Annotated in this window: 89 protein-coding genes and 1 tRNA gene (2 of these 90 running past the window's edge); 29 read left to right on the top strand and 61 right to left on the bottom strand. The window is 54.8% G+C overall.

Annotated elements, in window-relative coordinates; genetic code table 11:
• The 10 genes from tssG to Pan97_RS03890 form a co-directional block, all read right to left on the bottom strand.
• Positions 1 to 543, bottom strand: partial view of a type VI secretion system baseplate subunit TssG gene (tssG, locus tag Pan97_RS03935; protein ID WP_144970846.1) — the start only. It extends 597 nt beyond the left edge of the window; only the first 543 of its 1,140 coding nucleotides appear in the window; the start codon lies at positions 541 to 543; its stop codon lies beyond the left edge, outside the window.
• Complete coding sequence (gene tssF / locus Pan97_RS03930) at positions 507 to 2,339, bottom strand: type VI secretion system baseplate subunit TssF (RefSeq protein ID WP_144970845.1); 1,833 nt, start codon at positions 2,337 to 2,339, stop codon at positions 507 to 509. The genes tssG and tssF overlap by 37 nt, the downstream gene beginning before the upstream one ends.
• The gene (gene tssE, locus Pan97_RS03925; protein WP_144970844.1) at positions 2,336 to 2,833 is read right to left on the bottom strand and encodes a type VI secretion system baseplate subunit TssE; all 498 of its coding nucleotides are present in this window, start codon (positions 2,831 to 2,833) and stop codon (positions 2,336 to 2,338) included. Before tssE ends, tssF begins: the two co-directional genes overlap by 4 nt.
• A gap of 24 nt (positions 2,834 to 2,857) precedes the next feature.
• Complete coding sequence (locus Pan97_RS03920) at positions 2,858 to 3,652, bottom strand: type VI secretion system accessory protein TagJ (RefSeq protein WP_144970843.1); 795 nt, start codon at positions 3,650 to 3,652, stop codon at positions 2,858 to 2,860.
• 45 nt (positions 3,653 to 3,697) lie between these two features.
• Positions 3,698 to 5,290 carry a type VI secretion system contractile sheath large subunit gene (tssC, locus tag Pan97_RS03915; protein ID WP_144970842.1) on the bottom strand — a complete coding sequence of 531 codons (1,593 nt, stop codon included), beginning with the start codon at positions 5,288 to 5,290 and terminating at the stop codon, positions 3,698 to 3,700.
• 92 nt (positions 5,291 to 5,382) lie between these two features.
• Entirely contained in the window at positions 5,383 to 6,876 is a 1,494-nt protein-coding gene (gene tssC / locus Pan97_RS03910) for a type VI secretion system contractile sheath large subunit (RefSeq protein WP_144970841.1), read from the bottom strand.
• Between the two features lie 2 nt (positions 6,877 to 6,878).
• A complete protein-coding gene (gene tssB, locus Pan97_RS03905; RefSeq protein ID WP_144970840.1) occupies positions 6,879 to 7,406 on the bottom strand; it encodes a type VI secretion system contractile sheath small subunit in 528 nt (175 codons plus the stop codon).
• Between the two features lie 173 nt (positions 7,407 to 7,579).
• The gene (tssA, locus tag Pan97_RS03900) at positions 7,580 to 8,713 is read right to left on the bottom strand and encodes a type VI secretion system protein TssA (RefSeq protein WP_144970839.1); all 1,134 of its coding nucleotides are present in this window, start codon (positions 8,711 to 8,713) and stop codon (positions 7,580 to 7,582) included.
• Positions 8,714 to 8,920: 207 nt separating this feature from the next.
• Positions 8,921 to 9,607 (bottom strand): sigma-70 family RNA polymerase sigma factor, encoded by a 687-nt coding sequence (locus Pan97_RS03895; protein ID WP_144970838.1) that lies wholly within the window; start codon positions 9,605 to 9,607, stop codon positions 8,921 to 8,923.
• 3 nt (positions 9,608 to 9,610) lie between these two features.
• The gene (locus tag Pan97_RS03890; RefSeq protein ID WP_144970837.1) at positions 9,611 to 9,961 is read right to left on the bottom strand and encodes a hypothetical protein; all 351 of its coding nucleotides are present in this window, start codon (positions 9,959 to 9,961) and stop codon (positions 9,611 to 9,613) included.
• Positions 9,962 to 10,422: 461 nt separating this feature from the next.
• On the opposite strand from Pan97_RS03890, the gene Pan97_RS03885 reads away from it, so the two are divergent.
• Positions 10,423 to 12,699, top strand: coding sequence for a TolC family protein (locus Pan97_RS03885; protein ID WP_144970836.1), 2,277 nt, complete (start codon positions 10,423 to 10,425; stop codon positions 12,697 to 12,699).
• A gap of 72 nt (positions 12,700 to 12,771) precedes the next feature.
• On the opposite strand, the gene Pan97_RS03880 is transcribed toward Pan97_RS03885, so the two are convergent.
• Complete coding sequence (locus tag Pan97_RS03880) at positions 12,772 to 14,610, bottom strand: sulfatase family protein (RefSeq protein WP_144970835.1); 1,839 nt, start codon at positions 14,608 to 14,610, stop codon at positions 12,772 to 12,774.
• A gap of 69 nt (positions 14,611 to 14,679) precedes the next feature.
• Positions 14,680 to 15,408 carry an SAM-dependent methyltransferase gene (locus Pan97_RS03875; protein WP_144970834.1) on the bottom strand — a complete coding sequence of 243 codons (729 nt, stop codon included), beginning with the start codon at positions 15,406 to 15,408 and terminating at the stop codon, positions 14,680 to 14,682.
• A gap of 376 nt (positions 15,409 to 15,784) precedes the next feature.
• On the opposite strand from Pan97_RS03875, the gene Pan97_RS03870 reads away from it, so the two are divergent.
• Positions 15,785 to 16,813 (top strand): DUF1559 domain-containing protein, encoded by a 1,029-nt coding sequence (locus Pan97_RS03870; protein ID WP_144970833.1) that lies wholly within the window; start codon positions 15,785 to 15,787, stop codon positions 16,811 to 16,813.
• Positions 16,814 to 16,919: 106 nt separating this feature from the next.
• Here the strand turns inward: Pan97_RS03870 and Pan97_RS03865 are convergent, their stop codons facing one another.
• From Pan97_RS03865 to Pan97_RS03820, 10 genes are all read right to left on the bottom strand, one after another.
• Positions 16,920 to 17,342 carry a hypothetical protein gene (locus Pan97_RS03865; protein ID WP_144970832.1) on the bottom strand — a complete coding sequence of 141 codons (423 nt, stop codon included), beginning with the start codon at positions 17,340 to 17,342 and terminating at the stop codon, positions 16,920 to 16,922.
• Positions 17,343 to 17,393: 51 nt separating this feature from the next.
• Positions 17,394 to 17,744 carry a hypothetical protein gene (locus Pan97_RS03860; protein ID WP_144970831.1) on the bottom strand — a complete coding sequence of 117 codons (351 nt, stop codon included), beginning with the start codon at positions 17,742 to 17,744 and terminating at the stop codon, positions 17,394 to 17,396.
• 101 nt (positions 17,745 to 17,845) lie between these two features.
• Positions 17,846 to 19,540, bottom strand: a complete 1,695-nt coding sequence (locus tag Pan97_RS03855; protein WP_144970830.1) for a type VI secretion protein IcmF/TssM N-terminal domain-containing protein — start codon at positions 19,538 to 19,540, stop codon at positions 17,846 to 17,848.
• Positions 19,541 to 19,662: 122 nt separating this feature from the next.
• Positions 19,663 to 20,304: a DotU family type IV/VI secretion system protein gene (locus tag Pan97_RS03850; protein WP_105350123.1), complete on the bottom strand. Its 642-nt coding sequence runs from the start codon at positions 20,302 to 20,304 to the stop codon at positions 19,663 to 19,665.
• Positions 20,305 to 20,525: 221 nt separating this feature from the next.
• Positions 20,526 to 21,989, bottom strand: coding sequence for a type VI secretion system baseplate subunit TssK (gene tssK / locus Pan97_RS03845; RefSeq protein ID WP_144970829.1), 1,464 nt, complete (start codon positions 21,987 to 21,989; stop codon positions 20,526 to 20,528).
• A 392-nt stretch (positions 21,990 to 22,381) separates the two neighbouring features.
• On the bottom strand, positions 22,382 to 23,110 hold the full coding sequence (locus tag Pan97_RS03840; protein WP_144970828.1) for an N-formylglutamate amidohydrolase: 729 nt from the start codon (positions 23,108 to 23,110) through the stop codon (positions 22,382 to 22,384).
• Positions 23,107 to 24,372 (bottom strand): carboxylate-amine ligase, encoded by a 1,266-nt coding sequence (locus tag Pan97_RS03835; protein WP_144970827.1) that lies wholly within the window; start codon positions 24,370 to 24,372, stop codon positions 23,107 to 23,109. The genes Pan97_RS03840 and Pan97_RS03835 overlap by 4 nt, the downstream gene beginning before the upstream one ends.
• 96 nt (positions 24,373 to 24,468) lie before the next feature.
• Positions 24,469 to 25,932, bottom strand: coding sequence for a RimK family protein (locus Pan97_RS03830; RefSeq protein WP_144970826.1), 1,464 nt, complete (start codon positions 25,930 to 25,932; stop codon positions 24,469 to 24,471).
• 85 nt (positions 25,933 to 26,017) lie between these two features.
• Positions 26,018 to 26,752: a C39 family peptidase gene (locus tag Pan97_RS03825; RefSeq protein ID WP_144970825.1), complete on the bottom strand. Its 735-nt coding sequence runs from the start codon at positions 26,750 to 26,752 to the stop codon at positions 26,018 to 26,020.
• Between the two features lie 284 nt (positions 26,753 to 27,036).
• Positions 27,037 to 27,900, bottom strand: a complete 864-nt coding sequence (locus Pan97_RS03820; protein ID WP_165698599.1) for a DUF4410 domain-containing protein — start codon at positions 27,898 to 27,900, stop codon at positions 27,037 to 27,039.
• 236 nt (positions 27,901 to 28,136) lie between these two features.
• Here Pan97_RS03820 and Pan97_RS03815 point away from each other — a divergent pair, with 236 nt between their 5' ends.
• From Pan97_RS03815 to Pan97_RS03800, 4 genes are all read left to right on the top strand, one after another.
• Complete coding sequence (locus tag Pan97_RS03815) at positions 28,137 to 29,405, top strand: prepilin peptidase (protein ID WP_196782271.1); 1,269 nt, start codon at positions 28,137 to 28,139, stop codon at positions 29,403 to 29,405.
• Between the two features lie 62 nt (positions 29,406 to 29,467).
• Positions 29,468 to 29,947: a 6-pyruvoyl trahydropterin synthase family protein gene (locus Pan97_RS03810; protein WP_144970823.1), complete on the top strand. Its 480-nt coding sequence runs from the start codon at positions 29,468 to 29,470 to the stop codon at positions 29,945 to 29,947.
• Positions 29,948 to 30,156: 209 nt separating this feature from the next.
• Positions 30,157 to 30,696, top strand: coding sequence for a molybdopterin adenylyltransferase (mog, locus tag Pan97_RS03805; protein ID WP_144970822.1), 540 nt, complete (start codon positions 30,157 to 30,159; stop codon positions 30,694 to 30,696).
• A gap of 11 nt (positions 30,697 to 30,707) precedes the next feature.
• Positions 30,708 to 31,046, top strand: a complete 339-nt coding sequence (locus tag Pan97_RS03800; protein ID WP_144970821.1) for an NAD(P)H-dependent oxidoreductase — start codon at positions 30,708 to 30,710, stop codon at positions 31,044 to 31,046.
• Here Pan97_RS03800 and Pan97_RS03795 read toward each other — a convergent pair.
• From Pan97_RS03795 to Pan97_RS03770, 6 genes are all read right to left on the bottom strand, one after another.
• Entirely contained in the window at positions 31,043 to 31,786 is a 744-nt protein-coding gene (locus Pan97_RS03795; protein WP_144970820.1) for a hypothetical protein, read from the bottom strand. The two genes, Pan97_RS03800 and Pan97_RS03795, sit on opposite strands and share 4 nt — an antisense overlap.
• Positions 31,783 to 32,559, bottom strand: coding sequence for a hypothetical protein (locus tag Pan97_RS03790; RefSeq protein WP_144970819.1), 777 nt, complete (start codon positions 32,557 to 32,559; stop codon positions 31,783 to 31,785). The genes Pan97_RS03795 and Pan97_RS03790 overlap by 4 nt, the downstream gene beginning before the upstream one ends.
• Complete coding sequence (locus Pan97_RS03785; RefSeq protein WP_144970818.1) at positions 32,556 to 32,906, bottom strand: PadR family transcriptional regulator; 351 nt, start codon at positions 32,904 to 32,906, stop codon at positions 32,556 to 32,558. The genes Pan97_RS03790 and Pan97_RS03785 overlap by 4 nt, the downstream gene beginning before the upstream one ends.
• A gap of 135 nt (positions 32,907 to 33,041) precedes the next feature.
• The gene (locus tag Pan97_RS03780; protein ID WP_144970817.1) at positions 33,042 to 36,506 is read right to left on the bottom strand and encodes a hypothetical protein; all 3,465 of its coding nucleotides are present in this window, start codon (positions 36,504 to 36,506) and stop codon (positions 33,042 to 33,044) included.
• 222 nt (positions 36,507 to 36,728) lie between these two features.
• The gene (ilvD, locus tag Pan97_RS03775) at positions 36,729 to 38,420 is read right to left on the bottom strand and encodes a dihydroxy-acid dehydratase (RefSeq protein ID WP_144970816.1); all 1,692 of its coding nucleotides are present in this window, start codon (positions 38,418 to 38,420) and stop codon (positions 36,729 to 36,731) included.
• Between the two features lie 183 nt (positions 38,421 to 38,603).
• A complete protein-coding gene (locus tag Pan97_RS03770; RefSeq protein WP_165698598.1) occupies positions 38,604 to 39,050 on the bottom strand; it encodes an Hsp20/alpha crystallin family protein in 447 nt (148 codons plus the stop codon).
• Positions 39,051 to 39,574: 524 nt separating this feature from the next.
• Between Pan97_RS03770 and Pan97_RS03765 the strand changes: the two genes are divergently transcribed.
• From Pan97_RS03765 to Pan97_RS03755, 3 genes are all read left to right on the top strand, one after another.
• A complete protein-coding gene (locus Pan97_RS03765; protein WP_144970814.1) occupies positions 39,575 to 40,510 on the top strand; it encodes a DUF1559 domain-containing protein in 936 nt (311 codons plus the stop codon).
• An 89-nt stretch (positions 40,511 to 40,599) separates the two neighbouring features.
• Positions 40,600 to 40,866 carry a hypothetical protein gene (locus tag Pan97_RS03760; protein ID WP_144970813.1) on the top strand — a complete coding sequence of 89 codons (267 nt, stop codon included), beginning with the start codon at positions 40,600 to 40,602 and terminating at the stop codon, positions 40,864 to 40,866.
• 234 nt (positions 40,867 to 41,100) lie between these two features.
• A complete protein-coding gene (locus Pan97_RS03755; protein ID WP_144970812.1) occupies positions 41,101 to 41,730 on the top strand; it encodes a hypothetical protein in 630 nt (209 codons plus the stop codon).
• Positions 41,731 to 41,945: 215 nt separating this feature from the next.
• Here the strand turns inward: Pan97_RS03755 and Pan97_RS03750 are convergent, their stop codons facing one another.
• The 15 genes from Pan97_RS03750 to Pan97_RS03680 form a co-directional block, all read right to left on the bottom strand.
• A complete protein-coding gene (locus Pan97_RS03750) occupies positions 41,946 to 43,307 on the bottom strand; it encodes a DUF1552 domain-containing protein (RefSeq protein WP_144970811.1) in 1,362 nt (453 codons plus the stop codon).
• A 4-nt stretch (positions 43,308 to 43,311) separates the two neighbouring features.
• Complete coding sequence (locus Pan97_RS03745) at positions 43,312 to 45,675, bottom strand: DUF1592 domain-containing protein (RefSeq protein WP_144970810.1); 2,364 nt, start codon at positions 45,673 to 45,675, stop codon at positions 43,312 to 43,314.
• Between the two features lie 344 nt (positions 45,676 to 46,019).
• On the bottom strand, positions 46,020 to 47,486 hold the full coding sequence (locus Pan97_RS03740; protein WP_144970809.1) for a sulfatase: 1,467 nt from the start codon (positions 47,484 to 47,486) through the stop codon (positions 46,020 to 46,022).
• Between the two features lie 91 nt (positions 47,487 to 47,577).
• A complete protein-coding gene (locus Pan97_RS03735; RefSeq protein ID WP_144970808.1) occupies positions 47,578 to 48,750 on the bottom strand; it encodes an alpha/beta hydrolase fold domain-containing protein in 1,173 nt (390 codons plus the stop codon).
• A gap of 297 nt (positions 48,751 to 49,047) precedes the next feature.
• Positions 49,048 to 49,314 (bottom strand): hypothetical protein, encoded by a 267-nt coding sequence (locus Pan97_RS03730; RefSeq protein ID WP_144970807.1) that lies wholly within the window; start codon positions 49,312 to 49,314, stop codon positions 49,048 to 49,050.
• Between the two features lie 12 nt (positions 49,315 to 49,326).
• Entirely contained in the window at positions 49,327 to 50,355 is a 1,029-nt protein-coding gene (locus tag Pan97_RS03725) for an FAD:protein FMN transferase (protein ID WP_241676359.1), read from the bottom strand.
• A gap of 36 nt (positions 50,356 to 50,391) precedes the next feature.
• A complete protein-coding gene (gene nqrF, locus Pan97_RS03720; protein WP_144970806.1) occupies positions 50,392 to 51,615 on the bottom strand; it encodes an NADH:ubiquinone reductase (Na(+)-transporting) subunit F in 1,224 nt (407 codons plus the stop codon).
• Between the two features lie 65 nt (positions 51,616 to 51,680).
• Entirely contained in the window at positions 51,681 to 52,295 is a 615-nt protein-coding gene (nqrE, locus tag Pan97_RS03715; RefSeq protein ID WP_144970805.1) for an NADH:ubiquinone reductase (Na(+)-transporting) subunit E, read from the bottom strand.
• A 3-nt stretch (positions 52,296 to 52,298) separates the two neighbouring features.
• Positions 52,299 to 52,931, bottom strand: a complete 633-nt coding sequence (locus tag Pan97_RS03710; protein WP_144970804.1) for an NADH:ubiquinone reductase (Na(+)-transporting) subunit D — start codon at positions 52,929 to 52,931, stop codon at positions 52,299 to 52,301.
• The gene (locus Pan97_RS03705; RefSeq protein WP_144970803.1) at positions 52,924 to 53,718 is read right to left on the bottom strand and encodes a Na(+)-translocating NADH-quinone reductase subunit C; all 795 of its coding nucleotides are present in this window, start codon (positions 53,716 to 53,718) and stop codon (positions 52,924 to 52,926) included. Before Pan97_RS03705 ends, Pan97_RS03710 begins: the two co-directional genes overlap by 8 nt.
• Positions 53,708 to 54,943, bottom strand: a complete 1,236-nt coding sequence (locus Pan97_RS03700) for an NADH:ubiquinone reductase (Na(+)-transporting) subunit B (protein ID WP_144970802.1) — start codon at positions 54,941 to 54,943, stop codon at positions 53,708 to 53,710. The genes Pan97_RS03705 and Pan97_RS03700 overlap by 11 nt, the downstream gene beginning before the upstream one ends.
• Positions 54,944 to 54,945: 2 nt before the next feature.
• Entirely contained in the window at positions 54,946 to 56,295 is a 1,350-nt protein-coding gene (locus Pan97_RS03695; protein ID WP_144970801.1) for a Na(+)-translocating NADH-quinone reductase subunit A, read from the bottom strand.
• A 576-nt stretch (positions 56,296 to 56,871) separates the two neighbouring features.
• Positions 56,872 to 57,636 carry a HisA/HisF-related TIM barrel protein gene (locus tag Pan97_RS03690; protein WP_165698597.1) on the bottom strand — a complete coding sequence of 255 codons (765 nt, stop codon included), beginning with the start codon at positions 57,634 to 57,636 and terminating at the stop codon, positions 56,872 to 56,874.
• A complete protein-coding gene (locus tag Pan97_RS03685; RefSeq protein ID WP_144970799.1) occupies positions 57,620 to 59,152 on the bottom strand; it encodes a prenyltransferase/squalene oxidase repeat-containing protein in 1,533 nt (510 codons plus the stop codon). The genes Pan97_RS03690 and Pan97_RS03685 overlap by 17 nt, the downstream gene beginning before the upstream one ends.
• A 144-nt stretch (positions 59,153 to 59,296) precedes the next feature.
• A complete protein-coding gene (locus Pan97_RS03680) occupies positions 59,297 to 60,814 on the bottom strand; it encodes a prenyltransferase/squalene oxidase repeat-containing protein (protein ID WP_144970798.1) in 1,518 nt (505 codons plus the stop codon).
• Positions 60,815 to 61,324: 510 nt separating this feature from the next.
• On the opposite strand from Pan97_RS03680, the gene rpmG reads away from it, so the two are divergent.
• The 7 genes from rpmG (at position 61,325) to Pan97_RS03645 (ending at position 70,685) form a co-directional block, all read left to right on the top strand.
• A complete protein-coding gene (gene rpmG, locus Pan97_RS03675; protein WP_105329541.1) occupies positions 61,325 to 61,489 on the top strand; it encodes a 50S ribosomal protein L33 in 165 nt (54 codons plus the stop codon).
• Between the two features lie 219 nt (positions 61,490 to 61,708).
• Positions 61,709 to 63,478, top strand: a complete 1,770-nt coding sequence (recJ, locus tag Pan97_RS03670; protein ID WP_144970797.1) for a single-stranded-DNA-specific exonuclease RecJ — start codon at positions 61,709 to 61,711, stop codon at positions 63,476 to 63,478.
• A 77-nt stretch (positions 63,479 to 63,555) separates the two neighbouring features.
• Positions 63,556 to 63,629, top strand: a tRNA-Pro gene (locus Pan97_RS03665).
• 296 nt (positions 63,630 to 63,925) lie between these two features.
• The gene (locus Pan97_RS03660; protein WP_144970796.1) at positions 63,926 to 65,458 is read left to right on the top strand and encodes a type I restriction-modification system subunit M; all 1,533 of its coding nucleotides are present in this window, start codon (positions 63,926 to 63,928) and stop codon (positions 65,456 to 65,458) included.
• On the top strand, positions 65,458 to 66,720 hold the full coding sequence (locus Pan97_RS03655; RefSeq protein ID WP_144970795.1) for a restriction endonuclease subunit S: 1,263 nt from the start codon (positions 65,458 to 65,460) through the stop codon (positions 66,718 to 66,720). Before Pan97_RS03660 ends, Pan97_RS03655 begins: the two co-directional genes overlap by 1 nt.
• Positions 66,721 to 66,723: 3 nt before the next feature.
• Entirely contained in the window at positions 66,724 to 69,939 is a 3,216-nt protein-coding gene (locus tag Pan97_RS03650) for a type I restriction endonuclease subunit R (protein WP_144970794.1), read from the top strand.
• Entirely contained in the window at positions 69,936 to 70,685 is a 750-nt protein-coding gene (locus tag Pan97_RS03645; RefSeq protein WP_144970793.1) for a M48 family metallopeptidase, read from the top strand. The genes Pan97_RS03650 and Pan97_RS03645 overlap by 4 nt, the downstream gene beginning before the upstream one ends.
• A 64-nt stretch (positions 70,686 to 70,749) precedes the next feature.
• On the opposite strand, the gene Pan97_RS03640 is transcribed toward Pan97_RS03645, so the two are convergent.
• The 3 genes from Pan97_RS03640 to Pan97_RS03630 all read right to left on the bottom strand — a co-directional run bounded on the left by Pan97_RS03640 (position 70,750) and on the right by Pan97_RS03630 (position 72,578).
• On the bottom strand, positions 70,750 to 71,154 hold the full coding sequence (locus Pan97_RS03640; RefSeq protein WP_144970792.1) for a DUF6908 domain-containing protein: 405 nt from the start codon (positions 71,152 to 71,154) through the stop codon (positions 70,750 to 70,752).
• 69 nt (positions 71,155 to 71,223) lie between these two features.
• On the bottom strand, positions 71,224 to 71,607 hold the full coding sequence (locus tag Pan97_RS03635; RefSeq protein WP_144970791.1) for a hypothetical protein: 384 nt from the start codon (positions 71,605 to 71,607) through the stop codon (positions 71,224 to 71,226).
• Between the two features lie 104 nt (positions 71,608 to 71,711).
• A complete protein-coding gene (locus Pan97_RS03630; RefSeq protein ID WP_144970790.1) occupies positions 71,712 to 72,578 on the bottom strand; it encodes a DNA cytosine methyltransferase in 867 nt (288 codons plus the stop codon).
• A gap of 79 nt (positions 72,579 to 72,657) precedes the next feature.
• On the opposite strand from Pan97_RS03630, the gene Pan97_RS03625 reads away from it, so the two are divergent.
• The 10 genes from Pan97_RS03625 to Pan97_RS03580 all read left to right on the top strand — a co-directional run bounded on the left by Pan97_RS03625 (position 72,658) and on the right by Pan97_RS03580 (position 83,777).
• Positions 72,658 to 73,832, top strand: a protein-coding gene (locus Pan97_RS03625; RefSeq protein WP_144970036.1) for an IS3 family transposase whose coding sequence is annotated in 2 segments (ribosomal slippage) — positions 72,658 to 72,922 and positions 72,922 to 73,832 — 1,176 coding nt in all. Because the reading frame shifts where the segments join, the coding sequence is not laid out codon by codon here.
• A 36-nt stretch (positions 73,833 to 73,868) separates the two neighbouring features.
• Entirely contained in the window at positions 73,869 to 75,110 is a 1,242-nt protein-coding gene (locus tag Pan97_RS03620) for a DUF1592 domain-containing protein (RefSeq protein WP_144970789.1), read from the top strand.
• Positions 75,111 to 75,124: 14 nt separating this feature from the next.
• Entirely contained in the window at positions 75,125 to 76,408 is a 1,284-nt protein-coding gene (locus Pan97_RS03615) for a DUF1552 domain-containing protein (protein ID WP_144970788.1), read from the top strand.
• Positions 76,405 to 77,334, top strand: a complete 930-nt coding sequence (locus Pan97_RS03610) for an SMP-30/gluconolactonase/LRE family protein (RefSeq protein WP_144970787.1) — start codon at positions 76,405 to 76,407, stop codon at positions 77,332 to 77,334. Before Pan97_RS03615 ends, Pan97_RS03610 begins: the two co-directional genes overlap by 4 nt.
• Entirely contained in the window at positions 77,331 to 78,110 is a 780-nt protein-coding gene (locus Pan97_RS03605; RefSeq protein ID WP_144970786.1) for an SDR family NAD(P)-dependent oxidoreductase, read from the top strand. The genes Pan97_RS03610 and Pan97_RS03605 overlap by 4 nt, the downstream gene beginning before the upstream one ends.
• Positions 78,111 to 78,141: 31 nt before the next feature.
• On the top strand, positions 78,142 to 79,221 hold the full coding sequence (locus tag Pan97_RS03600) for a sugar phosphate isomerase/epimerase family protein (protein ID WP_196782270.1): 1,080 nt from the start codon (positions 78,142 to 78,144) through the stop codon (positions 79,219 to 79,221).
• Positions 79,218 to 80,603: a Gfo/Idh/MocA family protein gene (locus Pan97_RS03595; protein WP_196782269.1), complete on the top strand. Its 1,386-nt coding sequence runs from the start codon at positions 79,218 to 79,220 to the stop codon at positions 80,601 to 80,603. Before Pan97_RS03600 ends, Pan97_RS03595 begins: the two co-directional genes overlap by 4 nt.
• Before the next feature lie 150 nt (positions 80,604 to 80,753).
• A complete protein-coding gene (locus Pan97_RS03590) occupies positions 80,754 to 81,179 on the top strand; it encodes a hypothetical protein (protein WP_144970785.1) in 426 nt (141 codons plus the stop codon).
• A gap of 112 nt (positions 81,180 to 81,291) precedes the next feature.
• On the top strand, positions 81,292 to 82,239 hold the full coding sequence (locus Pan97_RS03585; RefSeq protein WP_144970784.1) for a DUF1559 domain-containing protein: 948 nt from the start codon (positions 81,292 to 81,294) through the stop codon (positions 82,237 to 82,239).
• Positions 82,240 to 82,397: 158 nt separating this feature from the next.
• On the top strand, positions 82,398 to 83,777 hold the full coding sequence (locus tag Pan97_RS03580; protein ID WP_144970783.1) for a sulfatase family protein: 1,380 nt from the start codon (positions 82,398 to 82,400) through the stop codon (positions 83,775 to 83,777).
• 150 nt (positions 83,778 to 83,927) lie between these two features.
• Here the strand turns inward: Pan97_RS03580 and Pan97_RS03575 are convergent, their stop codons facing one another.
• The 10 genes from Pan97_RS03575 to Pan97_RS03525 form a co-directional block, all read right to left on the bottom strand.
• A complete protein-coding gene (locus Pan97_RS03575; protein ID WP_144970782.1) occupies positions 83,928 to 84,107 on the bottom strand; it encodes a hypothetical protein in 180 nt (59 codons plus the stop codon).
• A 365-nt stretch (positions 84,108 to 84,472) separates the two neighbouring features.
• The gene (locus Pan97_RS03565) at positions 84,473 to 85,504 is read right to left on the bottom strand and encodes a hypothetical protein (RefSeq protein ID WP_241676358.1); all 1,032 of its coding nucleotides are present in this window, start codon (positions 85,502 to 85,504) and stop codon (positions 84,473 to 84,475) included.
• Between the two features lie 7 nt (positions 85,505 to 85,511).
• Positions 85,512 to 86,990, bottom strand: coding sequence for an AAA family ATPase (locus Pan97_RS03560; RefSeq protein WP_144970780.1), 1,479 nt, complete (start codon positions 86,988 to 86,990; stop codon positions 85,512 to 85,514).
• A gap of 31 nt (positions 86,991 to 87,021) precedes the next feature.
• Positions 87,022 to 87,213: a DUF2997 domain-containing protein gene (locus Pan97_RS03555; RefSeq protein WP_144970779.1), complete on the bottom strand. Its 192-nt coding sequence runs from the start codon at positions 87,211 to 87,213 to the stop codon at positions 87,022 to 87,024.
• Positions 87,210 to 87,578, bottom strand: coding sequence for a DUF1257 domain-containing protein (locus Pan97_RS03550; protein WP_144970778.1), 369 nt, complete (start codon positions 87,576 to 87,578; stop codon positions 87,210 to 87,212). The genes Pan97_RS03555 and Pan97_RS03550 overlap by 4 nt, the downstream gene beginning before the upstream one ends.
• 11 nt (positions 87,579 to 87,589) lie before the next feature.
• Positions 87,590 to 88,159 carry a hypothetical protein gene (locus Pan97_RS03545; RefSeq protein ID WP_144970777.1) on the bottom strand — a complete coding sequence of 190 codons (570 nt, stop codon included), beginning with the start codon at positions 88,157 to 88,159 and terminating at the stop codon, positions 87,590 to 87,592.
• Between the two features lie 479 nt (positions 88,160 to 88,638).
• Positions 88,639 to 90,564, bottom strand: a complete 1,926-nt coding sequence (locus Pan97_RS03540) for a recombinase family protein (protein WP_144970776.1) — start codon at positions 90,562 to 90,564, stop codon at positions 88,639 to 88,641.
• A 532-nt stretch (positions 90,565 to 91,096) separates the two neighbouring features.
• Positions 91,097 to 95,530: an FkbM family methyltransferase gene (locus tag Pan97_RS03535; protein ID WP_165698596.1), complete on the bottom strand. Its 4,434-nt coding sequence runs from the start codon at positions 95,528 to 95,530 to the stop codon at positions 91,097 to 91,099.
• On the bottom strand, positions 95,505 to 97,007 hold the full coding sequence (locus tag Pan97_RS03530) for a TPR domain-containing glycosyltransferase (RefSeq protein ID WP_241676404.1): 1,503 nt from the start codon (positions 97,005 to 97,007) through the stop codon (positions 95,505 to 95,507). The genes Pan97_RS03535 and Pan97_RS03530 overlap by 26 nt, the downstream gene beginning before the upstream one ends.
• Before the next feature lie 52 nt (positions 97,008 to 97,059).
• Positions 97,060 to 99,405 (bottom strand): AAA family ATPase, encoded by a 2,346-nt coding sequence (locus tag Pan97_RS03525; RefSeq protein ID WP_144970773.1) that lies wholly within the window; start codon positions 99,403 to 99,405, stop codon positions 97,060 to 97,062.
• A 154-nt stretch (positions 99,406 to 99,559) separates the two neighbouring features.
• On the opposite strand from Pan97_RS03525, the gene Pan97_RS03520 reads away from it, so the two are divergent.
• A complete protein-coding gene (locus Pan97_RS03520) occupies positions 99,560 to 99,895 on the top strand; it encodes a hypothetical protein (protein ID WP_144970772.1) in 336 nt (111 codons plus the stop codon).
• Positions 99,896 to 100,493: 598 nt separating this feature from the next.
• On the opposite strand, the gene Pan97_RS03515 is transcribed toward Pan97_RS03520, so the two are convergent.
• From Pan97_RS03515 to Pan97_RS03495, 5 genes are all read right to left on the bottom strand, one after another.
• Positions 100,494 to 101,069 carry an SMI1/KNR4 family protein gene (locus Pan97_RS03515; protein WP_144970771.1) on the bottom strand — a complete coding sequence of 192 codons (576 nt, stop codon included), beginning with the start codon at positions 101,067 to 101,069 and terminating at the stop codon, positions 100,494 to 100,496.
• Between the two features lie 15 nt (positions 101,070 to 101,084).
• Positions 101,085 to 102,116: a hypothetical protein gene (locus Pan97_RS03510; protein ID WP_144970770.1), complete on the bottom strand. Its 1,032-nt coding sequence runs from the start codon at positions 102,114 to 102,116 to the stop codon at positions 101,085 to 101,087.
• Positions 102,117 to 102,428: 312 nt separating this feature from the next.
• On the bottom strand, positions 102,429 to 103,247 hold the full coding sequence (locus tag Pan97_RS03505; RefSeq protein ID WP_144970769.1) for a hypothetical protein: 819 nt from the start codon (positions 103,245 to 103,247) through the stop codon (positions 102,429 to 102,431).
• Positions 103,226 to 111,481: an RHS repeat protein gene (locus Pan97_RS03500; RefSeq protein ID WP_165698594.1), complete on the bottom strand. Its 8,256-nt coding sequence runs from the start codon at positions 111,479 to 111,481 to the stop codon at positions 103,226 to 103,228. Before Pan97_RS03500 ends, Pan97_RS03505 begins: the two co-directional genes overlap by 22 nt.
• A gap of 1,658 nt (positions 111,482 to 113,139) precedes the next feature.
• On the bottom strand, positions 113,140 to 113,370 hold the full coding sequence (locus tag Pan97_RS03495; RefSeq protein ID WP_144970767.1) for a hypothetical protein: 231 nt from the start codon (positions 113,368 to 113,370) through the stop codon (positions 113,140 to 113,142).
• Positions 113,371 to 114,657: 1,287 nt separating this feature from the next.
• Between Pan97_RS03495 and Pan97_RS03490 the strand changes: the two genes are divergently transcribed.
• The gene (locus Pan97_RS03490; protein WP_144970766.1) at positions 114,658 to 114,849 is read left to right on the top strand and encodes a hypothetical protein; all 192 of its coding nucleotides are present in this window, start codon (positions 114,658 to 114,660) and stop codon (positions 114,847 to 114,849) included.
• Positions 114,850 to 115,152: 303 nt separating this feature from the next.
• Positions 115,153 to 115,343: the start of a glycosyltransferase gene (locus Pan97_RS03485; RefSeq protein ID WP_144970765.1), read on the top strand. Its footprint extends 1,750 nt past the window's final position; 191 of the gene's 1,941 nt are visible here — the first part of the coding sequence; it begins with the start codon at positions 115,153 to 115,155; the stop codon falls past the right edge of the window.

Below are 115,343 nucleotides of genomic sequence, written 5' to 3'. Positions count from 1 at the left end.
TGCGTACAACGTCTCGGTGAATAGATCGAGATCTTTCGGCTTGGGTGTATTTCGCCGAGCTCTTTCAAAAGCAATGGGAAAGCGATACTTTTCCCAGGCCCGATAGAAGAACGACAAAATCCGATGGTGAAAGAGATCGATAAAGTCGCGCAGGGCGTAATCTTTGCGACGGACGCGATCAAGAATGGTCTGCGTGTAGTGCAGCGGCATCACCCCTTGGGCACCGAAAACCCCCATGAAGGTCGTCGTCATCGTGAAGGGAGGTTCCCCTTCTGGTGGTGCATCTTCGGCATCGGGACGGCGACGAACAATCGACGTGACCTCGCTCGGCGGAAAAGTCCGCGCGCACAGAACCTTCAGTTGGACCAACTCGCGATGCGGTGGCCCGTCTTGCCCAATCGGCTTCCAATTCGGGAACGCTTCAGGATCTTCCTGAGCCATCTTCTCCAGTAGCCGCATGGCCTGGAAAAAGTCGAACTGGTACGGCTGTTCGATCAGGCGACTGGCTACAGTAGCACGTTTTCGCCGGCCCTCGGTGCCCAACGGTAGATCTCCTCTCCGGTCTCGTCATGCATGACCGTCTGGGTGAATGAATTGATCGTGCAATACAGGGCGAAAAATCGCTCGAGCACGCTCGCCATCAAAAACATACCGCCACCGGTGTAACTACTGGAGTCAAACGTGACGTGCAGGCGCGTACCGCGGCAGAACACGGTACCATTGGGCGTCTTCACGCGCGCCGTGCAGGGCTCGCTTCGTAGCGACGAGATTCCCTCGATGAATGCCCGGCTCACCCCGGAATCGACGTAATCGTATAAGCCCAGGATCTCTCGCAATGCGTGCGAACCTTCCGCGTCATCACTGAGCGACAGATGGTTCAGAGACAGATGGGAAATCAAACGCCACCGAATCCCCTGCTCGACGTCCGGACGACGTGTCGGCGTCGGAGGCAGCAGGCACTTGATCTTGGTAATGGGGGCCAAGCCTGACATGCTCAACTTGGGCTGATCGCCGCCAAACGGAAGTCGCTCAGGAAGATCCCGATTGAAGCAGGTCAAGTCCGCGTGCAAGCTCCATTGCTGCTCGGCGCTGGGAGTGAAGTTCAGATCGACCACCGACAGGAATAACTCGGTTCCTTCGTCCCCTGATTCTTCGCCGCCAGGATTCGGCCGCCGAACCGCGTGCCAGTACGTTTCGGCATCGTGCGATTCGGACGAGTGCTTGAACGAATAAAACGGATGGTAACTGACCTCGCGATGATCCTGCGATACGGCGGTGACCTCGTCAATCGAATAGATTTCGTTGGCAAACGGCCGCCGCGAGTCTGGGATCACGTGGTACTCGGTCTTCTCGTGCGTCAGCCGAATCGGCTCGGCCTCTTGCCGATACAGATTGGTGATCGGCGTACACCCGATCCGCAGGTTGTCGACATGCAGGCGACGTTCCAGGTCGGAGTTCCCTCGTTTCAAGAAGATGTAAATCTCTGCCTGTTCGCCGGGGATCCTCTTTAAGGCGGATTCCAGATTCAGATCGAAAAACAGGAACTTGTCAGGAAAGGTAAAGAACTCCGTCAGTAGGCGATATCCCAGGAACGAGCGGGCCGGGTAGTCGAACATCCCTTCTTCCCGATGGAAACCGACTGGCTGAATGCAGTTGCGACCGAGCATTTGAAATTCGGCCGACTTATGATGCTGAGCCACCGCGACACCGACGACCGACGTCATCAACATTTCATACAGGTCGAATTTGTAGGGGGCTTGCTCTTTGATAAAAAACCGAAGCGTCTTCAGTTTCAATTGGCTCAGATCGATCGTCGAAGTGAAGCTCTTCAAGCCGATGCGGATCATCGCGGAGGCTTCCGCATTGTACGGAGTCTGCGGTGCCTCGAACGGATGACTCATCATGCTGACTTCGCTGACTTCGATCGGCCAACAGGTAACCGGATAGCAAGTCCGAAAGCGGCACGGGTCTCCGTCGATCTGCTCGGTCTCGAGACTGGTTCCTTGGACCACCTGAAAGCCATTCACCGCTTCGACCTGAGCTCGATCCAGTCCGAACTGGACAACGGACATCGAGGGGATCGGCCGCAGCAAATGCGGGAAGAGAACCTCCAGCATTGACGCGGCAATCTCGGGAAAATCGTCTTCCAGCTTGAGACGCGTCCGTGCGTTGAGATAAGCAAACGACTCGACCAGGCGGCCAACGTGCGGATCTTTAAAGTCGTCACCACCAAGGCCCAAACGACTGGCAATCTTGGGGTTGGCACGAGCAAACGCTTTGCCCTGATCCAACAGGTAGGCGCGTTCGCGGCGGTAAAACTCGAGCAGTTCGTCGCTCATCGATCTTTCCGTCTGACATGAAATAGATGATCCGATGGCTCCAGCTTCGAATCAAACACAATCGGTTCGGGGGCCGGCGTCGCATGGAGTTCGGCCCGGATGATGAAGTGCAGAGTCCGGTCTTCCGACCTACTCTTCTCGGGAATCTCGACACGCACCGAAACAAAGCGAGTCTCAAACGTACGGATCGCGAATTCAATCGCCTCGCGGAGCGAATCGCGATCCATGTCCGAACTCAGGTCGATGGATGAGAAATCGGGAATCCCGTAGTTGATCAGCGAATTATTCAGTTCGTTGAGCTGCGGCGGCCATGACTTGCAGCGCCAACGCGTATTCAACAGATTTTCCAGGTCGCGCATGACCGACTCACGGATTTCCCGCATGGTCTGCGTTTGCGAATGGGGCGTCTCGCGCGAATTGAACGGCTCGTTGTCAATCAGTCGGTCAAACACCGACGGCATGAGTGGTTCTTCATCCGGATTCCCTTTGGACATCGCTGCCTCCCGTCAATGAAGAACTTAGTGGGTCAATTCCAACATGCCGATTTCCATAATCGACTTCTCATCCTCACCCAGCCAGAGCATTCGCTGGCCGAGGCCGCGTCCCGGTTCACCTTCTTCTCCAAGCCAGGTTGTGCTTTGTCCCAACTTGTGCGTCATCTCTTCACTTTGGGAACTGCCCGGGTAAAGAGCGTTGATGAAGACGTCCCCTTCCTGACCATAGGCGTTCATCGTTGCCCGCCGCCAGATCAAATCGCACGGCTGCTCAGGAGCATGAAACTCAACCGAATCGATCGCTTCGAAAGGAATCCAGAAATACTTGCCATTACTGGTGATCGTTTCCAGGAAGAACGCGGTGCGATCGTCCTGGTCCCGGATGTCTTCAAATTCGACGCCGTCGCACTTTCCCTTCACGATCGGACGTTCCTCTTCGATTTCGTCGACCAGCGTCGAAGCCTCTTCCATGTTCTTTTCTCGCAGCGCGAGAATCAGCCGCAAATTCTTCTCGATCAGAGGAGACGGCTCTTGATTCTGCATCAGGTCAGGCGTGCGTCCTTGCTCCCAGCATTCGTTGCGGGTCATCTCGCCCCGGATCATCTGCCGATACATTGAGATGCGAAGGATCGCATCGGGAGACTGAATCTGAGCCGTTTCCAGGTGGTTATCGGCTCGCTCGAGATCCCCTCGCAAACATAGCAGTTGGGCCAGCGCGATTCGCAAGTCCCACTGCATGGGCTTCTTCTTGACATCCTGAATAGCCGCCTCGATGGCTTCATTCAGTTGCCCCGCTTTCAGTTGTTCGCCGATGCTCATGTGCTCCCCCCGAAGTTGATTCTCAGCCAATGTTGGATTGTAAGCTTATTGTCGGCGACCTTCGATATTGGTCTTCATGCGAATCGATGCGACCAGGTCATCCAGTTGATAATGCGGCCAAAGTTTAAAGGTACAGTGATACGAACCCGGCTTGCCAGGGTCGTCTCGCAAGCGGATTTCTGCCTGACGCAGCGGTCGCGCGGCCTTGGTTGCCGGCTTGGCCTTTTCATCTGGCGTAACGTATTCGTGAATCCAGTCGTTCAAGAATCGCTCGACCGCATCGCGATCCTCGAAGGTACCAACCTTGTCCCGGGCAATCACCTTCAATGCATGGGCGAACTGGCTGGTACATAAGATGTACTGCAGCATGGCGGAAATCTTCGCGTTTTGCGTGGCCGCCTCGTCTTCGTAAACCTTGGGCTTTTGCACCGTTTGATTCGAGTAAAACGCGCTCAACTCCGTATCGTGACACCGCGTGAGAGGAATGAACCCCAAATGTGCCAGTTCCGCTTCTTGCCGATCCGAGATAATACAGTCCGTGGAAGACTTGGGAGCAACCCCGTGTCGATCGGTACTGAAGTGATGAACGGCCAGTCGACTCACGAGCCCGCCCCCCACGACATTGCGCTGGACGCCGCGGATTTGAGCCAGCCAACCACACTCCGAGAAAGCGCGAATCAGGACTTCCGCAAACGCGTACGACGCATTCCCCCAGAGGTACTTGCGACGATCACGACCGCCGACTTCCTCTCGAAAACTAAACCCGTCGGCCCTGGCATCGAAGGTTTCGTAAGGCAAACGCATCAAAACGCGCGGCATGACCAGGCCGACGAATCGAGCATCTTCCGTTTTGCGAAATGCGTGCCACTGCGTGAATTCCGCCTGATCGAACCCCGAACGCAAGTTCTCGACGTGCTCGAGCCCCGTAAACTCGTCCAGGCCGAACATCGTGGGACTGGCCCCGGCAATAAAGGGACAAAACGCCGCAGCAGCAATACCTGCGAGCCCTTGCAGCGTGTCCAGGTCGCGGTGAGGATGATTCTTGGTCGGATTAGGGTGAATCTCGTAGTCCCCAATCATCACGCCAAACGGCTTGCCGCCGGCGGTTCCGAATTCTTCCTCGTAGATCTTTTTGAACAACTCGCTTGAATCGAACTCGACGGCCCGTTCAATGTCGCGTTCGACATCCTTCCAACTCGCGTTGAGTACACGAATCATGACGCGTTCGCGATCGGCCTCGTCGTCAACCATGTCGGTCAAGTATTGCAGGCCGCGCCAGGAAGCTTCCAGCTTTTGAAACTTTGGATGATGCAAGATGGCATTGAGTTGATCGGTAAGCCACTGATCGATTTGTGCGACGTCCGCATTCAAACGGAGCACGAGCGACTTCTTCGAGAGTCCATCAATCTTGCCCAGCCACGCAACCAGCTTTTCACGAACGGATTCGGCGTTCATGAATTCGTCCCAGCGATGGGCTGCCCGATTCGACTGCTGGACGTTCTCGTTGGAAACAATCCAATCTAAGATCGAGCCGGAATAAGCGTCCTCGCTTGGCGCGCTCGTTTCTTCGAGGGGCAATGCCTGCTCGGCAGGCGCCTCGGCGTACTCTTCGGGTTGCGACTGAAACTCGGCACTCATTGCATCATCGCGCAGAGAAGAGGGTAAAAAAAGAGGCACAGAGGAGCGGCTCCCCAATGTGCCTCTGGGATTTGCTTACCTATCGAAGCAGACTAACCAGCTTTCTGCGGAATCGATGCCACCATGCGGAGCGAGGCGGTCAGTTCTTCCATTTGCAGCCAAGGTCGCAGGTAAGCCACCGCGTTGTACGAACCGGGCTTGCCGGGCGTTTCGGTGACTTCCACACGTGCCTGGGCCAGCGGCAAACGAGCTTTGACTTCGGCACTGGGGTGTTCGTCCGCACAAACGTAGTTGTGAATCCAGTCGTTCAGCCAGCGTTCGCAATCGTCTCGTTCCATGAACGAACCGATCTTGTCGCGAGCGATCACCTTCAGGTAATGGGCGAAGCGAGACGATGCCATGATGTACGGCAAGCGAGCCGAAATTTCGGCATTGGCCGTCGCATCGGGATCGTGGTACTGCTTCGGCCTTTGAGTCGTTTGACCACCGAAGAAAACCGAGTAGTCGGTATCCTTAAAGTGGCAAAGCGAGAGGAAACCGAGCTTGCTCAATTCCGCTTCACGACGATCGGTAATCGCCACTTCAGTCGGACACTTGACGCCTGAGTCGCCGTCGCTGCTCTTGAAGACGTGAACCGGCAGGCCTTCGACCTTACCGCCGTTTTCGACACCACGGATGGCAGTGCACCAGCCGGTCTTGGCGAATGCGTCGGTCAACTTGGCACCCATCACGAATGCCGTGTTCATCCAGCAGTACTCGCCGTGATCGACTTCGATCGGCTGACCGCCAGGACCCGTTTCCACTTCTTCGTAGTTGAATTCTTCGATCGGCTTGGTCGCGGCACCGTAAGGCAAACGAGCCAAGGTGCGCGGCATGCACATCGTCACGAAGCGGGAATCTTCCGACTGACGGAACGAGTTCCACTTGATGTACTCTTGCGAATCGAAGATCTTCGCCAAGTCGCGCGGCTTGGAAAGTTCTTCCCAGTCGTCGAAACCGAAGAACTTCGCACTCGGAGCCGTCAAGAAAGGAGCGAACGCCGAGGCGGCTACGCCGGACATCTTTTCCAGAGCGGCGATGTCGTCTGGGGTGTTGTCCCATTCGTAGTTGCCGATCAGCGCGCCGTAAGGCGTACCGCCCGCCAGGCCGAATTCGCTCTCGTAAACCTTCTTGAAGAGCGTGCTCTGGTCGAATTCGACGGCACGTTCCAGGTCCTTCGAGATGTCCTTCTTCGAGGCGTTGAGCACGCGAAGCTTGAGCATTTCGCCCGTTTCGCTGTTGCTGACCAGGTAGTGCAAGCCGCGCCAACTGCCTTCCAATTTCTGGAATTCAGGATGATGCATCACGGCTGCTAGTTGTTTCGACACGGCCTCGTCAATCGCCGCGATCCCTTGGTTGATCGTACGAATGATGTCTTTATCGAAGGTGACCGTCCCCTTCATGGCCTCTTGAACCAGGGTCTGAATCAATTCCTTGGCTCGCGGCTGTTCGGTCTGCTTGGTCGCGGTGATCGCGGCATCCAGCAGACTGGTAGCCTCTTCGTTTTGTGCCGCCGATTGGGCGGATTGTTGTTCGCCTGCACTCATAATTAGCTATCCCCCTTGTCGGCATCACCCGATTCACTTACGCCCAGTTCGCCAGCCAACTTCTTAAGTTGATCTGCATCGTTCATTACCTGCTCAAGCAGCGTTTCCAGATCGTCGCTACGATCGATCTTGGTCAGCAGGTCGCGAAGGTTATCGCGCGTGGCGAGCAGTTTCTTAAGTGGCTCGACTTGCTTGGCAACGCTGGCTGGACTGAAATCGTCCATCGATTCGAACTTCAAGTTGACGGCCATCTGCGAGCCATCGTCGGCCAGCGTGTTGTCAACCCGCAAGTTCAGTTCGGGACGAAACCGTTTCATCACGTCGTCGATGTTGTCGCGATCGATCTGGACGAACTTACGTTCTTTGAGCGGTTCCAGTTTCTCTGCTGGGTTGCCAGAGAAATCCCCCATGACACCCACGACGAACGGAAGCTCTTTCTTTTCCATCGCGTCGCCCGTTTCCACGTCGTATGTAATGTGGACGCGGGGTTTGCGGACGCGGTTGAGCCTCTTTTGATAACTTTCAGCCATCGTTTCCCCTCAATGTCAGTTCAATTAGATGCGTCAATGAAAAGCCGTTTGCAGCCCCAATGGACAGCACGCATCGTCACTGGCCAAGTTTGCCCAAACTTAAACCTGCCTTCAATTTCGGAAATATGCGGACAGATTTCAATCAATCAATGCAAGATATTAAAGGAATTTCATTAATATCCACTTTCGTCCTCGGGTATTGGAATCCCCGTTCGACGATGCAATTCGCCCATTGCGGTGTCGTCTCGAAGTAGCTCTTTGAGCAGTTCTGGAAAGGGCATTTCGGCCCATTTGGCTGCTTGTTCCAATTTGAAATAAATAAACGACTGCGGTTCGGTCTTACGGAAATACTCCGCCGCCTTGCGGATCAGCTTGATCGCGTCGGCTCGACTTTGGATCGCTCCGGCAGGTCCCTTTTGCTGAACGGCCGTGCCTACTGCTTCTCCTTCATCACCATCTTCGACAGGCGTCTCTCCGACCTCGTCCAGCAGCAATTCCGACATCAGTTGCTGAACCGTCGAGCGAATCGACTCAAGTCGTTGGCGAAACGAAGTCATCGACGGAGCGGTATCTTCCCCGTAAGAATTCCGCAGGCATCGCTCGTCCAGGTAGGTTCCCAACTCGCGAATCGTTTCGATTAAGGTGTCGAGATCTTCGACGACGTTGTTCCAATGTTCCCGAGAAGTCGCGCGAAACGAGTCGTCGAAGGTATGGCGTTCAATCGCTCCTTCCGCGATTCGTCGCTGCTTGTCGTCGGCATCCATTCCCTCGATGCGGTTGGCCTCGTTGAAATCAAAGAGGGAGTAGGTCCCCCCTCCGCCGTTGGTCAGCGGAAGATTGTCGAGTACGCCGTACGAGCGATCGCTGGTTAGGCCCGTCAACTGCGAGACCGTCTCGGCGTAACCTTCATCTTCGTCCGGTTCTGGGTGAATGTTGTCCCAGTAACGGCGACAAAGCTCGAGCATCAACTTGAAGCCATCCCGCAGGCCGGGAATGCCGTCCATCCGCATGACGGCCTCAATCAACCAGGAAGCAACCGAGACGTCCTTGGAATAGCTGGTCAGGATATGAATAGCGCGATCTCGGACTTCATCCCATTCTGGATCCTTCAGGTCTGGGAATTCCTCGTCCGGAAATGCCATGGCCGTCTGGATATCTCGCTCGGCCTTGTTCGACTGGTTGAAGATCTCGCGGAGATCGAAAAACTCGTTGGCATGCTCAGAGCCGCGAAGCTCCACGCCGCTCGGGTTTTCCTCCGAGATCGGATTGGTCAGCGACTCGATATCAAGTACTTGTGGAAATGCCATGGCGGTTCATCTCGAACGGATTGGGGAACAAATTCGCCGCGAAAGTATAAGTGTCAATCTAGGAACTTCAACTAATTTATTCCGGCGGAATGGGTTCGGCCGAATCGTCGTCAAAAGTCTCCTTACCCTCTTTCTCGGCAATCCTCACGGGTGCGAATCATTCCGATCGATTTAATCGCTACGCTTTAACCTCACTGCGCCATCGGGCTAAGTCGTCTGACGCAAAGCCCTGGCCAGTCGCTCCAAAATGGCTTGATGCAGACGGCTGGCCCACGACTTGCTTTTACCTAGCTGGTCGGCAGCTTCTTTCAGACTGTAACCCTCGTAATAGGTCATCCGAATTAACTGCTGCTCGTGGGGAGCCAACGTCTGGAGCAGCTTCTGCAGCAGGGCTTGAATCTCTTTGTTTTCTAACTGCTCGGCTGGCTGCTGCGTGCGCGCGTCGGCGACGGCCTGGAACGCGTGCTGGGTTTCTTCCCCATGGCTGGCCAAATACACAACCGCGAGCTTTTCGGTCAGATTGCCCAGCCATTTCGCGTTTTCCTGGGCCGAAGCGGTCGACGTGCTGCCGGCTGCGGCATCGGTTTGCAGCGTATCGGCGGCCATTTGCTGATACTTATTCTGCATCCTGGCGGCGTGAGAGTTCCAACTCATCTTCGAGATGCCGTCGTAGATAGCGCCACGGATGCGATAGTAAGCGAACGTCGAAAAGCTCGCGCCTTTGTCGTCCTCAAAAGACTGGGCCGCCTCGGCAAGCCCAAGCTGTCCATAAGCGATCAGATCGTCCATGCCAATCTGCGGAGGCAGCTTCCGATGGATCGACTTGGCCAGGGAAATAACCAGTCCCTGGTTCTCTTGAATGCGTTGCTCGAGTTGGGTCGCTTCCGCAGTCATGGCTCAATTCAACTGGGACCAAAGGATTCGCATACGTTCACTTGCCACGGGATCCTCGACCAGTGACTGGGCGATGGTCGAAGCCATCGTCAGGACCTTTTCACTCTTCAGCGGAAGATCTGGGTAGCGACGTTTGAGCAGAGCTACGACAAAACGAGTGATCGTATCGATCTCACTCGGCTTGGCTTGGGGATGGTTGCTCTTGATGTGCTTGATCGTCTCCAGAACGTCGTCAGCCTGTCCAGAATCTGCTGTCCGACGCAGCACGTCATCCATCGACCAGGCACTCTCGGAACTTTCTTTCCGAGATTGGTCGTCGCCAGATGAATCGGAATTCCACCCCTTGGAATTCATACTTCCCCCCTTGGTTTTAGGTCGGACCGTGGATTTCACCACGACCGCACGAGGAGCCATTTTGCTCAGGCAACCCCCATCGCCTGAACGCTCCACCTTTGGTGAGTATACCAGCCAGCAAAACCATTCCAATCGGTAGGCGATGCAATCAGCTCAATTGCTATCGTGATCGACCGAGTTTGACGGTTACGAAAATGGTAGGTCGAAAAAAACCGATGCTAGCCGTTGGATGCATGATAGCGTTCCTAACAGATCCTCAGAAAGTACGGGTTTTATTGAGTTTACAAATTGAGGCTGCCGAAAATGAACCTGGAGGATTCAACCCATAAGCGTGGTGCTATCGACCCAGCTGGCTCGACCCAGAGCCAGAGATAGGACCATCAAGTCCTCGCGAAAACGACCGTACCCAGTTTTTCGACGGCCTGTTTGCCCGCACGATCGACCCCAGGAGGGAATTAGCGATGCTACGTCGCTACACGCATTGGATTGTTGTACTTAGCACTTGCATGACCACTGGTCTAAGCGGCTGTTTACACCCGTGCTGGAACAACTACGACTGCCCAGATCCGCCTGCATACGATGAATGCCTCATCTCGGAATATGCCGAGCGAGGCCTGAAGATCGAAGACCCTGTCCCGAGTGTCTGCGAGGATGAAGACTGGCTTGAGATTCCAGATTCGCCCGACGCGATCAACCCGGATAACATCGATCTGGAAGCTGGCTACTGGGACCTCTCCCTGGAAGAGGCGGTTCGCCTGGCCCTGCAGAACTCGCAGGTCATGAAAGATCTCGGCGGCGTTCTGCGAAGCCCCGAAGCACTTGTTTCGATGTACGATCCGGCAATCGTCTACACGGATGGCCGTTTCGGTGAAGAAGCCGCATTGAGTGCTTTCGACGCAACCTTCGGTGCCAACGCTTACTTTGAAGCCAACGATCGCCGCGTGAACAACTTCACCGTCGGTGAAAACGGTTTCTTCCAACAAGATCTGCACAACTACGAAGTCAACCTGAGCAAACGGAACGCGACCGGTGGTTTGGTGTCGTTGCGAGGGGTCACCCAGTACGACTACAACAACAATCCCCAGAAGGTCTTCAGTGCCGGCTGGGATACGTACATCGACGCTGAAATGCGACAGCCCTTGTTGCAAGGCGCCGGCGTCATGTTTAACCGCATCGCAGGGCCCAATGGCGAACCTGGTTTTGCCAACGGCGTCTTGATCGCCCGCACACGTACGGATATCAGCCTGGCTGATTTCGAGATCGCGGTCCGCAACCTGGTGAGCGACGTCGAAAACGCCTATTGGGACTTGTTCTTCGCTTACCGCGACCTGGACGTCAAAATCAACGCTCGTAACAACGTGCTGGAAGTCTGGAAGAAAGCCTACGCCAACGTCGAAGCAGACAAGAAGTCGGCTGACACCGAAGCCCAGGCTCGCGAACAGTACTTCCGCTTTGAAGTCGAAGTGGTCAACGCTTTGAATGGTCGTCTGGTCGAACGTACTCGCGACAACAACGGTTCGCTCGGTGGTACGTTCAACAACCCAGGTGGTGTCCGCGTCTGTGAACGCCGCTTGCGGTTCATGATGGGTCTCACCCAGACCAACGGCCGCCTGATCCGTCCTGTTACCGAAGCACCGGTTGCCAAGGTGAACTTCGACTGGAATGCGGTCGCGACCGAAGCACTCGCTCGCCGCCCCGAACTCCGCCGTCAGAAGTGGGTCATCAAGCAGCGTGAACTAGAACTGCTGGCCAACCGCAACTTCCTGATGCCCAACCTGGACCTGATCGCTCGTTACCGTCAGCGCGGCTTCGGCCCTACGCTCTCGGACCAGAGCAGCATCCCAGGCGAAGCAGGTGCCCTGCAGAGCCTGACCGATGGGGACTTTGCTGAATACCAACTCGGTGTTGAATTCGAGATGCCAATCGGCTTCCGCCGTGCCCACTCGGCTGTCCGCAGCAGCGAACTGGCCTTGGCTCGTGCCCGAGCGATCAAGGAAGAGCAAGAAAAGCAGATCATGTATGGTCTCTCGAACACCTACGCGGAAATTCAGCGTGCCTACGAGATCATGGAACTGCTGTTCAATCGTCGTGAAGCCGCCAACGCTCAAGAGGCAACCGTCCGAGCAAGCTACGAAGCCGGCAAGGCTCCGATCGACCTGCTCTTGGAAGCCCAGCGTCGTGTGATCGACTCGAGTGCCTTGTTCAACCAGGCTCGTATCGACTACGCTCTGGCCATCAAGAACATGCACTTCGAGAAGGGCTCGCTGCTCGAGTTCTACCAGATCTCACTGGCCGAAGGCCCATGGCCGCAAAAGGCTTACAACGATGCCCTGCGACGTGACCTGCACAAGCGTGCCGCTCATCACAACTACGTGATCAACGAAGCAGTGATTGGTCAGCCGAAGCAATCGGGGAACACCCTGGTCGCCAAGCCGGTCGATGGAGAAGCAGGCCCAGCAGTCGAAAAGATCGACGTGCCAACCCCAGCCGAAATGGATACTGCTCCGGCAGTACGCACCAGTTCCTTGCCGGTCTTGAACAACCCACTGCGATCGGCCTCGACCAACACCGGCGGCCTGATCAAACCCGCCGGTCACTCGGCCGCTCCGGTTGAACGCGCCACTCCGGCACCGATCATCCGAGCCGAAGAAGCCAAGTCCAGCGAGAACTTCTCCTTCGGCGGCGAAGCCCCACGAGAAGCAATCTGGCTACACCAAACCTCGATATCGAGTCGATGATCTCTCAAACGTCCGAGTCCTGCTGAAAGCAACTCGGACGTTTTTTTATGCCCCAGCCATCGTCGCGCGATCTTACTTCCCGATGAGGTATTCCAACCGGCGATCCAACTCCCCGCGATTCCCCTTCAAGTGCTTGAAGTCGGAGTGTTTGAAGTTGAACTCGTAACCAGGTTGCCCATCTTGCAGAAGAACGGCCGTGTTGAGAATCAAGTTCGCTTCAGTGGCCGTTTCCGCGTCGGCAATCGCCTTACTAAGAACCGCGGCCGGGTCGACATCGGCATGCAGAGCGAGAAACTCCGCCGCACGGACTCGTACGAGGTTCTCTGGATCGGTCATGGCCATCGATTCCAACTGCTTGCCAAGCGGCAACGCGGACTTGCCGTGCGAGCTACAGGCAATCACGCCCCAATAGCGCTGCCACGGATCGGCCGAATCCAGGGCTTCTTCCAGTTGCGGACGAGCTTCGTCGAACGCGAGAATTTCAAGATTGGCCGTCTCCAGTAGCTTAGCGATCTCGTCCTTATGCTGCTGACCGAACGCCACGGGGTTTTCCGCTGCGTTGGCCGCGAGGAAGCTTTCCGGATAGAAACCGAGATCCGGCATGCCGGTCAGGATGGTATTCAAACGACCGCGAAGTTCAGCCAGGGCCTGGGCATGCTGCGGGTCGCCGGCCAGGTTCTTCGTTTCATACGGATCGGCTTCGACGTCGAAGAGCATTTCGGCGGGACGTGCTTTGAAGAACTGGGCCTGGACTTCGTTCAGTTTGCCGGCATCGTAAAGCTCGCGCCACTCGCGGTAGGCGACCATCTTATAGCGATAGTTGTTCATCAGCCCGTCGAAGTTGAAGGGCTGAAAATTGCGGACGTAGCGGTACTTACCTTTGCGGAGCGTCCGGACCATGTCGTACTTTTCGTCAAAGCGATCGGCGTATCCCAGTGACTCATCCGTTTCCATCAACTGCGCGTCGCCCAACGCCAAGAAGGCATGGCCATCGATCCCCTCAGGAATCTTGGCTCCGGCGAGCTTCAACACCGTGGGGCCGAAGTCGATGAAGCTGACGAACGATTGGATGCGGCTGCCGATTTTCTCCGGCATCTGATCGCGAAACTTCTCAGGCACGCGAATAACCAGCGGAATGTGCAGTCCGGTTTCGTAGGCATACCCCTTGCCGCGCGGAAGCACGCCACCATGGTCGCCGAAGTAAAAGATGAAGGTGGTCTCAAGCAGACCTTCCTTCCTTAACTGATCGACCAGCTGACCGACCTGCTGATCGACGTCTTGTATGCGATCGTGGTAGCGGGCATAGGTGTATTTGAACGTTTCCGTCTTGGGATGATGCGGGGGGACAAACACGGTTTCGGGATCGGTCTTGGTCGGCTTGTCTTGAATATCCTTCGCGGGAAAGTGCAGCGAACTTTCGTGCGTGGTGGTGAACGTCTGCACGTGAAAGAATGGTTGATCCGCCTTGCGATTCTTCCAGGATGCCTTGCGTGAGGAGTCATCCCATACGTCGTCCGACTTCTTCGCGTTGTAATCTTCCTTGCTGTTGTTGGTGGTGTAGTAGCCTGCCTCGCGCAGATAAGCCGGGAACATCTTCACGCCTTCCGGCATGGGAACCATGAAACTTCGGCGGTGATGAAATGTTCCGATTCGCGGGGCATAACAGGAAGTGATCAACGTCGTCCGCGCCACGCTGCATACCGGAGCATTCGAGAATGCGTGCTCGTACACCAGTCCCTGATCGGCCAGGGCATCGATATTGGGGGTCGGAGCCCCGGTGGGATCGAACAGCTTGAGGAAGTGGCTCGAGTTGTCCTCGGACATGATCCACACGAAATTCGGCTTCTCAGCGGCAAGCAGAGAACCGCACGACAACAGAATGAGAAACACGCTCAACAGACCGCGCAGCATGACTAGATCTCCAGGGGGGTAAAAATCGAGGTCGTTTCATCATAGCACGACGGTGGGGCAAACTCGAACTCAACCGGCCCGCTCGGCAATGAAGAACGCGTAGCCATATTGCGACCCGAACTGGTCGTACATCCTCATCTCTTCTTGAAACATTTGGTCGACGATTCCGGCAGTTTCTGCGTCAGAATACATAGATTTCCACCGCGGCAAGTGCGTTTTCAGCGGCTGATAGTAGTTCCGCCAGTCCTGATCTGAAAAGACGAAATCGTCGATCACCTGGTATCCTTGCGACACAAATAACTTGCGAGTGTCGTCTCGATAACGAAGAGTTTCCCCCTGATTTTTCCAGAAATCTTGGACTTCCGCGTCCGGCTGGGGATCGATCCAGATCAAATCGCTCAGGACAATTCGCCCGCCAGGCGGAAGCAATGCACGCCAACGCTTCAGAGCGTTCTCGAGGCCGATGGCATACGCAGAGCCTTCGCTCCAAATTAAATCGAACTGGGTTTCCTCGGGCCAAGCCGCATCCATGCTTTGCTCTTGGACCTTGATTTGCTGCTGGAGTCCGGTGCGCTCGACCTTCTGCTTCAACTGGGAAAGAAATGGAGCACTATTGTCGACCGCAATGACTGAAGCCCCACTAAGTCTGGCGAGCGCGATCGTGGAGATTCCGCTGCCACAGCCGAACTCAACGACCTTCCGAATGTCGCGATCTTGTGCGGCAATCTGAAATGCCCCGGCGGTCGTTTCCTGACTGCCTGGCGACATCCGCTCGAGGCCCAAAAACAAGTCGATCATCGCTTCCACAAGGACTCTCCCCAAAAAATGGATGGTGTCGTCAGTACGGCATGAACATGTCACTTTAGGTGACGCATCTGTCGGTTCAAGTAACACGACACATGAACTGGTGAAATGATCGTGACTGGCTCAGATAATTTCGCAGGCTTGTTTTTCAGACTTGGAACCAATCTTCTTTCGAACCTTACCAAGGTAGTTAGCCTGCTAATTACTTTCAAACTGCCGGCCCTCGAATGATCGGCATATGGGTTGCACTAGAAGTTCGGCTTGCGCGGGCACGTTTCGTTGGGCCATGATTTCTTCTCGCCCGCGTTCTTCACCCCCCAGGCTCCGCTGCCAACGCGGATGCCTGACCTGAAAGGACAGTAGAAGACACATGACGACATTTCCAACCCCACGGAAATCGCCACGCGCTGGTTTCACGCTGGTTGAACTCTTGGTCGTGATCGCCATCATCGGAGTTCTGATCGCCCTGCTCTTACCGGCGGTACAGCAAGCACGCGAGGCGGCTCGGCGGATGCAGTGTAAGAACAACCTGAAACAGATGGGTCTGGCCCTGCACAACTACGTGGATACCTACCGCGTGCTCCCCATGGGCTGCACCGTCGATCTGTCGGTTTCCTCGACGGGCAACAATGGTTCGTGGGGGGTTCACGGGCGCATCCTTCATTTCCTCGAACAAGGCAATCTGTACGACCAGGTCGACATCACGAGCGCCTGGGATTTCCAGACGCCGATCGATGGCCTGAAGATCCCCGGATATGGCTGCCCCAGCGACCCCGGTGCCGGTCGCGAACGCGATCCTGGCGGCGGCAAGGTCAAGCTGTGGCCTACCTCGTACGGCTTCAACTACGGAACCTGGTTCGTGTTCAATCCCACGACGAAACAAGGGGGAGACGGTCTGTTCTATCCCAATAGCAAGCTTTCGTTTCGCGATGCCACGGATGGTTCGTCGAACACGTTGCTCGGAGCCGAGGTAAAGGCCTGGACCCCTTATCGCCGCAATGACGGTCCCGATTCGACAACCATTCCCAACACGATCGCCGCCGCCGAAACGCAAATTGCTTCGGCATCGGACGAGAAGAACACCGGCCATACCGAATGGCCCGATGGTCGCGTGCACCATACCGGCTTCACCGCCACGATGACTCCCAACGCCAAAACAGGCTGCACCGTCGGCGGTACGGCTTACGAAGAATGCGACTTCAACTCGTGGCAGGAAGGCAAAGACGGCAGCAGCGGCAATCCCACCTACGCCATCGTCACCAGCCGCAGCTGGCACCCAGGCGTGGTCGACGTGGTGATGTTCGACGGAAGCAGCCGCTCGATCAGCGAAACCATCGACCTGACCACCTGGCGATCTTTAGCCACACGTGCCGGAGGTGAGGTCGTTAGCGAATTCTAGGTGAGAGTTCCCCAAACTCCTCTCGCCTGGCTGTGCAAGAGTCGCAACCTACTGCCCTAGGTGCGACTCTTGCTTTTTCGAATGGATGGTCTGCGTGACAGTCCTGTTACTCGCTCGACGTTTCCATTGGCGTTTCTTCCATCGGCTTGGTTTCCATCGGCGCCGGATCGGTCGTCGTAGGATCTGTCGCGGCTGGCTCTTCGGCGTCAGGCTCGGCGTCCAAGTCGACGTAGATGGTTCGCTCTTCCACCTTGGTGACCTTACCGAAGTCGATTTGCTGAACGAATGCCTCGACGTCCGTCACCGGGCCGACGTTCACCGTGTAGGTGTTGTTCATGTGATAGCTGGTGATGTAGTTGCTGCTGCCATCGGTGAGGGACTTGGCCTTCTCCGAGATCTTTTCACGTTCTTCGCTCGTGCTCGTTCCTGAGATTTTCAGGGTCACCATATTCTCGCCTGAGCACCCCAGCGACGTGAGAATTGGCAAGACGAGTAGGCCGACAATCAGTAAGCAACGTTGAATGGACATGGCGTTCTCCCGGTGGTTGAGAATCAACAAAGCGAGCCAAGCTCGCCAAAGCTAGTTCGTATAGGTAATGAATACAGTCCGGTCTTCGATTTTGTCGACTTTACCGAACTTCACCTTGTCGGCAAACTTCTGTGGGTCGGCCACCGGCCCGAACTTGATCGTCAGCGGCTGCCCCGAGGCCCAGCGCATCGACGTGTTATGGTTACCCGGTAGATCCGAGAGGTTTTCCAGTTCGGTTTGGATCGCGTCACGGGCCGCGTCGGTATCGGCGCCGGTGATCTTCAGACGAATCTCTTCCGGCCCCAGCGGCTCGTCCGCCGGAGCACCACAGCCAGACTGCGTGGCAACGAGAAGTCCTAACGAAAGCAAACAGAGCGAGAGAAGTTTGGCAGCGGCATGCATGGCCTGAGACCTTTGGGGAGAGTAAAGGACGTCGTACTTATGAGCGATCTCATCTTACCCCAGCGCGGGCCTTAATCAAATCAGAAAACCCGCGGCACCGCTTATTGGTCCTGATGCCACGGCATGTACTCGCCGAACGCGGAATTCAAGCCGAAGCCGATCAGAATCAACAGACAAACGCCCCCGATCAGTGCCGCGAGGTTGGCAGCGAATTCGGCGCCTGTGTTTTCTTCCAGAGCTTCCTTGTTCCAGTCGAGTTCGGCGTCTTGCTCCATCACCTTGTACAGCACGCTACGCACGAACGCCTGGCGGTCTCCGGTGTCACCGGTCGCCGCGAAATAGCAGCCGGCAAACAACAGCGAGTTGCCTGCCGCGCGGGGATTCTTGTCCGGTTCGAAGCCAAACGAATTGGCGATGATATTGGTCATGCACTCGCTGAACTTGCCGCGAATCTTGCACAACAGTTCAAACAGCTTCGGATTACCTGGCCGACGCAGACCATCCTTCTCGCGGAACAGAAGATACGTCCAGTCCTCGAACGCGCCGGTGGCATGCTGCGAGACCGCTTCCAACTGCTCGGCAATTGGCGGATTCCAGACGTTGAACCCCTTGCCGAAACGCTGCTCTTTGGCTCGCTTTTCGCCGACTCGTCGGATGAGTTCCAGGAAGCCTTGGGCGCTTTCCATTTCGGTAATCAGTGCCGTTACGGCGCATCGCAGGCGGGTCGTCGAACGGATCACTTCCAGGTCGCTTTGGACGGCTAGTTGGATCGGTTCGCTGGAGTCTTCGATCATGTCGAACGGAATGGTGACCAACAGGCCATTGATCGGACAGACCGGACGACGGGCCTTGTTGATGAGCTTGCAGACGTACTTCAAGCGTTCCATCTGATCGGTCAAGTCAGACTTGGATTGACGCATGCCTGCTTTCGACATCGATACGGCCTTGGCGGCATCTTCGGCGCCGAAGTTCATCGTTTGTCCCCCGGACATCCCTTGGCCGAAATCCATGGTCGCTCCGACACCGGGCTGCATGCTGGAAGGAGCTTCCATGAAGCGCTGCTCGTCTTCGTCTTCGTCAGCCCCTAAGGTGTGGTCGAGTTGCTCGTTGATCAAGCTCTGTTGGCCTGCACCGGCGATGATCGTTTGTCCCCCGGGAATTTGCTGCGGGGAAGGCGTGGCCAGTTGCGAATGCCTGCTCGCATGGTTCTTGTAGCCGTCTGTCAACGTCGACAAGCAGGACGTACCCGTCAGGAAAACGAAGATCGCGTCGGGATTGGCATACCAGTGCAAAGCGGCTGGCCCCTGGGCCGGGTCGGAAACGTTAAAGCCGAAGCCGGAGGCCCGCATCAAATTGCTCGCCCGGCGATCGTCCGGGTTCCCGATTACCAGGAACAGCGGCGTGCTCCCCAGAGGAATCCCATGCTTATCGAGTTCCGTGAGACCCTGCTTCCAGGCCTTATCGATATCGGGATATTCCGACGAGTCCTCTTCCATCCAGATCTTCACGACATAATACGAGACAATCGGGATGACGATCATCAGCGCGAATACCGTGAGGCCTGTCTTCCAGTCCAGTAGGTAGTCGGTCCACTGGGCAGAGGTGTCCGAGAACTGGAAGGTTATGCAAAACGACACCAACACGAAGAACAGGAAGACGAACACCAACAACGCAATTCGCGTGGGAAGCGTAATTTTCCCGAGACTACGTATGCCGGGGATGTTCGTCGCCAGCGTGTTAAACGCGGTGAACGGCAGCGTAACGTAGTAAACCAGTTGGTAAACGAATGCCATCATGGGTCGAACCTTTGGTTCTCTTTATTAGCTTGAAGTTTTCCGTATTCAATTCTCAGCACGAGGAAAGAAGCACATGCTCCTTCTTGCTGAAAGCTGAACACTTCGCACTGAAAACTAATTCTTTATTTCATTCCAAACATCAAAAAGTAGCCGACGCAAATCGCGACCATAATGACCGCAAACAGCGACATGTTGATCAGTTTGTTGTAGCCGGTCAGCGGGGGCGCCCCTTCGCCAGGTTCAGGGCGGTCCATGATCGGGCTACGACCGATCGCTAGCTGCAAGGCCGAAGCCGTCTGCTTCGCCCAGGTATCCAGGTCAGCCGGCAGGCCGTAGTGCTGCGTGTACTGCAACGAGTGCGGGTGACCATAGAGACCTCGAAAGCCGAGCACCACGCACACGTAGTAAACTTCCAACGCGTCCTTGTTGGGCAAGCTTTGAGCTTCCTTGGCCGCCACAAAGAAATGCTCGAACGCCTTACCGCTGTGGAAGCATTCAAATTCCAAGTCGTTATTTTGCCACCAGTTGGCTCCGTTCCAGGGAGCGGTGATCAGCATCTGATCGATCCAGCCAACCAGGGCGTACTTGGCAAGTTCCCATTCAGCCGTCTGGCCCAACAGATTCTCAGCCGTATCGATTCGTTTCTTCACGCGAATACGCTCCTGGCTTGGATCCAACGAGTTCCCATCCCGTTCAATCCGATCCAACAGATCCAGGACGCACAGAAAAATGGGATCAACCGCTTTCGCAAACTTGGGAGTCATTGCTTTTTTTAGTGTGAAGTTTTCAGTGTTCAGTTTTCAGTCAGAGAACAAAAGGGACATCTCGATTCTCTTGCTCCTGTCCCCCCGCCCCTCGCACAGAGAGGGCTAGGGTGAGGGGCGAACCAGGTACCAATCCCCTACCCTTTTGCAATCAGCTCCCGATGCTCATCAGCAAGCGTGACTTTCACACTCCTACTGAACACTGAAAACTGACAACTCAATTAAACTCTCTTCTGCTCGCCATGCCGCAGCGCGAACACGGCGACATGCAGGGCAATCAGTTGGTTTCGAATGTTCAACACCAAACGCTTCTTGCCTTGCAGCTCTTTGACGTCGTGGATGTATTCTTCCTGAAACCGCCACCCCATCGTCTGGGTTCGTTGGACGTCGTCCCAGGGTGGGCCTTGGCGTTGGACCTGGAAGTAAACCCAGTTGCCCCCCTGCGGCAACACGCGCGGGGGCTGAGCAACCGGTCGCAGTCGGACGCCCGGCATGTTGTTGCGGAACAATGTCTCGACCTGTTCGCCGCTACCAAACACCCAGTGAAAACCTTGGGTGACCAATTGATAGGTGTCTTCCTTGGAAACGCTGACCCCTTCAAATCCGATGTACCATTCCCAACTCGGGTCGAACCATTTTGGATCTAATTGAACGTGCATCGATTGGCCGCTGCCCAGGAAGAAGCGATGCTCGTAGGTTGCATCGATGCGACCTTCACTGAGCCGGCGAATCTCTTTGTAGGCCCACTGGAAAATCTCGGCCAGGTTCTCGTGGTCGTACTTCGGAATATTGTCGATGCGGCGTTCTTTGTCGTCGAAGATCGCCAGCTGCCCGATAATACGGCACAGCGCGGTATAGACCTTCAGTGGATGAATCCCATCGCTGAACGCCAGGATACGAAGCTCGCCGTAGGCCTCGTTCAAGGTTCGCAGCCGCATCATCTTTTCCAGGTCCCCGATCTCGCGCGGGTCCCAGGTAATGTTCTGATTAAGAATATCGTTGCGGAAACGCTCGATGCGTTCCCCGATCAGGTCGAATACGCGCCGCACGATCCCCGTCCCCAGGGGCGTCCAGGCATCGACGGCCAGACACGGAGGATGATAGTTCGGGTCAATTCGCGGCGTTCCGTCCGATTCGTTACGTACAATCTGGCAGATCGGCAGAAGCTCGAAACCGGACAGGTCATCGGTGGATAGCAAGATCCGGATATTCAGTTCGCGATACGAAACCTCTTGAGGATTGCCGCCGCGATTTTCTTCTTCATCTTCCCGAGAAAACTCGCAGTACCGGGTATTGGGCGTGTGAGCGTCGCGGGCCGTGTTTTCATGTCCCAATTTGATACGTGGGACAGCCAGGTAAACACGAATGGTCTCGTTCTCGAGGAAAACCTCTTTCAGGTTCTGCAAGCCTTTGATCCCCTGACGGAGATCGATCCGGTCCATCTGATCGTTGCCGCCGATCGAAATGATCGAACCATCTCGCATGCGTGCTTCGCACTGCGAGACCTCGATCTGAAAGTTGGCGATGGCCTGCTCGCTGATTTCGATATAACGAATCCCATAAGCGTAGGGGATAAGGTCACGGATCGAGTTTTCGAGGAACTCAAACCAGTGACGATCCTGCGCTTGGAAATGATGGGGGCGAAGAAACATCCCTTCCGACCAATGGATGGGTGGGTTCTTCATGCAATATTCCTATTCCACTAGCGAGTCAGGTTGCGATTGCGAGAAGCGACGAACTTGAAATCCCAAACGGTTAATACGCCGTGTCGCCACGGACATGATCAGACCAAAAAAACGAGAAGCTGTGCGTCTGAATTTCCCCGGAGTGAGATCCCAATCGTTCGACGTTCCCCCGAACTTGAACAGAAGGTGATTATTGAGAGACCGACAGGCTTCCGCGCGCAACGTCAGCCAGCCAAGGAGCCCCTCCCTGTTTGCCAAGTCTTAGAATAACATTCCCAGGAGGAATCTCAAGTAGCAAGGACGCAACTGGTTACGTCTACTCTCGGGGATTTGGTCGAACCTGGTAAACCGTGCCGATCAGCCAAGTCCAACGTGAGGAAGCCCCCCGATCTTCACTTGGCTCCTGACGTCTGCTGCAGGGCCAGACTCCAGCTTTGATAGAGCCCGGCAATCAACTTCTTCACTTTACCGCTGGGTTGCAGGAAAAGCTGCTGATTGACTTCCAATTCAATCCCGGCGTATTGATTGGTGGAGAATCGCTTCCGCAAAGAGGTCGTGTGTCCGTCGGCAACGCCACGGTAGGGGTAGTTCCTGCGGACGCGAAACGTGGGGAACGTCTCGCGGATCTTCTTTCGCCAGCGATCGCAGAAAGCTCGTTCCGGCAAACGTCCAGGATCGTACAACAAACCAATCTCGGCGGTACGCACTTCTCCATTAAGCTCTGGGGTGAAGCTATGAAACGAGAGATGCCAGACAAACTGCTTTTGACGTACCTGGCGCGAAATCCAATCGGCCACCTCCCGTCGCCAGGGACGGTAGTAAGTCTCCAGCAGTTCGTTCCGCTGCGAATCACCCGGCGGGGGCACCAGCTTGGAAAAGAGAGACGGATGCCCTTCGGATCGGTTCAGGTCGATCAGCAGCCGTGACGTCTGGCTGGCAAACATTTGGGACGGAATCCGCTGATGAAAGTACGTGCCCATTTGGAGCGTGCCTGGGTCCCAGCCCCGATGCGTCTGCAGAAGTTCCTGGTGATCGATGAAGCGCGCGGCATACCTCTTCGGAATCCGATTGCCGCCATGCTCACAGGTAAAGAGGACCGAATGTCTGGGGCGCGAACTCATCGAACGTTCAATTCAGCAGGTCGAAACGAACGCCCCTCTTGCAGGCAATCGCAAAGTTCGCGATAGACGATGGGTAACCGCTCTAGCAAGTTGTCTTCTAGCGCCGTCACAATCCGTCGGGAAAGCGGGCCTTCGCTCAGGATCGTATCGAGCGCATCGCGGAGTGGCTTTTCTTCCACGGGGAAACGCTGAGCCAGCGATCGCCACAGATCGCCTGCGGTGCAGATCCCCTGGTCCCAGCCGAAGAATTGAAGATAGTCCGGGTCGATGATCATCGTTTCGTCGGCATTGTCGACCACGTTTAGGAAGATATCGCGAAGTCGCAACGTTTCGGCCTGTTGCTGAGCGGCCACCGAACACCATGTTTCTTCGGTCAAGGCCTTGGCGACGTTGGCCACCAACTGGCAGATCGCCACATCCGCCGCCGGGTGCTCCTGGACGTCCATCACGCGAATCTCGATCGTGTTTCTCATGAAGCGAGCGATCGCACCGCGACTGTTCACCCATTCGTGCCGCAGCACGCCGGCCAGGTCCAACGGTGCCATCGCCTGATAGATTGGCTCGAGAACAAACTGGCGGTAGTCGTGCTCGGTATAAAAACCTTCGGGAATCACCACGCCAGCGACTTGCGGAATCCGGTCGGCATTGTGGCGATACGTCTCGAGCCGGTGATCCAGGTGGAGTGTCAACTGCCGTTCGCAAACGGGGCTACTGGCTGTCAGCGCCGGCAAGATCGGCAGCAGCAAACGAATCGCCGCATGCAATCGACCAAACTCTTCATCTCCGTCAAACGGCAGATTCAGGTGGCAGCTCTGCAAATTCGCCCAGCCGTGGCCGCAGCAATTAAAGATCACGTTGAACGCTTCGTAAACTTCGTTATGGCCATGCGGCCACAACTTCATTTCCACATCCGGACGCATCCAGGGATGCATCGCACTGGGCATCAGACGAGCGCCGATGCTCCCCAGACGCTCGTTGACGTCGTTGACGTTGGCTTGAAACCGCGCAGCCAGACCAACTAGCGAATCGACAGGGCCGTTGGTCTTCAGTTCGACCACGTGTAGCGCCAGCTCATTCGACCAGGCAATGTCTCCCCGTTCGATCTCTTCGCTCGGGTTACCCTCTTCGTCGCGCAGCAGTTGATCGGCGATCGGCGCGACGTCGAGCGAATTTTCATGCACGATCATGTACTCGACCTCCACGCCGAACGCTTCAAACAGCGGGATCGAGTCTTTCGCGGACCGGGACGGTTCGGCCAACATACGGTTGGTTGCCTTAAGCAAAATTGGAAAGGATGGTTCTGTTTTCAATTCGTTGAGCAGCCCAGCACTGGTTCAAGCAGGGCTACCTGGCGCGACTTAGGCCACGCCTGCTTTCTGTTGTTCGATTCGCCGTACGAAGATCGACACCATGCGTCGATACAACTCCTCTTTCAGTACGGCATCTTCACAGCCGGAGTTGATGTTGGGATTGTCGTTGACTTCGATGACCGAAAACTTGCCATCGGACTCTTTAACGTCGACCCCGTACAGACCATCCCCAATCAAATTGGCCGCCTTGAGAGCTACCTGGACCGCCTTACGGGGAGCCAGTTCTACCGGCAGTGTTTCCAGCTTGCCGTAGCGTCCGCGGTTGGCGTTCTCGTGCTTGATGATCTGCCAGTGCCCCTTGGCCATAAAATACTTACAGGCATACAGCGGCTGCCGATCGAAGATGCCAATCCGCCAATCAAAGTCGGTCGGCAGGAACTCTTGGGCGATGATCAACTCTGAATCGGCAAAGAACTCTTTCAGCTTCTGCTGCAGTTCATCCGGCGTCTTCACCTTGACCACGCCGAGCGAAAACGCACTGTCCGGCCGCTTGAGCACGCATGGAAAGCCCAACTCTTCGCCCAACGTATCGGCATTGTCGCGATGCACGACCACCGTCTTGGGAACGGGGATCTTATGCCGCGACAGCAGTTCCGCCAGGTACACCTTGTTGGTGCACAGTAAAATGGAAGTCGGATCGTCGATCACCACCAGCCCTTCGGCATGGGCGCGGCGAGCGAAACGATAAGTGTAGTGATTCACGGCTGTGGTATCGCGGATGAACAGCGCGTCGAACTCGGCCAGGCGGCCGTAGTCGTCTCGAGAGATGTACTCGGTCGACACTCCCTGTTGCGCCGCGGCCTTGGCAAACTTCTGCAGTGCGACTTCATCCGAAGGGGGTTCGGGATCTTTAGGATTACGCAGGATGGCCATGTCGAAGCGGGTCTTTTTGACCTTCGCAACGCTGCGGCGTTTCGAGAAGTGATCGAGTGCCGTTTCCACGATGAACGGCCAGTGAGCCTCCGGGACGTCCGCGGCCGAGATGCCCCCGACACTGGTCAACTGCCAGCGCTCCTTTTCCTGCATGAACTTGGCACGCAGAAGCGGAGCTTGAAACAGGTTGAACAGTCGCCAGGCCAGCGTATCGTACCGCTTGGCCATGTTCTTGCCGAAGTAGATACTGAGCGTGAACTTATTCGATTTGATCGGAGCGAGCGACTTCTGAATCAACTCGTCCAGATCTTCGCTGACCAGCCGAATGATGCTGCGGGTCTTCCAGTCTTGCATCGCGGCAACGCTCGGCACCGGACGATGACCGCGGGCCTCGGCCAACAGCGAGACGTAATAGCCCACGCTTTGATACCGATACGTTTGACAAAGGTTAAAGACCTTCGCGCCGCGCATTTCGCTGTACTGCGGCTGAGTGATGTAGGCCTTCGGATCGACCACTTCCACGCTGGGGCCGTCGCTTGGCCAGCGGTCGGTCTGGTCGGTCACTATCAAAATTGCCATGGGAAAGTTTCTATGCGTCGGAGCGAATGGGGCGAAGAACGAGCCGGCAGCATGGGGTAGCTGCCCGCTGGAATGGATTAAGCCATCATGGGGCGATCTTGGCTTTGGTGATCGAGCCCTCTTTCTTGGGCTCGATCACCAACAGGTTCGAGTCATAGGTCAGGATGCCCAACAAAATCGAGCACACCAGCCGATCAAAGCTGACTGGATAGTGATGCATCTCGCCCAGTGGATTGGGCAGATAGGGATCGGCGACATAAACGCGATCCTGGTTTTCGTTCATTCCGTACAAAACGACAAAGTGCCCCTGGGGCAGCCCGCGAATGTCGTCCGGCGTGTTCTTCAAGCCGTGCTCGCGCGGCCCACTATATAAATAGGTCGAGCTGAGCCCGGTGAGAATCGGGACCGATTGATGCAAGTAGCGACTGATCAACATCGCGCTGAGATCCCGCATCTTGATCTTTCCGCCCAAAGCCAGGTACTCGATGTAGGCCTTGCTGGCCAGGTGCAGCTTGGGGTCGGACTTGACGGTCAGCTGAGCCTCGAGACGCTCGGTCAGGTCATAGCTTCGCGTGAACCAGATCGGGTCGAAGACCTCGAGGTTGTACGTGAAGATGGTCGCCTCGAAGCCGCGCCGCAGGGCGTCGATCCCCAGCATCACGCCGAGGGTTCCACCCTGCTCTAAGCTGGGTACTTCCGAGATTAACTGGTGAAGATCTAAGTTCAGGCCAAAGTACTGGTAGACGGCATGCAGGCTCGTCGGCCCACAGGTCGTGTCATCCGGCTGTGGCAGGATCTCGAAGTCGAACGGATTGGCCATCCCAGGACAGCACTTAAGCGAGCTGCACCGGGGCAGACCTTGGGGTTAAGAGTTCAGGTCTGGCATGCCTCGGGCACTATATCGCAGAATTGTAGGAACGGTCGGCACAATTGAGCAAGATCCGTTCCGCGAAATTTGCGGTTTGCGGGTAGCCGTTGCCACGGCAATCATTGATTCGACGGATCGAGCCAATCGATCAATGCCTTATCGCGCCAATGCCAGGCTGGCGGCCGCGAGTTTAGGGGAATTTTGAGCCATCCGCGAAACTCTCCCCTACTATTATTTCACATGAGGAGCTTGCTTAGGTGAGCCAACAGAATTGGCACGGCGCATAAAATCCCCAACAAGATTCGTTGGGCGATGATCGACTTCACCCCAGCATTGGCACGAAGCCAAATCATCCCACTACTTTTGAGCACGCTGTCGGGCGCAGCGGCGAGGCCCCCAAACAAGATCGAAATAAAAGCCAGCACACCCTGAAGCAGGACCCAACCGCCGCGGTCTTCCATGGCGATGCCGTCGTGCCGTTCTGGAGCCGCAAGAGCCCAGCCATTGGCAACGTTCCCCACAATCAACGCGGCAATCAGCGCGGCAAGCGCGACCAGCCCCAGGTACAACCAGGTATTCATCGGATCGAGCGCCGCGCCGCCGCTGCCGCCTCGTTTGAGGCCCGACGTTTGATGCCCAACCAGGCCAGCATCCGCGGCAATCTTCATCGCTGCGAGCCGCAAGCCATCCTTGATCATCCCTTTGCTGCTTCCACCGAAAACCCCCATCGAGAAGGTCTTCTTGATGTGGAATGTCTTGCTGGAGTGAGTTCCTTGGACGACTTCTCCATGAATCTCGACCATCGCCTCACCGGCCAGATACGGCAGGAGGTACCGCAGCAGTTGATTCCCCTGGTCGATTTTGACGATCTCCCCCTTGATCGTGTATTGCGCCTTGCCATTGATGATTTCGAAGCCCTGCTCACCGCAAAAAGTGGCCAGTTCTTTGGCGAGCATCTCGCTCACTTGAGCTTCGGTTAAGACGCGGCAATGGAAGCCGGAAGCCCGCACCTGGAACGGCTCGATGCGAATCGAATTGCTGCTGACAGCATTGCCGGAGGAATCTTCGGTCGGCGTACGGAAAGGATTATCGAGATCCATCGTTGTCCATCGTGATGCGAGCCAGAGGTAGGATGATTCCACTCCACAGGGGGCAGGAACGGACTTGCAGTTTAGCCAGCTAATCATCAGTTGTCACCTATCTATTAGGTACTAACGGAGACGATTTTCGCCGCACAACCGCAGCGGAACAGTTGCGGCCATACCCTGGGTTTTTTCCCTAAGTCGTTCTAAAATAGCCCCTTCCCTTTGGATCCTTTGCCCCGGCAGAAAGCATCATGCCCCGCTCACAGTCTCGACTCACCTGGCTTCGCTACACGATCGCGGTCGTGGTGTGTCTGGGCGTAGGCGCGGTCCTGGCGTGGCCGGCATTTGAGATGCTTTGGCTGGCCGGTACCGACGAGGACTTCGTCAGCCGCCAGAACCGGCTGGACCAGGTGCAGTGGATTCAATCGATCCTGATCGCCGGCTTCCTCTACGCGTGGTTCTTCTTCTTTGGAGCCACCGTCGGAAGCTTCCTGAACGTCGTCATCTGGCGGATGCCGCGGGGGGAAACGGTCGTTTCCCGGCCGTCGCGCTGCCCCTACTGCAGTACCCAGCTCAAATGGAACGACAACGTCCCGGTGCTGGGCTGGATCATGCTCGGTGGACGCTGCCGAACCTGTCGGCTGCCGATCTCGCCGCGTTACCCCATCATCGAAACGGTCGTGGGGCTCATCTTTCTGCTGCTACTGCAGTTTGAAGTGCTTAGCGGTGGCGGCAACCTGCCTGGCATTGATGCCGTTCGGATTAGCCATTCGCGTGCCATGCTGGAACTGCAGTTCCCGCTGCTTTCGATCTACGTGTTCCACTGTTATCTGTTCAGCCTGATGGTGTGCTGGGCGATGATTGCCTGGGACCGCTCGCGCATGCCCCTGACCCTTTGCGTGCTGGGCTACGGTGCGGGCTTTTTGGGACCGATGATCCGGCCTGACCTCTACCCGGTACGTTTCGGCAGCATGGACCTGGGAAGCGTTATCGATGCCCAGCGGTTGGAAGTCTTTTTGACGGTTCTCTGCGGAGCAGCTGCCGGTACCGTGTGGGGGATGCTCATGCGAGCTTTCGTTTCGCGGCCGACCCAGGACGATCACTCACGCCGCCTGGGGATTCCGATCATGATGGTTGCCGCCGGGATGTACTTTGGGTGGCAGGCCACCTTCGTGATTGCGGCGCTGAGTTTGCTGGTATCCGTTGTGATCTGGCCGGTTCTCAAACGTCTCGGACGAACCGACTTCGCCGGCGGCGTCGAACTGTCGATCCTGGTCAGCAGTTTTGTTTTCGTGCTGTTTTGGAAGTTCTGGAACCAGCCGTTCGGCTTGACCGATTTGCCTAAGGCCGCGGTGTTCGCTGGCGTAGCGGTGCTACTGGGGCTACTTCTGCGAAAAATCACGTGGCGACCGACACTCGATCTGCAGCGATTTCAGCGCCCGCCGGAGACGACGGGTACAGATTCGCCCGAACTGCAAGTCCTTGCCTCGGCTGGCACAATTCCCGAGAATAGTCCGTAGAAGAAGCATTTGGCCCCATCACCGGGCCTCCCAATCCTGGAAACTGATCCAGGGAGAATGATATGAGCCTGAGCATTATGCGGCGCATCAAGTTTTGTGCCGGACATCGACTTTACAAGCACGGCGGGAAGTGCGAGTTCTTCCACGGTCATAATTACGTTGCCGATTTTCACGTCAGCGGCGACGAGGTTGACGACGTCGGCCGCGTGATTGATTTCGCCGAACTGAAACGCCTGTTCAAAGGGTGGATCGACGAACACTGGGATCACGCGTTCATCTTGAACGAAGACGACGATAACGGGATCAACGCCCTCAAGCAGGTCGTACCGTGCAAGATGTACGTTCTGCCGACCAACCCGACCGCCGAGAGCATGGCGACCTATCTGCTGGAAAAGGTCTGCCCCAAGCTGCTCAAGGGAACCGGGGTCACTTGCCGCAAAGTCGCCATCTGGGAAACGGAAGACAGCTTCGCCGAGGCCAGCCTCGATTCGGCAGGCAATCTCCAATCGATCGCGGAACTTTCGGAACCGATGGTGTCCTAACGCATACACCACGGAGGCCAAGCCGCATTTAGTTCCCTCTCCCCCGAGGGGAGAGGGCAAGGGTGAGGGGTTTTTGAACTTCGCTAGACGACGAGCTGGATACTGTATTCTCCCTCCGCTCTTGCTGATTTGACGACATCATAATTGCTCGCCCCCTCACCCTAACCCTCTCCCACGAGGACGGGGGCGAGGGGACAGGAAGTCATCCAATGCCCAACACACCTGCGAAAATTGGGATTGTGACCGTTTCGGATCGTGCCTCGCGAGGCGACTACGAAGACCGAGGGGGTCCCGCCATTCGCGAGTACCTCGACCAGGTGATGTCCTCGCCGTGGGAAGCCGTCGCGAAAGTGATTCCCGATGATCGCGACACGATCGCCCAAACGCTGATTGGTCTGTCGGACGACGTCGGCTGCTGCCTGATCATCACCACTGGCGGAACCGGCCCTGCCAAGCGCGACCTGACGCCTGACGTCACCGTCCAGGTCTGCGACAAAGAGATGCCTGGCTTCGGCGAGCTGATGCGCAAGGTGAGCCTGGAAAAGGTTCCCACCGCGATTCTTTCCCGCCAAACGGCCGGACTTCGCGGCAATTCGCTGATCATCAATCTGCCTGGTCAGCCAAAGGCGATTGCGGAATGCCTGGACGCCGTCTTCCCGGCGATACCGTACTGTATTGATCTCGTCGAAGGGCCGTACCTGGAGACCAATCCCGAGCGCATCCAGGCATTTCGTCCTCAAAAGAAATAAAGGAGCCAGCCATGGGCAGTTGGGGCTTTGGCAATTTCCAGAACGACGCGGCACTCGACTACGTGGAAGGGATTGCCGATCAGGTGCGTTCTCAACTCGTGCACCCCGACGAGATCGAAGACCTGCTGATGCTGATGGCCCAGGTCGACATGCTGCGGGTCCTGGTCGAGCACTGCAATGCCCGACCGCCTGAAGAAGCCGAGCTGATTGCTTTACGAGATGCCTGCCTCGAAATCTTCGACGAAGAAAAAGAAGAGTTCTACTCAACGCCGGAAGACGCCGCCGAGCGACGAGACATCATCGCCAAGACCTTCTGCCGCTTCTTGAAGGTTCGCAAAGACTGGGATTAGTCCAAGCTCAGCTGCGACCAGCGGCGATCGACCAGTTCTACTTTCGCCATCAGCGTGACGACGACTAGAAATAATGCAATCGTCATCCCCATTGGCCAGAGGAACACACCTGGCAGCCCGCTCCAGTATGCTCCCGGCGAAGCGACTTCAATCAAAGTCAACAACGAAACCGCGACTGATAAGCCAGCCCCGACGGCGGCCAGAACCAGAAGATAAGGTTTCTTTAGCCGCGCGCTAAATGAATCGCCCTGAAACGCTTGCAGGGCTAGGTCTCCTAGTATCACGTTCGTGAAACAATTGCCCCCAAACAGCAGAGCAATTGCCAGAAACGCAGGCCACATCCCAAAGATGATCGGATCTTGCCAATAAAACGTGCCCCAGCCGATCATCACTGCAAAAAACAAAGTCAGAACGACGGACGCGCGTGATCCAAACCCTACGGCGAATCGCAGCGTCGACCTACCTTCGCGATGACCGGTAATGAAGTGATCTAAGGCAGTTTGCCACTGATGGATTCGCGGAATGGTCGCCAGCAGTTCTTTCTTCAGTTGGGCCGTCTCACCAAAACGGTCTTGGGCACGCGAAAGCGCCAACGACTCATTGGGTTCTTTCGCCAACTCTTCTTCGAAGATCCGCTCCAGCTGCGAGTACAAATCGGCTCGCATGCGATTCTTATGCGTTTTGTCGCAAGGCAGTGGACGCACGACTCGCTCGACTGTTTTCATCAATTCTTGATTCATGCCGTACCTCGCATCGCCGATGGTTGCGATGGAAGGGAAATCTCGTTCCATGGCTGGAACTGGGCATCCTCGCGGGCTCGCAGCCAGACGATGACCGCGAACATGGTGCCCGTGATCATCCCGACAAAAAGGAACGGCTCGGCATAACCAAGTTTCCAGTAAGGACCGACGAGATAGTACATGTTGAGCACTTCCGAACTGGCGATCAAAAGGCCTGCGGCGAGCGTGCACAGGATGAATCGCAGCGGACCCACAAAACGGGTGCGTCCCTTAATCTGGCGAAACCCGGCGAGTGCCACGTTTCCCAGCAGAGTCAAACAAAAGCTGTTCACACCAACCGTCAAGATCGCCAGCGTCCACCATCCCCAGAATGATAATTCAGGCGGATCGTTCTTCTGGAATGTCGCGACGACATAAAGCAACAAACCAAACAACACCATCCCGAGACACGCGTGCAGTCCGATCCGAAAACAGAAGCAAACTAGCCCCTCCCCTTCCCGGCGGCGCACCAGCAAACGATCAGCTATCGTCCAGGCTCGCTCGGATAGAGGGATCGTCTGCAACAGTTCCCCGCGCAACAGTTCTGGATCGCCGAAACGCCTGCTGGCCCGCTCCAACGCGGCGGTCTCGCTCGTGCCGTCCTGAGATAGCTCTTCCTGGTAGATCTGTTCGAGCAGCGTATAAAGCTCCATGCGCATCCGCATCTTGTTGACTTTAAGGGCAGGCAGCGGTCGAACCACTTGCTCGACGACACGCATCAGATCGGTATTCATGCCGTGCCTCCAATGATTCCGCCGACCACCTGCACGAAATGCTGCCACTGTTCGCGTCCCTTGGCCAGTTGCCGCTGTCCCTTGCGAGTCAGCGTATAGACTTTCCGTTGGGGTCCTTTGCGTCCTTCTTCAGACTCGTCCCACTGCGCTTTGATCAGCCCGGCTGCTTCCATGCGATAAAGAACCGGGTAGATCGTTCCTTCCCGCATCTGCAGCGCCCCTTCGCCGCGAGCCTCCAGCTTCTTGACGACATCAAACCCATGTGCCGGCTCTCGGTCGAGGATCGCCAGGATCATCGCCTCTAAGTGCCCGCGTAGTCGATCGCCTTGGATGGTCGGTTCGCTCATCTATTTCGCCTCACCAGGTAGTCTGCTCTTTCAGTATTATGCGAGCCTAGGTAGTGAAGTCAAGCATAAAAAAACGCGAACCAACGTTCGCGTTTCCCGGTCCCCTCTCCCTCGCAGGGAGAGGGGACCGGTGTGTTACATCGGCTGGACGCCGATCGCTCCGATCTGGCTTTGCAGGTACTCGGGAGCCTGCAGTTTCGCCAGCTGCCGCTGGACGTACTGCTTACGTCGCTCGAGTTCCTCCTGCATGTCGTCTTCCAGGTAGACCGAGTTCTTCAGGAAGTCTTCCAGCGACTTCATGTGACGCTGCCACAGCTGGATGTCGCGCTGCTGCTTGGTGGTCAGGCGTTCTTTGTACCAGTCGCTTGCCAGCAGCGAGTCGCGGGTGAACAGTGTCCGGAACTCAGGATCGTGAACCGTCATGCCTTCGTAGTTTCCTTCGGCCATGATGGCCAGCAGGGCCTTCAAGGGTGGGCAGGCTTCTTCGATCGAGCCATCGTCGAAGTAGCGCTTGGCGACTCGCTGTTGTACCTCGGCGATGTGCTTGATGCCGTCGACGTACGCCTCCATGTCTTGCGTTTCCGGCTTCAAGATCGACTCGTCAAAGACCGACAGCGGATAGTCGAACACGCGACCGAAGAACATCCGTACGAAGCCGCGAGTAATGCGGTAGCCCAGGCGGCTGCCAGGAATGGTTTCCCCTTCGTATTCAAAGTCTTCGACCTTCTCGAGCATTCGCTGACGAATCAGAAACTCGGGATCGCGTTCTTCCGGCGTCAGGCGGCACCAGACTTCTGGAATGAGCAGACTGACGTCGTGATCGACACGTACATTCGGACCGATGTGCCCCGCCGCCGTCGAGAAGCCGCCCAGCCCGGTGAGGATGTAACCTACCAATGCCTGGTTCAAATCGGCCGTCGGACGCAGGCAGTTGAACGGCCCCTTGGTGAGGGCCCCTTCACTACCGGCACCAGTGGTCGAAGGGCTCTTACCGGTCAGCGACGCGATGAAGTCCATGAACAGCTCCGGCAGTTCCTGGTAGTGGATCGGACCGTAAACGGCCAGACCGCGGATGCCTGCTTCCTTGTCTGGCGGATTGTTGCGGCGTCCGCACAAGACCGCCCCCACCGGCTGATACAGCGGTTGGTCTGGCTTCAGCTTGCGATACAACCGAACACCCATCTCGCCGACGTATTTGGGCAGCGGGTTTTCGAGATCTGGCCGCGTTTGCAGGTACCGCGGATTCTTGGTCGGTACGCCGTTGACCAGGCGCGGATTCGCGGAACTGACCACATACTCGTATTCCGAATCAAGAAAGCTGTTCAAAAAGCTCTTCATTGGCTGCGTGAACGCGTCGAAGTCGACCGCATGGGTCGCCATCTGATCGACGTACTCTTTGGTGAGCGGCTCGAAGTTCGAGATAAAATTGTTGGGCTTGGCCAGGTCGATTTCCGTCTTTTTATCGAAACCGCGATGGATCGCATCATCGGGTCGCTGGAACAAACGATTCTCGCAGTTGATGGTAAACTTCGAGGAAATGCCCCCCGGCTGCGGTTCGAAATTTTCCAACATGGCATTGGGAACGATCACCGAAGCGCTGATGTCGTCCTCGGTCTGCACCTTATCCGACGGCATGAAGTCTTGCCGCAGCTTGTAGGTTCGCCAGCGATTGTCTTTGTTGAAGCCAACTCGCAGGTAGGTACCTACCAGGTGCCGATCGAGCACTTTCAACTCGTGACCGGGCACCCCATTCACGATGTCGACGCCGAAGTAATCCCGCCAGTTCTCGCCCCACTCAGGCAGCATCAATCGCTTGATGATGAAGACCATCGACGTGATGTGATGCGGAATGGCCTGCAGCCATTCGTTGTACTCGTCGGTATATTCAATCGAAGGGGTCAGCAGTTTGATCACGCTGCCCAGCGTTCGATCGGCCGACAAAACGGCTCGCGATGGCCTGGCCGAATAGTCAGGCCGCTTCGTCGAATCCGCCTTCCAGCGTTTCGAGTAATCTTTCTGGAAGATCTCTTCGACCTGGTCAAGGTCCTTCTCGATATCGGAAACGAAAATCGGACCGTACAACGTATAGTCGGTCAGCGACTTGCTGATTTCGCTCTTACCGCCACCGCTCACGGTACACGGCTTGTGGCAGAAGATCCCTTCGGCGGTCGAACCCACCAAGCGCCAACTCGGAGCAGCCGGGTGCTTTTCCATCCTGATTTTGTAACCGGATGGCGCAATGTAGTACCGGTTGGGGAGCAGTGGCAGGCTGTGCTGCTTGCCGTCGCGAGTCCACTTGATGCACTGATCGAGCATCGTGGCCCGGGCATCTTCCGGAATGTAGAACACCTCGGGGTGTTTCTTATCGATGCCGTAACCTTCCGGCTGGAAATCAATCAAATCGCCATAGTCTTGCATGACGTCGTCGATCGTGCGGCCGTTGTACTTCTGGCTGTTGACCTTAAACTCGTCACCCAGGTTCCAGCTGGTGTAGGCAATGCAGCCGCCGGCGTGCTCTTCTTCCGTATCGCCGTACAGGTTCGCGGCATAGCTGATCTGCGTTTTGACTTCCTTCTTGCAGTAGCCGTAGTAGTTGTCGGCGATCAAAGTCACCACCACGCCGCTGGCATCGCGGCAGGTCAGCTTGAAGGCCATGCCGTCGTTGTACAGTTCGGAGTCCTCCTTCCAGCACATCGAGTCGTTGCGCTGACGCTCGGTGGCATCGTCCCAATGCGGAAGGCCCAGTTCCTTCTTGGTATGCGTTCCCAAATGCGGAGCCAGGATCACGCAGCCGGTGTGGCCGGTCCAATGCTCGACATCCAGCGCCGAGTTGTTCTTCGAGATGTAGGGGTCGCCGGCGTTGCCGAAAATCGATTCGACGAAGTCCAGGTTGCTGACCAACTGCCCCGGCGCGAAGAAGCGGACTTCCATGGTCTTCTCTGGCGTCACCCCGGGAACTTCCGGACAGACAATCGGCCGCAAGAGAAGCGAAACAATGCTGTGGGCCGCGTTCTCTTGATCGGCGGTAAACGGCAGCAGCGTGTCCGACTCAGGCGGATTGACCGCGATCTGGAACATCTTCATGAAGACTTCCCGCGGCACGACACGCTTGTCGCCGGCGATCGGTAAGCCTCCTTCGGTGACGTGGAAGGTCCCCTTGGTGGTACGGCGATCGTGCCGCGGATTGTGCAGCGCTCCGTTGGCAATGCGATACGATTCGACCAGTTCGCTCTTGAAGGAAGAACGATTGACGGGAATCGAAAGCTCGCGGGCAACGCCGTGACGCTCAAGCGTGAAGCTCTTGCGCGGCAGTTGCAACGGCTGGCTGGGATTCAAGTCGCCAAAGTAGCGGGCCAGGAACGCTTCGATCCGCTGATCGATCGGAGCCGGACGATCGTACAGCATCCGCGTTTTTTCGTGATAGTTGGCAAGCAATCCCTTGGCCAGGCCGGCGAATTCCACATCGCTCGCATCGAGCGCCGGAGGCAGTTCGTTGGCAATCAGTTGCAAGTTGATGTAGCGAATCAATTCTTGCCGATCCGATTTCGGATCGAAGACTTCACCGGGTTGGCGAATGCCAAGGGATTCTCGTAAGTCCATACGTCGCACCAAGTGGATAAGGATCGCTTGTAGTTGCCGTCTGGCCTGATCCTAACCAACTATTTTCCGGTGGTCACGGGTCACCACACAAATGGGATTTCGAATGGAAGACGACCCCACCTTAGGCAACCGATAAAGGAGGATGTTTGAAATGGGCATTAAAAATTTTTCTACCCACTCCCTGGCAAACACCCGTTCGACCCCCGTTGCCCTTGTTGGGGCCTACTCGGCGTCCGGCAGAAATGCCTTGCTGACGCAGCCATGGTGCGCTTGCGAGACGGTCGCCGCGAAGTCGGCCAGGTAGCCGCGCGTGCGAGGAATCTCCGGCGCCTGCCATTCGCGCTGACGCGCGGCGAGCACGGCATCGTCGACATGCAGCGTTAAATCTCCAGCCGTCAGATCGAACGAAATTTCATCCCCATCTTCCACCAGCGCGATCGGCCCACCGACGGCTGCTTCGGGAGCACAATGCACGCCAATCGCTCCGTGCGAGACGCCCGAGACGCGCGTATCGGAAAGGAACGCGACTTTACCGTCAAGCTTCGGCGTCGCCAGGGCCGCGGTCGCCACCAACACTTCCGGCATGCCTGAGGCGACCGGTCCCAGGTAACGCAGCACAATCACGCTGCCTGGCTGAATCTCGTCGCGTTCGACCGCTTCAACAATCTTGCGGGCATCATCGAAACAAATGGCCTTACCGCGAAAGGTTGGCTCCTTCATGCTGCTCACCTTGAAGACGATCCCGCCGGGCGCCAGGTTGCCGAAACAGATCTGCATGTCGGCGTACGGCTTGAACGGCTTGTCGACCGGCACGATCAGATCCTGATTCCAGTCGATGTCAGGCGCGTCGGCCAGGTTCTCGGCCATCGTCTTGCCGGTCACCGTGATGCAGTCTCCGCTCAGCATCCCCTGCTGAAGCAGATACTTGAGAAACATGGGCGTGCCGCCGAGTTTGAACAAGTCGTACATCGTACGCTTGCCGCGCGGGGCGAAGCTGCACAGAACCGGCGTCTCGCGGCAGATCTGCTGAATGTCTTGTAGATGAAAATCGACGTGTGCCTCGCGCGCCAGCGCCAACAGATGCAGCACCCCGTTGGTGGAACCTCCCATCGCGGCGACGGCCCGCGTGGCGTTGATCATCGATGCCCGGGTAACGACGTCGCGCGGACGGATGTCTTCGGCCAGCAGCCGTTTGACGAGCGCGCCGATTCCTTCGCACTCGGCAATTTTCGAGGGATCATCGGCCGGGTTGCTGCTGGAATAGGGGGCTGAGAGCCCCATCGCTTCCAGGGCGATCCCCCACGTATTGAACGAGGCGGCAATCCCGCATCCGCCAGGACCTGGGCAGGCAGTACGAAGGATCTCGTCAGCCTCGGCATGCGTCATCGCTCCGACACTGGCGGCTGCCTGCGAGTCGTAGACGTCCAGAATCGAAGTATCCTGCCCGCGATGGCAGCCGGGCTTGATGCTGCCGCCGTTGATGATCAGCCCCGGGTAGTTTAGCCGAGCCAATGCCATGGCAAAGCCGGGGCCGTTCTTATCGCAGTTGTGCATGCCGATCAGAAAATCGTAGCCATGCGAACTGGTTACGCATTCGGCCGCGTTGGCAATCATGTTGCGCGACGGCAGACTCGCGTTCCCCCCTTCGTGCCCCTGGGTGATGTTGTCGCTGACGGCCGGCGTACCAAACGGAAAACCGATGAGCCCTTCCTTTTCGCAGCCTTGTTTGATGAGCGTCGCCAGGCGGTACGCGTGTACGTTGCATAGGTTCCCTTCCAAAAGGGGCACCCCGATGCCGACCTGGGGTTTGTGGAAGTCTTCTTCTTGAAAGTTCAGCCCATAGTAAAACGCGGTCACTCCGCGCTGCCAGCCTTGGGTCAGATTGCGGCTATTCCAGTTGAGCGGTCGGTCCATGAGAAGCAGTACTCTTGGTTGGCATGAAGGAGGAAGGATGCAACCAAGTAGTATGGCGGGCCTGCCTGCAAAGCTCAAGCTTGCCGGGTGCGAAGCAAGAAAACAAAAAACGCCGACCGCTTAGAGGTTCGCGAACCGGCGTCTTTCACATCCAACGAAAATGCACGACGGGGTTGTGCAAGGTTAGCTGTTGGTCACTTCAATCTTGCGGGGCTTGGCGTGTTCCGACTTGGGAATCACGACCGAGAGCACACCGTTCTTGAAGTTGGCCGAAACGTTTTCTTCGTCGACCGGAGTGCCGAGCTTCAGTTCTCGTTGGAACTTGCCGTACACGTGTTCGACACGATGCCAGCGGCGATCTTCGGACTGCTCTTCGGTCTTGCGTTCACCCGAGATGGTCAGCTTGCCGTCGTGCAGTTCGACATTGACGTCCTCGGCATTGAGGCCTGGGAGTTCCAAGTCGATCTGATAACCGGTTTCGGTTTCCGAGATGTTCATGGCCGGCAGCCATGCCCCGGAGGCGCTTTGACGTACCGGACGGAAGAACGACTCAAACAGGTTGTCCATCTCGCTCGACCAGTTGGCCAGAGGATGCGACTTCGATTCGGATTGTGTTTGTGGGCGTACCATTTTGATCAACCTTTCCATAAAGAGTTCCTACAGAAGTTGAAACAAAACCTCAGCAAATTCTTTGAGTTTGCAAACTCGTTTTTTGTGGGTTATTGAGTGCCTTTTGTTCGAGAGGCACTAGATAGAAATGCAACGTGTGTGCCAATTGCGGCCGTGATATTTCCCAGAATTCACAAGCTGTTATTTCTGAAGGATTTATGAAAGGTCGAACTCAAAGGGCGCCTGACGGGCAGTCTGCGGCCATCTGCCAAAATGGCAAGAATTGTCATTTCGACAGTCCTGCTGGTGGGTGCCCAGCAGTCGTGCTCCATCGTCTGTGAAAACTTCGACCGTGACCCTTGACTACGGCTCTCCGCTCCCTTAAAAAAGAATGTAATTGAGACTCAGTTTCATCTAACCAGCTCGCGAACTGGGTCCTCTCGCAGCCAGCGATCGCGTCGTGTGATGCCAGCCAACCCAAACGTCAGGGCACCCTTCCTTGCCCTAAGTCATTTCCAGGTTGGTATTTACAGAGGTATCTTACGATGTCGACACGGTCGTCTCGCACTGCATTTACATTGGTTGAGCTATTGGTAGTGATTGCTATCATCGGCATTCTGATCGCCCTATTGCTTCCCGCCGTCCAGCAGGCCCGCGAAGCAGCTCGCCGGCTGAGCTGTAGCAACAATATGAAACAGATTGGCCTCGGGATGAATAACTTCCACGACACCTTTCTGAACTTTCCTTACGCGTTTCGCGATCGCGTGGAAGGGGACGACGCCAACACCTACGCCACCGGCTGGATACAGATCCTTCCATTTCTGGAACAAGATGCCGTTGCCCGTCGTTGGGATCCCGAAGAAGCACGAAACAGCACGGCCGACCCCGATGGCGACGGCTGGTCCAATGCGACGCTTCAGCAAGAGATCATTCCCACCTACTATTGCCCCACGATGACCATGCCCAGCGATTCGCTCGACGGCTACTACGGTGCCGAAGGCCGAGCCCCAAGCAGCTATCAGTTCTGTGTCGACGCTGACGAAGCCGATCCTCTGGGAGCGTTTCTGTACGCGAGTGCGACCGCGGCTGACGGGGCGATCATCCCCGTGAAGACGTTCACCGATTCCTCCAATCCACCGGGCCCGCTGCACCGAGACCCGACCAAATTCCGTGATATCACCGACGGAACGTCGAACACCTTCATGGTGGGCGAAACCGACTTTACCCCACAAGGTGTTCCTTCGACCTCCTATGGCGCCGTTTGGTCTTACGGGTATTACGGCTGGGGAACGGGTGCGATCCAACTGGACAAACACGACAACACCTCCACCGTGTACGGGGCGTTCCGCAGTCAGCACCCTGGCGGCGCTCACTTCCTAATGGTCGATGGCTCGGTCTCCTTCGTGCCGGCCACGATCGACATGACCACCTACCAGGCCATCTTTACCCGAGCCGGTGGCGAAGTCGCTTCGCTTCCGTAGGCGATTGGTTGCCTCACGATTTCACTTCACCGCGACAGCGTCGTCGCGGTGAACTTTTTCTACCTCCTTTCCCTTTGAGATGACTTAAGATGCGAGCCTTCACCTACTGGCTTATCTGTATGCTCTTGATTGGAATCATGGCCTGTAGCCAAGCCCCAAAGGATTCGGCAGAAGCGGATCGCCCCGAAGTCCTAACGGTTGAAGCATGGAAGCAGTTGGACCCGAGCATTAAGTTCGATGGAACCACGCTGGAAAAGCTGCGTATGGACAACAAGCAGTTCCGCTCGAGTCGTGCCTGGAGCAAGTTCTACCAGGAGGAAATTCGTCCTGAAATGACCAAGGACCAGGCATCCTAAACCACGTAAAACCTCGACAAATTGAAAGAGGGACCGCAGTGCTTACTGCGGTCCCTCTTTTTTTGTGGGATGACGATCCGCAAAATTTTTTCCGCGCGCACTATCTCACTGAAGCGCTCCGCCCTTAAATTGTTTTCAAGACCTCGGAACTCTTTCTTTCCGGGGGTTTCCACGGACCTCTTAGCCCCAACGGGGCTTCGGAAAACGTCATCCTAAGTTGAAAAAGCATCCACCATGTCGTCATCATCCCACGCACAGCTTGAACAACGTGGCAAACTCTCAAACGAGAGTAAGCCCCAGGTTGTCGTGCGCGCGGGCAAGTACTTCGTGTGCTCTGCGTGCGGGACGATGGTGGAAGTGCCGGCCGACGTCGTCGGTCAGCTGGTGATTGCGGTCGATCCTGCAGCGCAGGAGGAAGAGGTCGACACATCACCTCCCCAGAACCAGTCGCGTACGGAAAAGCCTACGCCAAACAAGCCGGTTCCTACATCCACCCCATCACCAAGTACTGCTCGGCAAACGTCCCAACCGCCGCGGCCCAAACAACCGCGGCACCACAGCCATCAAGGATTCACCAGCAAAATCATCGACGGACTAGCGGTACCATCCGCCGGCCAGTTGGATCGCGCGATGGCATGGGTTTCGTTTCACTTGAAGGTACTCGACCGGCAAGGGAGCGAGATCAAACGGCTGAAGAAACTGCTGAAGCAGCACCCAACCTCCCGGGTGCCATGCCCAAGTCCGCGAGGGCATGCTCATGCGGAAACCAAGCAAGAACGGGCTGGTTGCATGCGGCATGAAATTCAAAAAGATGTCAGCATGGCCCCCACAACGGATCACGTGAAAGAACGCGGGCCCCCATAGATTCCTGTCCCCCCTCGCCGAGTTGAGGGTTGCATGGACGAGCGTTTACCCAACATCGCCGGATAAGTGTTCTACATCGATAGGAACGATGTTCGCGCATGCGCTGCACGATCGGCGATCTGCCCACTAACCCTCTCCCCCGCAGACGGTGGAGAGGGGACATGTGTTTTGGGTGCCACACCTGTGCATTTGGATGCACGCGCACACACGACCGATTAGGTCAGGCCAGTCAAAGGACCGTCGCCGCAGTAATCGGGGTTGCCGAAGGTCTTCTGGGGGTAGCCCATCGCTTCGCAGATGTTCAGCAGCAAGCGGTTGTGGGCGACCTTCTTGACGTCGATGGCCTGACCCATTTTGAAGCCCAGGCCGCCGCCGACCAGGACGAACGGGATATCGTTGTGGGTGTGGGAGTTCCCCTTGCCCAGTTCGTTCGTCCAGATGATGGTGGTGTTGTCGAGCATGCTGCCACTACCGCCTGGCTCAGGTGTTTCCGAAAGCCGTTTAGCCAGATGAGCGACCTGCTCGCAGTACCAGGTGTTGATCTTGATCAGCTTTTCGTAGGCGTCCTCGTTACTGTCAGGCTCGTGCGACAGGCCGTGGTGCCCTTCGTCGATGCCCAACCACTTCATCTTTGGCTGGCCGACGCTGTTGGTAATCTGCAGCGAGGCAATCCGGTTCATGTCGTGGACGAAGCCGTTGACCATCAGTTCGATCTGCATCTTGGTGATCTGCGGAATGTTGTCGTTGTCTTCGCGAACATTCGGCGGAAGTTCCGGAATGGCGTGATCGAGTTCGGCTCGTTCGTCGCCGGACTGCTCGGCATCCTGCTTTTTCTGCTGCGCCATTTCGGCCTGTAGTTCCAACTCGACCTTTCGGACCATTTGCATGTGCGTATCGAGCAGTTGCCGGTCTTCGACGCTGATCAGTTTTTCGACCTTTTTGAAGTCTTCGGTCAGGTCGTCAAGCACGCTGGCCAGCATTGCTCGGTTCTTGGCCTGGCCGTACATCTTGTCGAACATCTGGTACGGATCGTCGATCGGAGCTACCGGCTGGTTCGGCCCGGCGTACGACCAACGCGTCCAAGTATCGGCGCGGTCAGGAACCATCACGCCGAATTCCAACGAACCGAATCGCGTTTGCGTGTCGGCGTTGGCTTGCAGTTGATTCTTGAGGTATTGATCGACCGAGATGCCCATCGCCCAGCCGGCTGGCGTATCGGAACCCCCTTGGACGTCGCCAGGGAACAGTTCGATCCCGGTGAGCAGACAGCCCATGCCGCGCATGTGACCGTCGCCGTCTCCCTTGATCAAGTTGCCGATGCCCTTGATGGTCATCGTCTGCTTCTTGAAGGGCTCCAACGGTTTGAGGATCCGCTGCATGTCGTAGTCGGCACCAAGCGTCTTGGGCCAGAAGTGGTCTGGGATCACGCCGTTAGGGCTGAAGATGAACACCAGGCGTTTCTTAGGCGCAGCCTGCGACGCCCAGCCCAGGCTCGGCAGCCCGGCCAGCAGATTGGCGGCGGCGAAACTGATGCCGGTCTTCTGCAGAAAGTCACGTCGTGAAAGTTGATGCACCATCAGTTCATCCTGCGATCTTGGTGTTGTGAGGTTCCATGGCCGCGATCACTGCGATCTCGACCAAGAGGGCGCGGATGTTATATCCACTATTTTTGAACTTCTCAGTTAGTTCGTCCAGCTTTTCTGGACCATAGGCGGCCACTGGCTGTTTGACGAAATGTTGAAAAGCTCGGCTGACGAAGGCCCGATGGGCGTCGTCACTTTCGGCCAGAAACTTGGCCAGCTCTTGTTCATTTTGGAAGGTCACTTCGCGTCCGTCACGTGTCGTGTAGGTTCCCTGGGCGTTCACATGGCGGTCCCTTTCGGTCTCGCGGAAGCGACCCACCGCGTCGAATCGTTCCAGCGTGAACCCGAGGCCATTGATTCGCGAGTGACAAACCTGGCAGCTTTCAGGACTGGTTTGCAGCGATACCCGCTCGCGCGTGGTCAGGTCGGGATGCAGATCGGGACTGAGGGGCGAAAACGCAGCATTCGGCGGACGCAACGTTCGACCAAGCATATATCGAATCAAAAACACGCCACGATGAATCGGCGACGAGGCATCCGTGTAGGCCAAACCACTCATGAGGTAAGGATGCGTCAGCAAACCCAGTCGATGTTCGCCGCCGCCGGCTGTCTTCCGCAGCTGCTGAGGACCAGGCCCGCGCGGCAGCTTGTCGGCCTCCGGCTGGGCGGTCTCTTCCGGCTTCCACTGGTCGCCGTAGAACTCGGCCATGCGATCTGTCGTGTAGGCCCAGTCGGCGGTAAACAGCTGCCGATAGTCGCTCTTCTCGCTCCAGACGACGTCGTCGAGGAACTGGTCGAGCGAGGCACGCATGTCCGCGATCAACTCGTGATCGAAACCAGGGAAGCGGGCTTCGTCCTTGGTGATCTCGCCAAAGTGACCGATGTTAAGCCACTCGTGCAGCATCTCACGCGTCTTACCGCGGGTACGGAAGTCGTTGACCATCCGCCAGGCAGCTTCGCGGACTTGTTGTTCGTTTTCCAGTTGATTGCGTTCGACCTTTTCCAGCAGCCATTTATCGGATGGAATCGAATCGTAGAAGGTCAATGCCAGACGGTTGGCGACCTTCTGCGACGGGGAGTCGGTCGCATCGGTTTGTGGGTAGAGGAATCGCGGCGACTTCAAAGTCATCAGCACGACGCGGCGGATCGCTTCATGGTCGTCCGGGCACTGGGCGATCTGCTGATCGATGTAAAGCTGCTTGGTTTCGTCGGAAAGTTCGGTGCGGAAGGCGGTCTCGACGAACTCGTGGAGGAACGCCTTCAAGCGAGCACGATTCTCTTCGGGAATCTTTTTGTTGCGTTGGCTGAAGTGAGGCCACAGTTCGTCGGCTGCCACGATGCCGAACTCGATGGCGGCCGCCGTCGTCGAATCGTCCCATTGGCGATCGACGGCAATCCCGCGCTCGAAGCCGTAGCTGCGATCGTCTGGCGGAAGCTTGGTTTGCAGCGAGTATGTCGGCTCGATCGTCCAGGGAATGATGTTCCGCTGCGGAATGAGCTGCTCGACGCCATGCGGCGGAATCCACGAAAGGGAGATGCTCGCTGGCGGTTGTTCCGTCTTACGCTTCCGTTGGATGTAATCGATCTTGAACGGATAGGCACGTCCTGCCGTCAGCCGCACGACCTCGCGGAATTCGGTCTTGTCGCCCGACTGCACGTGGTTGTCGATCAGGGTGCGACCGAGCTTGCCGAAATCCATGGTAAACGAGACGGTGCTGCGGACGATGATTTCGTAGTCGCCGGTCTCATCGGCAATAATGCTCCCGTTCCAGTGAATGTAGAATTCTTCCTTCTTAATGCCTTCGCCGGGGCTTTCACGACCGAAGTCGAAATCGATCGTCGGATCGACGCGTTCGATTTTTTTGTTCTCGTTCTTCCAACGAGAGCCCGCGAAATAAATTCCCTTCACGCCCCGTTCGTCGGTGTAGCTGGGAGCACCATGAAAGTGGCTGTAAAGGTCGGCCAGACTCTGACGAAGCTGGTTGCCGGTCAGTCGGGCCAGCGAGATTTGCGGAGGACGATTTCGAATGCGAGCCGCTTCGCTGTAAAACGCATAGTGCATGAACGCGGCGACTGCCTCGGCATCGGGACCGACACAAGCTTCAGCGTCCCCTTCCGGCATCGTCTTGGTGATCTGGTGGGTCAACTCGCCGAGGCTGGCATCGCCGATCAGGGCCGTTTCGTAGGCACCGACGACGCCTTCCCCTTTTTCGCCGTGGCAATCGGCGCACATCGAAGTGTAGATCTTCTGGCCTTTGTCGCGCAGGGCGTCCTCGTCGGCCCAACACGTTTGGCCGAAACCAACAAGCGTCAACAGCGCAAGCGGCAAGGTGATGCGAACGAAGTGAGGATGGAAAGTCATAGGCTCGTGCAGCGTGCTTTGCAGTTTTACGGGAATTGCCCGTCCGACGCTACTTGGCGGAACCAAACGTCGTCGATCTACAATAGCTAGCAGGTGGGGAATTAGCGGTAGGCGGGATGTCACCAACGGCAAGGCGTCTTTGTCTTACATCGTCGCCTGGTACCGATAGTTTTTCCTGAAATGATTCAGGCCGTTCTATTTTACACGATCGCGGCCATGCAAGTCCAATAGGAAAACCCTTTGATATCCATAACTTGCGGCCAATTCGCCGCTCCCCTGTCGGGTGGCAAGGTCGTGGTTTCCCTGGATATCAGCCGAATCAGCAGGCCGATTAGTGAGCGAGCCTACTTTTTCTTGTTCCCCTTCCCCTTTTTCGCGGGGCCTGGGGCGTATTTTGGATTCGGCTCGGTGGGGATCAAAGCACCGACACTTTCGTGCCAACGGAGCACATCAGCCAGCAGTTCGTCTCGCTTCTGGGGGTTGGAAGCGGCCAGGTCGTGACGTTCGCCAACGTCCTTCCGCAAGTCGTAGAGTTCAACGGCACCATTTTCAGGCAGCTTTTCGGCACCACCATCGAGCACCCACTCTTCGTGGTACAGATGCAGCTTCCAGTGGTCCTTGTTGATGACGGTCACCGGTCGCGAGCGAAAGCCGGTACGGACATCGAGCGGACGTCCTCGTGTGACGGCCGTATTGAGGTAGCCGGGAAAGTGCCAGAAGATGGCTGAGCGCTCAAGCTGCCCCTGGCCGGTTAACAGCGGCAAGAGGCTCTCGCCGTCGAGAACTTTGCCATCAGGAACCGACACGCCAGCGGCGGCGAGGATCGTGGGGTAGATATCGACTTGGATGACCGGCACGTCGCACACGCTGCCAGGCTTGACCTTACCGGGCCAACGAATGATGAACGGTTCGCGAATGCCCCCTTCGTAGTAGCCCCCTTTGTTGCCTCGCAGCGGTTCCTGCAGCGACTGCGGCGTGGCACCATTGTCACTGGTGAAGATGACCATCGTCTTCTCGGCCAGCTTCAGTTCGTCGAGCTTTGCCAGCAAGCGTCCGACGCTTTCGTCCAGATCATAAGTACAAGCCGCGTACATGACCGACTTGTGATTTTTCCCTTTGGGCTTCGCCTCAAAATGGCCAACCGTTTTCGGTTGCCCCTGCAGGGGACCATGAATCGCATGATGCGGCAGGTAACAGAAGAAAGGACGGTCGCGATTCTTCTCGATGAATGCACATGCTTTGTCGGTCAGAGTGAAGACGCCCTTGGGATCGCTGGGAGGACCTTTTTTGTTGGTTTCGGTCCCTTCCTTGAGCGGTCCATCGCCGAACGAGTCGTACGTTTCGTCGAAGCCTTGCTCGCTGGGATCAGCACCGTCTTTGCCAGACAGATGCCACTTGCCGAAATGCCCTGTCGCGTAACCGGCGGATTTGAGGGCTTCGGCCAGGGTCAGGCTCTCGGGACTGAGGCCGCTGCTGTTGGGGATGGGTTTCAACCGCATCTCGTTCTTGGGACCTCGGTCGGTGCTGCCGACGGCATACAGGTGATGCCGCGGCGTGTACTGCCCTGAAAGCATGCAGGCCCGGCTCGGGGCACAGTTTCCGGCACACGCATAGCCGGCCGAAAAGGTCATCCCCTGTTTGGCCAGCGAGTCGATGATCGGCGTTTCGTAGAAGTCGCTTCCCTGGTAGCCGACGTCCTTCCAGCCGAGATCATCGGCGTAGATCAACACGAAGTTGGGACGATCGTCCGCCAGCGAGGCCGTGATGCACCAGAAGGAAAACAGCAAGGCGAAAAGGGTCGTGCGAAGCATTGGCGATCTCTACGAAAAGGGCCGACGAGTCATGTCTGACGACGTCGGCCCAGTATAATTCATCAACCGTACGATTGCACGCAGCATCGCGTTATTCGCTACGGGAACCTTGCGGTCGACGTGGCTGCGGACGCTGAGCAGATTCGATCGGATCGTCACTCAATTCGACCTCCTTGCCCAGCAGGATCTTGCTCAGGAATGCTTCGACGCGCTCGTTGACTTCCTGGCCAGCAAAGCCATGACCGGCACCTTTGACCGGGACGAAGGTCGAGTCGACGCCTGCCTTGGTGAGTGCCTCGTGGAAATCGACCGACTGCTGAAACGGAACCGTGCCATCGGCCGTGCCGTGCAGGATCAGGAATGGAGCATCCCCCTTAGAGACATGGAACTGAGGCGAAGCGGACTTGGCGACTTCAACGTTCTCTTTCGCGGGCCCGCCCAGCAACTTGCTCTCGGGCGAGTCAGGACTATTGTGGCGTTCGAATCCGGGACCATCCCCCATCGTCAGCATGTTGGCCGGACCGAAGAAATCGACCACGCCAGCTACCTTCAAAGACTGATCGGCATGGGGGCCCAGCTTACCGTCTAGTTCCTTCACATCGGCCGAGACGCCCAGCATCGCCACGAGATGACCACCAGCGGAACTCCCCCATACGACGATCTTATCCGGATCCCAGTTGTACTTTTCGGCGTTGGCTTTCACCCAGCGCAGACCGGCCTGGCAATCATGGATCTGCGCAGGCCAGCTGGCCACGTCGGTCAAGCGATAACCGATCGAAACCGCGGCATAGTCGCCTGTGCGAACCAGGGGAATTGCCCGGCTGAGATACGGCCCGTGCGTTCCGCCCTGCCAGCCGCCGCCGTGAATCAGCACGATGACCGGCAATGGCTTGTCGGTCGAAGGCTTTTCAGGCACCGCGACGTCCAGCTTTTGCCGATTGATCTTCTCATCGCCATAGGGAATGTCACGCTTGATCTCGACACCGGCGACGTTGTCATTCGCTTGAGGGCGTTGACCTTGGCGCTGTCGTTGCATTTGTGCTCGTCGCTTTTCAAAGGCCTCGAATTCTGCTTGGGTAACACTACCGTCGGAATCACTATCGAGCCGACCAAAAAGTTGCTGGGCACGCTCAGGCAATTCGTCTTTCTCAATCTTGCCGTCGCTGTTGCGATCGAGTCGATCGAAAGAAGGTGCCTGGGCGAAGAGTGGCCCGGCGAGAAAGAGACAACCAAGAACAGAAAGTAGCCGCGCTGAGCAATTCATAGCCAAGCCCTCGGAGGTACCAAGTTGCGAAAAGTTAAGGTTCCTACGTTTAACCCCCAGGGTCAATGCAAAGTTTCGCAATTGCCGAGAAATTGGCCTCAGAAGTTCGTTTCCACATCCCTAAGAGGAATGAGCCACAGAGGACACAGAGAGTAGGATTTCATGCGCTAGATGTTAGTCCCTAGCCATGGTGGAGATTCTTAGCTTCCCAACTCTGTGTCCTCTGTGATCTCTGTGGCTAGTCCCTTCTTTAGGTCATCAGAGATAAGGACCCATCCATTGGGATGCCGCAACCTGCTAGTGAACCTGGTTGGTCACTTCGTCTTCGACGTCGTGGTCGGCGCAGTCGGTTGGCTCTTGGCAGCGTTCTTTCTCGGGGATGCGGCTGCACGAGGGCGAAGGGTTACTGCACGCATCGCAGATCGGATTGCCGACCGAGTCTTTGAACTTGTTCAGCCCCCCACAGCTTCCTTTGATTTCGCGATTGCTGAGGATCACGCCGATCGCCATTCCAGCCAATACAATGGCAAAGACGCCGATGGTAATAAGCAATACGATAAGCATGGCGGATGTCCTCTAATTCGATTGGTACTGCTGCCAGGCAGTGGTGGCTTTGGTCTCAACCGTGCCGTCCTCTTTCCTCATCTGGAAGAAGACCGGCAGGTTGTGTTCCTGTGCGAAATTATATCCTTCGACCGGGCCCAAGACCAAAAATGCGGTGGCGTAGCCATCGGCCAGCATGCAGTTTTCAAACAACACGCTGACCGATGCCAGGTCGTGTTCGACCGGGCGACCCGTCTTGGGATTGATCGTATGCGAGTAACGCTTGCCGTCGTGCTTGAAGAAATTGCGATAGTCACCAGAGGTGGCCAGCGCCCTGTCATGCAGGCCGACCACCAGGTCGTACTGGCGAACATCGTCGGCGGGCGTCTCAATTCCGATCTTCCATGGATCGCCGTTGGGCTTGAGCCCAGTCGCGCGGACTTCGCCGCCGATCTCGACCATGAAGTCGGTGAAGCCTTCGGCCTTGATTAACTCATAGACCGCGTCGACCCCATACCCTTTCGCGATCGCCGACAAGTCAACATAGACGTCATCTTGTGCTTTGCGAAGTGCGGGCGGATCGGATTGGATCTCGACTTGCTGGTAGCCGACCAGCTTGCTCGCCTGGGCGATCTCTTGGTCCGTGGGGAACTCTTTCCGCTTCTTGTCGGGGCCAAACCGCCACAGGTTCACCGAAGGTCCGACCGTCACGTCGAAGGCGCCGTCGGTCGCGTCACTGATCTGCCGGGCAGCATCCACGACTTCGATCAGTTGGCTCGAAACCGGAAACCACTCGCCTGCCGGTGCCTGGTTGAAGCGAGAGAGTTCTGACTCAGGATCGTAAGTCGACATCTGGTGATTGACTTGGGCCAGAAGCTCGTCGACCCTTTCCTGGATCTTGATCAGCCGCTGGGGACCTTCCGGACCGGTCACCGCGCGGATGTGATAGGTGGTGCCCATCGTCTGCCCCTGGATCGTCGCGATGGGGTCTGGCGGGGCAACTTGCTGGCAACCAAGGAAAACGGCCAGCCATAAGAGGCTGGCCGTGGTGTAGCTTTGCATGATCTTCGCGAGCCGAATCGACTCGCCATTGGGGGCTTAGCCGCCGAAGTCGTCGAAGCGGATGTTTTCTGGTTCGACGCCCAGATCGTCCAGCATCTTGAAGACGGCCTGGTTCATCATGGGCGGACCGCACATATAGTATTCGATGTCTTCGGGTGCCGGGTGGTCCTTCAGGTAGTTTTCCAACAGCACCTGGTGGATGAAACCCTTGTACCCGGTCCAGTTGTCTTCCGGCAGCGGATCGGACAACGCGATGTTGAACTTGAAGTTCGGGAACTGCTCTTCGATCTCGCGAAACTCTTCGACGTAGAACAATTCGCGAAGACTACGACCACCATACCAGTAGGTCACCTTGCGGCCGGTTTTGATGTTCTTGAACAGCTCGAAGATATGACTTCGCAGCGGAGCCATACCGGCACCGCCACCGATGTAAATCATTTCGGCGTCGCTGTCGTTGATGAAGAACTCGCCGTAAGGACCGCTGATGGTCACCTTGTCGCCCGGCTTGCAGTTGAAGATGTAACTGGAAACCTTCCCGGGAGGCGTTCCCTCGGGGGCGCGTGGCGGAGGCGAAGCCACACGGACGTTGAGCATGATGATGCCCTTTTCGCCAGGGTAGTTGGCCATCGAATAAGCACGAATCACCGGCTCGGTTACCTTGCTGGTGTAACGCCAGAGGTTGAACTTGTCCCAGTCTTCGTGGTATTCCTCTTCGATGTCGAAGTCTTTGTACGAAAGTTCGTGCGGCGGAACTTCAATCTGAATGTAACCACCGGCCTTGAAGGGAACCGATTCCCCTTCCGGAATCTTCAGCTTGAATTCCTTAATGAACGTGGCGACGTTGCGATTCGAGATGACTTCGCATTCCCACTTTTTGGTTTCCAGGGCTTCGTGCGGGACTTCGATTTCCATGTCCTGCTTGACGGCCACCTGGCAGGAAAGGCGATAGCCTTCGCGAGCCTGACGCTTGTTGATGTGCGAACGTTCGGTCGGCAGGATGTCGCCGCCGCCGCTCTTCACGCGGACGACACACTGGGCACAAGTACCACCGCCGCCACAGGCCGAGGAGACGAACACGCCTTGGTCGGCAAGCGCGTTAAGCAGCTTGCCGCCTGCGGGGACGCAGATGTCCTTGGTGTGTTCGTTAATGTCGATCTGGACATCTCCGGACGGCACCAAAGCCTTCTTGGCCAAGAGAATGATGACCACCAGGAGCAAAACCACCCCTGTGAACATGCTCACGCCGAGAACAATTGCCATGACTAACTTCTTCCTGATACCAGGATTTTGCTAAGTAAATTCGATGCGACGCTTACCGGGCAGTCCTACTTGATCATACCGCCGAAGGACATGAAGGCCATGGCCATCAGACCGGCGGTGATGAACGTGATTCCCAGACCTTTCAGGCCATCAGGCACGTCGCTGTATTTCAGTTTTTCACGAATGCCAGCCAGAGCGGCGATGGCCAATGCCCAGCCGAAGCCGGCTGACAGACCATAAACCACGCTTTGACCGAAGTTGTAATTGCGTTCGACCATGAAGAGCGAACCACCGAGGATGGCGCAGTTCACGGTAATCAGCGGCAGGAAGATACCCAGGGCCGCGTACAGGGCCGGAACGTACCGATCCAGCGCCATTTCCAGGATCTGCACGATGGCCGCGATGACGCCGATGTAACTGATCAATCCGAGAAAGCTCAGGTCCATATCGGCCAGGCTCGGGTTGATCCAAGCCATCGCACCCTTCTTCAGGAAGAAGGAGTACAGCAATTGGTTGACGGGAATCGTAATCGCCATGACCGCGATCACGGCCGCGCCCAGGCCCAAGGCCGTCTTCACGTTCTTGGAAACGGCCAGAAACGTACACATCCCCAGGAAGAATGCGAGGGCCAGGTTTTCGCTGAAGACCGCCTTGAGGGCGATGGTCAAATAGCTTTCCATTGTTTAACCCTCCGATTCAACTTGATCTGGATTGAACGTACGCACGACCCAGATGATGAAACCGATGATAAAGAACGCACTGGGCGGCAGCAGCATCAAGCCGTTGGGCTGATACCAGCCGTCGTTCTTGGTGAGCGAGAAAATGGTAATCCCGAACAGCGAGCCGTTGCCGAAAAGTTCGCGGAAGAAACCGACGACCAACAGGATCATCGAGTAGCCCAAGCCGTTGCCGATACCGTCGAGGAAGCTGATCCCCGGCTTGTGCTTCATGGCAAACGCTTCGGCACGTCCCATCACGATACAGTTGGTAATGATCAGCCCGACGAACACCGACAATTGCTTGCTGATGTCATAGGCGAACGCCTTGAGGAACTGATCGACCACGATCACCAGTGACGCGATGATCGTCATCTGGACGATAATGCGAATGCTGCTGGGAATGAACTTCCGCACCAGGCTCACGCCCAGGTTCGAGAACGCGGTCACCGCGGTCACCGACAAGGCCATCACGAATGCGGTTTCCAGCTTGGAGGTCACGGCCAGCGCCGAGCAGATCCCCAAGACCTGCAAAGCGATTGGGTTATTATGCACGACCGGGTCGAGCAAAACGTCCTTCGGAGATTGCGTATCAGCCATCGGACTTCTCCTTCGATTCGAGGTTCTTGAGGTAAGGGCCGAAGCCTTCTTCACCTAACCAGAAGCGGACGAAGTTATCGACGCCCTTGGTAGTAATGGTTGCACCGGAAAGGCCATCGACCTCGGAATCACCGCTCCCCTGCCCTTTGACGACTTCGATGAGCACGTTGCCTTCGTCGTCGCGGACCTTTTTGCCTGGCCACTGGGACTTCCAGTTGGGGTTGTCGACTTCACCACCCAGGCCCGGCGTTTCGCCGTGCGAGTAAAAGGTGATCCCCTTGGCCGTTTTCAAATCGGCGTCGAGTGCCAGGTAGCCGTACATGGTCGACCACAGCCCCTTGCCGTAAATCGGAAGCACCAGGCCTTCGAGCTTGCCGTCATCCGATTTCACCAGGTAGACGTCGACGTACTTCTCGGTCTTCACGATCCCAGGCAAACCTTCGACGGTACGATTGAGATTCGGGTTGTCGCGAGCTTCGGCTGGATCGTAGGTCGAGGGTTCGGCCACGCCGGCCTCTTTGAGTTGTTCATCGGAAACCACTTCGCCTGTTTCCAGGTTCACGAAGTGCTTCTCGAAGTTCTTTTGGAACGTCGCTTCCACGTCGGCCGGGGTGTCCTCAGGCTTGAGGAGACCAGCGGCCGCCAGAACGTTACGCTGCTTGTCGAGCTTGGAATTGGCTTGCTGGAAGCTCTTCAGCCCAACCGCCGTACTACTCACAATGACGGAGCAGACCACGCATAAAACTGCGGCAACCAAAATGGTTCCGGCAACACTATCACGTCGCATAGCGGGCCTTTCTCCGATTGATGTTAGCTTGCAGAACAAAGTAGTCGATCAGCGGCGCCATGACGTTGCCGAACAAGATCGCCAACATGATCCCTTCCGGGAAAGCTGGGCTGACGCCACGAATCAGAATGGTGACGACACCAATCAGGATACCGTAAATCCACTTGCCGGTACGGGTCATCGCGGCGGAGACCGGGTCGGTCGCCATGAAGACGGTACCAAACGCGAAGCCACCCACCACCAGGTGCCACCAAGGTGCCATGCCGTACAGGACGTCGTCGCTGACCAGGTGGAAGACGCCTGAGAGCCCCATGGCACCGATCACGCAGCCGAGCATGATTCGCCACGAACCAATGCCGGTCGCGATCAGGAAGGCCGCGCCGAGCAAACAAGCGAGCACCGAAGTTTCGCCCATCGAACCCTGCATCACGCCCAGGAAGGCCTGGTTCCAGGTAATGCCATGGCCGTCGACCTGTGCCATGGCCTGTTCCATCGTCGTTCCGGCCGGGGCAGAAGCGACCACACCCAAGGTGGTTGCTCCACTGAAGCCATCAGGCGAAACGGCCGACCAGATCTTATCGCCGGTCAGGTCGGTTGCGTACGAGAAGTACAGAAACGCACGAGCGGTCAGGGCCGGGTTCAGGAAGTTCTTGCCGGTACCGCCGAAGACTTCTTTACCTACGAGAACGCCGAAACCAATCCCCGCGGCCACCTGCCACAGCGGAATGGTCGGAGGCAGGATCAACGGAAAGAGCATCCCGGTAACCAGGAAACCTTCGTTGATCTCGTGCTTCCGCACGATGCTGAAGATCAATTCGATCGTGCCACCGACGGTCATCGTGACGATGTAGACCGGCAGGAAGAAGATCGCCCCCAGCACGACGTTGCTGATCCAACTGGACGGATCGTGACTGAGCCCGGTCATCTTGAAGATGGTCTCGTGCCAGTCAGCCATTGGCTGCGCGCCATTGGCGATCTGGAAGTTGGCCTGGTACCCCGTGTTCCACAGGGCCATGTAAATACATGGCAGCAGGGAGAGAACGACGAAAATCATCGTTCGCTTCAGGTCCAACCCGTCGCGCACATGGGTCAAACCCTTGGCACGATCTGGTGGCGTGTACAGAAACGTATCCGCCGCTTCGTACAGCGGATAGAGCCGTTCCAACTTTCCTCCTTCGAGGAACATTGGTTCGACCTTATCGAGCATTCCGCGTAAAAATTTCATGGCTATCCTTCGGCTTCAATGCGGGTCAGGTTCTTCCGCAGAATGGTACCGAAATCGTGTTTCCCCGTGTCCACAAACGTACACAAGGCGATATCTTCTTCTTCCAATTCCAAGCAGCCCAACGCCTGAGCGGAATCGGTGTCTTCGACGATAAGTGACTTGAGCAAGGCCGTCGGTTCGATGTCCAGCGGCATGATCGATTCGTAAGCTTCGATCGGCACGATCGCGCGGTGACTACCGTTGGCCGTAGTGGTCATGTTCAGTTCGCCTGGCGACAGGAACGAAGCGAACACCGACTTGACCGAGAACTTCTTGAAGCCGGGTGCAAGCCAACCGAACATCTCGCGGTTGAGGCCTTCTTCCAGCACCGATACCTGGGTGTGGTAACGTCCCAGATAGGCTTCGACGCCGCCAGACTCGTAACCGCAAAGCACCGAGCCGGATATCAACCGCATGGTACCTTCGTTGAGTTGGCCTTTGGTCAGATCTTCGATGCTGGCACCCAGCGGAGCTTTGACCAGACGTGGCTCTTTAACGCCCGGACCGGCCAGCGAGATGACGCGACGCGTATCGAGTTCGCCCGTGCGAAATAGGTTTCCGATGGCGATCACGTCCTGGTAACCGAGGTACCACACGACGCGGCCAGGACCGGCTGGATCGAGGAAGTGAATGTGCGTTCCGGCCAGGCCGGCAGGATGCTTGCCGTCGAATTCGGCGGCGTTGACAAACGGCAGATCGCTACCTGGCAGTGCGGCTCCCGGTGCCTGGCACAGGTGGACCTTGCCTTCCGTCAAATTGCTGATCGCTTCCAAACCAGCAATGAATTCGATCTCGTTCCCCTTGATGATCGGGGCGGGATCGGCGGCCAATGGATTGGTATCGATCGCCGTGACGAAGATCGAGCGAGGGGAAGTGCCCAGTACCGGGACCTTGCCGAAAGGTCGCGTGCGGAAGGCGGTCCACAGGCCCGACTTGACCAGGTTGGCTTCGACCTTTTCACGATCGAGACCCACCAGGTTAGCTTCGCTGAACGACTCGAAGGCGACTTTGTCGTCTCCTTCGACTTCGATCACGATTGACAGGAACCTACGCTTGGCACCGCGGTTGACCTCAACCACTTTGCCGGCCGCCGGTGCGGTATAGAGCACGCCTGGCGACTTTTTGTCTTCAAACAGGGGCTGACCGAGTTGGACGATATCCCCTTCGGTCACCAACATCGTTGGCTTCATGCCAACGTAGTCGCGACCGATCAACGCAACTTTACGGACGTCTGCGATTTCTTCTACTGACTGTTTCGGCTTGCCTGCGATGGGCAGAGTCAAGCCTTTGCTAATCGTGATCCGCTGTGGCATCTTGGGCCTCACTCCCGCTTGGGAGGCTATGGTTCAACACACTTGCCAGGAGGGCTTTGTGAAAACTATCACAATGTCAGTGTCGAATGTCCCCCGCGTAATGTAATTGTGGGAAAAATCTCGGAGTGACTGGGTGCGTGCTCTGCGTTAGTGTCCGAGTGAAAGATGGTCGCAACCAAGAGGTAGGCCTGCCAAAGTCGATGCGGCGAAGCCTGCCTGGGTAATCTTTCCAGAACAATCAGTGCATGGTGGGGTGACCAGCTCGACAACAGAAATGATAATGCCTTGCGTTCACGCAGCAAGGGGAGATTCGACCACTTAAAATGACCTGCGGGAACTCCGCATTCTCAATCCCGTTTGTCTCTCTGCGGATCTAAACCGCAAGAAGTGACTTGTGGAAAACTGACTTCCATTGGAAAGCCCTAAGGGAATCGGTCCGGCTACCGTTCGACTCGCTGCCTGGCGGGGGCAACCATGGGACACTCGATTAAGCTTCCAACTCAATCGATCTTGCCCAGCTTTCCCCCACAAGGCGGCAGAAAATTTTTGATCTCCCCCCAAAAAAATAATTGGGGGCTACCGGCCAAGCGGCGCGATCCGCCCGTCGTGCAGCGCCGAGGCCACCAAGATTCGCGCGGCCCCATGCTGGGCGAGCGCCTCGATGTCGTCAGGCCAGCTCATGCCGCCACCCCCGATCAGCTCGACATCCGGCAGCTCTTCCTGGAGGGTCTGCATGAGCGATTCCGTCTGGCTTCCCTCTCCCTGGCCAACGGCTGCCAGGTCGAGCAGGATCATCGACTTCACACCCAGCTCTGCCGCATGCCGCGAGATTTGCTCTGGGGATTGGTCAATAAACGCTTCGCGAGTGCTCATCGGCCGACCGTCTTTCATGTCCAAGCTGAAGACGAGCCGCTCCGGCGAGATGCACGCGAGCAGTTCTTCCAGCGTCTGCCAACTCTCTAGAGACTCGAGCCCCACGACCCAGCGGTAAGGACGCCAATCACGGAGGGCCTCTTCACTTGCCTGCCACTGGCGCACGTTGCCGATGCCGGCATCCAACCAAACCTTCAGCCCCTGGACAGCGATCGCTTCGAGCGCGGCGACATCAATCTGCCCGTCAAGAATCGCGCCCAGGTCCGCCACATAACAGTCCTGAAACCCAAACTGAGATGCATAGACATGGGCAATGCTGCCTGGGCGCGAATCATCGGCATAGCGGGACTCAACCGGCTGATACTCATCGCGCCGCCCTGCAATGCCTCGCACGACCTGGCCATGTCGCAGGTCAATCACCGGCAAAATGGCGTCGTACCAGGCAGGTCGATCAGAATGTGAAGTCAAGCGACTTCTCCGAGTAGAGTGGCATGTGGCGATAATAGACTTCCAAGATCATCGCCGAGAGACACGTTACGTACAATCGCCCACCAACGCGCGAGCGCTTTTCGTCGAAGTACCAACTGCCGGTCGTGTATCCCTTGCGCGACTGGGTCTTGATCAGGTAGGCCTTCAGCTCGTCGTTCCAGCCTTCCCACTGGGGGCCGCCGTAGTGGCACAGCACGTTGGTGGCGTAGTAGTTGTAATACATGTCGGTCTTCGACGGTCCTTCGTCCGACAGAAAGTCGACCCCGCGATGCATGCGGGGATCTTCTTTCGGCCACCCCAGGTACATTCGGCAAAGCAGCCCGATCGACGTGGGGGAAACCATCTTCCCCGGATGCTGATAGCCGTAGTACGCGCCGTCGGCCTGCTGCACGCGATCCAGCCAGAACTCGGCCATCCCGATCGTGGAACTATCCACCTTAATGTCCCCCAGCAGCGCGCTCTTGAGCGCCATCAGCTGCCAGCCGAACACGCTGATGTCGCCGGGCTGCTTGGGTTGGTAACGCCAGCCCCCTTGGTCGTGCTGGGCGTATTCGATGAAGTGAACGGCCTCGGTGGCTTCGGTGCGCAATGCCGGATCACCGGTCATCGCGTACGCTTCGCACAGCGCCAGCGTCGCCAGTCCGTGCCCGTACATCGAACCATCCTGCAGGTCACCACCGTTGGGGCCGATGATCATATTGGCACGTAAAAAGTAGAGCCCCTGTTCGATCTGATCTCGATAAGGGTTTTCGTTCCTATGCGTATATCCCTTGCCAAGAAATGGCAACAGGGCCAACCCGGTCGCGCCGGTCCGCGTCAATGGTTCGCCAGGGTTGGGACTCAACTTGCCAACCTCGACCTCATGATGATTGAAGCTCCACGAACCGTCCGGCAGCTGATGAGCGGCGATCCACCGCAGCGCCCGTTCGACGGCGTCCTCGGTTGCCGGCGAGCCGCCGCGTGCCGAGAGTAACTCTTTCTGAAGTTCACCATTTCGCCCTTGAAAGCCGCCCCCCGTTTTCGAGGGGATGGCCATCTGCCACGGCAAGTTCTTCTGCAGATCGCTCCTCGTCTCTAAGGTGGCGGCCTGACTATTGGTAGCCATTTGATTGGGTAGCGGCTCGGTCAGCTTGGTCAGCTCGCCGGCCGCGGCCGAGTCGGTTTGCAGCTCTTGCTGCATGGTATCGAGAGCGGTGCTGATCTCGATCGGCGTGACCGTCTGGATGATCGAGAGATCTTCTGGCGGCTGTTCGTAAGGCAACAAGGTGATCTCGCCAGAGTTGCCACCAGGCCCCGTCGGAGCGACCCACAGTGCCAGGATGATCAGCAGGATGAAGTGAACCGCGGCACTGGCAAAGAAGCTGATGCCCCCCTTGATGCGGTCCATCGAAAGCAAGACCAGCTTGCGAAAGCGAAACCGCACGCGCGCATCGGGTACGGCTGCCCCGTTCTGGGACGCAACGTCTTGACTCGCGCTGGAAGTATTGGCTTGCAAGCGACTAGGCTGCCTTGGCTAGTACTGGCTGAAAACGGAAAACTATAGGCCAGAATCCCTTCCTACCCGCGCAACAAAAAACCTCGCCGGCAGTCGCTTGCCTGCAGCGAGGTTTTCCAGGTTCGATTGAATCGATCGTATCGACTACAGCGGGAAGTCTTCCTCGGAAGCACTCGCTTTGTAGATCGGCAGGTGGCGGTAGTAAACCTCCAGAGTCAACAGCGAAAGCGAGGTGTTGTACAAGCGTCCGCCCCGTTCGGTATGCGGGCCGTTGAAGTGCCAGCTGCCCGCTTCAGCCTGACCTTGGGGAACCTGCTGCTTGATCAGGAATTCACGCATCTTCTCGTTCCAGGTTTCCCACTCCGGACCACCATACTGACGCATGACCTGGGTCGCGTAGTAGTTATAGTACATGTCGGAGTTGTTCCCCAGGCTCGGTCCGCGGGCACCCAGGTCCTTCACGCCTTGCTGCAGGGCTGGGTTCTCTTTCTTCCAACCGGTGTACATGCGGCAGAGCAGCCCCACGGCGTTCATCGACGGCTTGTTGCCGGCATCGGCGTAACCGTAGGCGGCACCGTTCTTGGTCTGGACCGAATCGAGGAACTTGATCGCGCCGGCGATCGTGTTCTTACGAACGCTCAGGTAGCCCATGTGACCACTTTTAAGTCCCATCAACTGCCAACCCACCACCGAAGTGTCCCCAGGCTGTCGAGGCTGATAACGCCATCCACCACCGACGGGGTCTTGAGCGGCTTGAATGTAATTGATGGAGTACTGAGCAGGGCCCAACAGGTTCTTGTCCTGCGTCATGGCGTACGCTTCGCAGACGGCGATGGTCGCCAGGCCGTGCGAATACATGTTGCCTTCCTGCTCACGGAAGCTACCGGTATCGCCGCGGACTTCCATCAGCTTGATCAACGAGCCGAGACCAGCTTCGACCTGCTTCTTATACTTGCCTTCTTTATGAGTGATGCCTGAGCCAAGGAACGGCAACAGTGCCATCGCCGTCGCGGCACGCGGAGAGTCGCCAAACGATCCCCAGTCCTTGCTGCCAGGCTTCTTGGCTCCGCGGCGGTGATCGAAGCTCCAGGTACCATCTTTCAGCTGATGCTCGGCGATCCATTGAATACCCCATACCACGGCCTGTTCGCTGGCCCCGGTACCACCATTTTCCCGCAGCATCTGGGTACGCGTGGCCTGACCGCGACCGGAAGTCGCATTGCCATCGACGCCAGCCACTTCGCTCATGATGTCGGAAAAAGGCATGGTCTCTTCGGCGAAGTCACTCAGCTCGACCATCTGCGTGGCGGCCATTTCTTCCTGGAATTCGGAGACGACGATCTCGTCGCTCAAGATGGCCTCTTCAGGCTGCTCGGGTGGGTCGTCGAACTCAAGCGTCTGCTCGTCGATCGGCTCGAACTCTTCCATGACCAGTTCTTCAATTTCCTCCGCGTCGGCGGAATCGTTGATGGTCAGGGTGCGTTTATCCTTCTTGACCGGCGGCATGAAGATCGTCAGCAAGATCAGGAAGAACACCAGGTGAACAACCAAGCTGATCAGCCAGGAAGGAACGGCCGTAAACAACATGAAGCGCGTGGCGATTTTTGGCTTCTGTTCTTCATGTTCTTCATGCGATTCTTGATCAGCGTCAACTTGAGCCATTTCAATTCTCCGTGGAATTCGTCGCTTCACGCTAGAAGCGGAGACCAATAACTCATTACATGGTCACGCTTTACGCGACACATGGATCCGGCCTTCAAGGAAAGAAAAGGGCCTTGAAGTTAGCCGATACCAGTTCACCAATGGGTGGCAAAGTGGAGGAGATTCATCACTAAAAGCATTCTACGGTGAACGAACCTTCACAACACCCCCACCAAGGGTGGCAACCGTCCTGTCAGCAATGTGGCATGGATGAGTTTTCGTGTTCTCTGTCTTATTCGCATCCTAAACGGCAGTTTATTGCGAATCTTTACATGGAGAGGAACGAATTTCCCCTATGCATGTACTCTCGGTCGTTTAGATTTCTCGACTTTTTTCATGAGCCCCGGGAAACTGGTACGAAGTTCCCCGGCAACGAGCCTTCGGCCCTTCCCATAAAGGGAGCCGTTTGCTAAAAACTAGGGTTTCGACAAATCAATCTGTAGACCGTATAGCAGGTAATTGGTCCCAGCCATGGCCAAGAAGAATAAAAAAGCTGAAACTGTATTTCTCGTTTGCGAAGAAACGGGCGACTACAACTACTCGCTCCGCCGCAAGCCAGGTGGTGAAAAGCTTCGCCTGAAGAAGTACTGCCCCCGTCTGCGTAAGCACACGGTTCACGCTGAAAAGAAGAAATAAGCTCGCGCTGTCGCGTGCCCCTATCGCCACGCCGCGAGAAGTTGCCCACAGCGAAAAGGCCGGTTCCCCAGGATCCGGCTTCTTGTATGCGCCGACCGTTCCCAAGCACCAGCAGTAGACCAAACCTTCTCACTTTGGGGCTGGCAATTGACGGCATTCTCTTGATAATCTGGGTTTTGGCCTACCTCTTTTCTCGACTGATGGAGCGATCCCCGATTCATGGATGCGACCTGGCGAATTCTACCGCACGATATTTCCATCGTCCGCTCTCTGGAACGAGCCGCTAGCATTCCTCCGGTGGTTGCCCAATTGCTGGTTTGCCGTGGCATCCGAGACGCCGAAGCGGCCCGCGAATTCCTCGACGCCAAGCTATCCGGCCTCCGCGATCCGGAACTTCTCCCCGGCGTAAAGGAAGCCGCCGCCGTCATCCACGCCGCTGCCCACTGCGACAAAAAGATCACCATTTACGGCGACTACGACGCCGACGGCATCACGTCGACCGCCATTCTGTATCGCTGCTTGAAGCTGATGGGAGCGTCCGTTTCGTACTACGTTCCGCATCGCATCGACGAAGGATACGGCCTGAACAACGAGGCCTTAGACAAGCTGGCCGAGCGCGAGACCGACCTGGTCATCACCGTCGACTGCGGCATCGCCAGCGTGGCCGAAGCCCAGCATGCCAAAGAGTTGGGACTGGAACTGATCGTTACCGACCATCACGAAATGGGGGATCAACTTCCCGATGCCAAGGTGCTGGTCCATCCACGTCTGCCGGGGACGAACTATCCGTTCGGCGGACTATGTGGAGCTGGCGTCGCGCTGAAGCTTGCCTGGGCGCTGTGCCAACTGGAATGCGATTCCAAACGCGTCACCGATCGCTACAAGAACTATTTATTGTCGGCCGTGGGACTGGCCTCGATCGGTACGGTCGCGGACGTTGTTCCCTTGACCGATGAAAACCGCCTGTTGGTGCGTCATGGCCTGAACTGCCTCCGCGAGTTTCCCGTGCCTGGCGTGAGCGCGCTGGCTAAAGTCACCGGCCTCAGCGATAAGCCCAGCCTGGCCAGTGACGACATCGGTTTCACTCTGGCACCACGTCTCAACGCGGCCGGGCGACTGGGACAAGCCCAACTGGCGATCGAGTTGCTGACGACCGATTCCAACGAACGGGCAGCCGCCTTGGCCGACTATCTGCATCAGCTCAACGATAGCCGTTCGAGCTTGGAACGCAGCGTTCAATTGGCCGCCACGAAACAGATCAAAGACGAGTTCGATCCGGAAAACGACCCGGCGCTCGTCCTCGCCGGCCACGGCTGGCACCCCGGCATCATCGGTATCGTCGCCGGTCGACTTTCCGACAAGTACAATCGCCCGGTGGTGATGATCGCCTTGGACGAAGCAGGCGTGAAACCAGGCGTCGGTTCGTGCCGTTCGGCCAATGGCTTGAACCTTCACGAGGCGCTCCAGGCCTGCGACCACTTATTACTGGGACACGGTGGCCACGCCGCGGCAGCCGGTCTGCAAATCGATGAATCACAAATCGAAAACTTCCGCCACGAGTTCTGCGAATACGCCGCCGCAAACGTCACCGACGAAGACCGCGTTTCCGAACTAGTGATCGACGCCGAAGCCCCGTTCACGCAGTTGACTCGTCAGATCGTCGAACAGATCGACCAGCTAGGCCCGTTCGGCCAAAGCAACCCTCGGCCCTTGATGTGTGCCACCGGAGCCAAACTGGCAGCCCCACCGAGAAAGATCGGCGGCGGCGAACGGCACCTGGCCATTCAGTTGGAACATCACGGCGTGAAAATCCGAGGCGTCGCCTTCGGCCGAGGCGAATGGGCCGACGAGTTGGAAGCAACCGATGGCCCGCTCGATATCGCCTATCATCCGGTGATCAACACATTCCGCGGCCGAAGCAATGTCGAGCTGCAACTGGTTGCCTGGAAGCCCACCGAGTCGAAGATTCCGGCCAGCCAGTCAGGTTGACCGAACCTTCCGCAGCGGATTAAAATCCAAATCTTCAGCGGGCATTCACCACATCCACATGGTTGCCCGTAACCCATCGGGGTGTGGCTCAGCCTGGTAGAGCGCTGCGTTCGGGACGCAGAGGTCGCACGTTCAAATCGTGTCACCCCGACTTGTAAGTTCTTATTTGGAAACAACTTACGACGACGCCTTGTGTGTCAAAAATGTGTGTAAAATGGTGTGAAAGCCCGTGTGTAAAATTCGGGCCGCCAAAACGACCACCCCACATCTCCCCACGCCGCTTCTGACGAGCTTTCCGGTCCCCTTGGCATCTTGATCGCCCCACTTGCGTGGGATGCACCACACGATGGTTGCGTTGCCCTTGGAATGCTTTATCGTGGTGAAGCTGGAATGATGGGCATATCCTCTTCCGTACCACTTCTTGACCGATAGAACGCATGAGGCGACATGGCAAACGGAAACGGCAAAGCGTCGGCGACCGTCTCGCAGGCTGAGATCAACGGCATTCTTTGGAAAGCGTGTGATACCTTCCGAGGAGCGGTCGATCCCTCGGAGTACAAGAATTACATCCTTGTGATGTTGTTCGTGAAATACATCTCCGATGTCTGGCAGGATCATTACGACCAACTGAAAGCCGAGTACGGTGACGACGAAGAGCGGATTCAGCGGCGACTCAAGCGAGAGCGTTTTGTCTTGCCTGCTCATTGCACGTTCATGTCGCTCTATGAACAGCGGAACGCCGCCAATATTGGCGAGATCATCAACACCGTCCTCGATGAGATCGAAGACTCCAACAAGGCCAAGCTCGAAGGGGTCTTCCGCAACATCGACTTCAACTCGGAAGCCAGCCTTGGCCAGACCAAGGAGAGAAACAACCGACTCAAATCGCTGCTAGAAGATTTCAGCGATCCCCGTCTCGACCTGCGTCCTAGCCGGGTCGGGAATATGGATGTTATCGGCAACGCCTACGAGTACCTCATTGGCCGATTTGCAGCCGGGGCCGGAAAGAAAGCAGGCGAGTTCTATACACCGCCTGAAGTCTCGCAACTCATCGCTCGTCTGGTCGATCCGCAGCCGGGAGAACGCATCTGCGATCCGGCGTGCGGGTCGGGGTCGCTACTCATCAAGTGCGGCAATCAGGTCGGCTCGAAAGACTTCTCGCTGTGGGGACAGGAGAACATCGGGGCGACGTGGGCACTCGCCAAGATGAACATGTTCCTGCACGGCATGGACAACGCCCGCATCGAATGGGGCGACACGATCCGCAACCCCAAACTCCTCTCCGACGACCGGCTGATGAAGTTCGAAGTCGTCGTCGCCAATCCGCCGTTTTCGCTCGACAAATGGGGAGCCGACGAAGCGGGTGCCGATCATTACAACCGCTTTCATCGAGGCATTCCGCCCAAGAGCAAAGGGGACTTCGCCTTCATCTCGCACATGATTGAGACGATCACCGAGACCAGCGGACGGGTCGGCGTGGTCGTGCCGCATGGCGTGCTGTTCCGTGGCTCGACCGAAGGGAAGATTCGCCAGCAACTCATCGAAGAAAACCTGCTCGATGCCGTGATCGGTCTTCCGGCGAACCTGTTCTTCGGCACCGGCATCCCCGCCGCCATTCTCGTCTTCCGCAAGCAGAAGCCCGACAAGTCGGTCGTCTTCATCGACGCCAGTCGGGAATACGTGGACGGCAAGAATCAGGTGTCGCTGTCGGACGCTCACTTGGAAAAGATCGTCGCCACGTACACCGCACGGGAGAGCATAGACAAGTACGCCTATGTCGCCCACTTCGATGAGATCAAAGAGAACGATTTCAATTTGAACATTCCCCGCTATGTGGACACGTTCGAAGAGGAAGAGGAGATCGACATCCGGGCGGTGCAAGAAGAGATTGACGAACTCGATGGCGAGTTAGCCCAAGTCCAAGAGCAGATGCAGGGGTATCTGAAGGAGTTGGGTTTCAGAGTTGGGGACCGTCCATAATGTTTCTCAAACGACTTCAACAAGACGGACGGTTCAGAGTCCCAGACGGTTGGAAGATCAGCCTTCTTGATGATCTTGCAAAGAGAGGCACAGGACACACGCCAGACAAAAGATTCCCTGAGTATTACGGCGGTGGAATTAAATGGGTATCACTGAAAGATTCCGACAAACTTGATCGACGTTGGATCAGCGATACGGAAGATGAAATTTCCGAGGCAGGAATCGCAAACTCCTCGGCAGTGCTTCATCCACCCGGAGTCGTCATCGTTTCGAGAGATGCAGGTGTTGGCAAGAGTGCCATTACAACTGAGCCAATGGCTGTCAGCCAACACTTTGTAGTGTGGAACTGCGGACCGCACTTGGATAACACCTTTCTCTATTACTGGCTCCAATTGACAAAGAAGGAGTTCGAAAGAGTCGCCGTAGGTTCAACTATCAAAACGATTGGATTGCCATACTTTCGAAAACTGGACATTCTTCAACCGCCCATTCCCGAACAGCAAAAGATCGCCGCCATTCTTTCGACGTGGGATCGGGCGATTGAATTGACCGAGAAGCTGATCGCCGCCAAGCAGAAACGCAAACAAGCTCTCATGCAGCAGCTTCTCACGGGCAAGGTGCGATTCAAGGAGTTTGAAGGGAGATCTTGGAAATGGGTAGAGCTTGGAAAGTTAACTAAGTCCGTCAAGCGTCCAATTTCATGGGACGACGAACAGTTGTACAAGCTTGCGAGCATTCGACGACACTCGAAAGGAATGTTTTTCCGAGAGCCTGCGTATGGGCATCAGATAAAGGTGAAGAAGCTATTTACTATCGAACAAAATGACTTTCTGATCTCCAACATTCAGGCAGCATACGGTGCGATGGGACTTGTCCCTAAAAAGTTTCACAACACTTATATCTCGGATCAGTACACGGTTCTGATAGCGAAAAATGAGGATGCGTTTGACATTTCGTTTCTGGGATTCATTTCTGAAACTTCGTGGTTTCGACACCAAATCTTGTTGGCTTGCAATGGATTCTTTGCAGAACGACTTCGCCTGCTTTTCTCCGCAAGCGAACTCCTCAAGCGAAAGGTGTTTGTTCCACCCAGCATTGAGGAACAGCGGCGGATCGTTGAGGTCTTGCGTACCGCAGTTCGAGAACTGAAGTACGACCAAAGCAGACTAAAATACCTAAAAGAACAAAAGAAGGGGCTGATGCAGCAGCTTCTTACCGGCAAAGTCCGGGTCAACGTGGATGCCAATACGGTGAATGGGTGACGCATGGCAGTATCGGAGTTCCTCGAAGATTTGGTCTCGCATTTGCCTGCGTTACAACTTTTGCAGGCAGTTGGATACCAATATCTCACGCCGACCGAATCACTCGACCTGCGGGGCGGCAAACGCAGCCGAGTTGTGTTGGAAGCGATTCTCACCGTGCAACTCCGTAAGCTGAACCAGATCACCTTCAAAGGACAGACGCACGATTTCACCGAGAGCAACCTCAAGACTGCCGTTGATGCCCTAACGAACATCCCCTTCGATGGTTTGGTGAAGACGAATGAGCAGGTATTCGATCTGCTGACGCTGGGGAAAGCGATTGAGCAGACCATCGACGGAAACAAGCGGAGCTACACGCTTCAGTACATCGATTGGGAACACCCGGAGAATAACGTCTACCACATCGCCGATGAGTTCGAGGTCGAGCGGACCGCTTCGCACGAACTACGGCGACCGGACATTGTACTATTCGTCAATGGGATTCCTTTGGCCGTCATCGAGTGCAAACGACCGGATCAACGGGATGCGGTTGAGGATGGCATCAGCCAACATCTTCGCAACCAGCGGCAGGACGAGATTCCCGGTCTGTTCGTCTGCTCTCAACTTCTGGGATCGATCTGCCAGAACCACGGCAAGTACGCCACGACCGGCACACCCAAGAAGTTCTGGTCTGCTTGGAAGGAAGAACACGCCGACGATCTAGACGTGAAACTTGCCAAGCTAGTCAACACGCCATTAACGGCGGAACAATTGGCCCGAATGTACGAGAGCAGAAAGCCGTTGGTTGCGGCCAAGATGCAGGAGATTCTTGCATCAGGGCAGCGGTTGCCATCTCCACAGGATCGGCTGCTGTACTGTCTGTTTCGACCGGAACGCCTGTTGGAAATGGCGTATCGGTACATCGTCTTCGACAAGAGTATCAAAAAGGTGGCTCGCTATCAGCAGTATTTCGCCATCGGGGAAACGCTGACGAGAGTCACTAAGTCGAAGGGAGACCAGCAGCGAACGGGCGGCGTGATCTGGCACACGACCGGCAGCGGCAAGAGCCTGACAATGGTGATGCTTGCCAAGGCGTTGTCGCTGGAACCGACGATTAAGAATCCTAAGGTGGTAATCGTTACCGACCGAGTTGACCTCGACCGGCAGATCTGGAAGACGTTCCTTGCCTGTCGCAAATCAGTTGAGCGGGCCAATAGCGGTAGCCATCTGGTTCAATTGGTGTCGCAAGGTAAAGTGGACATCATCACGACGATTATCGACAAGTTTGAGTCGGCTGCATCGACTCATGAACTACGGGACGAGAGTAACAATGTCTTCGTGCTGGTAGATGAAAGTCATCGCAGCCAATACGGGCTGGCTCATGCCAAAATGAAGCAGGTTTTCCCGAATGCCTGTTACATCGGTTTTACCGGCACGCCGCTGCTCAAACAGGAAAAGAGTACCGCTACCAAGTTCGGCGGCTTTATTCACACCTACCCGATGCGGAAGGCGGTCGAGGACAAGGCAGTCACACCAATCTTATACGAAGGCCGGATGTCGGAAATGCATGGCGACCAGAAGGCCATCGACAAGTGGTTTGATCGAATCACCAAGGATTTGTCCGACGAGCAGAAAGCCGATCTCAAGAAGAAGTTTCGTCGGGAAGAGGAACTGACGAAGACTTCGGAGCGACTGTACGAGATCGCCTTTGATATTGCCACCCACTTTTGTGAGACCTTCAAAGGAACGAAGTTCAAAGGACAGTTTGCCGTCAGCAGCAAAGCGATGGCACTCAAGTATCATCTGCTATTTGAGGAGATCGGCAAGGAACACCCTAACCGGGCAGTCTCAACTCGTGTGATTATTTCGCCACCTGATACACGGGAAGACAACGAAACGATTGAAGAGGAAGACATTCCAGAGATTCAACAATTCTGGAAGAAGATGATGGACGAATTCGGTTCCGAGAAGAAATACCTCGAACGAATCATCGATGACTTCGAGAAGACACCGAAGCCGGAAATTATCATCTGCGTGGACAAACTGCTGACCGGGTTTGATGCACCTTGTAATACAGTGTTGTACATCGACAAGCGATTGCGAGACCACAACATTCTGCAAGCTATTGCCCGTGTGAACCGTTTATTTGATGGCAAAGACTTTGGGCTGGTCGTTGATTATCGAGGTATCTTTGGGGCACTCGATGAAGCTGTAAAGACTTACGATGCCTTGGGGGACTTCGACGAGGAAGACATCGAAGGGACGTTTACCGATCTTGAGGATGAGATTTCCAAACTGAGTGAACGCCACACCAATGTTTGGGCAGTCTTCAACGAAGTCCCGAATAAGCAGGACTTAGAAGCGATGCAGCAGCACCTTCGTCCTGAAGATGTGAGGCAGGATTTCTACGATACGCTCAACGAGTTCTCGAAGACGCTGCAACTGGCGATGTCTTCAGCCAAGTTTCATGAGGAGACACCGAAAGCGACCGTGCAACGCTATGTGCAGGACATGAAGTATTTCCGTAATCTGCGTGCGGCGGTAAAGCAGCGATACAACGAGGCTGTCGATTACAGCGAGTACGAAGACCAGATTCGCAACATGGTCGATAAGTACATCGGTGCCGATGAAGTGAAGCGGATCGTCAAGCCAGTAAATATCTTTGAAGTGGATAATCTCGAAGAAGAACTGGACGAGATCGAGGGGACGGCGGCGAAAGCGGACTTCATCGCTTCACGGGTCAAGAAGACCTGCACGGAGAAGATGGAGGAAGACCCCGTTCTGTACCAAAAGCTGTCTGAGGTTATCGACGAAGCGATTAAGGCATACCTTGAACAGCGGATGAGTGAGGAAGAATACCTCAAGAAGATGTTTGAGGCATGGAATGAAGCCAAAGAACAGGGATCGTCCAAAGTGCCTGCCGAGCTAAGAAGTGATCCTGAGGCCAAAGCGTACTTCCGATTGTTACAGGAAGGTTTTGAGAAGGTCTCGGAGGATGGTCGGACGGATCTTGCTGGCATTGCTGCGGAGACGGCGTTGAAGGCGAAGAAGATCGTTGAGGAAAGGAAGATTCGGGACTGGACGGACAACCGTGATGTGGTCCATGCCATGATGAACGATCTCGACGATTTGATGTTCTCCGCCAAAGGACGTTATGACCTGCCCCTATCGAGCGAGGACATCGATGAGATACTTGACGGAATCATGCGGGTCGCCAAACGACGGGAGACGCAGCCATGACGCTCAATGGCGACTCTGAGCACAATGGCCATGCCCGACGACTCTCGATCCAATATGGACGCAAGCGGATTGAATACCAGCTTCTATACTCTGCACGTAAGACGTTAGCGATTGATGTGCATCCCGATTTGTCGGTTGTTGTGACTGCCCCAAAAGGTGCGGACGATAACGCCATCGATGAAAAGATGCACAAACGAGCGGCATGGATCGTCCAACAGCAGCGATTCTTTGAAAACTATCTGCCAACGATTCCCCCTCGACGCTATGTCAGTGGCGAGTCGCATCGGTACTTGGGACGGCAGTATCGGTTGCGAGTCCATCAAGGGGACGAGGAAACCGTCAAGATGTCACGTGGGCAGATCAACGTCACTCTCGTTGATCCATCGAAAAAGACACGCATCAAGACGCTTGTTGTCAGTTGGTTCCGAAAACGTGCGGAAGCGGTCTTCCAAGAGTTATTCGACGACATGGCCACAAAGGTTGAGCGACATGGAATCAAGGCAGACCGTTTCGAGATTCGCCGAATGAAGAATCGCTGGGGGAGTTGTACCAAAGAAGGCCATATCTTGCTAAATCCAGATCTGGTAATCGCCCCTAAGCAGTGCATCGAGTACGTGATTGTCCACGAAATTTGTCACTTGCAAGAACACAATCACGGTCCGGGCTTCTATCGATTGCTTAAAGCCCTGATGCCTGATTGGGAAAAGCGGCGAGAAAGACTGAATAACTGTGTCTCTCCTTCTTGATGGAGACTCACTAGCAATTCGAGTATTCACGCCGCTGTAGGCATTCCAAATTTTGGAATCCCTCTTAGAAGTCTTGCTGCTCGGCGATGTTCGCCATCCAGTCATTGCAGAATAGAGCGAGATCTCTTTGTGCTGCCTTATCGAACATGATCTTACCGTTCTCGATCTTGGCGGCGACTCGATAGCATACGCCTCCTTGCTCGAATGTCAGCGGAAAGACGGTCTTTTCAGCAGTCACTAGGAAAGTCACTTCGGGATCGGTCACGAGATCGCCATTGCTCTCATAGTAGTGGGTCACGGCCACGACGAAACAGCCATTCCTAAACTGCGATGGCTCAGCGATGATCTCGACGCAGACGGGCATGAACGCCCCTGCTGCGTTGTCGATTTTCTTATTGGCCCCGACATGATCTAAACCGTCCACGAGTTTTAGGAAGGTCTTGGTGGCCTTCTGATTTAGACTTCGCATGATTGTATTCCTCAAGAAATAAAGAAAGCCCCGTGGATCGCACGGGGCTTGGATGAATGGAACTAAGAACTAGCCGATCACGGCTGCCATCGCTTGATACGCTTCGAGAGCCGCTTTCGCCTTCTTGGCGTTGCCGCATTGGGTGATGAAGTCGCCGACCTGATCGATGGCGACGAGGGCGTCCTCCACATTGCCGTGCGTCTTGACGAACTCGGCGGCTGTTTTGATCGTGTCGAGATCAACCGTTTGCTTCGCTTCGTTCTTCACTTGTTGGCAATGGGACGAGACGACTTCGATATTGTGCTTTTCCTTCATCGCTCGCTGACATTGCGTTGCCGTTCCCTTGGGATTCTCTTTGAACCAAGCCCGGATCAAGTCGCTTTTGGACTGTTCGCCGCTGGTGGCTGCTTTGTCGGTCGTGGTCTTGCGTGCGTTGGTGGTCTTCTTCGCCATGATTCGTTTTCCTTGTCGGAAAGAGTTGTGTTTCGCCAGTCGCAACGTGCGACCGACACGAATCATTAAGCACGGTTTCCTCAATCGCCTCAGCCCCGTTTCGGCTAATTCGGAGCTAACCTTTCGCTAACGTGTTGGCTCAGATTGTTAGCGACGTGGGACGCAATCTGACGCATGAACAAAGGCGGCACACTGTTCCCAATACGTGCCCATTGTTCGCTGTAAGAACCGGTTAACTGGAAGTCGTCGGGAAACGATCCGATCCGTTTGGCCTCGCCAATACTCAACGCACGTCTCTCATAGGGATGAACAATCGTGGCGAAGCCTCTGCCAGTTTGTGTCTTGGGAAGTGTTGGCGATGGCTTGTGAGGGTGAGGCTTTACGCACGAAGAGTAGCCAGTGCCAATCACATAGTCGGCACTCTTGCCATGAGGTACTTGGTCGTAAAGAAGGCCATATCGGTCATTCAACTCAGGGACGCCAGAAGTGTCCGCACCGTCAATGGCTTCCATGATCGAGACGACTGGTCCTTTTGGCAGGGGGTGACTAGGTTCAAATCCTAGTTCCCTTCGTATCCCAATGAAGATCAGACGCTTCCGCATCTGAGGCACCCCAAAGTAAGAGCAGTCAAGGAGTTTGGCCTTCACTCGGTAGCCACTGGCCTTCAGTTCGGTCAGGCATTCGGCGAAAATCTTCTTCATCTTCCCTTTCACCATGCCAGCCACGTTTTCCATGATGAATGCCTTGGGCTTCAGACCTCGAAGCAGTCGGACGTACTCCTTGAAGAGTTGATTTCGTGCATCGTGAAACTGTCTTTTGCCAGCGATGGAGAACCCCTGACATGGTGGCGACCCGTCGAAGATGTCGAGTTCACCCTCGGCCAGTCCACTCAGTCGAAGAGCTTCCTCGACCGTGAGATTGGCAATGTCACCGTGGTATAGCGGTGTGTTAGGGAAGTTGAGCCGGTACATCTTGACCTGCCCCCTTCAACAGCGTCCATTCGGTAAATTAGTTTTTGCTGAATGCATGCCCATTGAAGGGAGATTTCTTATGCCTAGAAGAAGATTCACGCCTGAGCAGATCATCCAGCATCTCCGCGAAGCGGAGGTGCTTCTCTCTCAGGACAAGACGATTGCCCAGGCCTGCAAGGCGATCGGCGTCACGGAGCAGACTTACTATCGCTGGCGGAAGGAGTACGGCGGTGTTCGTACCGATCAGGCCAAGCGTTTGAAAGAGCTCGAGAAGGAGAATGCTCGCCTGAAGCGACTGCTGGCTGATGCCGAACTCGACAAGGCGATCCTGAAGGAAGCCGCTTCGGGAAACTTCTGAGCCCGGACAAGCGACGGCGAATCGTCGAGCACGTGCGAGATACTTTGGGACGCGAGCGAGTATCAGAACGGAGGGCCTGCCGGGTGCTGGGACAGCCTCGTTCCACTCAGCGCCGTGTTCGCTGGGTCCCCGACGACGAGCCTCGCCTAGTCCGGGAGATGATTGAACTTGCTGAACAGTATGGCCGTTATGGCTATCGGCGAATCACTGAGATGTTACGCCGGAAAGGTTGGCAGGTGAACCATAAACGCATCGAACGCTTATGGCGTCGCGAGGGCTTGAAAGTACCAAAAAGGCAGCCGAAACGACGTCGCCTGTGGCTTAATGATGGTTCGTGCGTTCGCCTGCGGCCGAGTCATCGTGATGAGGTCTGGAGCTATGACTTCGTGCATCACCGAACGCACGATGGTCGAGCCTTCCGTATGCTGACGCTGATCAACGAGTATACTCGCGAGTGCTTGGCGATCGATGTGGCTCGTCAACTGACCAGCGAGGATGTCTTGGAGCGTCTTAGCGACCTGTTCGTTCGCCGTGGCGTGCCAGACTTCATTCGCAGCGACAACGGCTCAGAGTTCACCGCCACTAAGGTCCGTGACTGGCTGGAGCGAGTCGAGGTGAACACCCTGTACATCGAACCTGGCAGCCCGTGGGAGAATGGCTACATCGAATCCTTCAACGGGAAGCTGCGAGATGAACTACTCGATCGAGAGATCTTCGACACGCTGCTGGAGGCAAAAGTGTTGATCGAACGGTGGCGAGTCGAGTACAACACGGTACGCCCGCACAGTTCGCTGGGGTACCGTCCACCGGCACCGGAGGCAATTCTTCCAGGGGAAGCTGCTTCCGCTACGCTCCAGCACCTTCCCCTGGAAGAATCCTTGAAGACTACAACTTAAAGACTGGTTTCATTCGTGGGGGCAGGTCAGAGCTTCATGGCTCGAGCATATCGACGCACTCCGGATGAATCAGAAGTACAACGTTGTCTAGCGTTCGCTGTCGAGGCCATCGATCGCCGAGCGTGTTTTCAGGATGCTATGCGATTAGCTTACAAGGCCGTCCTGTGTTCGCCTGATTTCCTCTATTTCCAAGAGATGCCTGGCCGACTTGATGGGGAAGCCTTAGCCAGTCGACTTTCTTTTCTACTATGGCGTAGCATACCCGATGACGAACTGATGGCGTCTGCACAAACGGGAGAACTGTTGACCGATAAGGGGCTTAAGCTGCAATTTTCCCGAATGCTTCGAGATCCAAAATCAAAGAGGTTTATCAGCGACTTTGCTGGCCAGTGGCTGGACCTTCGCCATGTTCACGACACGTCCCCGGATCGATTCCTATTCCCAGAGTACTTCTGTGACAATCACCTCGTTGATTCGTGCGTTGCGGAAACAGAAGCGACGCTCGAAGAGATGATTCGGCAGAACCTACCGGTCCGCACGGTCGTCGATGCAGACTTTGTGTTGATCAACGAACGACTTGCAGAGTTATACGGCATCGACGAAGTGAAAGGATTGTCAATTCGACGAGTCAATTTGCCGCCGGATTCTTTACGAGGGGGCCTTCTAACACAGTCTAGCGTGATGAAGGTTACGGCAAACGGTTTGACGACATCTCCCGTCCTGCGGGGTGTCTGGGTCATGGACAGAATTCTGGGAACACCACCCTCTCCACCGCCGCCGGGTGCGGGTTCGATTGAGCCTGATACGCGTGGTGCTGTAACGGTTCGCGAGCAACTTGCCAAACACAGCCAATTGGAATCATGTGCTAGCTGTCATGCCGCGATCGACCCGCCTGGGTTCGCGCTAGAGAGCTTTGACGTCATGGGTAAGTGGCGCGATCACTACCGAAGTATTGGCGAGGGAGACGAAGTCGATATCAAAGTGGCACTCCGAGATGTGAAGTACAAACGCGGCTTACCTGTAGATGCGTCCGGGGTCACCCAAGATGGATTTCGGTTCCACGATATTTACCAGTTCCGCACGTACTTGTGTGGTCAACAAGAGCAGCTTGCTCGAAATCTGACCGAGCGATTCCTAGTATTTGCGACCGGTGCCGGGATCTCATTTGCGGATTGTCCGATCATTGGAGAAATTTTGCAGCGTAATGCAGAGGCAGGATATCCAATCCAGTCGCTTCTTCAGGATGTCATTCTCAGCGAAACATTTCGCTCCAAATAACTAAAGTCAGAAGTATGAATATTATATCGTCGAAACCGCTCGTTGATCGTCGCTCCGTTCTGCGTGGCTTGGGTGTTGGACTCGTGTTGCCAATTCTCGATGCGATGACACCGGCCTGTCGGTCGGAAGACGCATTTGCCGAATCACAGCGTTTGATTGCCATCCAAACGAATCAAGGCATTCTGCCCCGCTACTTTTTTCCCGAAGGGGTTGGCCGAGATTACAAAGCCTCTCCCTATTTGGAGATACTCGAACCCTTTCGCGAGCGAATGACGGTCTTCTCCGGCGTCTCTCATCCTGAGGTCGATGGGGGACACTTCGCGGAGCAATGCTTTCTTACCGCGGCTCCTCATCCAGGTAGAGGCGGATTTCGCAATTCAATCTCCGTCGACCAATATGCCGCCGAGCGGATTGGTCATTTGACCAGATTCCCATCGTTGGCGTTGTCGGTCGGAACTCGGCAGAGCCTTTCGTACACCCAGTCAGGCGTTCAAATTCCTGGTGAAGAATCGCCGTCTCGCTTGTTTAGAAAATTGTTCGTCCAAGGGTCGCAGCAAGAGATCGAAGCACAGATCGCCAAGCTTCGACAGGGACGCAGCATCTTGGACTCGGTCGGCGAAAGGGCACGCGAATTGGAGAAGCGAGTTGGAGCATCCGATCGAGACAAGCTCAATCAGTTCTACACCGGCGTCCGCGACTTGGAAAAGCGATTGCACAAGAGCGAGCAGTGGGAGAAAGAGCCGAAACGTCAGGTAAAGATGTCGCCCCCACAGGATTATGACGATTCGGGGGCGCTGATCGACAGAACACGCGTCATGTATGACTTGGCCCGTATCGCGATTGAAACCGATTCGACCAGGATTATCTCGATATACATCCATCAAAATGATGCAAAACCCAATATCGCTGGCGTGGATACTGGCACCCACCCTCTCACGCACCATGGCAACCAGCCTGAAAAGCTGGAGCAACTTCGTCGGATTGAATCGGCTCAATTCCAGGAGCTGGCCGCATTGCTCCGAGGACTTGACGTGCGACAAGCGAGCGGCAAATCGCTGCTCAATCAGACCTCAGTCATCTACGGGACCTCTCTCGGCAATGGCAATTCCCATGCAAACGACAACCTACCTGTGTTGATCGCGGGAGGTGGATTCCGGCATGCCCAGCACCTTGCGTTAGGTGGGACGCACGACTATCCATTGCCCAACTTGTTCGTAAGCGTACTGCAGAGAATGGGTATCGAAACCGATCGCTTTGCCAGTAGCACCGGGACGATGAAGGGATTGGAACTGTCATGAGTCTCGGATTGAAGGTCATAAGTAGTTGCCTCTTCGCTTTGATGCTCTCTTGCGTCGTACTGACGACGGTGAGTGCTCAGGTCCCAACACCGCTGGGCAAGGTAACGAAGCTCGCTGGCGGCTTTCGGTTCACTGAGGGCCCCGCTTGGGACGGGGTCGATTCCTTATACTTCTCGGATATGCCCAATGGTGCCACGCATCGCTGGAGCGAGTCCGATGGTGTAACACTGGTTAGACAAGCACGCCACAATTCCAACGGGATTGTCGTCACTCAAAAGGGCGGACTGGTGTTCTGTGAGGGGGGGCGGCGAATTGTACTTCGTCAGCCTGACGGGGAAGAAAAGGTCTTAGCTGATCAATGCGAAGGACGCCCTCTCGGAATGCCCAACGACCTATGGATGGCGCCCACTGGCATCGTGTACTTCACGATACCCATTATCAAGTCGAGTCAAGCAGATCGGTTTCCTGAAGATGCTTTGAGCGGAACCATATGTGTTCTATCGAGTGATTTTACTGACGTCCGCGAGGTCGGATACGGCCTCAAGAACGCCAATGGAATCGTCGGCAGCGCCGACGGCAAACGACTCTATGTAGCTGATCCGCGTGCACAGAAGTGTTATCGCTACCAGATCGGAGCAGATGGAAGTCTTTCGGATCAACAGGTTGCCGCAGCACGTTTCTCAGATGGTCTCACTTTGGACGAACATGGAAACCTCTATACGACTTCCAACGAAGGCGTCCGCGTGTTCTCGCTAGAAGGTGAGGAAATCGCACTCATTGAGACGCCCGAGATTCCCGCGAATATGACGTTTGGCGGACGTGATGGCCGTACGTTATTCATTACAGCCCGGACAAGCCTCTACGCAGTGCGCATGAACGTCCGTGGCGACTATACAACTCAAAACAATAACGAAAGTCTGAAATGAGCCGCTGGCCAGGTATTTCTCAATTCCAAATGGATGGACAGGTGGCAATCGTCACTGGTGGATCAAAAGGACTCGGTGAAGCAATGGCGGCCGGTCTAGCGTCCGCTGGGGCAGACTTGCTTCTCGTTAGTCGAAACGAAAGCGAAGCAACGGCTGCGGCAGAACGGATTGCGGGGGAGTACCCCGTTAAGGCAATCGGCATGGCGGCGGACGTGTCGGTCGAAAGCGACGTTGAATCGATTGTCGAGCGGTGTTCTCTGGAATTTGATCGCGTAGACGTCCTCATTAACAACGCGGGAATCAATATCCGCGGTGCCATCGAAGATCTTAGTCTTGATGAGTTCCGCCAGGTTCAAAGCATCAATGTGGATGCGATGTGGCTTTGCATCAAACATGTCGTGCCAATCATGAAACGACAAGGATATGGCCGGATTATCAACATGGCCAGCACATTGGGCTTGGTGGGACTTGCCAATCGAACACCGTACGCAACCAGCAAAGGCGCGGTAGTACAGATGACTCGCGCGTTGGGGCTGGAGCTTGCTCTCGACAAAATAACGGTCAACGCAATCTGCCCCGGCCCTTTTCTCACCCCAATGAACATTCCCATCGCGGAGACGGAAGAAGCCAAAAACTTCATCGTCGGCGCGACAGCCGTCGAACGCTGGGGCGAGATGAAAGAGATTCAAGGAGCGGCACTATTTCTGGCCAGCCCAGCGTCCAGTTATGTCACCGGTAGCATGTTGACGGTTGATGGAGGTTGGACGGCCCGCTAGTGCGCGTGGGGCTCCTGCAAACGGCATGAGAATGAAAATGAACGGAAGGATTTCAAGAAGAACGCTCCTGGGAATCGCTGCCGCAGCGATACCGCTGGGGTTGCATGCTTCGGGAATTGTCTTGGGCGATGAGTCCGCTCGCGCAACGAACTTGGGATTGGTTCAATATTGCTGCAAGATTCGACGCAATTGGATGCGGCGCGAAGATTCAGAGTTTGACCTTTTTTCACCTTTAAACTTCATGAAGCACTGCTATGCCGTCGGTGCAGGTGGCATGCAGGTAACTCTTGGTGTCATGAAGAAGACGGAGATAGATCAACTTCGCGAGTTCGCTGAGAGCAAGGACCTATTCATCGAAGCAATCGTCAATCCACCGAAAGACAAAGATGATCTCCGACGTTTTGAACAGGAGGTTATCACAGCCCGTGACGCAGGCGCGACAGCCATCCGAACCGTGATCATGCCCGGCAGGCGCTATGAACAATTCCGAACCCTGTCAGACTTTCGGAAGTACGAACAACGCGGTCGCAGAATGATGGAGTCAGCGGTTCCCGTTATCGAGAAATATAAAATCCCCGTCGGTATTGAAAACCACAAAGACCAGCGTGTCGAAGAGCGACTGGCCCTGCTTAAGCATCTTGATTGTGAATGGATCGGCGCTTGCGTTGATACTGGCAATAGCATCGCACTACTTGATGACCCGTATGCCGCCATCGAAGCTTTCGCGCCCTATGCCGTTTCGGTTCACCTAAAAGACCAGGCATTGTCGTCCTATACAGGCGGTTTCCTTCTCGGCGACGTTCCCTTAGGCCAGGGCAGCCTCGACTTAACGCGGATGGTGAGCATTCTCAGACGGTTGAAGCCGAAGATTCATTTCTCGCTCGAGTTGATCACGCGCGATGCGCTAAAGGTTCCGTGCTTGACGGAGGACTATTGGGCAACGCTTCCTCTCGTAACGGGTCGTGACCTATCGCGCATCATCCAGTTGGTTCGTGATAAGCCTGCTCGCGCGCAGATGATAAGTCGTCTTTCGGAAGCCGAGCAGTTGGAACGCGAAGACGAAAACGTTAGGGAAAGTCTTGCGTACTCCGGGGAGGTACTGTCCATATGAGCTTGTCAAAGCCTAATCGCCGAGACTTCCTGACCGCGACCGGCGCATCCGGGATGACGCTAACGGCGCTTGGTTGGAAGTCCCTTGTTCGAGGCGATAGCCCTTCCGACCAACTTCGAGTCGGCGTTATTGGTACAGGCGTACGAGGAAAGTACTTGATCGGCAATCTGCCAACTTCGGTACGTGTCACCGCGATTTGTGACTGTGCCTGTAGTCGGATGGATGAAACGCTCCACCCGCAAGATGAGTTCATCGAAGTACTAGAGGGCTTTAAGGAGCTCTACGCGAGCCGCTGTCGTCAGTATCAAGACTATCGCGTCATGCTGGATCGCGAACCGCTGGATGCTGTTATTATCGCGACTCCCGATCATCACCACTCCAGCGCAGCATTACTGGCATTGGATGCTGGCCTCGATGTCTATCTCGAAAAGCCGATGACCGTCTCCATAGGTGAAGGCCGCCTAATCGTTGACAAGGTTAAACAGACGGGACGAATTCTACAGGTAGGCAGTCAACAGCGATCCATGGAGATGAATCAGTTTGCTTGCGATTTCATTCGCGGTGGTGGCCTGGGCAAAATTACAGCTGTCGAGCTACCAAATTATCCCGGGCCGATCATAAACCCGAGCTTTGCCGAAGAACCGATTCCAGATGGATTCAATTGGGGACTGTTTCTTGGGCCTGTGGCAATGCGTGCTCACAACAGGCGTTTGTGGAATAAGGATCAGTTCAAAGTGAACGATCTCTTATGGAGAGGTTGGGATCTATTCCAAGAGTTTTCCGGACACCTTATGACGAACTGGGGGGCACATAGCATCGACATGGTGTTGTCGGCACTGGGATGCGATGAGACCGGCCCTGTCTCTATTCGAACAACTCGTCTCGATTCCCTCGATGAAATCTGGAGGGCATGGGATCACAAGACCCCTCCCCCAAGTACTCAAGATGAACGCAGGTTCTGGCCTGTTGAAATGAAGTTTGCCAACGGAATTCCACTACAGTTTTCCGGCGGCAACAAACCGATTTGCTTTCACGGGGAACTCGGGACGCTGGAGATGGGCAGGAATACTTTCAACGTGAGCCCTGCAGAGCTCGTGATCGATGCTCCAAGTCCTCGTCTTTCTGAAAAATGGCGAGGGGCCGGCAACGTCGCTCGCCCACACCTACAAAACTGGCTCGATTGTATCCGCAGTCGGAAACCCCCTATCGCCCCGGCCGAAGTAGGGCATCGTACGGCAACGGTGTGCCACCTTGCCAACCTCGCCCGTGAATTGAATCGGCCTCTTCTTTGGAATCCCGACATCGAACGATTCGTTGATGACAAAGAGGCGAACAGCAGACTCGTCAGACCTCGTCGCGTCGGGTTTGAGCTAACCACATGAGATCACCACAAGAAAATGGAAAGACTTCGTCACGAATGGGCAGGTAAAGAGTCCCATTTCGCCGCATTAAGAGCGGATCATTGTCCGCATGAAACCGTCGATTCGAAAACTCATCTCTCCGCAATGTCATATGCAGAAAGGGTCTCCCCAATGACACTCAAAGATTTCTCATTCGCTAGGGGCGGCGTGCTCGCAGCCTTAGTACTTTCGCTCGGTTGTAGCTCCAACAGTGAGACCGTTCCCGTACATGGGCATGTGCTCCTTAACGGAAAGCCACTGGCAAATGCGGAGATCATCTTCCAACCTGAGGGAAAACGGGCGTCCATTGGCCAAACCAACAAAGAGGGTTACTACGAACTCACTTTCACAGCCATGCAAGAGGGTGGAGTCGTGGGCTTGAATCGAGTGATGATCACCAAAGAAGCCGGAGGGCCTGATGGAGATGAGATGATCCCTCGGCAATACAACGTCGATACGGAGTTGACGGCTGACGTCGTAGAGTCAGGGGACAATGAGTTCAATTTCGATCTGAAATCTGATAGGAAAACCCGTGGCGTAGCCCGAGCAAAAAAATGAAATACAGGCAGTTCGGCCTAATGCTCTCATGGGCATTACCGAATGCTGTTGAACGATTACGTTCTTATCTTGTCTTGACTTCACTTTCTATTCTACTTTAGGAGTTCTTTTCATGCGTACTACCGCTTGGAATCATCAAAGGGCTTTCACGCTCGTTGAGTTGCTTGTCGTTATTGCCATTATCGGTGTACTTATCGCGCTTCTTCTTCCAGCCGTGCAGCAGGCCCGTGAGGCGGCACGGCGGATGCAGTGCTCGAACAACTTGAAGCAAATCGGTCTAGCGTTGCATATGCATCACGATACTTACAGTGAACTTGTTCCTGGCATTGTTTCGGGTGATTGGGGAAACGGTGGATCGGTCCACAACAAAGATGGCTGGCTTTGGAGTGCCATGATTCTGCCTTACATGGAACAGCAATCGCTGTATGACCTGGCAGGAATCGGTCAAGGTGCCTGGCCAGATGATACCGCTCAAACTCTGGCTGCATGTAAGACGGAATTGGGGATGTACAGTTGCCCATCGGCAACAGGTCCAACGCAACTGCAAAAATTTGGCAGCGAAGAGATTGCAGCATCCAATTACGCTGCAGTGTTTCATCACGCCGATGAGAAGTGTCACGTAGGCACTGGGCCATTTCCCCAGTTCGTTCGTAATCGTCCCACGTGGTCAACTCCCATATCGACCGTCAACGGATCACCATTTCCTGTTAAAGGCAACTTTGGCGCGATGACGGATGGTACAAGTAATCAGGCAGCGGTTGGTGAGAAGTGCCATCAGTTGGGTAACTCAACACCGGGAGCGACGGTTTGGGCTGCGATTCAAATTTCGGATGATCGTGGCAAGATCCGAAACCTCTTGTTGACTGGTCGTAGACCGTTAAATAGTGGTCATGGGGACGCCAGCAACAGCAACCATCCTGGAGGAGGTCTATTCCTATTTTACGATGGTTCGGTGAGGTTTATTGCGGAAACGATATTTCACGATTTGTCCAACGAAGTGGATAGTCCCTATGAGGCGATGCTGGCGGCAAACGACGGACTCGTGTTCGAGTACGAGTAGCAAGACCTTGCAAACTTTGTATTTCATCTAATTCAGCCGCAGAGTGTTTCACTCGCGAAGGTAACCATGGCGGCACACCGTTTTCACGGTGGCCGCTGAAACATAACCCAAGTATTTCTCACCCCCTCGAGACAATCACTTTTTCCGTTGACTTTCGCATGACCAAGCTAAATCTAATTATCGGTCTGGTGCTCACCGTCCTCGTTTCATCTGCCTCGGCAGCTCCGGGGCGATCGAAGCAGCCCAATATTATCTTGATCATGCCCGATGACGTGGGGGTTGGTAATGTAAGCATCCTGAACGCCGACACGCCGTATCCTGCAAGTGTACGGGAGACGAACACAATCCACTTGAATGAACTGGCTTTGAGAGGAATTACATGTGACCAAGGCTATTCAGCCGGCAACATGTGTTGGCCATCGCGTGGAGCACTTCTAACGGGAAGTTATCCACAACGCTGGAACTCACGAGTCCAAGTGCCCAAGTCGGTACCTCGACTACCGAGAACACTTCAGGAGTTAGGGTATCATACCGGCATCGTAGGCAAGTGGCACAACGGTGCCGAGAAAGGCAATTTCCCACCAACCGATTGGGGTTTTGATGAGCACTTCGTAACGTACACATCTCATGACTATTACGAAACAAAAGCGGGGCCAGGCTTACAATGGGAGACCATGCAGCAGTGGCGAGCGACCCAAAAAGACCACGCGACTCGCCCGTTTGCCCATCGCTACGCACCTCTTCTCGATTCCAGGTTGTCTGACGACGAAAATGAGCAGTTCGTCACCAAATTCGGGTATCTAACTTCCGCCTTCAATCGTCGCGCTGTGGAGTTTATTGAAGACAACAAGGATCGCCCCTTTTTTCTCTATCTGCCTCATAGTGCCCGCCATGTACCCACGCAACGCCCACCCGAAAGATACATGAGGCGTTTCAAAGAACCTGGGATGGAGCACGTTAGCACGGCAATGATCGATGTCGTTGATGAAGGCATCGGTCAGATCCAAGAGAAACTTCGGGAACTCGAGTTACTCGATAACACGATCATCATTTTCGTTGGGGACAACGGAGGGCCTCATTGGGCAACGAAATACCTTCGCGGAAACAAAGGCGAAAGCTACGAAGGCGGAATTCGAATTCCCTTCCTAGTTACCTGGCCTGCAGAATTTCCGCAAGGAAAACGCTTAGATGCTCCAATCTGCCATGTCGACATTGCACCCTCCCTAATATCCGCAGCGGGGGGAACACCACCTGAAGCAATGGACGGTCGAAACTTACTGGATCTTCTCAAAGGCACGGAAGCCGCAAGAGAGAATGACACCTTGTACTGGGACAATGCCATCCGCAAGGACCAGCATGACGGTGGAAAAGTGATACATCAATGGAAAGTTGTCTTGGACAAGAGTGGAAGGCAACCGCAGCTTTTTGACTTGCTGTCTGATCCAAGTGAGTCCGTTAACGTTGCGGCAAAGTACCCGACAATTGTCTCTAACCTTTTAAAGGGACGAAGCCATTGGCTTGAAAGAGTCAGGAAGTAGTTCTTGGCTACACTTCAATCCTTGAAGACTATTACTTAAGACATGGCTTCATTCATGAGGACAGGGCAGTATAACCGTCACTCCATCAGCTGATAGCTAAAAAAAAGACGCCCAGCCCCTTGGGCCAGGCGCAAAGAAAATCTGAAAAAGCTAATACATTCTTTCCCTCTCCATTTCATCCCAGTCAATAAAGGACGGTTCATGGTCATCAGGTTCAGGATCAAAATTAACCTCCACAGGATCCGCCAACGTAAATCCTCGATGGCGAATCACGCATAGGCTTTCACCTGTCGCCTTAGATATAGCCTCATCAAATTCAATTGGGTACATCGATCATTACCTTTCATTACCAGGTAAAATCGATCGCCCCAGAACGAGGCGATCGCGTATTTAGAAACACTCTCCTCGCGTTCTTGGCGAAGTAGATACCGACTATTCTTGGCGATTCGAAAGCAGCCAATACCGTTGAAGCCAACGGACCTCTGCGGCAATTGCCTGCGATCTTTCGGAAAATGGCCCTAGAACGGGACCGTCGACTGGCGTGAGATCCGCTATCCAATTTCCCTCAGTTGTGGGTTCTACATGAGAACCTCGTTGAATCGTGACCTCTCCTAATGAAGCGAGCGAAATCTGTTCATCGTAGACGCAGCGGATACAACCCGACACTTCGATCAACAATTCCATGGTAGAAATCCTTACTTGGGTCGCCGCAAGATATTCCGCCGCGGTCGATCGATAAGAAGCTGATCAAGCGATGAAGTTACTTCGGCCAACTGATCTGAGATTTGACGCCGGACATCCGCATGATCGCGCAGCGTTTGTGGCTCAACACCTTGGACAACTTGTTTGGCTCGGTCAACGAGCGCATCCAATTCTCCGTTGGATTGGATGTTGAGTCGCCGAAATCGTTCAAAGAACTCGCTCAAGTTGGTAACGGCACTATCACGGAAAATTTTTGGCCGCCCATCAGACTCACCGCTCAGACGTTCCGACAGATGGGCCACTAGATCTGAGAGTTCTTGCATGAAGCCGGCCTCAGCAAGCTGAACTGCTTCGTCAAACCGTGCCTGCACGCGAAGGCATTCCTGTTCATACAGTTCCGGGTCTAGCTGTCGCAGATAGTTGGGGGGCTCAATGTTAGGATGATCCCACGTCATCTGAAAAAGGCCAGCCAAGTGATTCGGATAGTCTTTTTCATCGAAGAGACTGCCGAGTCGTTCCCGGGCCGCGTCTCTCAAAGTATCGTACTGCATCTCAAGTTGATGCACCGCGTCTGACAGATCCTGTCGATACGCGGCCAAACGAGTGTTCACCCGTGCCACATCGTCCTCACGGACCAAGCGAACACCGGCTTCTGGATATGCAAGCGATATTCCATGGAAATAGGTTGTCGCTTGACCACGAATCGAAGTAACCGCGCGGAACGATGGATCATTGGTATCGATCAGCTTTTTTCCAGCGCACAGAAATTTTCCTTCGGCCCCAAAAGCGCTGGCTGCCTGACTCTTCTGCTCGCGACTGAGCGACTTGCGGGTGCCGAACCAAGAATAGGACAGTCGCATTGGCACCATTTTCCTGCGTAGGCGTTGAGATGCACTCTGATGGGGCACGGTGGCCATGTGACTTTCAATCGTACTTGTACTCATGAATGAATTCCTGCCATAAAAAGAAAGAGCCTCCCCATCGAAAATGATGAGGAGGCTCTGCGAATAATCAGTTGAGTCCAATGAATTGCTAATTCAACTGTGGGTTTGCAGAACGCCTCCGCGGAGAGGATTCTTCGAAGTGGTAGATACCATCCTGGCTGGCACTAAGACATCGACCACTGGCAAATTCTCTCAATTTCCGTATCGACTCGGCTGACGTTTTTGCCACGGGGACGACGTATTGAGCAGCTTCCGAGAGCGATACGCGCAATAGGCAGGCCAGGCGACAAGCCGATTTGATTTCGGCACCGGTCCAATCTCGGTCATCTGGCAAGGGTTGATCGCCATCAATTTGAAACATCTCCTTGTAAAGTTGCCAGATGCGATCTTTCTCCTCTCGATTCGGTAAGTCGACAAAGAATACTGCATCGAATCGCTCCGATCGCGCAAACTCCGGTGGCAGTCGTTCGATCGAATTGCTAGTGCAAACCACGAAACTGTTTGATGAGCGATCGTTCATCCACGTCAGGAATGTCCCAAACGCCCTTGCGGCTACGCCCGAGTCACTCTGGCCATTCCCCCCTACCCCGGAGAAGCTCTTTTCAATTTCATCAAGCATGACAACGCTTGGCCCCATGGCATCAATCGCCTGCAAGGCCTGCCGGATTCTTCGTTCGGTTTCTCCGAGTAGCGAGCCGAACAAACTACCAATATCTAAGATCAGAGTTGGGCGGTTTGTTTCCCTGCCGAGGCATCGACAAAACTGACTCTTTCCAGCTCCAGGCGGCGACAAAAGCAAGACGCCCCGTGGCTGGCGTAATGGGTCTCCTCGATCAGCCTGCTCCAAGATTCTTTTCGTGAATCGTTTCAGAGCATCGAGACCTCCCAACGAATTGAAGTCTTCCTGCCCTCGATGTAGCGACAGTCCAGCCAACTTTTTAAGTTCCCGACCTTTTTGTGCCCAGAGAGTCTCAGGCGTCAGCCTTCCTTCCTGCACGATCGACAGACTGAACGCTGATTCAGCTTGATAACACGTCAGACCGGATGCGGCATCTAATACCTCTTCGAATGCTTCACTTTCAGGTAGTTCCCCTTCCTCTACGGCGACCTCACGAGCAATTTCAGCCAATTGATCACGTTGAGGTAGGGAATGCTCGATCTGGACGAACATCTTCTCCAACTCGACTGGAATCTCACAAACTGGGGAAAGTATTATGACAAACGTGCGATCTCGTTTTCCCAGCAAAACTTGATCCGAAAGAGCCTGGACAACTTCTGCCCCTCGAACGAAGAAATGAAAGTTCGACAAGACAACGATCGACGTCCCTCCTGGCACTGCCAGCGATGGGATCGCCTGGATCACTCCTAGTGGATCCGTGGCGACAATACCTGAGCCAGCTTCAGTTCCCCTGATACCTTGATTGATATTCCATGTCGACAACCTCCAATCCTGCTGTCGACAAAGCCGGCCAATTTCCGTTAAGACTTCATCAGGTTCATGGCTTTGAAGCCATATCCCCGTGAAGCATGCCTCGACGTGCTCCGACAATTGTTCCGTAAGCGACATAATCGGTTCGCTCCTTTGTGACAGTGATCGATCAGTTCGATTGTTGCTGTTGATGGGACGTTATCGTTTGAGAGTAAAACTCTGGCTTGACGAGAGTTTCGGTACGCTCTCCGATGGCTTCTTCCAGGAACGCGCTTGCATCCCGGCATGTGCGTCCCACGAATCCAAGTGTTTCGATCTTGGAATCACCTTCAGAATTGAATGTGATCTCGATTGTTCTCATGCTGTACCTCCTACCTGAATTGACAGTCGGATGCTTCCATCTTCTAGCTGCCGCTCCGAAGTTGAGTACCCCTTTTTACGAGCTTCTAGCTTTGCTTTTTCGACGCCATACGCCTGGATCAACCGGTTCAATTCCGCTCGCTCACCCCAGCGACCTCCGTAGTCGTCAAAATCAACTTTTCCACTCTCAACATCGAATACGGCGTCGTAACGCCACCCGGGAAGTGACACGCGCCATCCCGTCGCGGAACCATCGAAGAAGTTAGCAGTGCCATAGGTTGGTTCTGCCAGTTGCAGACGCTGGGTGGCGAGTCCCAATGCGGCAACGTCTTTGACTCGGGTTTTTACCTGGACAACATGTGACATACTCTTGCTCCTTAATCTGCTGTTTCTGTTGAGGAATTCAAATCTGGCGAATCGAGTTTCTGACTCTGATTGCGAGATGAGGGACCTAGTCTTGGAAGCAACAATGGTTGGCTCGCGACGACATCATTCAGAAACACTTCAGCGATTTCAGTGTCATCACCAGTGCCTTGAGGCCGACTCAGTAAGTACCAACACAAGACAAGTGGCAACGTGCAGACGACAACACTGCTGCACGTCAGCATGGTCGCGGCGATGAGTGAATCATGCTGTCGCTGCGTTGCCAGCGCTTTCCGATCCTCCTCCAAACGATCACGTTGTTGTCCAATCTCAGTTCGTTCCTGTTGGACTTCGCGATGAAGCGCAACCCATGCTTCGCGAGCATTGGCATCTGCGGTAACCAGATCATTCGAGCCATTCGCAACTTCCTTTTGAAGCTCGACCATCAGTCGACGTTGCTCTTCCTGGCTAAGATTGTGACGCTCGGCCATTTCGGCCAATTTTCTATACTCGTCTTCATCGCACCCGAAGAACAGCGATAGAACGAGCAAAGGCAGTAGGCTAGTGACGATGGTGTGTTTCATCGTTCTTCAAACGCTCCACAAGACGGCGAAGAATTTGACGAAGCGCGATAACGAGCCGTCTTTCTCGAATGAGCGCTACGATCGCGAAAAGTAATGCGATCGTTGTCAAAGCAATGACCAAACTGGACATGAATGAAACTCCTTTCCTCCTGACAAATGGGGCAAATTAGAAAGCCTAGGGCTAAATCCTCCTCAGGTCTTATGACACGAATTGGACGTTTTTTTAGCTCTTATCTGGTTACTGGCGTCCGATTCAGCTTCCCGCAGAAGTCGCTTCGCAATGCATCTTGCGAGAAGCCTTATGAACTCATGCTGTGATCGTGCAACTTGTTCAATGAAAGGTTCTTTGGAATATGAATCCGCTTTAGCGGGCATAATTGAGTTCCTTATTTGGGATCGGCGCACGAAAAAGCCCATGACCAATTAGGACATGGGCCGAAGGTAGTCGGATGGCGCTGGGGCCATCAACAAAGCCATGCTTAGCTACCAGGATCATATTGCTGAAACTCGAATCGAGAATGCCGGTGACGTCGCATACGGCCCAAATCAGTTGGGGCTTCCGTCACCGGAACGTAAGGATCTTTCAGTCCTGAGGCGTCCATCACACCCTGCAGTTTCAATGCATTTTGGACCGCAGGCTGCGTGATACCCAGGTGGGCAGCGATATCCCTTTGATACATGCCCGTTTCACGAAGCTTGACAACCTGTTCACGGAACAACTCGCGCTGGACCGGCTCAAAGAGATCCACCTCGATCGTCCGTGTCATGGCTTCTCGCGCCACGGAAAAATCCTTCATCCCAGGAATCAAGTGACACAATGTCATCTGAAATTTAGCTCGAATGAGAACCGATCCACCAACGCAAAGTCGCATCGGATGAGCCTCAATGCGCGGAATCAGCGGGCGCATCACACGGCTCATTCGGTAAGGACAATCGAGATGCTTCGTGATGGCATCCTTGGCAAGTTCGCGAACCATATCGGAAGAAGGAAGCTTAGGAACCAAGCATGAGCGTTCACCAAGCTCTTGCAGCTCAAACTTCGCCTCGGTCAACTGAAGCTCCGTTTCTGCGATCTCTCTCGTCAAGACTTCCGAGTGATTCCCACTCTTGACGAACTGAATCAGGTTGGCCATTTCACGATTGAGACTATCGATCCTTTTTTGGATCTGCTTTTTCTCCGAGTACCGTGAGTCGGTAAGTGTCTGCGACTCTTCCATGATTTGACTTTGAAGGTTCTCGGCGAAGTCTGGTAGTTCTTCGATAGCTTGAAGCACGGCGGCAAGGATCTTCTCGGAAGCCAAATTCCCGTCGAACGTTGCACCTTGCCAACACTTATATTCCTTAGCGCCTTTACAGACCAAGCGATCGACTTGACCATGACCGCCCCATCGCATCGGGTGCCCACAAACGGCACAAAACACTTGCTGACCAGGAAAGCGAGTTCGCTTTTTGGGAACCATCGCTCGTGGGTCGCGGCCGTCCATCTTCTTTCGCCGATAGGCCGCGTTCTTTTTATCAAGGAACCGAATCAGAGCGTCGTATCGATGAGCTTCGACGAATGCCAGATGAGGGCAATGGCGCTCAAGCAACTCATCCGGAGCTGCCTTGATCGATTTGCGTCGTCCTGTCTTGTTGATACGTTTTGACTTCACGCGATTTCGAACACGAACGCCCTTCAACAGCGGGTTATAAACCAGGTTTCTAAGCGTTGAAACAGTCCAGCGATTCGAGCTGACATACTTCCCGGTTGGAACCTTCTTAGCGTTCAACCAATCAACGACTTCAGAATAGCTCACTCCGTTCTCGAGCCGAGAGAAAATCTCCTCGATAATTGGCTCGGCCGCAGGATCTTTAGTGACTTCTTGATCGGAGGCCCCAGGATGCGGTTTGATATATCCATATGGCAAACACTGGACGACCAAGCCCTGCATGTGCCGGCTCCGAAGAGTTCGCCGAATTCGCTTGCCCGTATCTGCATTCGAAAACTCGTGATGCATCGTTGCGAAACCGGCTTTGAAACGCCAGTCGTCGTTTTCAGTATCCAAATTGTCATTCAGGGTAACGACACGTGTCTCGTGGTCTTCCGCCAGTTCAAGGAATGCTACAGCGGCATTCCGGCGACAGATACGACCTAAGTCTTCAGCGATGATCAGATCAATTTCATCTGACAAGATCGCATCCTCGAGGTCTCGAAGCTCTTGACGATCCAGCAGTTCGCCGCTTCCCTGGCTTTGAATAATCTGTTCTTCGAAACGCTGATCGAGATGCTGACGGCACCAACCTCGACTGAGCTCAATCTGATCCTCAAGGCTAAGCTTATCCTGATGCTCCGTGCTAATCCGAGCAATAATTAAGACTCGAAAGAATATGCCATTTCGCGGAACAACGCCATTTGTGATCGACATTACCAACACTCCGGGTGACCAGAGACCTCAAAGGCCCCTACTCGGAGAGGGCGAGAATTAGTTTTATCGTTAGCTATTGAAGAGTTGTCTAGGACTCGCAAGTACCAAAGAACATATCCTCTGTGAACTCAATGCTTTGCGACAAAACAAGCCCAAGCAGGCTGGTTCTCGCGAAGTCGTTAGGAAATGTCAATCGCCGGTCACCCCGACCTCCTAAGGCCTTGCAAATCAACGACTTGCGAGGCTTTTTCTTTTGTCCTTTTCTGGCAAATCGCAGGTTCGATTGGCAAGCGCCCTTGAAAAATCCCGAGCAAGGTCGCTGACGCGATCCGGCAAAAGTTTCTTAACTTCGTTCTCCCGCCAAGAAAACTTATCGAAAGCGCCGGCGACGCCTTCGCTGCTACAGCACACTGATCTTACACAGACTGAATCTTCAATAAGAATTTGAGGCTGGTCAGAGGCCCAAAAGGGGCTTTATTGGTTGGAGTCATTCGAACGCCGTAAACCATATGTTTCTATTGCAAGCGAAGCATCAACTGGCAAATTCTGTCATCTTGCAATTGTTGTCACTCGAGGCTTTCAGGTAGTTTTTGGGCGCAGCAGCTAGCCAACAATGGTCCCACCAATTAGCAGAAAAGGGACGATAATTTGGGTGGCGTATGACCTTGAAATCATAACCCCAGACCAAAATCATGTTTAAGACCTGTTCCAAGTTATCACGCGAATGAACTTCAACAAGCATTCTGGGGTGATGTAAAGTGATGAGTTTTTGGGCACCCTTCAAAGCTTCTATCTCGGCACCCTCCACGTCGCACTTGATCAGATCGACGCGACCTGCGATTTTCAAGTCGTCAATTGGTTGGCATTTAAGAGTTATTGAGCCACGCCTTGGCCCTGTATTTACACCACCTGCTTGAAAGTGTGTACTTAAATGTCGACTATCATCAAAACAACTGAACTCACGTTGCTCATCAATATCCCAGGCGGCGAACTCATGAACATATGCATTGCCAGGAAGTTTCAATTTCAGTTGTTTTAAGGCATCCGGGCCAGGTTCAACTGAATGAATGGTTTGATATTGATTGGATAAGGCGTGGGTCCATAGCCCTTGGTTTGCCCCGATATCTAAGAATACTTCACCGGCGGCAGGGATCCAGGAAGTGAGCCACGTCTCGTCAGGTAGCAATCCGGTTGGCAAGGAATCGTCACGATCAACCCACGGCACACTGGCTATGATTTTTAGTTCGGCGATGGGAATCTTTGCAGATTGATCCATACCGCTTCCATGCACGTCTGTACAAGGAAAGTTATCATTATCCAGAAAATTGCCTCGAAACAGTCGCAAGTCAACCTGTCTTCCTAGCGTCTTACCCGCGCGGTCTTGAAGTAGGACATGCGCACCGATGGCTTCGATCTCTTTAGGAACGCCCGTTAGAAACTCGGTCAGACTTTCAAGTTCCTGATCGTCTAGAACTTCGCCGCTCTCAAGATAGAGAAACCATTTCCCCTGGGGATCGATCTCGCCAATGCGGGAAACTACCTCGCAGCCATATTCTTGCGCTAAATTCAAAACCGTTTCCGTTGGCTTATCTGCGACACAAAAAACTTGTTCCACAAACGGTCGGAGGCAAGAAAGAGTATCTGCAAATGCTGCTTCCTCTTCGGGTGCCATCACTATTGCCGAAAGACTAGAAGTCTGTTGATTCGATGCAGAAGAGTTGGCCTCGGGACTCTGGCTGGACGCACGTTCGGTAAGCAAGGCGATACGTTCACTCATTTTCGTCGCGCTATTGTTCCATGTGAATCGATCTCTTACATACTCAGAGGCTGCCTGTCCTCTCCTTTTTGTTTCCTCGTATTCGGTTACCACCTGTCGCATCAGCTTCTGCAAGTCCCCCGGAGAAACACTTAGTTCAAGAAGTGGACCAAACAACGATAGCTCGGTCGCCACTTCGACCTCCTCGCTTGGGAGAGTAAAGGCTGTTTCTGGAGTTGTGAAGTCGTCGCTAGCGCCTCCCTGGGGAACGATCGGAGCCGTGCCACAAGCCATCGCCTCTAGAATTGGCATTCCGAACCCCTCGCCTCGATAGGGTGCCACCAAGCAGTCGCATGCAGCAAAGAGACTTGCCAGTTGTCCTTGCGTCAGTGGCTCATCAAGATAGAGGATTTCCGGTTTGGTTGGATCGCTTTGAGCTTCGATCGTTGCTTGTGCATAGTTGTGATGACGGTACACCGTTTTCGAGCCAATGTCTTTTACGACCAGTCCAACATCTTCTTCAGGACCGAACTCCGCTAAGTATGCCTCCAGCACTCGGTCAAAACCCTTACGAGCGATCGTGCCTCCCACGTAGAGAAAATGAAACCCTTTGTTCGTTGGCAGAATCAACGGAGGCGCTTCAGGAGTGAACACTTTGGCGTTAACACCCCAAGGAATGACCTGAATTTTTTCGCTGGGAATTCCACTGCGTTCATAGACTTTTCGAACGTAGTGGCTTGGGACCCAGATCTCATCTACGCGATCGCGTAATGGCTCAATCCATTCTTTCGGCAGGTGACCATACTCCCAAGGTTGCACGTGAATCCAGAGACCTTTCTCAGGCGGATTCCAATCAGGAGGATAAGCATGACGGATCGTTACTTGTGGACCATTAGGTAGTTCTCGATCAATATAGGCCTCCACGTTAGAGGCAAACGGAGGACGCTCTTCCGGCAAGCCGTTAGAGAGTCGCCGAATGGAAACTGCAAGCGAGGAATCTCGCGCCAAAGCCAGGCAAAGTTGTTCGTTAATATTCGAGAAACTATGGCCTGAAAACAATTCTCCTTCCAGTATCACGCGCGTTTGATTTTCTTGAATGGGAGGGGCACTCATGCGTGTGAAACGCTTTTCAGCAGCCTGAATGGCAAGTTCAACACCATTGGCGCCCGCATCGAGATTAAATCGGGAATGGATGTCCTGGACAGCCTTGTGACTGATTCGCTCTCGCAGCTTCGGATCATTCACAACTTGACGCATTAGTCTTCTTAGTTCATCGCAATTAGGTTCACACCAACGATGGCCATCAAAGAGAGGGAAATCACGAGCGGCATTTTCTGGAACGTCGACTTCTTTTGCCGGTATCAGCAGGCTATTTTCTTCCGTCATAAAGTCAATTTGCCCAGTCGCATCCGTGCCGATGGTTGGAAGGCCGCAAGCCATCGCCTCCATATAGGGCCTTCCCCAGCCCTCTCCGCGTGAAGGCAAAACGAAAGCATCGACACTGCGATACAGCGCCGCCATTTCTTGAGTCGTAGTTTCCTGGTCGAGCAAACACACATCGGGACGTTCTTCTAAAGATTGACCAATTGCATGCAAACATTCGTCGAGCCGGCCCCTTATTTCCTCCAGTGACATGCCGTGAATTCGAGAAAGCTTGATCAGCAAACCTGTTCCTTCGCCTGGGGCAAATTCTCGACAATAGTTTTGGACTAACAGTTCGCCTCCTTTGCGAGGTACCCAATCAAATACACTTAGAAAGACGAACTTTCCTTGCATTTGTGACGGCAACGAGCATTTCACGCCGTCCGGTTGGAAAATCTCCGTATCAAGACAGCCCGGGACGATATGGATCTTCTCGGGTGCTATCCAACTTCGCCGGAAGGCATCGGCGGAATGCTGCGATGGTACCCATACTTGATCAAATTTTTGGATATGGGGAATCCATGATGCGGGCACACGATCCGTTTCGATCATTGTTCTTAAGGCATTGACCGATGATCGAGCATCAGGCTCAATGGCGCCGGGAAGCGAATGAGTGACTGTCAAACTATGTCGCGGCCTTCGAGCATTTCGCAACGCCCGGAATAGAGCTTGGTCGTCCCGATCCACGCCGGCGTCTTTACCGTGGCAGCGAAGGGGTGATTCCAATGCCAAGGGTCTAGATCCATATGCCATTGCGTGCAGAAACGTCCGCGCCTCCTCCGAATAACCGTTGACACCAGCAACGTCCGCTTTCCATACTACCCCCAACGGAAGAGTAGGACTTGATTTCCGGAGTTGGGCCAAGGAATCCTCCATGCAGGCGATGACGTCGTCTAAATCTGCGGGAACGGCAGTTGGATTGGAACCTGTCAAATCACTTGAGTTGAGATCGAGTAGTTTGCTTTGTGCCTGCCAACGATATTGACCTGACATCCAGGCGGCGACCCATCCCCACTCTCCATCTAGGTTGCCAGGATTCCATTCATATGTCTGCCAAATCTCCCTCATCATTTCGGCGATTGCGGCCCTCCAATTCCATGTCGCTCCTGCTTGAGCCAGGTTCTCCGCTTCCGCGGATGAGTACCGATTCACCTTGTCGGCATAGTGCTCTATGGAACGAATGCCGTAGTGATCGACTCCGAGTTGAGGATTGGGTGCGACGCGAAGTTCGCGTCCCTCAAGGTGGACCCCACCATGGACCCTATCAGCAAAACGAAAGTGTCCACGTTTGAGAACGCGCGGCCCTGTGTAGCCTGGCCACCAGCCGCAATGCTTCATCCATTGTCGGCCACAATACGATTTAAATGGAATTGAGATCGCTTCGTACTCACTTCCATGGGTCCGTATTGCTTCGCAAACCAGTTTTCCTGTCGCTTGAGGAATTCGCTCATCCGCATCGACAAACCACAGCCACGCGTTTCTGGCTTTGTCGATCGCGATGTTACGGGCGCCATCAAAATTGCGTACAAGACGATGCCTCAGCACGCTCTGAACATAGGGCGTCGCAAGCTCTACTGTGCGATCCGTACTCTCCATATCAATTAGTAAGATCTCGTCAACGTGTGGTTGAAGGGCTTGCAGACAGCCGACGATGTTAATTTCCTCGTTCCGAGCCAGGACGACACCCGAAATCATGTGATTTACTCCTAAAGCATTCTGTTCGATCCATTGATTAAGATTGCGAGAGAAGAAGCGACGCTTCTTAAATTGCAACTTGCTCGCGGACAACCTGACTGGCCTCCTGCAAGGCCTCCCTCGTGGAGTTCGACTCCGGACGCAAATCGAGCGATACTCGCAAAGCAGCCTGAGCCCCTGGAAGATCACCGCCTCGCAGTTTGGCGATACCAAGATTGTGCCACGCAGCTGCATTGTGCGGCTCGAGATCAACCAGCTCTGAAAGTGGCTCGACCGCCTGATCGAGTTCGTCACGTTCAAAAAGAAATCTCGCCAATGCTTCCCACACGTCCGGTTTGTCAGAGAACCTACTGGTCGCCTCCGTTAAGAGGTCACGCGCTTTCGTCAGACTCCCCTGGGCCTCGTGAAGTTGAGAACGAAGCAGCAATACCTGCCAAACTTCAAGCGAGTTCTGCTCAAGCCACTCGAGTTCCAACTCGGCGGATGTAAATTTCCTCTGGCGAATTAAGGACGCTATCAGAACGGGACCAGACGCGGTGCAACGCTTGGTGCGTACTGCACGCCTATACTGTATTTCTGCCAAGTCATCTCGATTCATGTCGGCATAGACGCACGCTAGATTATGCCGGGCCTTCGCACCGATGATCCCCATGTCGATACTCGCGAAGTGACGCTCGACCGAGGGCTTGAGTGCCTGGCGATAGGCGGCTTCTGCTTCCTCTAAGCTTCCCGCCTCATGGGCAAGCATTGCTTTGCGAAATAGTAATTCCGGATCGTTGCTTGCCACTTTCAAACCACGTTCGCAGACATCTTTTGCTTCCGCCTTTCTACCCAACTGATACAGGCTAGACGCGAGTAGCGCGTATGCTTTTCTCAAGTGCGACTCGGGCGGTTGGGCTCGTGCTATGCTTTGCTGGAGCCAATCAACGGCCTTTTCATACTGCTCCATATCGGCGTAGGTCATACCTAAATTAAATAGCACGAACGGATGCTCGGGACGTTCCTGATGGTCCAGATGGAGAATCCGCAAATCGCGTTCGTGCTTTTTACGCCGCCCCTCGGCAGATTGATCGCTGCCTGAGTGCGTAACGAAGATGTCGGTCCATGCCGTATCGCCACCGGCATTGCGGATAGCGGAAAGAATCTGTTCATGGATGCGTCCCTCAAACCGCAGATCGGGCCGATTGCGAATGAGCTTTACATGGTCAACCGCGGTGAAGTCCTGGCCTTCGCCTGTCGCGGGACAATGCACTTGGACCACGTACCCCAGCGTGTTTTCATGATGATCTTGATCAACGAGTCCCCGCAGTTTGTGTCCGTTGGCCGCATCGATTGTATCGTCGGCATCCATCCAAAAGATCCATTCACCGCTTGCGTAGCGGAGAGATTCATTGCGTGCTGCTGAGAAGTCATCGCACCAGGGAAAATGAAAAACCCTGGCTTGATAACGTTCGGCAATTTCGAGCGTTTGGTCCACCGAGCCAGTATCGACGATGACGATCTCATCCACCCAAGGACGAATACTTTCCAGACATGGTTCCAGCGTTCGTGCGGCGTCTCGCACAATCATGCAAAGTGACAGTTGCGGGCGGCACCATGGGCAGCTGGAGGTAGAGTCGTGTTTACAGGGCATGTTCCACCTTCTTTTCGACTGGTTCTTTTGTCCCACCAAAGCGAACCGCAATCTGAGGAACAGCGGTTTCATCTTCACTGTCTTTCGCAATGGTCGCATCCAGAATGACGGATTCGCTATTCTGGTAGACCTCGGGCATCTTCGAGACGGCGCGCTGAACGGGCGTTTCGACATACTCCGCAAGCAGCTTGCGAACGATCCGTCCTCCTTCGCGTCCTTGTGCCTTCTCGTTCTGTTGGTGTGCCATCTCGGCAATGGAGTCGACCAATACGTCCGGCACAATCAGTTCCTTTCGCCGGTTCTCACGCCAACGGGTTTGAATCTTGCGAATCAACTTGTCCGTGATCCCCCACATGGCTTCTTTGTCAAGCGGCCGGAAGACGATGACCCGCTTGATTCGAGCCAGGAACTCCGGGGCAAAAACCGGGCGATTCGACTTGCCATGACGAATTTGTGCCAACGATTCCTTCATCCGAGCCGCCATTTCCTCGGGAGTCTTCCCTTGTCGGGCCATGTCGGCGAGCATGCGTTGTCCGACATTCGTGGTGAGAATGAAAATTGCCTTGTCGCCGTAGGCCTTCACGCCGCGCTGGTCTTGTACCCATCCCTCGTCAAACAGGTTCAGAAAAGGTTGCAGCACGTCGGGATGGGCTTTGTCCGCTTCATCGAGAAGAAACACGCAGTAGGGATCGGACATCAGATCGGACACGATGCGGCCCCCTTGTTCGTGCCCAACGTACCCCGGCGGCACGCCGATGATACTGGCCACGCTGTGGGGCTCGACGAAGTTGCCCAGGGTATAGGTTCGCAGCCGTTTCGAGCGAGAATAAAAACGCGCCAGTGCCTTGGCCATCTCCGTCTTGCCGGTACCAGTCTGGCCGACGAACAACATCACCGACGCAGGCTTACCTGGATCCGTCAAGCCTGCTTTGATCAGACCCAATTCATCCGCGATTTCCCGCACGGCATGCGACTGTCCGAAGATCTCCTCGGCCAGACTCTCGGTGTAATCTCCTTGCTCGGCTACCCCGCGAAGCGTCTCAGCGGGAACACCGCTCGCTTGCGACACAGCCTCGACCACGTCGTCGACGGCAATCACGCAGTTCGTTTCCCCGTATTGGATTTGCTCGAACGCACGCTGCTCGCATGCCTCGCGTAGGATCTTGACCGCTTTGCCTGGTAGCCGCTGATGCAGGATGTAGTCACGGGAGAGCCGCACTGCTTCGCGTATTGCCTCTGGTTCGATCTTCAAAGCGTAGGTTGCTTCCAGCCCCCCGCCGTAGCAGCCGACGAGCCGTACTGCCGTTTCCGATTCCGGTTCGAACGCCCTGATAACCGTGAATCGTTCCCGCAGTTCGGCATCGTCGGCTGCTAGTTCCTCGAACTCTTCCGGGCTCAATAGGCCCAACAATTTAGCCTTTATGCCTACCAGGCCGCGTAGCAATAGAGACCGATGATGGGTCCCCTGCTCGCCACGCAGCAGCTTGCCCAAACCTTCCACGCACAGAACCAGCGATGGCTCGTCCGCGGCTGAGGCGAGAAGGGATTCAAGCCGCGCCCCGCTTTGCTCTGGCGGCGTATGGCGGGCATCGATCCAAAGAAATCGTTTGTCCTTCATCACGGGAAGCTGGCCTTGGGTAGCGCGTCGGGCCAGTTCGCTTACGATGGCCGATTGCCCCACGCCACGCTCCCCAACCAGCATGGCATGGCCGTCGGTACGATGTAGCGCTCGCGATAGTTCTTCCACCAAAAGGTCGTAGTCAGGCTCACCCTCGAAGGGGCTGGCATGATCCAGACCTGCCAGCCGAGCTTGCCGCGTGAGGTCCTCGGCCCAGGCCAGTTCTCCCGGGAGAGACAAAGCGTCCGTATCGTGGGTGGAAAGCACGTTGGCCAGCGACTGCTCGAGGCTCTTAATTGCCTCTTTTACATCAAATGCAGGCCACTCGCGTTGTTCTTGGGTGGTCATATGCGCCAACACGCAAAGCAGAAAAGACGTCAGGCCTCCACGGTCCGACCGCATGCTTTCCCACTTCCGATAGGTCTGACAAGCCTGGTTAGCTTCCGGCGAAAAAGCGACTTCGGCGCCCAAATCACGCTTCGGCGAGTCCGTGACCCGATCGACTGCCAAAGCAATCAAATCCTCAACCCGAGCCGGAGCCACCATCGAAGACGCCAACAGCTGCTGCAGTTCGGAATCGGCCTGCAACAACACGGCCGCCAACAAGTCGCCAGGGCAAATCGATCCGCCGGCATAATCCACCGCGGCTCGCAGCGTTCTTCGGACAATGGGATCGCTTACACCTTCAACGAGAAAGGGATTCTTACAGTTTTCCATGGGGACGATCTTTGAAAATAGAGGAACGTTTACAGGGGCTATCGTCAAAGCGATACCCAAAACGGCGCCAAGCGGTCGTTATGCTGGCCATCAAAAGAGAGGGGTCGATGGCGGATTACCGTCTAGAAGAACTACGGTGCGAGAGAGGAGGGATTTGAAGAAAATATTGCGGGAAAGGAAAAAGAGCTGGGGCGATGAAATCGGAAGAGCTGAACAAAGGGAAGGTGATCAGCTGAGATGGCCTGGCATCTTTTTAATGGCCAAAGCCATGCCCACGTTTTCGTGGGCATGGCAGGGTCACGGGGAGATCGACAGCGAACTTGTTGCAGAGAGAATCAGCGGTAAACAAGAGCTTGAGCATCAGGCCCAAGCAGACGCCGCCAGGCGTGCTGGTGTTCAAGGCTCGGAAGTTTACTCAACCGGCCAAGCTGCAACCCTTCAAACCGGCACAGCCTGCGAAGATCGTGCCAGAGCATCAAGTGTCATATAGGGACTCATCGGAGGCGCATCGTTCATCATAATTAAAGTGGACATCGCATTTTTGGTCAGGCTGAACAGTGACGAGTATACCATACCACTCTTGGTCACCTGTACCTCGAAGGTCTTCGACGTCCAACAGGCCTAGTGTTATCTTACTACTCGAACCAATTGAACATGTGCTGCCATCCGTCTTGATGGCTCTGATTTTCCATACCCAAGACTCATCCTGCTTATTAAAGCGTGCGTCAAGACAAGCTTTCGTCCACTTCCCATGTCCAACTTCTGCTTCTGACTGCGTGAAAACAGCAGCACCAAGCGTATTCAATACTGATTCAAGTTCACTAACCATTCACATGATCTCCTTCATTCACAGTCCGGACGGGTGCGACTGACGAATGATTAGCCCTTTGTGTGCCACCCAGCCGAAGCCAAGTCGAGACCGTGATGAGCATGATCAAATGTAGGCAAGGCAATTTCGTCCGAGGCAAAACGGAACCAAGCCGCCAAAAAGAATTACACCTGATTGTGCTGACCCACAATGTTCTGATTCTCTGGTGGGCTTAAGTTTTCTGCAGAGCCGTCCTGACACCTTTTCTTAATCAAAGACTCTATTCCGCAAACCATCGCCAGAATGCATTTCCCTTGCCGCCACCAGCTTCGATTGATACTTCGTCAGCCAAAAGTGAATTTCCACCTTCAGCATTCCGCATCAGAAACACCGTGCCCAAGCCTCGAATAAACAACTCAAAATCCTTGGCAACGATGATTTCGTGGTCGCTCCATGCTTCACCATGCTTGAACACTGAAATGGTTTCGTCGTTACAATTCAACAGTACGGCGTAAGGATCGGAATTAGCGATCAGGAGTAGGTTGTCCGGTCGAGTTCCCGAACCCCACCATGGATACTCATTTGCGAAATCCCCTCGATTGTTCTGATAAGTCCAAGACAGAAAGTCGCCGGTGTTGCAAAAGGCAATTGGTCCTAATGTGAAACAACCGAAGTCAAAACGACGCAACATTGCCTGAAAGTGCTTTGGAAGAACAACATCTAATTGCTGTTGAAAACGGTCAATGTCCTCTTGTGTTACCTCTGATGATACGAGTCGAAAGCCTGTCAAAATTGGTTCAAGAGGAACGAATTGTTCATCAAGCCGAGACTGTATCTCTGCGATTTCAAGTGCCATGAAATTCACCCTAACTTACTTTGTATGCCAAATGCCACCGGAACCTACGTGTGTCTTTCCGGGAACAGGAATCGCATATTGGCCAAAATCAACGTGGTGATGAATAATCACGTCTCCTTTGAATGGTGCATGTTCAGGAAAGACCTTAATCCATTCATCATCGATTCTCGGAGACACCTTTAGCTTGTCGTAGTTCTCAATAAGGTACCGGTTAGACTTGCTAAGCGATTCAGGACGAAGATCTTGCCACTGCTGCCAAAACTCTTTCGTATTCCTGATACCACCTTTTGAAGTAATCTCCCCAGCGGTAAATGTTTTGGTGTCGATCGAGAAACGTGGGTCAGGCCTGCCAGGAAACGCCGGATCAACACGAGTGAGGTATGGAGTGTCCGGCACTTTAGTTGGGGCAACAACGTTTTCCGCTGACTTGCTCGCAGTTCCAGTTACCCCTTTCTTTGATACTCCAGAAACTTGTCCTCGTACAGTCCCAGAAACGTTTCGTTTGGGACGTATACCAGCTGCTCCTGTTCGCGTGGATGCATTTTTGGCAAGCTTCTCGAAAGTTCTCCCAGCGTTACTCGCGATCGCTTTGCCGTTTTCGCCAATCGCATTAACGGTGACTTTGAAATACTTCGATTTACCGATGGCCTGTTCGGGGGCAAGGATCGTCACCGTGACTTCGAAGGCAAGGGCTCCTCCCGTCTTGGGGTCGTCGAGGGCGGCATCTATTTGCCTTTGAACTTCCTTTAAGACTTCCTTGCGTTTTTCCTCACTCGCATAAAGCGTTCCGACAACGTCCCCTAAATCTTCCGAAGCCCCAACAACTCCCCGGACGACTAGATACTCGCCCAGGCTGTAGATACCAAAGATCGTATTCTTAGGTCCATGAACGAAATACCCCTCCGCGGCTTCGGGGATTCCTTGGAAATAGGCCTCCACGTTCCCTTGATTAATGACCTCGATACGTCCGTCATAGATGTCGCCGGCTGTCGACGTATCGTCAAAGCGATACCCAAAACGGTGCCAAGCGGTCGTTATGCTGGCCATCGCAAGAGAGGGGTCGATGAGGAAAAAGAGCTGGGGCGATGAAATCGGAAGAGCTGAACAAAGGGAAGGTGATCAGCTGGGGTGGCCAGGCATCTTTTTAAAGGCCAAAGCCATGCCCACGTTCTTGGGCATGGCAGGCTCACTGGGAGATCGACAGCGAACTTGTTGCAGAGAGAATCAGCGGTAAACAAGAGCTTGAGCATCAGGCCCAAGCAGCCGCCGCCAGGCGTGCAGGTGTTCAAGGCGTACCAAACGGCGAAAGCGGCAGGCTGGTTGCCTTACAAGCCGCCTGAGGCAGCGATGCGAAATTTGTCATTGAACGTCGTCGGATCGAAAATCTGGAGCAAAAGTCTCTCGATCAAGGTCGGCTCGCGAAAAGACATACTGACTACCGATGTGGTTGATAGCTGCCTCTTCAACCGACTTATAATCATCGTTTTTCCATGCATTCGGAGTTGCATCAAGAACGACTAACACGCCACCCGAAATCTCACGCACATCATGGGCTTGGATAGAATTCAATCGGTCATGACCGATCAATCTAACGTATGGGCCTCCAAAGTAATTCAGCCAATAGACTCCCGGTAACGATTCATCCAAATGCACGCCAATTGCACGCACCCCACTTTCGTCGGCAATCTTGTTTTTGGAATCGAATTCTTCACTCGTGTACGCCTTCGCATAACGAACTGGCAAACGGTTAACAGCCTCTTCAACAAAATGCACTGCCCACTTTGAAACATTGTCGCCTTCGATGACAGGCAGTTCGATCTCGACGGAAACACGGTTCAATTCAGGCGGCAATGATGTACGGCACGTATTCAAAAAGAACGAAATACCATCGGTGGAACCCTTGAGGACGGCAGTCCCAATGCCACGCCGTGCCGGTGCTTCCTGATTGACCGCTTCGCTTAGACTTCCATTTTGTCCAACATCTTGGTGATTTCGTTTGTATTCGCTTTTAAGAACTTTGAGACCGGATGACCATGTCGGAAGTGTAACAACAATCAGCTTGTGTAATGATTCAAGTTGCTCTGAATCATATACCGGTCGTGCCAAATATAGGTTGATCCACAAATGCATGGTGAATGCAGGTTTTTTAACTGTTCCTATCTCGGAATCTGTTTCCATTCGAGTAATCCTTGATTGATCAAGTCTGCGAACTCACCACGTGTCGGAGCAGGCAAGTCCGAGAATACTTCAACACGAGCATTTCGCAAAATTCTTTTCGTTTGGGGATCTTGGACCAAGCTCGCTTTCTCTCGTAGCCTGCGAGCGTAGTCAACCGCATCTCGAATCTGATCCCGTGATCGTTGACTCAAATCGCCAAACTTCGTTCCACGGGAAGCTTTTACTTCAACAACTGAGCCACGGAGCCGTACCGATCCTTGAGGCCCACGAACTTTCAAATCTGGCACCCTGACGCCACTCGGTCCAGTACCCGGAATTGTTTGCTGCCCTGCACCCTGCGGATTTCTCGGAACTCCAGTAGATTCCGAAACGATTTGCTCCGCCTCTTCCGCAAATTCCTTCTGGCTGCCACGTCCAGTTTTCTTCGGGGCAACACTTTCCGCTGACTTGCTCGCAGTTCCAGTTACTCCTTCCTTTGATACTCCAGAAACTTGTCCTCGTACAGTCCCAGAAACGTTTCGTTTGGGACGTATACCAGCTGCTCCTGTTCGCGTGGATGCATTTTTGGCAAGCTTCTCGAAAGTTCTCCCAGCGTTACTCGCGATCGCTTTGCCGTTTTCGCCAATCGCATTAACGGTGACTTTGAAATACTTCGATTTGCCGATGGCCTGTTCGGGGGCAAGGATCGTCACCGTGACTTCGAAGGCAAGGGCTCCTCCCGTCTTGGGGTCGTCAAGGGCGGCATCTATTTGCCTTTGAACTTCTTTCAAGACTTCCTTGCGTTTTTCCTCACTCTCATAAAGCGTCCCGACAACGTCCCCTAAATCTTCCGAAGCCCCGACAACTCCCCGGACGACTAGATACTCGCCCAGGCTGTAGATGCCAAAGATCGTATTCTTAGGTCCATGAACGAAATACCCCTCCGCGGCTTCGGGGATTCCTTGGAAATAGGCCTCTACGTTCCCTTGATTAATGACCTCGATACGTCCGTCATAGATTTCTCCAACTGTCGCCGTATACAATCGCATCCTGTTAATAAATGGAAGCTTGTTGAGAGCAACTACCCTTGCCTTGTCTTCGCGGGTTCGAGCGTGAGCTGCTAGGAGTGAACTAACGTTGTCTCGATACTGTTGGGCAGGGGTCTTTACACCTCGGATTTCATTGTGTTGGCTGATATAGCGTTCTATTCTCTTTTTGATAGTATCTCGCTGCTGTTGTTTCGTAAGATCAAAAGCATCCGGGTAATCCGTCGGAATCATTTTTGTAATGGTGAGCAGGTTTGCTCGATTGAGCTTGTAGCCATCGTTTCGATTAGCTGGCTTTCCAAATCGACGACTTAGAACGTAAGAGTCCTCCCCGATTTCGATTCCGATAGGTATCCGAGAGATACGGCCTGTATAGGGAATGAGTGTCCGCTCGACGAGTTCAATGTAGAGAATCCCGTCCTCAACAACGTGACGCGCGTAGTACGATGTTGGCGCTTCCCCACTAGGATCCACCTCGTTAACCGGGTTATTCCCCACGTACCGATAAAGATTCGAATCCTCAGCTTCGTAGCGAATGGGGTCTTCGTTTAGCCATCGTCCGACCAGTGGGTCGTAGTAGCGGGCTCCGGCGAGGTAGAGGTCGAGTTCCTGGTCGCGGTAGTAGTTCTTTTGACCGACGAACGTGAACGGCGTGTCGCTGGTGCCGGTGTGGGACTGCCGGATGCCGAAGGCGCGGTGTTGGTAGCGGTCGACGGCCGTTTCGTTGTCGTCCCACAGCGCGTCGGTGCTGCCGATCGCGTCGTGCTGATGGTAGGCGGTCTCCAGGCCGTCGTACTCGCTGACCAGGTCGCCGTACTCCATGTTGGTGAAGGTGTACTGGTGCTCGACGTCCCCCACATCGTCCGTTTCCTGAAGGAGCCGTTTGAAGTCGTAGATGAACTTTTTGGCTTCAGTGGGAGCATGCTTTTCAACTCGCCGCCCCTCGGCGTTGTAGGTGAAGGTGACCAGGCCTGCGGTTGGCTCGGCGCTGATCAGGCGGTTATCTTCGTCCCATTCGTAGTAGATGACTTCGGCACTGGTTTCCTTCTGCGTGCGGTTGCCATCGGCATCGTGGACGTAGGTCGTAATGCCGGAGGAAGCCTCTTCCCGTTCGAGCCGGTTGGCCGCGTCGTAGATGAAGGTCGTGACCGTTCCGGAATCGTCCTGCTGCTTGCGGTTGCCGGCGTCATCGTATTGGTAGCTGACGTCGTACACATCCGTACCACTTCGCTGTTCCTGCGTAAGCTGGTAGGTTTTATCGTAAGACCAGGTGACGATAGCCCCATTGAGTTCGACGGCGTTCTTGCGATTACCGACATGGTCGTAGGTATAGGTCGTCAATTCTTCGAGCGTGTTGTCGCTCTTGCGACGCTCGATTCTGGTCAGCCAGTTGGCGGCATTGTAGGTGTGGGTAACGATCGCTCCATTGGCGTGTTCGATGTGTGTCTTGCGTCCAGCAGCGTCGTAACCGAAGGTCGTTACTTTGCCTTGCGGATTCACGATCGATTTCAGCCGGTCGGCCCCGTCATAGCTGTAGCTGGTGATGCCCCCATCGGGATCCGTCATCGTTTGTCGCTGACGAATCGCGTTGTAGGTATAGCTGATGATCTTGCCATCCGGATTGATGGTGCGTTTGGGCAAATCCCGATCTTCGTAGACGGTCGTATAGATACCGGTGGCATCGATGCTGGCCGTGCGATTGCCTGCGTCGTCGTAGGTGTAGGTATGCACGCGTCCGTCGGGATAAAGTTCTCCTTCTAATTCCTGGTTGGAGTTGTAGGTGGCAGTGACGATCTGGTTGCGAGCGTTCATCCGCAGCCTTCGATTGCCCACGGCGTCGTAAGCAAACTCGATCGCTTCACCCAGCGGATTGATTTCCCCGGTGCGCCGACCAAGCGGATCATTCGAGAACGTGGTGACGTAGCCGCGGGGATTGATGAGTTGAGTCAGTCTGCCGGCGATATCGTAGACGCTCGTGGTAATCCGCCCTTCGGCATCGATTTCGGTCGTTGGTCGTCCGAGCGGATCGTACAGGGTGGTCGTAATGTTCCCTTCCGCGTCCTGCACCTGGTTGCGCCGATCCGCGGCGTCGTAACCGTAGGTGGTGACGTAGCCGAGTGGATTGACTTCGGCCTGAACTCGACCAACGACGTCGTAGATTGTTTGAGAAGTGTTTCCCAGAGGATCCGTTACGGCCGTGATTCGATCGAGCGGATCGTAGGCCATGGTCGTAATTCCATCGACGGGGGACTCCACCGCGATCCGCCGATTGGCGGCATCGTAGACATTCGTGGTGATCCGCCCCAAGGCGTTGATCGAGGCTCTTTCTCGGTCAGCGTCGTCGTAATCGTAACTCGTCACTTCACCGGTGGCATCCAGTTGGGTTTGGGTATAACCAGTGGGCGTGTACGAGGTCGTCGTTATACGTCCCAGCGGATCGACGACACGTTCCGGCTGGGCGGCTTTGTTGTAGAAGTATGAGGTCGTCCTGGGCCCCGGCGTGATTTCCTTTTCGAGCGTTCCATCGGGGTAGTAAACGCGAAGCTTATCGTCTCCCCGAGCATCAAGCGTGAGCGTATTTCGTTTTGCGCCGTCGTACTGCTGCGTAGTGATGTAAGCCAAAGGATCCATCGTCGCATGGACACGACCATCGGCATAATAGATCGACGTGGTAACTTGCCCCAAGGCGTCCATTTGCGCGGTTTGCCGATTCGCATGGTCGTATAGATAGGTGGTGATCCCATCCGAGGCATCTATCCGTTCTTTGAGTTGTCCGTCAGGCCAATAGACGAACGCGGTTGCCTCGTCGGCGTCTCCGACAACGAGAGTTTCGCGATTCACCTTGTCGTAGGTGTGCGTCGTACATCGCATGAGCGGATCGATACTGACCCAGAGTTGTCCGTCTGGATAGTAAACCGACTGCGTCGCTTCGCCAGACTTATTGACGGCCAACGTCTGACGGTTAGCTTTATCGTACTGGTAGGTCGTACGGTGTCCGAGCGGATTGATCGTTGCTTTGAGCTGGCCATCATCGTAGAAGAGGCTGGTTGTGACATGCCCCAGCGGATCCATCACGGCGTTCTGTCGGCCGGCCGAGTCGTAACTATAAGAAGTTATCTTCCCGCGTGGATTGATGCTGGCATCGAGTTGCCCGTTGGCCAAGAAGACAATGATCGAGACGCGATTCTCGGCATCAATCTGGGTAATTGCCCGCCCGGCTTTGTCGTAGATCGTCGTCGCAATATAGCCGCGAGGGTTGATGGAGTTCTTGGCCAAGCCATCCGGCCAGTAGACGGTTGTGGAAATACCTCCCGCGCCATCGACCATTGCTGTGCGTCGATTCGCTTTGTCGTAGTCGTAGTGTACGGCATCGCCAACCGGATCGATGGTAGTTTGGAGTTGCCCATCAGGATAATAGAGATACGTGGTGATGCCTCCCTCGGCATCGATGGAATGTCGAAGCCGATTCGCGGCATCATAAGTCTGCGTCGTGACGTGATCTTCGGCGTTGATTAAGTTCTTTTGTTGGCCGTCGTCGTAGTAAGTGGTACTGGTGACCTCTCCTTCGGCGTTGATCATGGCCGTTTGGCGGTTGTCCTTGTCGTACAGGTAAGTCGTGACGTGGCCTTCCGGATTGATCGATTGTCTAGTCTGGCCGTCGGGCCAATACACGGTAGTAGTGATATTCCCTTCCGGATCGATCATGACCTTCTGTCGATTCACGTTGTCGTACAGGTAGGTCGTGACGTGGTCTTCGGGATCGATAGAATTCTTAAGCTGCCCATCGGGATAGTAGGACGAGTAGCTCGTCTCGCCAGCCCCATTCGTAACGCTCGCTTGTCGATTGGCATCGTCATAGGAATAACTGGTTACGCGTCCGACGGGATCGATGGATTGCTTTATTTGACCATCAAGCCAATAGATGGTGGTTGTGACGCCTCCTTCCGGATCGATCGTATTCGTTTGTCGGTTGGCATGATCGTACTGATAAGTCGTGACGTAGCCGCGGGGATTGATCGTCTCCTTTAGCAAGCCATTGCGATAGTAGATGCTGGAAGTGATCTCGCCTTCCGGATTGATCATTTCCGTTTGCCGGTTGGCCTTGTCATACTGGTAGGTCGTGATATGCCCCTGGCCATTGATGCTTGACAACCGCTGACCGTCTGGCAGATAGGTGCTGCTTGAAGTTTCGCCTTCTGGATTGGTTACCAGGGTTTGGCGGTTGGCCTTATCGTAAAGATAGCTCGTGATGTGATATTCCGGATCGATGGACTGCTTTACCTGGCCATCGGGCCAATAGACGGTCGTCGTTACGAACCCTTCGGCATTCATTACCGACTTTTGACGATGAGCTTTATCGTACTGGTAGGTCGTAATGTGTCCCTCGGGGTTCATCTCTTGCCACAGCTGACCATCGTCGTAATAGATGCTGGTAGAGATTTCGTTTTCCGCGTTGATGACCTCAGTTCGGCGATTTGCTGCGTCATACAGATAGGTTGTGGCGTGCCCCTCAGGATCGACGATGGCATGCACTTGGCCGTCTGGGTAGTATCGCGTGAGCGTGGTTTCATTCTCCGGATTAGTCATCGCAATGCGACGATTGGCGGCATCATAGACGTAGCTGGTCGCATTTCCTTCTGGATCGATCGTCTGCTGCAGTTGGCCATCGGCGTAGTAAACGCTGGTTGTGATCTCGCCTTCGCCGTTGATTTCGGCCGTGCGGCGGTTGGCCGAATCGTACTGGTAGCTGGTAACGTGCCCTTCGGCGTCAATCGTTTGGCGTAGCTGATCGTCGTCGTAATAAATGCTGGAAGTGGTCTCGCCTTCCGGATTGATGACGGCAGTGCGTCGATCCGCTTCGTCATAGACGAAAGTCGTGCGATAGCCTTCAGCATCGATCTCGACTTCGCTTCGCCCAGCGGCGTCGTACTCGACAGAGGTTGTTTCATTTTCCGGATTCGTGGTAGCCGTGAGACGGTTGACAGCATCGTACAAGAAGCTGACGACATGACCTTCCGCATTCACCGTGGTTTCGACCTGATCGTCGTCATAGTAGGTAGTCGTCGTGATTTCTCCCTCGGGATTGATCACGTTCTTTTGACGATTGTCTTCGTCGTAGATGTAGCTGGTGATGTGGTACTCTGGATCAATCGATTGCATCAACTGACCATCTGGCCAATAGACAGACGTGGTGACGTGTCCAAGCGGGTTGATGGTATGGGTGCGACGATTGGCAGCATCGTAAAGATAGCTGGTAATGTGCCCCTCCGGGTCAATCGTCTGCTGCAGCATGCCGTCGGGGTAATAGATCCTCTCCGTCGTCTCGTTTTCTCCATTGGTGACGTTAGTCTGCCGATTTCGCGGATCGTACAGATAGGTGGTGATCCGGCTGCGCGAATCCGTGAAGCTCGTGCGATTGCTGGATCCGTCATAAGTGTAGGAGGTCCGGTTGCCTAGCTCATCCACCTCGGCCAGAATCCGATCGCGCCCGTCGTATTCAGTCGCCGCCGCATCTCCCTCAGGGTTTTCAACAGAGAGCAACCGATTGCCCGGGTCAAAGCCATAGGTCGTAACGAGCCCCAATGGATTGATCTGCTGGGTTCGGCGATTGGCTTGATCGTAGACGCTGATGACTTCGTGCCCCAACGGGTTCACCACTTTAGTGCGGTTTCCCACTTCATCGTAGACGTAGCTTGTACGATGGCCGAGGGCATCTATCGTTGCTTCGATGCGGTTATTCGCGTCGTAGATCGTCGTTGTGACATGCCCTTCGGCGTTCTCGATCGCCTCGCGGAGGCAGTTTTCGCCGTAGCGGAATTGCGTTGAATGCCCTAGAGCAGTGATTTGGGCAGTGGGGCGATTCAGGGCATCGTAGGTCGTCGTCGCCAAATCCTCTTCGGGATTTCGAATCGACTCGCGCTGTGCATGAACATTGTAGGTGTAAGTCGTTCTCTGGTTGAGAGGATTGATTCGAGCTTCAGCATTCCCCTCGTCATCATATGTTAGCGAAGTGACGTGGCCTTCTTCATCTTGCTGTGATTCCAGTTGCCCACTGGCGTTGTAGACGAATGTTACTCTCTGGTTAGACGCATCCAGGGTTTCTGTCCTATCGTAGCCATACCACACGAGTGTCGTCGCGTATCCGCGTGGGTTGACGACTTGCTCCACCCGACCATTGCCGTCGTAGTCGAATGAAAAGGCATCGCCGTTGGCGTATTCAAGGCGGCTTACGGCCTGAACGCGAGACGGGAGAGTCGTGTATTGCAATTGTGTCGTATGGCCATTGGCGTCGGTCAGACTACTGAGGTGATTGCCGTGCCAGGTATAGCTGGTCGTATGTCCAAGAGGATCCTGGATGGAAGTGATGAATCGCTCGGAGTCAAATGTAACCGTAGTTAGATGGCCTCGTGCGTCGACGACTCGGGTAGTCGTTTTGTCGAGCGGAGTAAACGTCGTCGTTTCTCCTTTTGGCGTTACGACGGAACGCACACGGCCGCATTTGTCATAACTGTAGCTCGTGCGCTGGCCTGCCGGATCAACGTAGGCCAGCATCCGGCCCCTGGTGTCATAAACAAACGAGGTCGTGCAATCTTCCGGCAGCGTAACGCTTTCCAGACAACCACAGTCGCTTACCTGGAATTCCGTCGTCCGGTTGGCATGATCAACGATACTTGCCAATCTTTCATTCGAGTCGTAAGTAAACGTAGTAAGGCGATCGAGCGGGTCCCTCACGGATTCCAGTAATTTGCCTTGATAATTCAAGTACCACTCTTCGTTATGGCGTTCGATGCTTTGGAGCCGGCCTACACCACTGAGGTGCTCATCGTAGATGAGTTGCAGGCCATCCGGTTGTGTTTCTATCCAACCGCTGCCAGTCCTCTCGAGAGAGTTCACAGCCCCATCCGGGGCAAGATAGTAGCCTGAACCGTAATCTAGGTCGGTATACCGCCAGCAAGAACCATCCCCTTTGGTCACAATCGCGGCATCCGCACCGTGCTTCTCAATCTTCGGCTGAAGCAGGTTGGACCACTTTGCCCCATAGGGACTCGGGCGACACGAACTACGTGAGTTGTAAGTCAGCACGACCTGTGGACCAAACGGACCAATGCTGGGCGTACGAACTTTGACGACTGCATTTTGATTGGCCAGATTGATGGAAGCAGGGCCATCGAGCGTTCCTGGTACGCTTAGCTGCAAATGGTCCTTCAACTCGCAAAGTACTTTCCCAGTTTCGTTCAAAGGTCCCGGAAGATCTCCAGGACAAGCAGGACAGTCCGAAAGGGAAAAGATTCGAGGTTGAGGTTCGCCGACGGGCTGCTCGCCACAGCAGGCGGCAGCATCTTGGTCGATTCCTGGTAGACCCAAGAAGGGGATATCGATCGTACGGAAACAATCCCCATATTTCAAAAGTGCTTGGTCGGACATTATCGACTCCGCAGATTTCAGGTCGTGTTGATATTACTTTTGCCTGAAGTCTTATGCAGCCAAACGCAGAATGTTTGAAACTAGCGGCAAGAATTTTCCACGGCGATAAGCACTGGCCAATTTGCACATTAGACAATCCGCATCGTCTTCTTGCTGCGATGAAAACGCCTCTCGAATTCACCTCACGAACCGCCGGCGAGCGTCGCTGCCTGGTCAGGCGAATCACGATAATGACCGGGAATCAGCTTTGCTCCTTGCTACAAGAGCTTTTCCGCGCTCTGTCCGGTGAGGCATTCCAGCGATTTGTGCTGTGACTATCGCTTCGGCAAGAAGCCAAAAAGACGCCGTTCTAGAAAAGTCTTGGAAAAGATTCCAAGTTGTCAGCTCTTGGATGCATAGCACATGACGAGGACTTCGTGAAAGCACGCAGGTGAAATATGTCCTCACGCGGTTTTGCTTGTTTATTAGTTTGCGCCGCGCCTCTGGGGAGCAGGAGGCAGTATGGAAGTCCGTGTTACGGCCTCTCGTACGCTTCATGTCTCCTAATCAATCCGAATCATTACACGTGGATCCATTCGATCCCGAAACAAAACATTGTCGTCCAAGACGGAGAGCGATATGAGCAGTTCTTGTGAATGCTGTAAAGCGATGTGGATCAAGTTTCGGCTTGATGCTCCTTTGACTTCCGGTGACGAGAAGGTCAAAGCAAAAATCTACATTGATAAAAGCGGCTTTCGCCATTTTTGGCAGGGCCAGGACCCAGATCCCGATGACGAAGGATTTGACGTCTTTAACTTGGAGGCACCTGACTGGGCTACGACGACCGGTGGTCCTAGCACAACCTCCGATCCTCATCAAACCTTTCAGTTCTCAGGATCTCCGGGAGAGATTGGCCTGGCTTGCCTGGACGATTCCTTTGCGGACAAGACCGACTCCGCGGAAGCCACCAGCTGCTATCGAATCGTAGAGCTCGGCACACGAGATCCTGATCGAGTCAAAATCCGTAACGGCGGATGTCAAACGCTCTCCTCATTTTCCATTCTTGGGATCGACGACTCAGCCATCGATCCGAGCCTCCCGGGCAGTGCTTTTGAACGACAAATCGTTTTGGATGGCGTAGTGCCAACCAACGACCACAAGTCACGGTTTGCCATTTTGGGAGAAACCATTCCCCAATGCGAAGCAGGCCTGGCTGTTGTTAGTGGAACAACGCAAGTCAAAGTTTATATCAACGATGAAACACACCAATATGCGGATATTGCCGTCGGAGAGACGTCTTACCTGACGTCCGCCGAAAGCGGTTCCGCTCAAATCCTGTGGCGTGAATCGGGCATGGGATTGAAGTGGGCGATCGTTCGCTTGAGCAATGTCAGCGACCTGAAAGACGAAGACGATTCGACCCCGACAACCAGTGCGCCGGGAGGTGGCTCACCCCCCAGTCCTCAGTGCACGGGAAACGCCAAGTGGCGCTGGTCCGCCGACTCGGCCAGTTGGTCTCTTGAAGAAAACAACTGCGGCACGGAAGTAACGACGACTACCAGTTCCCCTACGCCAAGCAGCACGACGCCTGCTCCGCCTGCTCCGCCTGCTCCTACATGCTGCCCATGGCAGACCGCGGAGACAACCACAAGTACGACGTCAACGACGGAAGACCCCGGCAACACGACGACCACCGCCGCTCCGTGTCAGCCACTTTATCCTGAATTTTGTGGTTCCGAGGACGGCGAATGTACCTTTACCTATTGTTCAGATCGGATGAATACGGAGCCAAAGTGCGATCACTTGCTTCCGACGACGACCACCTCCTTTGACCCCAACACAACGACCCCCGATCCCGGTTCAGGCGGGACGACGTGTGATTGCAATACCACCACCACAACAACCACAACGCCGGAACCAGAATGCTCAAAGGGATGCAAGTGGAAATGGCTTCCCTCGGGCGGAGGCTGGCGATGGGTCAAGATGGAAGATGGTTGTACCTCCAAGTGCCCTTGCCCTTATCCTGATGAACCGGGTGAAAACAAATGCGCAACCGCCCACACGGCTTGCAAGGTGACGACAACCACGACGACTTTACCACCAGCCAACCCATGTACCGGTGTGTGTAACTACACCTGGGTCCCCGATTTTGAATTTTGGAATCTAACGGACAGCAATTGCAGTGGAGGAACAGGGGGCTGCGGCTGCGTGCCCCCCTCGTCACCAGGTGGTACAGATTGCGATACCGCGCGAGTTTTGTGTGGGGGATATGACGATGATTATCCCGAAAACACAACCACCCCAGCGCCCGGTTCGTGTGAAGCGTGCTATACCAGCTCGACCACTTCGACGACCTCAACCACGCCAGAACCTTGCGATTCTTTCTGCAAGTATCAATGGTCGACCGTTTCCGAATCGTGGTCGGTGATCGAAGACAATTGCGTATCCGACTGCCCTTGCGGCAGCCCACCGAGTTACGCGGGCCAGGATGATTGCGAAACGGTGGCGGTGAGTTGCGATAAGTACACGACAACGACTTCAACGAGTACTACAACTTCGACCACGACTTCTTCGACTACTTCAACCACTACAAGTACGACGACTACGACGACACCTAGTCCATCCTGCAATTACATCTGCGTTAATACTGGGGGCTCCTATAACTGGATACCGAATGGGCAACTTTCCTGTGAATGCTGCATTCCCACTTCCGATTGCAGCGCTGCAACGATAGGAGCAATTAGTGACGGGGGGTCGTGTATCGATGAATTCGAAGATGGCGGGCCTACAGGATTTTGTGATGAGTGCGCGTGGGAGTGTACTAATGAGGGTGCTGGTTGGTTTTGGCACTCGCGCGTAAGCAATTGCGGGAGCTTGCCATGGGGGCACTCCGCCTGTTGTGATCCGTCTACCCTAAGTGAAACCAATTGGTGTGATGGACCGGAAGACGCGGGATGGATAGTAGTGCCGTGCTTAGATAGTTGCCCTACTACAACCTTGGTTCCGACTACAACGACAACACCAGGTCCAACCACGACAACACCTGGTCCTACCTCGACTACTCCCGGCCTAACTTCGACGACGCCTGGGGCAACCTCAACAACAGCGGGGGTAACTTCGACTACGCCGGGGCTAACCACCACAACTCAGGCGTTGACATCAACCACGCCTGATTGTTCTAGCGGCTTGGGTACGGCGACACTCGTCTGGGATGGGTCTAATTGGCAAGTTGCTGAGAACAATTGCTGCCCAGGCGCAAGTCCCAACACAGTCCAAGGGATTGGACCGGGATCATACGTAGGCCAGCAAATGACTACCACCTGCCTGGGCGAGGCTCCCTAATTCACTCTCGTCTCTGCCGACCAAAGCTGGTGAACAAGCAAATATTCTTAGCGATCCAGCCCTTTGGTCGGCATTTCCCTTGCACATTACTGACTACCTTTTTCAAAACGACAAATCAATTGGAGCAATAACTAATGCCCAAACTAACCATCGGAATGGCCCATTACGATGACTTTCATGGAGCTTACTTTTCCATCCAAGCCCTGCGGTTGAACGAGCCGGACGTCATGAAGGACGTGGAGTTCGTGGTGGTCGATAACTCGCCGCCCAATTCCAAGCATTCGCAGATGCTTCGTCCTTTTGTGGAAGGGTGGGCTCGTCAGGG

Origin of the sequence: Bremerella volcania, assembly GCF_007748115.1 — a bacterium.
GTDB classification, from domain to species: Bacteria; Planctomycetota; Planctomycetia; order Pirellulales; family Pirellulaceae; genus Bremerella; species Bremerella volcania.
Note: the sequence above shows the minus strand (reverse complement) of the source record. Positions and strands in the feature narration are given on the sequence as shown.

What these genes read in the sequence shown, in the direction of transcription:
- Pan97_RS03705 (WP_144970803.1), bottom strand. Translation starts at nt 53,718, where the DNA reads ATGCGACGTGATAGTGTTGCCGGAACCATTTTGGTTGCCGCAGTTTTA.
- Pan97_RS03660 (WP_144970796.1), top strand. Translation starts at nt 63,926, where the DNA reads ATGGCAAACGGAAACGGCAAAGCGTCGGCGACCGTCTCGCAGGCTGAG.
- Pan97_RS03830 (WP_144970826.1), bottom strand. Translation starts at nt 25,932, where the DNA reads ATGGCAATTTTGATAGTGACCGACCAGACCGACCGCTGGCCAAGCGAC.
- Pan97_RS03760 (WP_144970813.1), top strand. Translation starts at nt 40,600, where the DNA reads ATGCGAGCCTTCACCTACTGGCTTATCTGTATGCTCTTGATTGGAATC.
- Pan97_RS03800 (WP_144970821.1), top strand. Translation starts at nt 30,708, where the DNA reads ATGGGCAGTTGGGGCTTTGGCAATTTCCAGAACGACGCGGCACTCGAC.
- Pan97_RS03850 (WP_105350123.1), bottom strand. Translation starts at nt 20,304, where the DNA reads ATGACTCCCAAGTTTGCGAAAGCGGTTGATCCCATTTTTCTGTGCGTC.
- Pan97_RS03860 (WP_144970831.1), bottom strand. Translation starts at nt 17,744, where the DNA reads ATGCATGCCGCTGCCAAACTTCTCTCGCTCTGTTTGCTTTCGTTAGGA.
- Pan97_RS03725 (WP_241676359.1), bottom strand. Translation starts at nt 50,355, where the DNA reads ATGCAAAGCTACACCACGGCCAGCCTCTTATGGCTGGCCGTTTTCCTT.
- rpmG (WP_105329541.1), top strand. Translation starts at nt 61,325, where the DNA reads ATGGCCAAGAAGAATAAAAAAGCTGAAACTGTATTTCTCGTTTGCGAA.
- tssA (WP_144970839.1), bottom strand. Translation starts at nt 8,713, where the DNA reads ATGGCATTTCCACAAGTACTTGATATCGAGTCGCTGACCAATCCGATC.
- Pan97_RS03870 (WP_144970833.1), top strand. Translation starts at nt 15,785, where the DNA reads ATGACGACATTTCCAACCCCACGGAAATCGCCACGCGCTGGTTTCACG.
- Pan97_RS03630 (WP_144970790.1), bottom strand. Translation starts at nt 72,578, where the DNA reads ATGTACCGGCTCAACTTCCCTAACACACCGCTATACCACGGTGACATT.
- Pan97_RS03920 (WP_144970843.1), bottom strand. Translation starts at nt 3,652, where the DNA reads ATGAGCATCGGCGAACAACTGAAAGCGGGGCAACTGAATGAAGCCATC.
- nqrF (WP_144970806.1), bottom strand. Translation starts at nt 51,615, where the DNA reads ATGGCAATTGTTCTCGGCGTGAGCATGTTCACAGGGGTGGTTTTGCTC.
- Pan97_RS03700 (WP_144970802.1), bottom strand. Translation starts at nt 54,943, where the DNA reads ATGAAATTTTTACGCGGAATGCTCGATAAGGTCGAACCAATGTTCCTC.
- Pan97_RS03770 (WP_165698598.1), bottom strand. Translation starts at nt 39,050, where the DNA reads ATGGTACGCCCACAAACACAATCCGAATCGAAGTCGCATCCTCTGGCC.
- Pan97_RS03550 (WP_144970778.1), bottom strand. Translation starts at nt 87,578, where the DNA reads ATGTCACATGTTGTCCAGGTAAAAACCCGAGTCAAAGACGTTGCCGCA.
- Pan97_RS03855 (WP_144970830.1), bottom strand. Translation starts at nt 19,540, where the DNA reads ATGATGGCATTCGTTTACCAACTGGTTTACTACGTTACGCTGCCGTTC.
- Pan97_RS03600 (WP_196782270.1), top strand. Translation starts at nt 78,142, where the DNA reads ATGAAAATGAACGGAAGGATTTCAAGAAGAACGCTCCTGGGAATCGCT.
- Pan97_RS03695 (WP_144970801.1), bottom strand. Translation starts at nt 56,295, where the DNA reads ATGCCACAGCGGATCACGATTAGCAAAGGCTTGACTCTGCCCATCGCA.
- Pan97_RS03540 (WP_144970776.1), bottom strand. Translation starts at nt 90,564, where the DNA reads ATGTCGATCACAAATGGCGTTGTTCCGCGAAATGGCATATTCTTTCGA.
- Pan97_RS03595 (WP_196782269.1), top strand. Translation starts at nt 79,218, where the DNA reads ATGAGCTTGTCAAAGCCTAATCGCCGAGACTTCCTGACCGCGACCGGC.
- Pan97_RS03815 (WP_196782271.1), top strand. Translation starts at nt 28,137, where the DNA reads ATGCCCCGCTCACAGTCTCGACTCACCTGGCTTCGCTACACGATCGCG.
- Pan97_RS03730 (WP_144970807.1), bottom strand. Translation starts at nt 49,314, where the DNA reads ATGCTTATCGTATTGCTTATTACCATCGGCGTCTTTGCCATTGTATTG.
- Pan97_RS03885 (WP_144970836.1), top strand. Translation starts at nt 10,423, where the DNA reads ATGCTACGTCGCTACACGCATTGGATTGTTGTACTTAGCACTTGCATG.
- ilvD (WP_144970816.1), bottom strand. Translation starts at nt 38,420, where the DNA reads ATGGACCGACCGCTCAACTGGAATAGCCGCAATCTGACCCAAGGCTGG.
- nqrE (WP_144970805.1), bottom strand. Translation starts at nt 52,295, where the DNA reads ATGGAAAGCTATTTGACCATCGCCCTCAAGGCGGTCTTCAGCGAAAAC.
- Pan97_RS03575 (WP_144970782.1), bottom strand. Translation starts at nt 84,107, where the DNA reads ATGTACCCAATTGAATTTGATGAGGCTATATCTAAGGCGACAGGTGAA.
- Pan97_RS03810 (WP_144970823.1), top strand. Translation starts at nt 29,468, where the DNA reads ATGAGCCTGAGCATTATGCGGCGCATCAAGTTTTGTGCCGGACATCGA.
- mog (WP_144970822.1), top strand. Translation starts at nt 30,157, where the DNA reads ATGCCCAACACACCTGCGAAAATTGGGATTGTGACCGTTTCGGATCGT.
- Pan97_RS03895 (WP_144970838.1), bottom strand. Translation starts at nt 9,607, where the DNA reads ATGACTGCGGAAGCGACCCAACTCGAGCAACGCATTCAAGAGAACCAG.
- Pan97_RS03875 (WP_144970834.1), bottom strand. Translation starts at nt 15,408, where the DNA reads ATGATCGACTTGTTTTTGGGCCTCGAGCGGATGTCGCCAGGCAGTCAG.
- Pan97_RS03650 (WP_144970794.1), top strand. Translation starts at nt 66,724, where the DNA reads ATGGCAGTATCGGAGTTCCTCGAAGATTTGGTCTCGCATTTGCCTGCG.
- Pan97_RS03515 (WP_144970771.1), bottom strand. Translation starts at nt 101,069, where the DNA reads ATGGCACTTGAAATCGCAGAGATACAGTCTCGGCTTGATGAACAATTC.
- Pan97_RS03510 (WP_144970770.1), bottom strand. Translation starts at nt 102,116, where the DNA reads ATGGCCAGCATAACGACCGCTTGGCACCGTTTTGGGTATCGCTTTGAC.
- Pan97_RS03560 (WP_144970780.1), bottom strand. Translation starts at nt 86,990, where the DNA reads ATGTCGCTTACGGAACAATTGTCGGAGCACGTCGAGGCATGCTTCACG.
- Pan97_RS03740 (WP_144970809.1), bottom strand. Translation starts at nt 47,486, where the DNA reads ATGCTTCGCACGACCCTTTTCGCCTTGCTGTTTTCCTTCTGGTGCATC.
- tssK (WP_144970829.1), bottom strand. Translation starts at nt 21,989, where the DNA reads ATGAAGAACCCACCCATCCATTGGTCGGAAGGGATGTTTCTTCGCCCC.
- Pan97_RS03750 (WP_144970811.1), bottom strand. Translation starts at nt 43,307, where the DNA reads ATGGTGCATCAACTTTCACGACGTGACTTTCTGCAGAAGACCGGCATC.
- Pan97_RS03680 (WP_144970798.1), bottom strand. Translation starts at nt 60,814, where the DNA reads ATGGCTCAAGTTGACGCTGATCAAGAATCGCATGAAGAACATGAAGAA.
- Pan97_RS03530 (WP_241676404.1), bottom strand. Translation starts at nt 97,007, where the DNA reads ATGATTGTGCGAGACGCCGCACGAACGCTGGAACCATGTCTGGAAAGT.
- Pan97_RS03620 (WP_144970789.1), top strand. Translation starts at nt 73,869, where the DNA reads ATGGCTCGAGCATATCGACGCACTCCGGATGAATCAGAAGTACAACGT.
- Pan97_RS03655 (WP_144970795.1), top strand. Translation starts at nt 65,458, where the DNA reads ATGTTTCTCAAACGACTTCAACAAGACGGACGGTTCAGAGTCCCAGAC.
- Pan97_RS03865 (WP_144970832.1), bottom strand. Translation starts at nt 17,342, where the DNA reads ATGTCCATTCAACGTTGCTTACTGATTGTCGGCCTACTCGTCTTGCCA.
- Pan97_RS03835 (WP_144970827.1), bottom strand. Translation starts at nt 24,372, where the DNA reads ATGTTGGCCGAACCGTCCCGGTCCGCGAAAGACTCGATCCCGCTGTTT.
- Pan97_RS03825 (WP_144970825.1), bottom strand. Translation starts at nt 26,752, where the DNA reads ATGGCCAATCCGTTCGACTTCGAGATCCTGCCACAGCCGGATGACACG.
- tssC (WP_144970842.1), bottom strand. Translation starts at nt 5,290, where the DNA reads ATGAGTGCCGAGTTTCAGTCGCAACCCGAAGAGTACGCCGAGGCGCCT.
- Pan97_RS03580 (WP_144970783.1), top strand. Translation starts at nt 82,398, where the DNA reads ATGACCAAGCTAAATCTAATTATCGGTCTGGTGCTCACCGTCCTCGTT.
- Pan97_RS03820 (WP_165698599.1), bottom strand. Translation starts at nt 27,900, where the DNA reads ATGGATCTCGATAATCCTTTCCGTACGCCGACCGAAGATTCCTCCGGC.
- Pan97_RS03505 (WP_144970769.1), bottom strand. Translation starts at nt 103,247, where the DNA reads ATGGAAACAGATTCCGAGATAGGAACAGTTAAAAAACCTGCATTCACC.
- Pan97_RS03545 (WP_144970777.1), bottom strand. Translation starts at nt 88,159, where the DNA reads ATGAAACACACCATCGTCACTAGCCTACTGCCTTTGCTCGTTCTATCG.
- Pan97_RS03525 (WP_144970773.1), bottom strand. Translation starts at nt 99,405, where the DNA reads ATGGAAAACTGTAAGAATCCCTTTCTCGTTGAAGGTGTAAGCGATCCC.
- tssC (WP_144970841.1), bottom strand. Translation starts at nt 6,876, where the DNA reads ATGAGTGCAGGCGAACAACAATCCGCCCAATCGGCGGCACAAAACGAA.
- Pan97_RS03795 (WP_144970820.1), bottom strand. Translation starts at nt 31,786, where the DNA reads ATGAATCAAGAATTGATGAAAACAGTCGAGCGAGTCGTGCGTCCACTG.
- Pan97_RS03780 (WP_144970817.1), bottom strand. Translation starts at nt 36,506, where the DNA reads ATGGACTTACGAGAATCCCTTGGCATTCGCCAACCCGGTGAAGTCTTC.
- Pan97_RS03635 (WP_144970791.1), bottom strand. Translation starts at nt 71,607, where the DNA reads ATGGCGAAGAAGACCACCAACGCACGCAAGACCACGACCGACAAAGCA.
- tssB (WP_144970840.1), bottom strand. Translation starts at nt 7,406, where the DNA reads ATGGCTGAAAGTTATCAAAAGAGGCTCAACCGCGTCCGCAAACCCCGC.
- Pan97_RS03840 (WP_144970828.1), bottom strand. Translation starts at nt 23,110, where the DNA reads ATGAGTTCGCGCCCCAGACATTCGGTCCTCTTTACCTGTGAGCATGGC.
- Pan97_RS03785 (WP_144970818.1), bottom strand. Translation starts at nt 32,906, where the DNA reads ATGAGCGAACCGACCATCCAAGGCGATCGACTACGCGGGCACTTAGAG.
- Pan97_RS03755 (WP_144970812.1), top strand. Translation starts at nt 41,101, where the DNA reads ATGTCGTCATCATCCCACGCACAGCTTGAACAACGTGGCAAACTCTCA.
- tssF (WP_144970845.1), bottom strand. Translation starts at nt 2,339, where the DNA reads ATGAGCGACGAACTGCTCGAGTTTTACCGCCGCGAACGCGCCTACCTG.
- Pan97_RS03880 (WP_144970835.1), bottom strand. Translation starts at nt 14,610, where the DNA reads ATGCTGCGCGGTCTGTTGAGCGTGTTTCTCATTCTGTTGTCGTGCGGT.
- tssE (WP_144970844.1), bottom strand. Translation starts at nt 2,833, where the DNA reads ATGTCCAAAGGGAATCCGGATGAAGAACCACTCATGCCGTCGGTGTTT.
- Pan97_RS03645 (WP_144970793.1), top strand. Translation starts at nt 69,936, where the DNA reads ATGACGCTCAATGGCGACTCTGAGCACAATGGCCATGCCCGACGACTC.
- Pan97_RS03605 (WP_144970786.1), top strand. Translation starts at nt 77,331, where the DNA reads ATGAGCCGCTGGCCAGGTATTTCTCAATTCCAAATGGATGGACAGGTG.
- Pan97_RS03555 (WP_144970779.1), bottom strand. Translation starts at nt 87,213, where the DNA reads ATGAGAACAATCGAGATCACATTCAATTCTGAAGGTGATTCCAAGATC.
- Pan97_RS03745 (WP_144970810.1), bottom strand. Translation starts at nt 45,675, where the DNA reads ATGACTTTCCATCCTCACTTCGTTCGCATCACCTTGCCGCTTGCGCTG.
- Pan97_RS03640 (WP_144970792.1), bottom strand. Translation starts at nt 71,154, where the DNA reads ATGCGAAGTCTAAATCAGAAGGCCACCAAGACCTTCCTAAAACTCGTG.
- Pan97_RS03610 (WP_144970787.1), top strand. Translation starts at nt 76,405, where the DNA reads ATGAGTCTCGGATTGAAGGTCATAAGTAGTTGCCTCTTCGCTTTGATG.
- Pan97_RS03615 (WP_144970788.1), top strand. Translation starts at nt 75,125, where the DNA reads ATGAATATTATATCGTCGAAACCGCTCGTTGATCGTCGCTCCGTTCTG.
- recJ (WP_144970797.1), top strand. Translation starts at nt 61,709, where the DNA reads ATGGATGCGACCTGGCGAATTCTACCGCACGATATTTCCATCGTCCGC.
- Pan97_RS03735 (WP_144970808.1), bottom strand. Translation starts at nt 48,750, where the DNA reads ATGAATTGCTCAGCGCGGCTACTTTCTGTTCTTGGTTGTCTCTTTCTC.
- Pan97_RS03765 (WP_144970814.1), top strand. Translation starts at nt 39,575, where the DNA reads ATGTCGACACGGTCGTCTCGCACTGCATTTACATTGGTTGAGCTATTG.
- Pan97_RS03790 (WP_144970819.1), bottom strand. Translation starts at nt 32,559, where the DNA reads ATGAATACCGATCTGATGCGTGTCGTCGAGCAAGTGGTTCGACCGCTG.
- Pan97_RS03710 (WP_144970804.1), bottom strand. Translation starts at nt 52,931, where the DNA reads ATGGCTGATACGCAATCTCCGAAGGACGTTTTGCTCGACCCGGTCGTG.
- Pan97_RS03585 (WP_144970784.1), top strand. Translation starts at nt 81,292, where the DNA reads ATGCGTACTACCGCTTGGAATCATCAAAGGGCTTTCACGCTCGTTGAG.
- Pan97_RS03890 (WP_144970837.1), bottom strand. Translation starts at nt 9,961, where the DNA reads ATGAATTCCAAGGGGTGGAATTCCGATTCATCTGGCGACGACCAATCT.
- Pan97_RS03590 (WP_144970785.1), top strand. Translation starts at nt 80,754, where the DNA reads ATGACACTCAAAGATTTCTCATTCGCTAGGGGCGGCGTGCTCGCAGCC.